This window comes from Acinetobacter sp. ANC 5414 (assembly GCF_013004295.1).
GTDB lineage: Bacteria > Pseudomonadota > Gammaproteobacteria > Pseudomonadales > Moraxellaceae > Acinetobacter.
Genome location: NZ_JABERM010000030.1, coordinates 1 through 115343 on the forward strand (window position 1 = coordinate 1; position 115343 = coordinate 115343).

Sequence of the window (115343 nt, forward strand, 5' to 3'; positions counted from 1 at the left end):
GTGATGTCCTAAAAAGACTACCCACCCATAAAGTCACAGAAATTGAGGATTTGCTACCTCATCGTTGGAAACCTGAACCTCGTTAAAACATAGCAATGGGATTCAGCGGATGCTTACAAAAGATTTACAGTTTTATGCGGATGAGCTGGCAAAATCTCAGTGCGTAAGTTGTTCAGGTTTTAAGCCCCATAACATGATGATTATTGATAAAGTCAGGATTGAGCTTAAGCCACTAGACGAACTGCTTCATCAGGAGAGACCTGAATTTGTATCAGGATTAGATGTGTTGGCTTGAATTAAAGCTACTGTGATGTAATTGAGCGTAAAAGTGGCTTGTTAATGAAAATAATATTTCTAACACTTTCGGTAAATAATGTGAATTTAGATAGGAATATATTCAATTTAAATCAATTATTTACATTAATAAAACTTACATGAAAGAAAATTGAAACAGATAGAGTGTGGAATAATAAAATTTAAGGAGTAAATTAAAAAAGTCATTATGAGTACAACATATTCCAAACTATAGGATAAAAAAATGGCTAATCAACAACCCATGCAGCAAAGTCAGTATAATCAACAGCCGGATCAACAGAAATCATTGAATAAGCCACAGCCTGATCAACAAAATCAGCAATCCAATCCACAAAAACAACAGAAATAAAACTTTGCTTTACTCGCCTTGAATCCAAGTATTCAGGGTTTTTATTGTTTCAAAGTTTTCGTAGATAAACTGCCTGATTATTTTATTTGTCATCATTTCATCCAAAGGTAAAAATAAATTAAATGAACTTAAAATCCTTCAAAATCATAAGCGCTGTTTTAGCAATTATAGGTATTGCAGCCTTTCTATATTTCCAGTATTCAATGAAACCAGAAGAATTTGGTGGTTTTAAAGAGGGTACAGAGCAATACAATGGTTATCGTTATGCTCAGGACACGCTTAAGTCGGTAGACCAATGTGATGATGATAAAGACGATCCAGCGATGAATTTTAATGAGGAATTTTTTGAAGGATGTAAAAAGTATTTTGAAAAATAAAAGAAGTTTTCTAAGAGAAAGTTTATTGTATAAAGTAAATAATCAGTTATGAGGCGGGAAGTTAGTCATCATTTGAATAAAATCACCTCTGCATCCCTAAAAAATTCTCCGTAACTTTCTGCAATAAAAATATCAGCTTCTGTTTGACTGCTAAAAACTTTTTGACCGATCTTCTTCAGTCGTCCAGTGCCATTGGCTAAACATCACAAAATGCAAATCTATTTATTCTATTTTACTTTACGATAAGCGGTAAATAACCCACATAACATGTAAGGCGAACACAACAAAGCTCTAAATTAAAGGGCTTTGACATAAAGCAAAAAACTTATTTACTTTTAGTGGTGAGGTCTTTTTTTCTTGCCACCACCATCTTGCTTATTGACTGTAGCCCAAGCAATACGTTCCGCATCTTCTTCAGAAAGACCACGTTCTCTTTCACTCTCAAAAATATGTTTTGCCTATCGTTTCTGTTTTTCTGTATAAGCTGATTTATTACCTGTAGGCATAAGTTTAACCTCCTACAAACTAACGAGTTGTTTTTACAATTTTAAATCAAGTAAGAGAAACTTAACAGGCATAATTCATGTTCAGGATGTATTATATATTATTGAAAAATAGAGATTTTTAGGCTGTATACAAATTTTGAAATAATTGAATTTTGAAAAAATTTCTACAAAGTTGCACTGCTCCTGGGTCCTTTTGCTACAACTCAAGATCACTCTTTATTTTTTAACTTATTGAAAATAAATCTGTTTATATATCTATGCTCTCATTACCCATCCAACATAAACTTGCAGGATTCTACTTTTTCTATAACACTACTGTGGGTTTTTAATTTTATAAATATTTTTAAAAAACAATTACTTAGTATGTATTTTTGATGGTTTTTATTGTTGCAAAAAATGGCTTGTAGACTATTTATAGACTGTTGGGAAACATGCTTAAATCATAATTCGCTAAAATCGGATTGAACCATGAAACTCAACAAATCTAATGTTGATGCTATTCCATTGACTGAAAAAGGTCAAAAAATATATCGCGACTCTGAATTGATAGGTTTTGCTGTTCGTGTAACTACTAAAAGTAAAACATACATTATTGAACGACGTCATTCAGGGGAGCTGTTTCGTGTAACGATCGGCAAGACTTCAGATATCCCACATACAAATGCTCGAGCCAAAGCTCAAAAAATATTGGCGCAGATTTCAAATAATGAGTATATAAAACCTAAAAATGTTAAAAACGGTAAAGGTCCATTAGATCTAACTGTAAATGAGGCATTAGATATTTATATTGGTCGTAATGACTTTAAGCCTAAAACCATTCGTCAGTATCATAAGTATTTTGATTTGTATTTAGGGTGGTCTAATAAAAAACTATTCGAAATATCAAAAGAAGAGGTGCTGGATAAATTTATTGATGTTACTAAATTCAGCCTCTCATCGGCGAATGGATCTATTTCTTTATTGGGTACCATATGGAAGTACATGCATGTACTGTATTCAACAGATGATCAACCAATTTTAAAATCCAATCCTGTAGATATTATTAGTGTCACGAAAGGCTGGAATACGATTAAGCGTCGTGAGCGATATCTACTAAAGTGAATAGCCACCAAAACTCTAGACACACATAACCATCTTTTGATGGGCCTTTTCATAATCTAATGGAGAACGCTGACCATTGGAACCATGTCTGCGTTTTGAATTGTAGAACATCTCAATATATTCAAAGATATCCGACCTAGCTTCAGTTCTTGATGAATATATTTTCCTCTTGATTCTCTCTCGTTTTAACAACTGAAAGAAACTCTCGGCAACAGCATTATCATGGCAGTTTCCACGCCGACTCATACTGCTTTCAAGATTATGATGCTTGAGAAATGTCTGCCATTCATGGCTGGTGTATTGGCTACCTTGATCAGAATGGATCAGAACCTTCTTCTTTGGATTCCTTCGCCACAAAGCCATTAGTAATGCATCTAAAACCAGGTCTGTCGTGATTCTGGATTTCATCGACCAGCCCACAACAAGACGAGAAAACAGGTCAATTACAATTGCAAGATACAGCCATCCCTCATGAGTACGAATATAAGTAATATCAGTGACCCACAGTTGGTTGGGATGAGTTAGGTTAAACTGTCGATCTAAAGTATTTGCGGCAATAACAGATGGAGTACCTACATGAGCTCTGGGTTTACGATAGCCACGCTGTGATTTCAGTCCATCTGCTTTCATCAGCCGGTGTACTCGATTAATCCCACAGCTTTCACCAAAATCCTTCAGATCAAAGTGGATCTTGCGATAGCCGTAGACTCCGCCAGATTCTAGCCAGAACTGTTTAATTAATCCCGAAAGCTGTTGCCGTTTCCTCGCAGTTTTACTGATGGGTTGCTTTAACCATGCATAATAACCACTATGATGAACATCCAGAGTTGAACATAAACGACGAACAGGCCATATATGCTGGTTGTCCTGAATAAAGGCGTACCTCATTTGGACTGGCTTGCGAAGTACACCGCAGCTTTTTTAATATGTCCCTTTCTTCGGTGACCCTTTGCAGCTCTTTTTTTAGCTTCGCCAGTTCTGCAAGCGGATCACCATACTCTGTTGTCTTGGGTTGCTGTGGATCATAACGTTTAATCCAGGCATACAGACTATGGGTGGTAGTTCCTAAACGTGCAGCAACTTCGGCCACACTATGGCCTTTCTCGGTAACTTGCTTTACTGCTTCAATTTTGAACTCTTCAGGGTATCGTTTACTGCTCATAAGCACCTCGTTAATTAGCTATTTTATCTAACTAAAAGGTGTCTACAAAATCGGTGGCTATTCAATGATCAAACTCATACATACGTTCATGATCCTGCCCTAAAAACTCACCTCGTTTCATCTCTTTTGAACTCTGATTTTGTTGGACCCTGAGAATAAAACAATAATATTTACTCTATATTTCTAAACATGCTTAAAAGCTGAAAGCCTTACTCTATCAGCAATAAAAAGTTTTTTTTAAGCGCAATAATGCACAAATTTTTGGCATTTACTCATCGATACTGGTTCTGCTAAGATTGGATTTATAAGAATTAAAGTGTTCAATAAAATTAATGGATATATTTATGAATAAACGGATTGCTTTAGAAATTACTAAAAATTTACGATCTATTTATACTCATCAAGTCAGAGTGGCAGAGCTATTCTTAAAAATAGGTGAAGTCTCTAATCTCACCCCTCTAATCCTCATAGGAAATAAAACCGTTTTTTCTTTTAAAGAAACAGGGAAATCCCTCACTAAAGTTAAAAAGGAAATTTCTGCTGTCAAAAGTACTTCGCAAGCAGATGCCGTGTTGGCAGAGATCATTTCCGAGCTGGTATAGATTTTAGGGGTGTATTTGAAATTTAGCTCTCTAATTCTTTGTTATAAAAAGAGTAAAGAAGTAAATAAGGATGAGAGTGCTATGCTTTTTTATCCAATTCACTACACTTTCCATCGTATAAATCATATGAAGCGTGGGTCTAAGGATCCACGCTTTTTTGACTTCGTATAACGTTTAGTATGTTAATTTTAGATAATCTATAAAATTAAATAGTTTCCAAAATTTTTATAATTGCTTCACGTAAATTAGGCTGTTTTTTACGGCTATTTAAATTAGCTTTAAATGTTTCTAAATTAATTTGACTTAAATCCAGTTTCACTATTGACTCTTCTAACTTACTTTTTATCATCTGAAATTTCTTCAAACAATCCTCAAGTTCGTCGATTGACTTACCATTATTAATTTCTATACCTAGCTTAGCTGTATGAATAGCACTCTGTAGAACTACATCTTTAAAAGATAATTCAATACAATGATCTTGAATTCGAACTAAGTTATGACCAACCAAGAAAGAAATTTTTGTATTTAATGTACTTATTGGAGACAACTTAATAAAGTTATTACTTTTTTTGTAGGTCTTATTTTTTTCAGCCTCAATTTCTGATTTCCAACCTCGTGTTGTTAAAAAATCATCCAGATCAATAAAAACTAGATTATGTACTGATTTTTCAATATTACTAGCCAATTTTTTTAGATTAGCATTGATATGAAATAGATCATTTTTTAATTGGTTTTTACGTGCTTCATTACTATCAAACTGATGTAATTTAGTCATAAATGATGGTAAACGTTCTTCTAAAGCATTCATTTAAAGTAACCTAATTAGTTAATATAAAGTTTGATTATTAACAATTGTATGTTTTTTATACTCAAACATGGAGTTGTGGCATAAACATTCAAAAGATTTATATAAAATAATTCCACTGAGATCATTAATCTTTTCGTGATTTTGTCCTTTATCGGTTAATCTAACTCATTTAATTCGACCATTATTTTCATAAAAATGAACTGATTCTTTCTCTTTTAAACGGTTAATAATTTTCATGCTAGTTAATATCCTAAACTCCCTAAACTCCCTAAACTCCCTAAACTCCCTAAACTCCCTAAACTCCCTAACTTTTCATTCGCTTCTTTGAGCATTTTTTATAATGAAAAATTAGAAACCCAGAATTTTTACATACAATGCTTTTTTATACTTATTTATTGTTTTTATGTAAAAGAATTAAAGCACTTAATGGTTGAGTACTCTATTACTAAAAATACCAATTTATTTGTTAAAATTTAAATAAAATGAAATATATTAACTCTAAAAAAAATCATAAAAGTCCACTTTAATTTATTAAATAAATATTAATTTAAAAATAAATTTTCTTTATAGTGTGTGTTATATATGGGTTATTTTTTAATTTTCGTTAAAATCTAACAGTGGTAATGTGGAGATTCATAGTTAAATAATAAATGAAAAATCATCTAAATTTATCTAAAATAATAGGCATTTTATATATACGGCCGAATATTAAAAATATCTTTAAAGATTTTCTAGATATATGTAAAATCAAATATGATTGCTGAATCGTGTGCTTGATTTGGAAATATCTATGTAGGACATTTCTAGTTAGGAATAACACAAAAAAGTGCAGATTCTGTACCCACGCTTCATATGATTTATACAATGGAAAGTGTAATGAATTGGATAAAAAAGCATAACTCTCTAATCCTTTATTTACTTCTTTGAGCGTCTTTATAACAAAAAATTAGAGAATTAAAATTCTGTTACCCTTCTCTTTCTATATTTACTTATTGTTATTCTGAAGCTGATTAAACCACTTGTTGATTGATTTTTCACCACAAAAATAATAATATAATATAATCATAAAAATGTAATCTAATGTAACTAAAATAACATATCCATTAAACTTCAAAATTATCTCCCCAATTGAACTGTGATACTGATTAATAGCATCCGTTTTTTATGGTGAAGATTTTTTTATGTCACGTATAAATCTAAACTGGCAGCCTAACTTAAATAAACTGTCTCGGACATATTGGTCCAAAAACCCTTAAAGATCTGGAACAGCATTGCCCATCAGAGTGAAACAAAAAAATGAGATTCTATCTCCAGACCCTTTGTTATTTTTAAGATCGTATATGATTTTATAAATTTAAAAGAAACTCAAACTTTAAAATATTCGAATCATGGGAATACAATATGAAAACCAAGTTAATCACGCTGACATTAGCACTATCCGTAGCATCACTGGCAAACGCACATAATCATGAACAGTTAATGAGTAATGATTACCAATTGTTTAGTCCAGAAATCACCTCTAAAATCACTGAGCACAAACCTGTTTCATTAGATTTTATTGCTAGTGCAATCAGCACCCCAACTCAGGCGGTATTAAAAGAAAAGTTAGGTGAGACTAAAAACATCGCAGTGATTAGCGATGCTGAAATCTGGTATTACGGTGTTCAAATCACCAATCAGGCAAATCAAAAATGTTCTGTTTCTTTTATTTTCGATCGTGAAAATGGCAAGTTAAGTACATCGGCAGATCTGATCAGCTTCCACCAATTAGAATGTGAATCAGTCGTTGCCCAAAAATTAGAAAAGAAAAATAGTTAACTCCAAACCAGACACTGAAAAGCCTGCTTTTGCAGGCTTTTTAATTCGTCCAAATTTTCCGTATATCACCATGCCAGAATCCGGTTTAATGACAATTAAATAGAATATTTGAGCTATTATTGAACATAATGGGCATTATTCCGAAGGATACGCTTAGAGGACATCTTGCTGGCTGCTATAAAATTAAACTGTTAAAAGCTGGACTAAGACTGGTCTATCAAGTCAAAGATGATCAAGTTGTTATCTTGCTTATTACCGTTGGAAAACGGGCTGATAGCATGGTTCATGACGAAGCAAAAAAGCGTATTAAAGACTAAAAATGTCCAATTTTCGAGGGGCGGTTCAGTTATAGCTCCCATTTTTTTAAAAAAAGTGAAATTCAGGCAATAAAAAAGCCCAACAGGACATTGAGCTTTTTTATATTTGATGCTTAGGCCTAGTGAGGCTAACCCTCGCTAAATAAGCTCTTACTTCTGTTTTTTAAGCTGTTTTTTGAACTTATTTAACTTGTTTTTGTGTTTTGAAATCTTTTCAAGACGTGCTTTGATCTTCTGTTTCAAGATTTTAACTTGCTTCGACATAATGTCACTCCTTGGTATGAATATCCGCTGACTGGTTTTTTTTCATAAAACTACGGATAAATTTTCTTAATTCTCTAGCGGCACTGGTGTCCATGGCTTCACATAATTGAATGAACTCATCACGTTCAGTGCTGTTAATGCGAATTAAGAGTTGCCCATCTTTTCTGTTGGCCTTTATTTTTTTGGGTTGATCAGTCATAAGATATTTATTCCCAAAGGCACTAATACAAATAAAATGTATATACACTATATATACATTTATGAAATTAAGCAACTATTTAATTTATTGTTTTTTATTGAAAATATTTGTGATGATGAAATTATTTCTGCAAATTTAAAAGAATGGAATCTGATGGCTATAGCAAAATTTCAATATGTAAAAATTGGCACTGTTGCAAATAAGGATATGAATCGATGATATTCCCGATTTGCAACAGTGCCCAATGATCAGCCCCTAGCCACGCCAAAGAACCCAAGTGCAAATCCTGCCAGTGCACCCATGGCTAAAAAAATAATAAGTTCCACGTAATACCAACTTTAAAAATAGATTTAAGCAGTTTCTGTTTCACCAACCTGATGATAAGCGCGGTTAAAATAGACTAAGGCCTGATCTTCTTGATTTTTTTTGATAGCAACAATCGGACAGATAAAAATCGTGTGTGTGCCAACTTCTTGGATCTGCCCAATTTCACAATCAAAGCTCACCAGTGCATCTTGAAGTACAGGAGATTCTGTTTCTAAAGCCGACCATTTACCCTGTTCAAAACGCTCTTCCGAACTGAATTTTGAGGATGCGAATACATTAGAAAGATGCTCTTGCTCTGCGCTTAATACATTCACACACAGCACTTTATTCTCTACAAAATTTGCATGTGAACGGGATGATTTATTCATACACACCAATAATGTCGGTGGTGTATCGGTCACGCTACACACCGCAGATGCGGTAAAACCATGACGACCCGACTCACCCGTCGTGGTCACTACATTGACTGCACTTGTTAATAAAGACATTGCATTTTTAAAGTCTGTCGCTTCAACCATCACCGTATTCCATCATTCAACTTTTGTATAAATTCCATGTTGCCTCCCCCCTTGGAAGGCATCATGGATTCACTGTAATTAGCGAGATAATTCCTGACGAATAATCTCAGCACCAGCACTCAGGGCATGCAGTTTGCCACGAGCCACTTGGCGACCGAGTGGCGCCATACCACAGTTGGTTGAAGGATAGAGTTTGTCTGCATCTACAAATTGAAGTGCTTTACGTAATGTATTTGCCACTTCCTCTGCTGTTTCAATCGTGTTACTTGCGACATCAATGGCACCCACCATCACTTTCTTGCCGCGAATCAGTTCAATCAAATCCATCGGTACACGTGAGTTATGACATTCAAGTGAGATAATATCGAGTTTAGACTGCTGCAGTTTTGGAAACGCCTCTTCGTATTGACGCCATTCTGAGCCTAATGTTTTTTTCCAATCGATATTGGCTTTAATACCATAACCATAGCAAATATGCACTGCGGTTTCACATTTCAGACCTTCAAGCGCACGTTCTAGAGTCGCGACACCCCAGTCATTCACTTCATCAAAGAACACGTTAAATGCAGGCTCATCAAACTGAATGATATCCACACCTGCCGCTTCAAGCTCACGTGCTTCCTGATTCAAGATCTTGGCAAATTCCCAAGCCAGTTTTTCACGGCTTTTGTAGTGACCATCATATAAAGTATCGATCATCGTCATAGGGCCAGGCAGTGCCCATTTAATTGGTTGATCTGTCAATGAACGTAAGAATTTAGCATCTTCAACAAACACAGGCTTTTGACGAGAAACTTCACCGACAACAGATGGTACCCTTGCTTCATAACGATCCCGGATTTTTACCGTTTCACGTTGATTAAAATCCACGCCTTCAAGATGCTCAATAAACGTCGTCACAAAATGCTGACGGGTTTGTTCACCATCGCTGACAATATCGATACCCGCTTGTTGCTGCTCATGTAGCGACAAACGTAATGCATCTTGTTTTGCATCTAGCAATTCTTGGCCTTCTAATTTCCAAGGTGACCAAAGTTTTTCAGGTTCTGCCAACCAAGAGGGTTTTGGTAAGCTGCCAGCAGTAGATGTTGGGAGTAAAATAGCCATATCTAATCTTCTATCTGTATTTACGGTGAATTAAGCAGCGTGTTGTTGGTTGGCAGTATTTTTGGCCGTGAACTCAGCAGCCCATTGGTCAAGAATGTCTTTATACGGCTTGATAAAGTTTGCTTCCGTCCACTTCCCTTGCTTCACGGCTAACTGACTACGTTCAACACGGTCATATACAATTTGTGTCAGTGAAAAATCCTGATAGTTCAAGCTGGGTTGATACACCACGCCTGCTGGTGAATTGGTGTTATAGATTTCAGGACGGTAAATCTTTTGGAAGCTTTCCATGGTGCTAATCGCACTGATTAACTCAAAGTCTGTGTAATCACGTAATAGATCACCTGCAAAGTAAAATGCTAAAGGTGCATTGCCATTTTCAGGCTTGAAATAACGAACGCTTAAACCCATTTTCGCGAAGTATTCATCAGTACGTGAATATTCATCATTTTTATATTCTACACCCAGTACAGGATGCACATTTGCAGTACGGAAATACGTCTTAGATGTTGAAACACTTAAGCAAATCACCGGTTGTTTTTTAAATTCAGCTTTGAACACTTCAGAACTTACAAGATGTTGATACAGCTTGCCGTGTAAGTCACCGAAGTCTTCAGGCTTTTCATTGGTTTTACAGCCTAATTGCGGTAATACAACGCTAAAGTCATAGTCACGTACATAAGATGAGAAACTGTTACCGATCATGCCCTCAATACGTTCATTGGTGTAATGATCGGTAATGGTACTTTTCAGCGTTTCAATAAATGGGAAAGTGTTGCCATTGCCTTCAATATCGATTTCAGCCGAGATAATATCAATCTCAAGTGAGTAACGATCGCCTTTTGGATTATCCACGGTTGCCAAGCTGTTAAAGCGGTTATTGATCATCGCTAAGGTTCTGCGCAGATTTTCTTGGCGGCTTTCACCACGTGCTAGATTAGCGAAGTTTGTGGTTAAACGTGTGTTATTCGCTGGTGCATAGTTTTCGTCAAAACGAATGCGTTGAATTGAACATGCAAATTTGTTACTCATGATGATGCGCTACCTAATTTCTGATATAAAACATGAATTTCTGTATGGAGTGATTTATACCTAAATCACCACATGAATAAAAATGATTTTACTTAACCAAAAGATGAATTAAATTCATGTTTAGTGGTCTGCAGATATTAAAAAGTGCTCTAAGATAGAAAAATTGGCTACCTAATCTTTGATATTTCAATTCAATTAAGCCACTATAAAATGGTTAAGAATAAAGTTTTAGGATTTGTCTGATAAATTATATAAAAATTATAAAATACAATAACTAATAAAAATATGTATTGAAGAAAACTTAAAGATTCACTTAGAAAATTGACTTTAGTCTGCGCAAATTGAATCCTATAGAGGAGATGAAAATTTTTTATAAAGCATTTATATTTTATCCTTTTAGGAAGTAATAACTATTATTTGGTATAGGCTACAAAATAATCTTTAATGAATTAAACTCATTATAAGATTAGAAAATATCAACATATTCAGCCTACCTGCTGATGTCCAGATAGTCAGAATAAATATTAGACCCACACCCTATAATTATAATGCCGTCAAGTAATTGCAGGTCGGCAAGCACATGCAGTCATTCCACCAAAAAGAATACATTGCATCAAATCTTACGAAGCAGGGCTTCTCAGGAAACAAACTCAGCGCAAGGATCTTTCAAAGCAAGATCAATGAAATCCATGCACGTGTGGCAGTACCTTAAAAATTTACCGAATTAGGCAGACCTCACGCTCAAGTTGCCACTTAAATTTGAGTAGCTTAGGGTAGCTTTAACTTTTAAATGTTTGTGCAACACAGAGCCAATCTGTGATCAAAGCAGAACTCAGCGACTTCCGAGAAAAATATGACCTATTAACAGCTTTAATTCATTCACGAAAACCACACAAAATGATCTAGAAATAATGCACTGATTCAAGCCTTAGTTATTTAAAGTTTTAATCAGTAGCAATGATGATCAATCCGTTTTTCAGCTCTCAATAAAACCAATTTTAAAAGGATAGTGCGATGAACAAGCCAATGAAAGCACTGGAAAAATCAATTATAGAACTAATTCCAGAACTCACCGATATTTATAAAGATTTCCATCAGAATCCTGAACTTTCCATGCAGGAATTCAGAACTGCTGAAAAAGTGGCAGAGTATCTACAACCTTTAGGCTATGAAATTCATGAAAAAATTGGTGTCACTGGTGTTGTAGCTCTCATGTCCAATGGCACTGGTCATACGGTCATGCTAAGGGCAGATATGGATGCACTGCCGATGCCAGAAAAAACTGGCCTGCCTTATGCGAGTCAAGCCACAGGCCAAACTGCTGAAGGAGTTAAAACCGAGATCTCTCACATGTGTGGACATGATTTACATGTTGCATGGCTCATGGGCGTTGCAAAAATTCTGTCCCAGCATAAAGAAGCCTGGAGCGGAACCTTGATGCTAGTATTTCAACCAGGTGAAGAGGTTGCCCAAGGTGCATTGGCCATGATTGAAGACATGCAAGATAAATTTCCTAAGCCCGATATTATTTTGGGACAGCATGTGATGGTAGGAAAGGCCGGCACGGTGGGCTATAAGGCGGGCGCCATTTTAACTGCGGGTGATAGTTTACACATTACTTTTCATGGTCGGGGAGCACATGGTTCGATGCCGCAGAATTCGATTGATCCTGTCATGATGGCAGCCTATAGCGCAGTGCGCTTACAATCCATTGTTTCCCGCGAAATATCCCCCCAAGAGAGTGCGGTGTTAACCATTGGCAGCATTCAAGCAGGAACCAAAGAAAATATTATTCCTGATACTGCAGTAATGAAATTGAATATGCGCAGTTATAAAGATTCTGTCCGCGATAAGATGCTGAATTCGGTCCAACGCATCTGTACTTGCGAAAGTCACGCTTCAGGTGCAAATGATCCTGAGATCAAGTTTATAAACAGTTATCCTGTCACTGAAAATGATCTACAGGCAACCGCCAAGCTGGAACAAAGTTTTATCGATTTTTTTGCCGAACAGGCTTATGTCACAGCACCTGTCACCGCCAGTGAAGATTTCAGTTACTTTGGCCGTAAATGGGGCGTTCCTTATGTGTTCTGGTTTGTAGGTTCTACAGAGGCGAGCCAATGGGAACAGGCAGTACAAAACAATACCGTGGCTCAAATTCCTGCCAACCACTCATCTTTATTTAAAATAGAACTAGATCCGACCGTAAAAACTGGTTTGGAAGCCATGCTGGCTGCAGCATTAACCTGGTTATAACATGGGTCTCGTGGGGCAGATGGAGGGTACATTAAAGAGCGCCTCATAGTACTTACAATCCCATAAAGAATAGGGGCAATCAGCATCTATGTGCCCCCTTTAATCCTCTCAAACTTGTGCATTCCAAGAATCTAAATCTTAAGTTTTCTTACCTTTTGGTACTGTGAGCATGATTGATATAATAGCAACAACGATCATGAGTACGTTAAACCCTAGTGCCATGATTGCAGCCTCACGTACGGCCAGGTTGTCCTGCCGACCGGAAAATGTAATCACCCCTTCCAGCCACATAATGCTTTCATTGTTGGCGCTGAATGCAGTGAAAATCGCTGCTGAGATCGCTACGCCAAAGGCGGCACCGAGCGATGAGGCCATTTTGTAGATGCCTGAACCCGCACCAGCCTGTGCATCAGGCAAGTTGGCTAGGGCCGCATCGGTAGATGGGGTGGCATAGAAAGCCAAACCTACACCAAATAACGAATAGCCGATGATGGCGAGGATCTTATAGTCTGTCAGAAGCAGATTAGCCGGTGACAGCAGTACAATCGACAAGCCGGTGATGAGGCAACCCCAGATCATCGGCTTACGCGCACCATAAAGTTTCAATAATTTCTCGCCGACACGAATGAAAGCGATAATTGCAATTGCATAACCTAAGGTCAGCATACCTGCGGCCTGAGCCGTCATATTTCCGCCAAATTGCACCAATTGCAATGATACGATCAGCGTGCCAGCTACTGCATTGAGGAGGAAGTTAGAGATTGTTGCACCGGTGTAAGTGGCGTTCTTAAACAGGCTGAAGTCGAAGAAAGCATTGGGCGACTTCGATTCAATTTTTAGAAAAAGGGCACCAACCACCACTGTTATAGCGATCAATCCGAGCGATAACGGACTGGCCCAGCCAAAATTATTGCCCTGAGTGACGACTACCTGCAACGCCACCATAGCGACCATGAAGGTCAGTACACCGGGTAGATCAAATTTATAATCACCCTTGGTTTCAGCCTTGCTCTCCGGTGTACCACGCATCATCCACAGGCCCAATATGCAAACTGCAATTGACACGAAGAAGATGGAGCGCCAGCCAAAGTTTTGCGACATCAGGCCGCCAAACAATGCGCACAAGCCAGAACCGCCCCACGAGCCAATCGACCACATACTGATGGCGCGTTGACGTTCTGCACCGTCCCAATAGGCTTTCACAACTGCCAAGCTGGCTGGCATGATACACGCTGCCGAAAGCCCCTGCAGCGCGCGTCCGACCAACAGGACCGGTAGAGTAAGGTCACCTGTTGGTGTCAGACCAACGAGCAGAGAGCCAATGATGTTGAGATAGAAACCAATCCGCACGATCTTCATGCGGCCAATTCGGTCGGCTAGCCCACCCATAACGACGATGAAGATCCCAGAAAACAGGGCTGTGATTGCCACAGCGATGTTCATACTATTGGCTGTCATACCAAGGTCACGACTCATGTCGGGTGCGATATTTAAAGTCGTTTGGGCAAACAGCCAAAAGGCTATGACCCCCATGATGATGCCAAACAATAGGCGATCGTTACCTTTAAATGCTATGTTGCTTGTCGTGGAATTCATAAAAAAACCCCTTTTTTATTTTAAACACAGCTCTAATTGAGGCCCAGAAATAGCCTCGTTATTACTACCTGGCAGGATAGTTAGACACTATATGATGTGCACACCTATTATTCCTGTAAATCTCTACTCAAACGCTTTAGGATTGAAACTGCCATTTAAAAAATATAACTCATCTTGCTTTCAGCCTAAGTGAATCTTTGTTGTGTTTTGTATTAGCCTTGAATAAACACCTTTTAGTTAAATATGGGACTATTAAAACTTTCCGATGAATATTGTGAATTGGTTACAGGGTGATGCTCAAAGAGCATCCTAAAACCTGTTGATCTGATTAATTCACATGGACTTATCAAGTCCTAGGTAAAAGTTGTGAAATAATTTTCGTGGAAGATAAAAATCCATAAAAAAGCCCAACTAATCATAGATGGACTTTTATAAAAGACATAACTAATTGTTTTTAATTATTTAAATAAAGATATGTTATTCCCAGGTAGAAATTTCCACTTTCAGAATACTTAATTCAGCACTCATATGGTGCAGGCTTAGATAGAAAAGCTATTAGATTCTTAAAAGGCATGGTTTTTTATGTATGAGCAATTTCATGATAACTCTAATGATAAAATTGTAAGCTTGTCAGTTTTTTGATTTGCACAATATGCAAAATAAAGTGAGTAAGCCGGCAGTACCCGCATTGACGCTAGCTGCATTAGGCGTGGTATTCGGTGATATAGGGACGAGTCCTTTATATGCCTTAAAAGAAAGTTTTCACGCAACCCGTGGATTACCGATTAACGAAATTAATATTCTTGGGATTCTGTCCTTAATCTTCTGGACCATTACATTAATTGTTTCCATTAAATATGTATTGGTCATTATGAGAGCAGATAACAATGGTGAAGGGGGAATTATGGCTTTATTGGCCCTCAATCTTCGCCAAGAGGGTCTCTCTCCCCGAAAAAAACTGATCATCATTATCTTGGGTTTTTTGGGGGCATCTTTATTTTTTGGAGATGGAATTATTACCCCGGCCATTTCGGTGCTTTCAGCAGTAGAGGGTCTTTCAATTGCCGCGCCAGCTTTTGATCACTTCGTCATTCCAATCAGTATTGGAATTTTAATTGCACTCTTTGCTGTGCAAAGACATGGTTCTGCAGTAATGGGGAAGTTTTTTGGTCCCATAACATTGATATGGTTCCTTTCGATTGGTGCCATAGGTATCAGCAGTATTATTCAAAGTCCGTTTGTTCTCGCATTACTTAGCCCGCATTGGGCTTTTTTGTTTGTAATCAATAATCCTGTTATTTCATTTTTCGTGATGGGAGCTGTAGTTCTAACAGTTACAGGTGGAGAAGCCTTATATGCAGATATGGGACATTTTGGAATTTTACCGATTCGGTTGGGTTGGTTTTTAATTGTTCTACCATGTTTAATACTGAATTATGCAGGACAAGGAGCATTGCTGTTACGGGATCCGACGACAATCACAAATCCCTTTTACTTGCTTCTCCCCTCCGCACTTCTATATCCGATGATTATTCTTGCAACAGCCGCCGCAGTAATCGCTTCTCAAGCATTAATCAGCGGTATATTTTCCATGGCGAAGCAAGCAATTCAACTGGGATTTTTACCTCGCTTAACCATTTTACATACCTCTGACTCAGAAATTGGGCAAATCTATATTCCATTACTCAATTGGCTGTTATTTATTTCTATTACTATTCTGGTATTAATATTTGAAACGAGTAGTAGTCTGGCAGGAGCATATGGCTTGGCAGTGACAGTGACCATGTTCTGTGACACGTTATTGGTGGCTTTTCTCGCTTACAGTTATTGGAAATGGAAGACATGGAAAGTATTACTTTTTATTATTCCCTTTGTCTTTATCGACTTGATCTTACTGAGTTCTAATCTTCTCAAGATTCTTATTGGGGGTTGGGTGCCGGTATTTATTGCCATGAACGTTTTCATCTTAATGATGACTTGGAAAAAAGGTAGAGAAATTCTTCAAGCAAAATTGCAAAAAGATACGCTCCCGCTTAATACTTTTCTTGAACACATAGGAGGTACAACTCAAAATGTGAGCGGCAATGCAGTATTTTTAACGGGCACACCCCAAGTCGTACCGCATGCTCTTTTACATAACCTAAAACATAACAAGGTTCTTCATGAACGTAACTTGCTGGTAACGATCAGAGTTTCTGAAATTCCTTATGTGGATGAAGAAAATAGGATGGAGACAGAAATACTGGACAAGGGCTTCTATAGAATAGGTCTGAATTATGGTTTTAAAGAAGAACCGGATGTACCTAAGGCATTAGAGAAAGCTTTCGATAGCTTAGGACTAGAATATAATTTAATGGATATCAGTTTCTTTATTTCTAGAGAAAAACTGATTCCCAGTATGTCGAACAAGATGTCTATTTGGCGTGAAAAGCTGTTTGTCGCAATGCAAAAAAACACCAGTCCTGTAAGCGATTTTTATAAAATCCCTTCTAACCGGGTTGTAGAACTGGGCAGTCAGGTTGAAATTTAAGAAATTCTAATCTTGATTTGGCACCTTTTAAAAGGTGCCTTTTATTCACTTTAAAAAATCTTTTTCGAAGTCTAAGACAGCGAAAATTCCATTCATGATAATTGTAATAGCCCCCACTAAAAATAATTAGGAACTAAAAGTAGAATTTATTCTTAAGTTCTAGGCAAGAGAATGTGCATGAAAACCTCTAAATTTACTGACCGTCAGATCGTGTCCATTGTGAAGCAGGCTGAAGCTAACACACCTACTGCCACTCTTTGCCGTGAACATGCTATGAGCAGGCAGCGGTAATCGATATTTGTTGACATCCTTCCCCCTCCTCTCCCTCTACACAAAATCATTGAGTCTGTTTAAGTACCTGTGAAAAAGCTCTTACTTTTTCTAAAGTAGCATTAACCCCTTTGTTAAAAAAAGTATCAACAAGTGCCGAACCTACAACGATGAGATCTGCTTTATTCGCTAAAGCTTTAACATGACTTTCATTTTTGATGCCAAAACCAATGGCTACAGGAATCTGAAATATTGGTTTTATTTGAGCTATCTTTCGCTCAAGATTTGCTAGGTTTAAAGTTACTCCAGTTAAACCATTTTCCGCAACATGATATAAAAAACCGGTAGCACTCCCTGAGATTTGTTCTAATCTATTAACTGGCGTGGTTGGAGCTGTCATGGAAATTAAATGCATATTCTTTGCATTTAATGCCACTTTAAAATGATCTTGATATTCATAGGGCGCATCTAGAATAAGGATGCCTTCAATAAGGTTTTCGGTTTCACATACAAGTTTTTCAAAACCGTATTGCAGAATAGGATTTAAATAGGTCATGAATACAATTGGTGTCTTGTTATCCTTCAACCTTATTTCTTTGACCAATTCGATAGTTTTACTCACTGTTTGACCAGCACTTAAAGCTCTGATATGGGCAGCTTGAATGATTTCTCCATCTGCAACAGGATCAGAAAATGGAATGCCAATTTCAATAATATCTGCTCCAGCTTGGCCTAATTGACTAAACAAATGAGAGCTTTCTGCGAAACCAGGGTCTCCTGCAGTAAAATAACACACCAGACCGCTTCGCTTTTCCTGTTTTAGTTGCTTTAATTTTTGCTCTAAACGGTTCATTCTGTTACTCCTGCGAGATATTTTTTGACTGTATTTAAATCTTTGTCACCTCTCCCACTTAAATTGACAATAATGCTCTGTTCAGGCTGCATTTCTTTGGCCAGCTTAATTGCATATGCGATAGCATGAGCACTCTCTAACGCTGGTATAATTCCCTCCTGCTGACTTAAAATCTGAAATGCATTTACTGCATCCTCATCATTTACAGCGACATAATTTACACGCCCTGTTTCAAACAGGATGCCGTGCTCAGGACCAACTCCAGGATAATCTAATCCTGCTGAAATCGAATGTCCGTCTAGAATCTGTCCATCTGAATCTTGTAATAAATAAGTCAAATTACCATGCAGCACACCAACTCTACCTTTTGAAATAGATGCAGCGTGCTCACCGCTGTTTGTTCCTTTTCCACCAGCTTCAACCCCAAACATTTTGATACTCGTATCTTGTAGAAATGAGTGCATTAGACCCAAGGCGTTGGATCCGCCACCCACACAGGCAACCAATGCATCAGGGAATTTATTTTCTTTCAGCAATATTTGATTTTTAGCTTCTATGCCAATAATTTTCTGGAACTCTCTCACTATGGTCGGATAGGGATGAGGACCTGCACCCGTTCCTAATAGATAATAGGTCGTGTCTACATTACTGATCCAGTCCCCTAATGCCTCATTCATAGCATCTTTTAAGGTTCCACGACCTTTCTTAACGCTTTTAACTTCAGCCCCGAGTAATTTCATTCGATCAACATTCATTTGCTGACGATGAACATCCGTTTCCCCCATGTAAATGGTGCATTTAAGCTTAAAGAGAGCACATACTGTTGCTGTTGCAACACCATGTTGTCCAGCACCTGTTTCCGCAATAATTCTGGTTTTACCCATTAATTTAGCCAACAAGATTTGTCCAACACAATTATTAATCTTATGGGCACCGGTATGGTTCAAATCTTCTCTTTTAAGATATATTTTGGCTCCCCCCGCATACATTGTGAGATTTTTTGCATAAAAAAGAGGGCTAGGTCGACCCACAAAATCTGTTAAAATTTGTCGGTATTCAGTCCAAAACTCGGCTTTATTCCGAATAATATTAAATTCTCGCTCTAGGTCTTGAAGCGCAGGCATAAGACTTTCTGGCATGTAGCATCCGCCAAATTTCCCAAAAAACCCTGATTTATCAGGACCATTACCTGTATACAGTGTAGTCATTTTATATCACTTGAAGAATCAACATTTTCTTCATCTTAAAAGATTTCCATTTTTTATATAATTGATATATTTTTAGATCATGATGTTAGAAAAACTCACACTATGAAAAGTAGAAAGTTACCACCATTAAATGCTTTGAAAGCATTTGAAGCGGTGGCTAGAAATAGAAGTTTCAGCTTAGCTGCAGAAGAACTATGCGTAACTCATAGTGCTGTTAGCCATCAAATAAAACAGTTGGAAGAATGGCTTGATAAAAAATTGTTTATTCGACATTCATCAACTATCTCTTTAACCAAAGATGCAGAAGACTTATTCCGCCTTTGTACTCACTTTTTTAACGATCTAGAAAAATGTGTCTTTGAGTTAACAAATAAAGCTTCTGACGTTGAAATTGTTATTGGAGCATCTCATAGTTTTATGGCGAATTGGCTCATTCCACGATTAGAAAAACTCGAAATCATTTATCCGAATATCCATGTTAAATTAATGACATGCAATGATTTAAAGTTATTAGAAAAAGAAAAAATTGATATTTTTATCAATAGTTTGAATCTAGCTCAAACCCTTCCGGAGTCTCTAGAGAAATACATTTTATTTCCTGATAACATGGGACCTATTTGTAATCGTAAAACATATAGTCTAAACACGATAAATGATATTTTGAATTATCCACTACTTCATACCCATTCCAATAAAAATGCATGGAATATATGGTTGGATAGATCAAGGCTTCATTCTCCCCATAAATCAAGTGAACGTTATTTTGATAGTCTAAATTTAATGATAGAGGCAGCTGTTTCCGGGTTAGGTATTGCAATAGCACCTCAAATTTTAGTAGAAAAAGAAATATTGAATGGAAGAGTCATAGCTCCTTTTGGCTTTATATATTGCGACTATAACTTTTATGCGATAACAAGAAAAAAGAGTTCTAACAGTGATGTTATGAATATTGTTAATTGGTTAAAGGCCGAAGCCAAAGATTAGACAAAATTCATCTAGGAGAGCGGTAAAAGTCCATATCCAACTAAAAGGTGTATACCAAAACTAGAGATTAGTTAAAGTCCAGACACGTTAAATGCTTTATAACAATTTTTTTCTATTGAGATATTAAACTCAGGAAGGATGGTGAGCTTTTCATGCGCTAAGGTAATCCACCCTAAAAATAATAGGATTTAAAAGTAGAATTTTCTCTTAAGATATAAGCAGGAGATTCTGCATGAAAACATCTAAATTTACTGACAGCCAAATCATGTCCATCTTGAAGCAGGCTGAATCTGGTACACCTGTTGCCGCCCTTTGCCGTGAACACGGCATGAGTAATGCGACCTTTTATAAATGGCGTGCCAAATATGGTGGTATGGATACATCATTGATGGCACGGCTGAAAGAGCTGGAAGCAGAAAATACCAGACTTAAAAAGATGTATGCAGAAGAACGATTAAAGGCAGAAATCATTCAGGAAGCGATGGCAAAAAAGTGGTGAAGCCATCTTGCCGACGTAAGATGGCACAACAGGCAGTTGCCCATCATGCCATTAGCATTCGTCTAGCTTGCCGTGCATTTAGTATCAGTGAAACCTGCTACCGTTATCAGGCTCAACTCAGTGATGACAATGCTCTCATTGCAGAACAGTTGATTGAACTCACTGAAGAAAATACAGATTGGGGCTTTGGTCTGTGTTTCTCTTATCTACGTCATGTTGAAAATTATGCTTGGAATCACAAGCGTGTTTACCGCATTTACTGTGAACTAGCGCTAAACCTGCGTATTAAGCCAAGAAGAAGACTGAAACGGCATGCACCAGAACCTCTGAAAGAACCGATCCGGGAAAATCAGGTCTGGTCACTGGATTTTATGCATGATCAGCTGATCGATGGTCGAAAGTTCCGATTATTAAATGTGATTGATGATTACCGTCGAGAAGGTTTAGCGATTGAAGCAGGATTCTCATTACCTACAATCCGAGTTATTCGAACCCTCAATCAGTTACTAGAATATCGAGAAAAACCGTTAGTGATCCGATGTGACAATGGACCTGAATTTATCAGTCATGAATTTGTACGCTGGGCAACTGAACACAGTATACGTATTGAATATATTCAACCAGGTAAGCCACAGCAGAATGCATATATTGAACGTTATAATAGAACCGTACGTTATAGCTGGCTGAGCAAACATTTATTTGATACTTTGGATGAAGTACAAGATTATGCAACAAGTTGGCTGTGGCATTACAATCATGAAAGACCACATCAGGCTAACAAAGGAAAGCCACCTTTAATGGCTGCTTAACCTCTACTTTTAACTTCGGTTATTTATGGGAGGATTACCCTAAGGTCGGTTCGAAACCATGGAATTGATCAGCAACTATATTAAGGCACTTGAGTATAAGCTCTTAAGGAAGCCTGGAATTGCTGGTTTGACCACATTTAGCATCTGCTATGTAGCTACTTGAGCATTATATATTTGCAGCAAGCATCTGATCTGAGGTTCTGAGATATGAAGTATCAGCAGTTTGGGACCGGAGTTAAACATTGATCACCGACTTCTTGCAAGACTGGTAATCGTTTAAGTTTTTTATCCGATATAGACCTCAACCTATTAAACCGCCCGCTAAGAAAATCTCTAATTTCTACTTTGGAGAAACCTGACATTTATATTGGGGATTTACAATTTTGATTGGGTATCAGTTGTACTATGTTAATTTTAGATAAATTTAGAATTTATATGTGAGTCCGATAAAGAAGTTAGTTATTGAATGACTATCAATTAAGGGACTCTCTACTATTTTATCGGGTAAAAATTTATGTGTTATGGCAGAAGTTACTCTCAATTTTTGATTGAATGAATAACTTCCCCCTAAGGAAACATACGGAATAATGAGGTTATTAGGTCTATATTCTTCTACGCCTTTAGCGACTTCGCTATCTAGTGTGCCGTAATAATAATTGGCTCGGCTATCCGACAACCATTCCAATCCCACATTTGGCATAAGAGTGAATTTATTATTTAATCTCCAAAAATATTGATAGTTTGCTTTTACTTCTGCAGCATCACTAGCATTGCCAACATCATTGAGTGCTTGCACGGAAATAATTCCATAAGGTGCTTTCACTATCGCTTCTAATCCAACATCAGCACTGAGATCACGATCTTCTAATTGCGTTCTACTTAATTTTTTTTGAGCCAACTCCGATTCATTTAAATCATCCACATCAAGCTTATTCATATTGACGTTTACGATGCCATTCAATGTGAATAACTCATTTTTATAGAATTTCATACCTCCATAAAGGCCACGTAAAAAGAAGCGATCCCCTTCATAAGATAATAGAGGAACTGGCATCAGGTCTATATCTTCACCAATATATAGACTTGTGCTTCCTACAAGACCTAAGCCTACACTGAAGCCTGTGGATTTTTTGATGGTAGGCTGAATTTCATCTGCAATTGCACTTAATGGAATAAGAAAAATTGATAGTAGGATGATTTTATTTAGCATTTTTAGTCCAATATATTAATTTAGGAAATTAATGAAATTTACATCTACTAAAAGTCACATTTTTCATACATATGTGACATGCGTTCTTGTTTAGTTTGTAAATAACCTTGATTAAAGATATTTAAACCTACTGTTATAGCAACACGATCAACTACATTTACACCTAAATCTTTTAAGGCATTAATTTTAAGAGGATTATTAGTAATGAGTTTTACTTCTTTAACTTTTAAATAATCAAGCATAATAGTACACATATCATAGTGACGTGCATCTGCCGGTAAGTTTAAAAGCAAGTTTGCATCAACGGTATCATGTCCTTGATCTTGGAGTGCATAGGCACGAATTTTGTTCGTCAAACCTATCCCCCGACCTTCTTGACGTAAATATAAAATAACTCCCTGACCTTCATCACTAATCATTTTCATTGTGGAATGTAATTGTGGACCACAATCACATTTTAATGAACCGAAAGCATCGCCAGTTAAGCATTCAGAATGTATTCGGACCAATATTGGTTTCATTGAAGTAGCATCTAACCCTTGAGAAAGAGCAACATGTTCTTCACCTGTGTCTGGATCTTGAAATACTATAATTTCAAAATCACCAAAAGCAGTCGGTAATTTAGATTTAGCCACGAATTCTATAGCCACAGATTCATCCATTTATATTTTAAAAGCCAATAAAATTATAATATTCTCTATTCACAAAAAATAAATAGAAAATAATTAACCATCAAACCACCAAAAAATTAAAGATACAAAACCAAATACATGTTTTATAAAACCAAAAATAAAATAATTAATCTGGTATCAGATTTAAATTAAAATATATTAATATAAATCATTAAAACAGGTATTAAATAAAAATACTTAATATATCTAATGCTGTAAGTATCTCCACAATTAGTCCGGATAATGGTGACTGAAAATATCTTTAGATATTAACTTTCAATTATAATAATAGTTCTTTCATAGTGAATTTTTTGTGAAGCGAAATAACTAAAATAAGAATACTTAAAGAAATTTAGAATAGTAGAAAAAATGATATTTTTCTTAAAAGATATCCAGCAAACCAATGCAGAAAAAATAATTCAACATTGAAGTTTAGATATCATGTGCTTGAAATTAGAAACGTCTCTATAGCAAATTTCTATTTTCTTATTAGATGCTCCACACTTTATTGAATTTACATAAGAGCTTTTATGTTAAAGGGGCAGCAATTTAGATGATTATTCATGCTTCTAATTTAGAAAAACTTGCAGATTCCTTCATCTCCTGTAATGCTTTGGCTAAGGGTTTCATACATTTGCTTAGGCAGGTATTTGTTGTAGTCGGGCCGCTACAACATAGGAAAAGAGTACCTGTATGTTTAATCTCAAGATTTTTAAAGCAATCTCTACAGAAGTCTTATCTATAAAAAATGACTTAGAGTTAAATACTGAAATTCAACTCATCAATAAATATAAAACAGCAAAGTCAGAAGCCTATAAAGAAGCTATTATTTATATTTTTAAAGATCGGGGCTATACCCGCCTTGAAATAGGTCAGTTACTTGAATAAAAAATATTTATTTTAACTAAAAAGTTCGAAGTTCCTCACCTATAAATATGTTTTACGTGAGGATGAATATGAGAAACATTGTTACGCAAGATCATTCTGGTCTTTCCTGTTTCTCGATGTACTGTCTAATCATATCAATTGTTGCTCCTCCTGTGGTCAGCAAACAGTAGGCTCTAATCCAAAGAACAGGTTTCCAGTAGTGTTTTTTGAGTTCACTCTTAAACTCTTTTCTGATCAGGCGACTTGATACCGTTTTTAGATTATTGATGAACTTGCTCGGCATGATATTTGGGTGCATATTGAGCAACAAATGAACATAATCAGCTTCTCCATTGAACTCCAACAGTTCAATTTCCCAATCCTCATAGTTCTTTTTTACGATTTCCTCTACCTGTTATGTAAATAGGCAACTGTAGCTCAATATATCAAACTTCATCACATTGCTGCTTACACTGTTTAAAAGTGAGTATTTGGGTATTATTCTAATCGTAATAAATTTCGGTTTTTTAAAGGAACCTTTTTATAGCTTCATTATTTTGTGTTTTTTAAATTCTTAAACTATTCTAAATAGTCAGTACGTAACAGTATCACCTGTTTAGCTTGGTATTGGCGATGAATGGTTAAATCCATTTTAGCAATTATTTGAGAGGTTAAATCTGACGGCTCACGTACTAATAAGCCTTGTAATTTTGTTAGCAAACTATTCATTTTTCAATCCCCTATTCGATTTAAATTAATCACATGAATAGTGCTATTTTGTAACACCAATATTTCAATACGATGAATCAAGATCATATTAAATGGCATCTATGGTTATCGTCGCATCATGCTGGATCTTAAAGAGTTGGGTGAAAGCTGTGGACAAAATCATGTATTCAAGATCATGAAAAATAATGGTATTACAGCTATTAGAGGAGATAAGGAACATAAAAACTATGGTCGTGGTCTCGTCCTCAGATTGTGTCACCAAATTACTTAATCGAGAGTTTGCTGTGAACTCCCCCGGATACTTCCTGGGTCACTGATATTACCTATATTCGGACCTGTCAAGGGTAGTTATATCTGGCTAGAGTTCTTGATTTATATTCGAGAAAAGTGATCGGTTGGTCGATGAAACCTACTCTTGCTAAGGATATCATTTTGGATGCACTACTCATGGCAGTGTGGCGATGCAGGCCAAATTAGCCTGGATTATACATTCAGACCAAGGCTCACAATACAGCAGCGTAGACTGGAAAAAATTGCCAAAAGCATAATTTAATCCCAAGCATGAGTTGTCGAGGGCTTGGGCTTGCGCAGTATACTGCTAAGGAAAGAATTAAAAAGAGGATCTATAAAACCCAAGAAATGGCCTGTGCAGATGTGTTTGATTATATCGAGATGTTTTACAATCCGATCAGGCGTCATTCGCATCTTGATGTGATGAGTCCAAAAGCATTTGAGACATCTTCAAAATAAGGCTACCTCATGTTAATGGTGTGGAGTATTTGCATACTTGTAAAAAAATCTTAGGTTAAATAAAATAAGCTGAAATAAATCTGTTGCGTAAACAGAATGAAATGCAAGGTAAAATTCGTTTAGGAATACCGATCGTTCTAACCAACGCTACTTATTACCAATGTTAGTGCCACAAAGCCTTATAGAACTATATAATCGCATTCATTGTCCTTGTCCAACCTACTAGTTAAGCTAGACTAACCTTATTTTATTACAAGAAAAATAAATATACATATAAGAAAACTTGATTATTCATATTTTTAGTGTATAGTTAACTTAACTAGAAAAAAGTCTTGTTTCGGTAAATCTTCTTTAAGTATCGCAGTTTTAGTCATAATCCTTCGTTTTTTCAGATTTTAAGTCGCTTCTTTATTATTTTCAAGGTTACACCCAGTCAATAAATGACTAAAAATTATTAAAATTAGTAGGATATATTATGTCAAACTCAAATATTGTTAAAGGTACTGTAAAGTGGTTCAATGAAACTAAAGGTTTTGGTTTCATTCAACAAGAATCAGGTCCAGATGTTTTTGCTCATTTCAGCGAAATCGCGAGTTCAGGTTTCAAAACCTTACTTGAAGGTCAAATGGTTGAATTCAGTGTAGCTCAAGGTCAAAAAGGACCGAACGCTGTAAATATTGTTGCTATCTAAGTAATAATAAGCAGTAATAAAAAAGCACTAATTAGTGCTTTTTTATAATTCAAAATTTAATTTTAGAGTTGTTTTCCAAAATCATAATTTTATTCAAGGTATATTAATGCTTAAACAACTTATCAGTGTAAAAGATCAATTTGGGGTTAAACACTCAATTCAAGCCACTGTAGATCATCATTTTGAGAATACGAAATCTTATTCTCATGTAAAACATATTACAGTGGATGGCGAAGATATTCGGCCCAGCTTTGAAATGTTTTTTCAAAGTACCTTAAGTGGAAAAATTTTCAAGATTGTATAGATAACTCGAATCCTGCTCAGGAGAATATATCTTCATATGGATAATATGATGTGCAGATACACTTGCGTATTTTACATAAATTTTATCTATCCAATTGCTCCGATCCGAAAGCTATTGGGCCTGTTTAGCATGGTAGCTGCTAAGCCTTTATTTCACGATAGATGACGGAAACGAGCTAGCTCCTGCGCAAGTATTGACTATAAAAATTACTTTTCTTGGTGGCATAAATTTCATATCTTTCTTCTTCGAAAAGGAAGATGAATGCGAATACCTCTATTTCAAAGCCATTCTTTGGTATCATCTGCCACAGGCGTTCCATTCATTACATGCATGATCATGGCATGAGCGATGCTGCCCTGAAATGGAATCTCTGGCAACTGATTAAACTTGAAAAACTGAGCATCAGTCAGTTCATTTTCCTGTATTTGAATGTTGCCAGCATGATATTCTGCCTTAAATGCCATCATTAGGTTGCTCGGAAAAGGCCACGGCTGACTTGCTAGATATTGAATATTTTTGACCTGAAGCCCCACTTCTTCCAGCGTTTCACGACGCACAGCTTCCTCAAGTGTTTCACCCACTTCCACAAACCCGGCAATTAAACTGTACATCTGGGTTTTATTGCGGGCATTTTTCGCCAGTAAAATTTCATCTGGCCCGCGGGTAATGATAGTAATGACACAGGGATTGACTCTTGGATACTGATTATAGCCACAGGCAGGACAGACCATCGCATACTGGCTAACATGTTGCTGCGTCTGATGGCCACAATGACTGCAGAACTGATGATTACGACGCCATTCCAGTAACTGAACCGCGCGGCTTGCCTGTTCGAACTGCTGTCTACTCCACACCTGCACCAACTGCCGGATCGGAACGAGCTGATAGCCTTCAGGTACAGACTCATCCTCTTGCAGGTCCCGAGCAATGATTTCACCATCTTCAGACAAGTTCAGGTCATGCTGAAATCTTTCCACCTGAGGTAACTGAAAATTGTCGTCAACCAGCAGTTGCTGCTGTCTAAAAATATAAGCTTTTGAGTGCATGCTGATTCAGATCCCTGGATTAAAAAAAATCCCATACAGGGGGCGTATGGGACAAAACTAAGGAAGCTTACATGGAGTAACTTCATGGAAAATATTAGGCGTAACCGATCTGAATTACAATCATAATAATTTGTATCTTTTTGATTAAAATCACATAATTTTCACAGCTGTTATGAAACAGATGAACTGGAAAAATTCAGGACAGTAAGTAGGCTTACTGAGGATTCTTGTGCATCAATAGTCATGTATCGACACCTGGGAAATCTTTAAAACTTAGCGATGATGGTTGCTGAGCAGAGTATTTTCACAAAAAATTGAACTCTCAGCATTTACACTGCTGTTTCCTCCACATCCTGAATCATGTTTATGCGTTTTGGTTTAATCCTCGGTGATCAACTTCATCATCAGCTGGCGACACTCAAATTCCTGGATCGTGCACAGGACGTCATCTTGATGGCGGAAGTGCTTGAGGAAAGTACGTATGTCGCCCATCATCCACAAAAAATAGCCCTGATTTTCAGCGCTATGCGTCATTTTTCCAAGGAACTCAAAACCCAAGGCTGGCGTGTCCGCTATCATCCCTTCCAACGTGACAGCAGAATTCACAAACTAATTGATTTCGTTCATTTACAGCAGCAACTATTACCAGCCACTGCGGTGGTCATCACCCATTGTGGTGAATACCGGTTGCAGTATGAGATTGAGAATCACTGGAGCAGCCAACTGCAACTGCCGGTGCACTGCCTGAATGACGATCGCTTTTTTTGCAGTCCTGCCCAGTTCCGGCAGTGGGCTAGCCGGTACCATACCCTGCGCATGGAATATTTCTACCGCGAAATGCGCAAGCAAACGGGTTATTTAATGCAGCAACAGCAGCCGCTGGGACAACAGTGGAACTATGATCGTGACAACCGCAAGACTTGGTCTGGCAAGCTATCCTTGCCTGCTCCGCTAAGGTTTGAGCTTGATCAGATTGATTTGGATGTGATTGAACTGGTAAGACGCGAGTTTCCCCATCACATGGGCCATGTTGCAAATTTCCGCTGGGCCACCACGCGCAGCAATGCCCTGCTTGCGCTGCAGCATTTCATTGCCAACAATTTGCCTCATTTTGGCGATTACCAAGATGCCATGGTCTATGGCGAAGATACCCTGTTTCACAGCCTGCTGTCGCCTTATTTGAATTGCGGTCTGCTCGGAGCAAAAGAAGTCTGTGATGCAGTAGAAGCTGCTTACCACAGCGGTGATGCTCCACTCAATGCGGTCGAAGGCTTTATTCGGCAAATTCTCGGTTGGCGGGAATATGTCCGTGGCATTTACTGGCTGCGCATGCCCGAATACGCCAACAGCAATGCACTGAATTATTCTGCTCCTCTGCCACAGTTTTACTGGACGAGCCGAACCAAAATGACCTGCATGGCCGAGTGCTTTCGCAATACCTTTGAACATGCCTATGCTCATCATATCCAGCGTTTAATGATTACCGGTAACTTTGCTCTATTAAGCGGTGTCGATCCTCAGCAGATCAGTGAATGGTATTTAGCGGTCTATGCCGATGCTTATGAATGGGTGGAACTTCCCAACACTCTTGGCATGGTAATGCATGCCGATGGTGGTTTACTGGCGAGTAAACCCTATGCGGCTTCCGGAAATTACATTCAAAAAATGTCCAATTATTGTAAGCACTGTCCTTACAATGTTAAAACTAGGACTGAAGCAGATAGTTGTCCTTTTAACAGCCTGTATTGGTATTTCATGATCAAGCATGACGGGGTCTTCCGCTCCAATCCACGCATGAGCATGATCTATCGACAGCTAGATAAACTGCAAGACAAAGATCAGATTATCACGCATGCCCAACAGTTGCTCAGTCAGGTTAATGAGTTATAGCAGCATGAAAAAACAGCATTTACCGGAGAAAATCTGTGCTCACTGCCTGCGTCCTTTTGCCTGGCGCAAGAAATGGCAACGCTGCTGGAATGAGGTCAGATATTGTTCTGAAAGATGTAAACGTCAATCCAAACAGCGCCTATCATCGTGAAATTCACCTCCACCCTTCATTGGATGGAGTCCTCTGTCACATTAAGATAGAGTGAAGCTGCTAGAAACGTTTGTACTGTCGCGAACAATAGGCCCGAATCACATCCGGTGAACGCAGTTGCAAATGTTTAGTTTTACGTCCCGTCACTCGTTCACGCCATAATTTAAAACTACTTGATTTCATATTCTGACGCATTAAGCGAATCACTTCAGATTCATTCAAACCAAACTCACGCTGTATGGCTTCAAAAGGTGTTCTATCCTCCCAAGCCATTTCAATAATCCGTGACAGATCTGCTCCCACATATTCAACTACACTACGCACAATATGTCCTCTATTACGTTAATTTTTTTAAAAATATAGAAAGTTGATTGAGTTCAAATGAATATCTATCCATATTTCCTGATCAGATCAAACTGACGGATGTCATCTTATGAAAAGGAACATGAAGAATTTGTGATTTTTTGGGCTACTCTGTATTTTTCTTATTCAATGCTATTCACGTGTAGCCCACATATAACTCTTTGCAGATCTTTTTAAGTATTATTCTAGTAGCGGATCATCAATTTTGAATACTTAGGGTTATAGTCTGTAGGCACCTCATTAATTAGCCATTTTATCTAACTAACAGGTTTCTACAAAGTTAGTGGCTATTCAAAGATACTTGCAGAATGTTATCGAAACAGAGGTAAAAGATTGGGGCTGAGATTCAATTTAATTGCTGGAATTTATAATATAGAACTAAGCAAAAATTGATTTATGAAAAAAATCTATTCTGTTAAAAAAATCATTAAGTTTTTATAAAAAAAAGCTATTTATAGCTCATATTCAAAAAATATATTCTGTTTAACGCTTATTCTAAATAACCTGTGCGTAATAGATGGATCTGTTTGCCGTGGTATTCGCGACGAATTGTCAAATCCATTTTAAAAATCGCTTGTGTAGTTAAGTGTGACTGCCCATATGCCAATAAACATTATAATTTTTTAATAAACTCCTCATTTTACTATTTCCCTCAAGTTCTTAAACCAAATTTAATGACAGTATTTTGTGTTATAAATACCTGATCTTTTTTAGTCAAGATCAGGTATGTTGTCATTCACATGTACAATTCAGTTATTTTAAGAAGTTTACTTGATTAATATCAGATAATGCTGAATTGATCTGAAATATTTTTCCACGAATATTTTTTACCCCAAAACTCGTCAGACGCACAGTATGCATTTTTAAATAATTTTCTGCATTTTCTTTATTATCAAATAGATAAATACCACCTGCTTCCTGAGTGTCTCTGTTTTCTGTCCAGATTTTCCAGATCATGCCTGTTTCTTGATTAATGCTTTCAGCAAGAGCTTGATAGGCTTGGCTCATAGCTTCGCCAAATGGGCCCTGAGATGGGAAATCTACCTGAAGAATAACGGTCATTATTTTATCCTTTATAATCAAATACCAATCTTAATAATTGAACATTTTATAAATTTTTATGCAAGTAATAAAAAATCCTTTGACGTAGGCTTTACTCTTGGAAAAATGAAATATTCCAATTTATAGATTGCATAGGCTTTGTTGCATAAACATTCAAAAGCTGAGTCCCACCAACCCATTCAAATTTAAGAGACAACTTGGGTATGAGGTCTGCCTAATTCTGTAAATTTGTTCAGTATCGCCACACGTGCATGAATTTCATTAATCTGGCTTTGAAAATGTCTTGCCGTTAGTTTATCCCCTAACAATTTAATACAGTGTATTTTGGTTTCAACTAAACTTCGCCGATGATAACCCGACCATTTTTTCCAGATGGTTTTACCTAAATGCTTGATCGTTTTCAGTAATTCATTTCACTCAGCTGAGCTGGCTCTTGAATCCATCCATGGTGGCATTCTTTCTAGGTGGAATCACCGCATGGGCCTGCCGATCGGCAATCACTTATCTACATCGTTTTTTATCATAAGCCCCATCCGTATAGACCGAATCAATTCGCTCATCTTCAGGGATCTGATCAAGTAAATCACCCAGCACTTGTGAATCACTGACATTATTCGTCGTCAGCTGAACCGCGCGTATTTGCAGGGTTTCAGCATCGATACCAATATGTAATTTACGCCATTGGCGACGATATTCAGGCTGATGTTTCTTACGCTTCCATTCGCCTTCACCTAAAGATTTCAAACCAGTAGAGTCGACGAGTAGATGAAGTCCATCACTGCTTTTTTGATAACGAATTGAAATATCGATATGCTTTTGTCTACGACAGAGGGTTGAATAATCTGGTGCCGTCCAATTCAAACTACAAAGTTTAATCAGGCTTTGAACAAAGCCTTTGACCATACGTAAAGAGAGTCTAAATAAGGACTTAATCATCAAACAACATTGAATGGCGGTATCAGAATAAGTTTGATCTCGTCCTTGTTTGCCTTGTGGTTGAGCATACCACTGAGTATTGGAATCAAACCAGATCGAGATATTCCCTCGATTTATCAAAGCTTGGTTGTATGCTTTCCAGTTAAAAGTACGATAGATTTTAGGTGTGGGCTTATTCATCTAGGAATTATATTGCTGAATAAGCCGTTACGGACTAGTTTGTCCAACAAAGCCAAGTCAAAGTATCCCTAGCAACTCAAATTTAAGAGACAACTTGGGTATGAGGTCTGCCTAATTCGGTGAATTTATTCAGCACGGCTATACGTGCATGAATTTCATTGACCTGACTTTGAAAACTTCTTAAACGAAGCTTATCGCCTAATAATTTGATACAGTGCATTTTGGTTTCAACACCAATATGTAGTTTCCGCCATGGCTGATGCTTCTTACGCTTCCCTTCTCTTTCACCTACGAATTTCAATCTTTACGAAGCAATGCTTCTCATATCGACGAGTAGATGAAGGCCATCATTATTTTTTTGATAGCTAATCGCAATATCAATATGCTTTTGTCTTCTACAGATGATGGAATAATCTGGAGCTGTCCAATCAAGTCCACATAATTTAATCAAGCTTTGTACAAAGCCAGTGACCATACGTAGAGATAAATGAAAGAGAGATTTAATCATTAAACAGCATTGAATGGCTGTATCAGAATATGTTTGATTTCGTCCTTGCTTAGTATCAAGCTTGGCATACCACTGAGTTTTAACATCCAACCAAATCGTAATATTCCCATGATTGATTAAAACTCGATTGTAAGAAGACCAATTGCTTGTGCGATAGGTTTTAGGTGCAGTCTTATTCATCTGAAAATTATATTGCTGAATAAGCACTTATAGAAATCTTTGTGCAACAAAGCCATTATATTATAACAAATAAATAATCAAGTTTTCTTATATGTCTATATTCCTGATATTTTATAGGGCTATTAAGATTTTTTTAATTTTACTGTATATTACAGATGAACTTTTTTAACTTGATCAATGTACTTCATCAGCTTATGTCTAAGATTTTATTTTGAATATGGATTATATAATATTTTAAATTAAATCATATAAATAAATTACTTTCGAATCATTATCATAGGTTGATTAGATGAATACTATAAACTTTAAAAACTTTGAAGAAGCAGGTCAAGCTATTTTACAATTTCTCCATAAACGCTTTGGATTTGATTTATGGATGATCACCCGGGTAGAAGGTAAAGATTGGATTGTACTGCAAAGTGAAGATCATGGTTATGATGTTAAACCCGGACACGTATTTAAATGGGCAGATTCTTTCTGCTCTCATATGGTTAAAGGAAAAGCACCTAAAATTGCACCTCGTTGTGAAGATATTCCCTTATATGCTACGGCACCAATTAGTCAACAAGTAAGTATTAAATCCTACATAGGTCAGCCCATCCTCAATGAAGATGGCAGTTTATTTGGTACACTGTGTGCAATTGATCCTCATCCAAAACCTGAAATAATAGTTCAAGATATTGAACTAATAGAATTACTTGGCAACTTACTGAGTAAAATTCTTCAAGCCGAGCTTCGTCAAAACCAACAAGTTCGTGAAGTTAAGCGTTTAAAGACGAAAGCTTTCAGGGATGGATTAACTGGATTATATAATCGTCGAGCTTGGGACGAATTAATTAGTAAAGAAGAGGAACGCTGTAAGCGTTATGGTCATCCCGCTGCGGTGTTTTTTATTGATATTAATAATCTAAAAGAAGTAAATGATAACTTAGGGCATGTTGCAGGAGACCAACTCATTCAACAGGCTGCCAATGTGTTAAGTGATACTGTCCGTAGTAATGATATTGTAGCTCGTCTGGGCGGTGATGAATTCGTCATTCTAAGTGTGGAAAATAATGAGGCCGGTGCAGAAAGACTCTCAAAGAGAATTATAGATGCTTTTGCACAAGCAAAAATCAGTATAGCAATTGGTTTTTCTACACGTCATCCTGGCCGTGGGCTGTTTTTTACAGCTGAACAGGCAGATAAAAAGATGTTTGAGCATAAGCGTCAATTCAAATTGAATCTTAAATCAGACATAAGAGGAGTTACCTCAGATAGCTGATATCCTATAGTCAATTTCAGTGAACTCCTAGTTCCTAAACGTTCTGCGACATCAGTGACAGAATTTCACGTTCAGTAATCAATTTAACAGCTTCATCTTTAAATTCGGGGGGGTATATCATTATCTACTCATAATGTTCTCTCCTATTCAAAAAGAATGACAAAATTTTTCTAGGAGAATGGTAGCAGCCCATTAATTGATATTATGGTATTGGTTACTTTTTTAGATCTCTGATTGTGACAAACTAATTTTGCTTAACTTGAAATAGATTCATTTTTAGCATTCTCATTTCAATGCCAAAATCTTTCGTGCACCATTGAGTACGAATAAAGAAACCAGTATGCCAATGATTAAGTCTGGATAAGCTGAACCTGTCCAGGCCACAAGTACACCAGCAAATATAACGCCCATATTTACGACAACGTCATTCGCCGAGAAAATCCAACTGGCTTTCATATGTACGCCATCTTCTCGGTGGCTAGAAATAAGATATAAACATGTCACGTTCGCTATAAGAGCGAGCAAACCTATCACCACCATGAGGGTGGATTCTGGCTCACTTCCAAACATGAAGCGTCTGATTACATCGACAATAACGATGACAGCGAGTAATAATTGAATCCAACCTGCAAAATGGGCTGCTTTCACTTGATACTTCGCAGCTTTTCCGACGGCATATAATGCAATACCATAAACGGCTGCATCGGCAAACATATCTAAAGAATCAGCAATTAATCCTGTAGATGCAGCAATAATACCGCTGATAAATTCAATAAAGAAAAGTAAAGCATTAATGGCTAATAGCAGTTGAAGAACTTTAGCCTGTTTAATCGGATCAGGCTCATTTGGCATATCTCCTGAAGAAAGCTGTGTTTCATCAAGTTTCGCACCCAAACCGAGTCCTTCAAGTTTAGTCGTAATTTTCTCAATACCTTCATTATGGAAGACTTTTAGTTTTCGATTGGGAAGATCAAAAATAAGACCTTTGACTGCTTCAAGATCTGAAAGGGCCATACGAACGATTTGCTCTTCTGCAGAGCAATCCATTTTCGGAATGATGTACTCACTGATGTATTGACAGTCTTTTGAAACTTCTTCGACGCCTAGATTTTCTTTGGGGTCAGAACTACAACAAGATGGAGCGGTATCTTGACAACTATTTGAAAGGTTACAGCAAGCAGATGAAGGTTTTCCCCCATCCCCATCACAACTAGGCATGCTATCACAATTTTTTGAAGTACTTTCTTTTGAAATTGATGGATGATTTTCTGGTTGAAAATTCCTATCTTCACCTAGTGTTTCTTTACTACATCCACAGCCACTCATCATGATACCTATTGAAAAAATAATAACTACAAAATATCGTTAACTCAAAGCTATAAAATCTAAATCTTCAACGATGCTATCAAGCTGATTTTTTTCAGTTTTAAATGATGGATTACGAGCTCTATATAGTGCCAATGCTTTTAGTTCATTTAACAGAAATAATTCTGATTCTTCTTTCCAAGTCGATTTTCTAGTATCAAGATGCCTATTATTAGATATCCAATCAGAAACTACAGCGTACATACAAGAATTATCGGCAAAAACTAATTTAGCTTGATTGTCGGTTAAATTTTTGAAAACTTTATGGCTGGGTAATATTGATCCAGACACATGAAAAAATGTATATACATATTTATAATTACTGTTCATGTGGACTGCTCTTACCTCAATATTTCACTATGATAGCAAACCTATATCGAAATCACACTGACCGTGTCCACACTAAAAGGCATTTAAAACTCCGTATCAGTTTTAATTATTGTCTTCGTAAAGTCACAATCTGCGTAGTTTAAGAATATCGATTCAATGATCATCATTTTTTATCTGGTAATTTTTCAGACTATCTATCCTGTTTGAAACTATTGATTCATACAAAATAAACTTGATGCTTAACGCCCACTCTCACCTTCTGGGGGTAAAAATTTAAGCCATTGCAAGAGTTCAAGCTTGATCAGCTTGTTTTAGGAATTTAAAGCAATAAAGAAGGTTGCCCTTCACTATTGCTTTTAAAAAACAATTGAATAATTTCATTCAAAAAAATTTATACTTTTTTATTTGCTGTCGCATATTCATAAATAATATCCAGATCTTTCTGAATAGAATTGGCCACGATATTCGGCAGGACCTGATTGACCTTGACGAAGATTTTTTCAGAATAGCCCACCTGATAGGACTGACAATCCTTCTGCAGGAATTGATAAAATTCCTGGGCAACAAATTCTGGCGTGTCAATATTGGTACCTAGCCGGATATTCATTTCAACCACATTAGGATGATTCATTTCAGTATTGGTGGCCCGCGGTGAGAAATAGCGGAATTTGATTGGGGTCTTACTATATTCACGTGCCAAGGCTTCAGTCGCACCGCGCAGGGCGAATTTACTGGCGCAATAGCTCACATAACCTGGATAGCCAATATTACCTAAAGTAGAGCCGATATTAATCATCTGGCTCGGCTGACTTTTGGACATCAGCGGGATTATGCCTTGCACCAGCTGCAACGGATACACGACATTAATCAGCATCATCTGTTCCATCATTTCATGTGACTGATCTGAAAATAGGGAAAAATCATTGATTCCGGCATTGTTGATACAATAATTAATGGGGGTGTTCAGTTTAGAAATTTCACTGATCAGATCATCACGGCTTTGCTGCTGGGACAGATCACAGCGAATATCATTCAGTTTAATCTGCGGATAGCGCTGTGCCAGTTTGTCACGTAACTTTTGCAAAGCCTGCTGATTGCGACCAACCAGAACCAGATTCAGGCCATTTTTCCCGAGGATATCGGCAATCGCCTGACCGATGCCACCGGTTGCGCCTAGAAGGACTGCGGTTAAATTAGACATGGATTATTTCTCTTTCTATTGAATTTTTAATGTGATGTAGCATCCCGCTTAAAAGGCAGGATTTAAGCCCAGCCCCATACAAATATACAGCTTCCGGTTTTCAAGGGGCACCTGTATTTCACGTCGGCCATGCATAAAGCGCTTATTGTCAATAATGGCGATATCTCCGTCCTGCCAGTTGATTTCCGAGGTATAGCTTTCACAGCGTTCTGCCAGTTCTGCAATTAAATCAGGACTGATTTCAGAACCATCGGCAAAATAAAACCGTGGTTTTTCATAATTATAGGAAGGTCCCAGCAAGGTATTGGCAAAAGCGGGCACGCCTTTTAAATTATCGCTACGCACCATATTCATTTTCAAGTGGTACTGCACGCCTTCATCTTCGGCCTGGCTGATGCTCTGCCCGGGAATCATCTGAACAAACTGCTGCAGATCATGCTGCGTGACCTGTTCAGCATCGCTCATATTTAATGCTGTAGCGACATACTTTTGCCAAATCTGTTTAGGCAAATAGCGGCTGATGGTCATCGGCTCAGCAAATTTTTGCTTGAGCGTTTCAGGCAGACTTTGCCACACCTGATGTCCATCACATAAGGTCGTTTGAGAACCGCGCGAAGCACTTTTTTCACTGAAAAATGCAATGATGTCAGGTGGTAAAGGTGTCGTGCCGTTTTCAATATGTAGCCCCATTGCCTGGGTACCTGCATCAACTTTCTGAGACTGGCGAGTAACATTTTCACGTGCAGGATCATAGGTCAGCTTCTGACATAAGCGACTCATCAGCTCACTAAAGGAAGCCACGTCATACTGTTCATGTCTTAATAACACCCAGCCCTGCTCCACCAAGGTATTTTTAATGTGCTGATGAGATGATCTTAATTGTGTTTGTGCAATGTTCATTTGTTTCACTCACTGTTTCTGCCTATTTCAGGATTGATACCCGGGCAGAAGGAACTGTTTAAATTTGCCATTCATCTGCAGCAATTAGCTTTGCAGCAAAGCTGCATCGAAGTGCTGTTTTATCTGGTTACGTCGTAATTTTCCGTTATCGGTCAGCATCTTATTTTTTAGGGAAAATGGATCTGCTGCACGGCACCAGTGCTTAATTTGGGCATAATCCGGCATTCGTGCATTGGCTTTTTGAATGGCTGCTGCAACCCCATCGTCCGAGGTCGATGCTTTGGCATAAACCACGGCGGACAAATACGGCTGCGCTTCGCCGAAAATGGCAATCTGCTGGATTTCCGGTTCGTTTAAACTGTTCGATTCCACCCATTCTGGCGAGATGTTTCGGCCAAAGCTGCTCACAATAATCTGCTTAATCCGGCCGGTAATATATAAATAGCCTTCTTCATCAAAATATCCGGCATCGCCGGTATGGATATAGGGGCTGACTGCCATGTCATTGACATAGCCAAGCATGGCATTGCCCTTGACCACTACTTCACCATTTTGTTTTATTTTGACTTCTACATGCGGCAAAATGCGTCCCACACTGCCAATTTTACGTGCATTGGGCAAATTCAGGCTCACCACCGAAGCACATTCCGATAGACCATATCCCTCATACACCGGGAGATTCAGCCTCTGGCACTGGCTGAGTAAATCTGGTGAAACTTTTCCTCCACCTACAGCAATAAATTTCAGCGTGGCAAAATCTGCAGATCCATGTTCGGCAATATATTCCACAATCGCCTTGAGCATTTGTGGAAGAAAAATCACGCTTTCGATCTGATATTTCCGCACCGCATCCACGAAGTACTGCACATTAAACTCATGATTGGAGATCAGGCCAAACTGACTCACCTCTTCCACAACCACGGATCTCCCCATGCTGAGAGCAACGTAGATCCCTGCAATATTTTCCAGTAATGTGGCAAAGGGAATGAGACATAAATGACGGCCCAAGTGACTGGATTCCAGTGCATGGCTTAAGGACGCTGTAATTGAGTCAATGGTTTCCTCCACCAGACAGACACCCTTTGGCGTACCGGTACTGCCAGAGGTATAGGTAATTTTTGAAGGCTGTTGAGCAGGGTTCAATTTTATATCACCCTGTTCAGGGTTCTTTTGATGATCCAATAAATGGATAAACTGCCCGCTGAAGGCATCTGAAGTTGAAACGTCTCTGCGACCTGCATGTTCTGTTAAATTCATCAGCCACTCGGGTATAGCACAGTTTTTCTTGCCGCATTTTTCTTCAATATCGCCACCTGTATCCGTCACACAAATGCTATCGACCTGACTGTCCTGAAGCAGATGCTTGACCTGATCCCGCGTGAAAAAAAGTGGAATCGGAATCACAGTTATGCCAGCTTTCCTGGCTGCAAGATCAACCAGAATCCAGTTCACACTATTGACACCCCAGATCGCGAGTCTTTGTATTTTCATCTGAATCAGTTCAGCACTGAGCTGATTCACCTGAATGTTTAATTCAGCATAACTGACCGTCCGGTTGGCGCTGACAATGGCTTCCCGTATCGGGTCTTGTTTTGCATAAGTTGAAATTGCATCGAACACACTATTCATCATTTTTAAAAATTCCGCGCTTCAGTACTGGAGAACAACTTGCATACAGATTTAGCCCTTGAAACTATAAAGTTCCTTGGTGACTGCAAGTGCCTCGGCCACATGAATGGCCAGAACATAGGGTTTCTGCTGATAGTAACTGCCCCATTGTCTTTTCGCTTCGCCGAGTAGCTCTGGGTTGGCTTTATCAATCACATGAAAATGCAATCCCATCTGTTGCAGCACATATCGGACAGCAGCGGTTCCGGTGCAAACCGCCCATTCAATGTTGTTCTGGGTTAAATGAAACACCAAGAAAGCCACCATCAGTTTTGCATGATCCATATTCAGTGCCGCCAGATTTCCAATTTCAACAATCCGCTCTCTTGCGATCAAAGTATTGCCCAGTTTCGCCAGGGTCATTTCAATGGGTTCATCCAGATACTGTTCCAGAAAAGCAGCGTTATTCTTTAAATGTTCCAGTCCAATAGCAACCTGCATTTCCTGTTCGACATAGCCTGCAAATAGGGTTGGAAAAAACTCAGAGATTGAGGCCTCATGTACTGCACGATATTTATCACGAATAAAGTTTTCTACTGCGATACGTTCCGATGATCTGCTTCGGTCCAAGGTTTTTACCCTGACACCGAGAGATGAATGCTTGGACAAGACTGTTGGAAATAATGAATCATTTTTTTGTTCTAAAAGTTTTTGAATGTGTAGTTGTTTTTTATATTTTGGCTGATTCGGATTGTAATTCAGATAATGCATTTGATTGGATGAATTACAATCAAAGTTGAATTTTATCACTCTCATTTCACCGAATAAAAATAGGTCAGTGATCAAGATAAGAGTCCAAACTTAAAAGATGCTTAATTAAACACAATTGAAAACAATACAATCAAAAATAAATATATTTAATATTATTAATAACTTAAAAATGAAAAGTAAAATATAACTGATTTATTTTTCAATCAGGTAACTTATGCCCACAATGGGGACAGAAAAAATATTTGTTCTTTTCCTGCTCGAGTTCCTCTTCCTTACGCTCATGAATAAGCTGCAATAAAATATCTTGTGTTTGCTCTGAGCTAAGCCCCACTTCTTTACGTAAATGTTCAATTTTTTCTTTATCTTCAATTAAATCAATTTCAGCAACGTCTAAAAGTTCACGAAATCTTAATTCTAACTTGTGCTTACGTTGCCTAAGTTCACTTGCCAAACCATTCGCCAAAATACCCGCTGGAAGTGCGGCTAAACCCACGCCTAAAATAGTAATCAAAGCGCCAAGGAATCGACCTATAGGCGTGACTGGCGTAACATCGCCATAACCGACCGTTGTCAGCGTAACCACAGCCCACCACATTGCAGCAGGGATTGAGCTAAATACTTCTGGCTGTGCCTGATTTTCAACCACATACATTCCAGCGGCTGTGATTATAATCATAATAAGCAAAATAAAAATAACTGCTTGAAATGAACCCTTTTCACGCTCAATCACACGCAATAAAATTTGTAACGATACAAAATAACGCGTTAATTTGAGTAATCTGAATAATCTTAGGATTCGAAGGAAACGTAAATCAATATGCACAAAGAAGTTAATATATGCAGGTAGAATTGCCAGCAAGTCAATGATCGCACTACCGCTTCGTACCCATAACCATCTATTTTTCCATGCACTTTCAAACGGATTTTTTTCAGCAATTGCCCAAAATCGTAATAAATACTCTAGGGTAAACACAGCGATTGAAAATAATTCAAAGGCATCAAATAACAATTGATAGGACTGATAGATCTCATTCATAGATTCAAGTAAAACTGCACTTGTATTACCAATAATCAATAAGATAAGAAAGATATTTACGCAGCGACTCAAGGTGCTCTCGTATTCTTCATTATGCAAATTATCGTAAACAAATCTACGAAGTTGGTACCACGCGTTGAATTCCATATCAGTGCGTTACTGTGTAATAATATTTTTTTAGTTTAGCTCAACCCAGCGCTTAAATAGGAGATTTTTTAAAAAATTAATAGTTTTGTTTTCAGTAAGTATCTGCTCCCAGTTGATTTAAGTGGCGAGCAAAATGAGCTTGATAGGACAGATCAATAAGATACACTCACCCACTTACTTTCTGCCCAGTCATGCCAAATTAAGCTGGCATACTGCATACTGATTGTTTTCTTAACAAAAAAAGACAGTCACAAAAATACAATGCCCCGCTGCAAGGAAAAACCTAGGTCATGGTATGAATCGTATCTTTAAAGCGTTTCCAGGCCACATAGAAAAATACCAGGGCAATTCCAATGAGCCATAGAAATGCAGGCCAAACCACATTCAGACCTGCCCCTCTGTATAAAATAGCTTGTGCCAACTCAACAAAATGCGTGGTCGGTGCAATGAGCATGAGATATTGCAGAAACTCCGGCATACTTTCACGTGGTGTCATTCCTCCTGAAAGCATTTCCATTGGAATTAAGATCAACATCATCAGCAGACCGAACTGTGGCATCGACTTCGACATAGTGGCCATATAAATGCCCATGGAGGTGGTGGCAAACAGGGTCAACAAGGCGCCGAAGAAGAATAACCATAAATTGCCTTCAATCGGCACCTTCAAGGCCATTTGTACGACCAGTTTTAAACCCATAAAAGCAGCCAGCAATACCACCAGACTCATGGACCAGACTTTTGCCATCATGATTTCAAATACAGTGACCGGCATTACCATTAAATGTTCCACCGTACCGTGCTCACGCTCACGGATCAAAGCTGCACCGGTTAGAATGATCGACAGCATCGCCACGTTATTGATGATTTCCATCACACTACCGAACCATTTCTGGTCCAGCAGCGGATTAAAACGGGCACGCATTTCCAGTTCAACCGGCAAGCTGCTCACTTCACGATGGCGCAATACATATTCATTCACTTCGGACTGCACAATCTGCTGGATATAGCCTGCACCTGTCATCGCCTGAGACATGCGTGTGGCATCTACATTGACCTGAATGGAAGCATCTTTCCCAGACAGCACATCTTCCTGAAAATTGACGGGGATACTGAGAGCAAAAGTAAATTCACCGGCATCCATTCCGGCATCCATGTTATTCAGTTCAGTGGTTTGAGGAATAAAATAGGGGGGATAAAAGGCCGAGGTAATTCGCTCCGATAAGGCCGATCGATCTTCATCGACCATCGCAATCGGTGCCATATTCAGGCTATCGGTCATTGCCGTCGCTGCAGTGTAAATTGCGACCGTAAAGGTGTAGATGATGAGGATCAGCATGACTGGGTCGCGCCATAGACTCCAGAGTTCTTTACAACCGAGCTGATAGATATTCTGTAGTTTTTGCCTGAACATGCTATGGCTCCTGTTTTTTTAGCGCAAGGATTGCCGCACACATAATGATCGGGACAGACAGCAACATCACCCAAAGAGACTGATGCAAGTCTTCAAAACCTAAAGCTTTGTTAAATACGCCACGGCTGATATTCACCATATGCGTGGCAGGATAAATCTCGCCAAACCAGCGACCAAATCCTTCAAGTGACGAGACAGGATTAATAATGCCGGCAAATTGCATCACTGGAATCAGCGTACCAAGCATCACCAGAAACATGGAGGCAATCTGACTCTTGGTCAGCGCGGAGGCCAATAAGCCCGTACCGGTGGAAAAAATAATAAACAGCAATGAAGCCAGGGTCAGGGTCAGGAAACTACCCTTGATAGGCACATCAAATACCACCACAATAATCAGACACATCAGGAAATAGTTCAGCATGGCCAGCACCACGTAGGGAATCTGTTTGCCGATTAAAAATTCACTGCGGGTGACCGGCGTGACATAGAGATTGACAATCGAACCCAGTTCTTTTTCCCGCACCACGGACAAAGCCGTCAGCATCGCCGGGATCAGTAAAATTAATAGCGGAAATAAGGCGGGTGCCATTGCAGGCAGACTCTTAATGTCAGGATTATAACGGAAGCGGGTTTCCACATTGACCAGACTCGACATTTTATAGCCGCTTTGCTCCAGTGCCTGCTGCATCAACCAGTGGCTGTGAATGCCTTGCACATAACCCTGAACAGTTTCTGCACGCTGTGGCATGGCACCGTCAATCCACGCCCCGATTTTAACATCCTCGCCCCGGGCAATATCTCGGGCAAAATTTGGCGGAATCTCAATAGCCAAAGAAATATCACCGCTACGCATACGCTGATCGATTTCTTCATAACTCTGTAATGCTGGTTTTTCCACAAAATAACGCGAACCGGCAATGCTCATCGTGTAGTTCTCACTTAGACCAGTCTGGTCACGATCTAGCACGGCAAACGTCAGGTCATCCACATCCATGGTAATCCCATAGCCCATCACGAACAGCAGGATAATCGATCCGACCAAGGCCATCGTGGCACGAATCGGATCACGTGCCAGCTCTAATGACTCACGCCACGCGTAACTATAGAGGCGTTGCACACTGAATCTTTTGGATTTTTCTACACTGGGTTCAGATTCATCATTAACCACGATATTCTTTGATACATCTTCAGGCTCACTTTGAATGCCTGCGCCAGCATCCTTCAAATAGCCAATAAAAGCTTCTTCTAGCGTGTCTGCCTGCCGATTTTTCATCAGTTGTGCCGGTGCAGCACTGTCCAGGACTCGACCAGCATGCATCATCGACATACGATCACAGCGCACAGCTTCATTCATAAAATGGGTTGAAATAAAGATGGTGACACCATCATTACGGGATAAACTGATCAGATATCGCCAGAAATTATCTCGCGCAATCGGATCCACCCCTGAGGTCGGCTCATCAAGAATCAGAATTTCCGGATTATGTACCAGTGCGACCGCCAGCGACAGACGCTGACGAATTCCTAAGGGCAAATCATCGGGCAATTTATCTTTCACAGCACTCAAATCAAAACGCTGCAGCATCTGTTGCACACGTTCATCAATTTTGTCCGCTGGTACATGAAATAATTTGGCGTGGAGTACCAGGTTCTGGAGAATGGTCAGTTCACTATAGAGTGAAAAGGTCTGGGACATATAGCCCACACGCCGCCGGGTGCGAATATCACTGCCTTGCACCGGCTGTCCAAACAGCCATGCCTGCCCTTCCGAAGCCTCTAGCAATCCGGTCAAGACCTTCATGGTGGTCGATTTACCACAACCATTGGAGCCCAGGAAACCAAATATTTCCCCCCGTCTGATCTGAAAATTGACATGATCTACTGCAGTAAAATCGCCAAACTTTACCGTCAGGTCTTTGGCTTCCAGGGCATAGGCATCTGAGCCATAATCCGGCAAAGCAGGAATTACTACCGGTTCATAGCCTTTTTTCTTTTCTTCCGGTAAAAGTTTGATAAATGCCTCTTCCAGGCTTTTACTTCCTGTCAGTGCAAGCAGGTCTTGAGGCGCTCCCGTTTTCAGGATTTTACCTTCATCCATCATGGCCAGCCAGTCAAAGCCCTGCGCCTCGTCCATATAGGCGGTCGCCACAATGACACTCATGTGAGGACGAACCGTGCGAATGTGGTTGATCAGTTCCCAAAACTGTGCTCGAGCCAAGGGATCAACCCCTGTAGTGGGTTCATCCAGAATCAGAAAGTCCGGGTCGTGAATCAGGGAACAACATAAGCCCAGTTTCTGCTTCATTCCCCCGGATAATTTTCCTGCAGGGCGATCCAGGAAGTCATACAGTCCTGTGCTTTTGGTCAATTCATCAATACGTTTACGGCGCTCTTGCGCACCATGACCAAACAGACGTGCCACGAACTGCAAATTTTCTTCAACGGAAAGTGTTTTGGAAAGATTTTTACCTAGTCCCTGAGGCATGTAGGCAATATGCGGACAGACTTTCCTGCGATGTTTTCTGTCCGCAATATTTCCGCCTAGCACGAGCAAGGTACCTTCTTGTACCATCTTTGCACCAGCCAACAGTGCGAGCAGACTGGATTTTCCCACCCCATCTGGACCGATCAAACCCATCATGCAAGCTGCGGGAAGGGACAGAGAAATATCCTTTAAGGCTTCAGTTTTCCCATACTTCAGGCTGACATGCTGAATTTCTGCAACAATCGGTCCCGGTACAGATGGTTGTGTCATGATTTAACCTGATTCTCTAAGAAAGCTGGCCAAGCAGCGTTGTCATCAATTTTGATATACGCTACGCCTGGAAGACCTGTTTTTACTTGCTGAATATGCTTTTGTAACAGGGCTGGATCAATTTTCGCTTTGACACGGAACATTAATTTTTGACGTTCACTTTCTGTTTCCACGGTCTTCGGTGTGAACTGGGCAGTATCTGCAACAAAAGACACCCGGGCAGGAATCACCACGTTTTTGGCAGCATCCAGCACAATGCGGACTTCGGTGCCCATCGCGATACGGCCGGCCACAGTTTCCGGCAGAAAGAACGTCATATAGACATCGGACAGATCAATGAGGTTCAGCACCCGTCCACCTGCCGCGATCATTTCACCCGGCTGCGCGACCAGAAACTGCACACGTGCTTTCAAAGGCGCCTTGAGCTGTGCATCATCAAGATCAAAATTAATTCGTTCAATCGCTGCTTTAATCGCATCGACTTGAGAATGTGCACCTGATACTTGGCTACGTGCTGCTACAATTGCACTTTGTGCACTATCCACTTGCGCTTTTGCTGCACTCAATACTGCAGCTACACGTTTAACATCTGCACGTTCATCATCCAGTTGTTGTTTAGAGGAAGCACCTTCTTTAGCCAAAATTTCCGTACGCGCCAAACGGTTTTTTGCAGCGACCAATTCAGTTTCACGCTGCTGTACCATCGCCTCTGCAGCAGCTTTTTCACTGATACGCATTGCGACTTGCGCTTCTGTAGTGGCAATTCCATCTTGCGCCTGACGCTGCTGTGCTTGGACTTCACGCAACTGTGCTTCCAAAGCAGAGACTTTAATGCGCGCTAAAACTTGTCCAGGCTCGACAAAATCTCCTTCCTGTACCAGAATTTCTTCCAGTTGGCCAGATAACTTACTGGAGATATTGATTTCAGTCGCCTCGATCCGTCCATTGCCACTCACTAAAGCATCTGTATCGGACTTGGACATGTTTTGCCAGATCAAATAAGCGACTAAAACGGTGATGACAATTGCCCCGACAATGGATAACTTCTTAATATTCATGGATCTGATTACTCAATATATTTAATAAAATCAGGATAAAAATTTATTCACTTTTTCTTAAAATCAAAAGGTTAGGCCATTAATTTTATTAAGTTTCTTCTAAAGAGGCAAAGGGTATTGTTCAGGCTGTTTCGCTACGCTGCTGTCACCTCCTAGCGTAAAATACAAGGAAACATAGGACTGCATTAAAGCACTCTGGGTTTCAATCCACTGCTGTTCTGCAGACAGTAAATTCCGCTGCGCATCAAGCACATCTAGATAGCCCACTGCCCCATTATCATAGCGCAACTGGGCCAACCGTGCTGTTTCTCTAAATGCAGTCAGACCCTGATTCTGAATCTGCAATTGCCTGCTTAAATGTCGCTGCTGTACTAAAGCATCTGCCACTTCACGGAAAGCATTCTGTACGGTTTTTTCATAGTCAGCAACGGCAATGTCACGGCGTACTTCCGCCAAAATCAGGTTGTTTTTTAAACGCCCCGCGGTAAAGATTGGAATACTGATGCTCGGTGCAAAAGACCATAACTTATTGCCCGATTTAAATAAGCCATCAAGTTCAGTGCTCGCTATGCCAAAACTGCCGGTTAGTGCAATTCGAGGGAAAAATGCCGCACGTGCAGCATGAATATCTGCGTACCTTGAATGCAGCAGAGCTTCTGCGGCACGAATATCAGGCCGATTCAGCAATAGATCTGAAGGCAATCCCGTCTGCAACACAGCCGTTTTAAAGACCACTTGATCCAAATCCCGCTTTGGAATCTCCACAGACTGGCCAATCAGCTGCAGCAAATAGTTTGATGTCATGTCCTGGCTATTTTGCAGCTGGGTCAATAAAGCCTGACCATTGCTGAGCAGGGTTTGCGCCTGCATATATTCCACTTTGGAGCTCGCACCGACTTCATAACGTCGTTTAAAGATACGTACAGATCTTTCATAGCTTTGCACTGAACGTTTTGCAAAATAAATACGCTTTTCCAATTCAGACAAAGTCAAATAGCTTTGGATTGATTGCTGAAGAATGCTGTTGCGTACCGCCAACTGATTGGATTCAGCTGCGAAAAATTGCTGCAATGCTGCTGCATTCAAACTGCGTATACGCCCTCAGAGATCCAGTTCCCATTGGTTCATTCCCACACCCACAGAATATTGATCTGAGGTTACTGCACGACCAATAAAGGATAAATCTGCAGGCACTCGGCTGCGCTCATAAGCTGCACTGCCGGAGATACTTGGCCATGATTCTGAACGCTGAATGCCATAAGCAGCTTGTGCTTCTTGTACCCGCAGCGCTGCTATTTTCAAGTCATGATTATGCGCCAAGGCAAGATAAGCGACTTTGATTAATGCCGGGTCATTGACATAATCTGACCAAGCTAGAACATGATATTTACCACCCTGCTGGAGGGGATATTGTGCAGGCAAGGCAACCTGGGGGGCTGTAAACGGTGCTGTATTTTGACAGCCACCTAAAAAAACCAGCATTGACAGTGCGACGACACTGCTGTGTATACGATGGCTGAAAAAAATCTGCTGCATCAATTATTGCCCCCAAAAGTTGGTTGGGTCATAAATATGGGAATTCCTAAACATCTGCCTGAGGTGAATATCGGCACATTCACGGATACGTTTCACGATGTCGAAATCAGGCTCAAACATCCAACTGTAGAACATGTCACGTAGCATGCAGCTGTTAATATCCTCCCCCTTAAAAGAGAATGATTCCTACTGCTAGACGCTTTATGCTCCAGCGCGAGTATGTTCTTCGCACAGATAAAACCACAACCTGAAATAGGCAAGAAATTGATTAGGATATTTTTCAATTTTAATCGCTAAAAGATGCACCGTATTTCCGATAGCCTCTTGAGCATACAGGTTCAGTTCTTCAAAAACCACGCGCTGGATTCTGCCATTCATATAATCCAGAACACGCATCAGTAGTCCTTCTTTGGAACCATAGCAACGTGTCACTGAACTTCGGAGAACCCGAATCTCAATGTTACAGCCTTAATCCCTCCAGCTGATAGCAAAAGAATGGTTTCCTGTACCATTTTAAAATCTGATTCGATGGCACGTTGCTGAATTTTTCGGATGTATTTTAACGGATGCCTACCTGAGTTAAGTGGAGTTCAGTGGCTACTTAGATTTAAAGTGTAATTGGTACTCATCAGTGGTGACTTTTATTTTTAATTTCTTATATTTTCTCTGAGTTGGACTCAGTGCCGAGTTTATCACTTCTTCAGAAAATTCTGAGTCCTTCATCAGGTGTGAAAATAGCTTGTAACCTATTAATATTTTGTTAATCTCTTTATCTTCTTTTAAAGCCTCATTAATTAATTGGTCTAGCTCTTGCACTGAAATAATACTCATAAAGCAACTCTCTAATGATTGTTTTAAAATCAACAAAATACAATGTTGACATCCTCTCCTAGCTAAAGCAAGGGGATTCCTACTGCTAGACGCTTATGCCCAAGCGCGAGTATGTTCTATAAATCTTCGTTCCCGATTAGTTTCATGGCTTATCAATTGAGTGTTTCTGTTTCAGGTTTCTATGATTGGTTGCGTAACGGATTGAGCTGTCGAGCTATACGATTTAATCAAAATCAATCCTTGTTAAATTAGCGCATCTAGAAACTCAAGAAAGTTATAGGCAGTTTACTTAGTACTATTTTACTGATTTTCTCCGCAGCCGTCTTGTCTTTACAGACACAAAAAACCCGACAGGTGTCGGGCTTTTTCATCATCAAATTTAGGAAGCGAGCAAATTGCGCAAGACATAGTGCAAGATACCACCGGCCTTAAAGTATTCCACCTCATTCAAGGTATCAATTCGACACAACACTTGAAAATGGTTACACGTACCATCAGTATGTTGTACATCTACTTCCAGCATTTGATGTGGATAAATATCATCCGACAAGCCTAGAATTGATAGAGTCTCATGTCCGGTCAGGTTCAAGATCTGCCGGTTCTGACCCTCCACAAACTGTAAAGGTAACACCCCCATGCCGACCAGATTGGAACGGTGAATCCGCTCAAAACTTTCAGCAATCACCGCTTTTACCCCCAATAGGTTGGTGCCTTTGGCCGCCCAGTCACGTGAAGAACCAGTGCCATATTCTTTCCCGGCAATAATCACTAGCGGGGTTTGTTCTGCCTGATAGCGCATCGCCGCATCATAAATCGAGAGTTTTTCTGCACTTGGAATATGCAGAGTATTACCACCTTCCTCCCCACACAGCATTTCGTTTTTGATGCGGATATTGGCAAAGGTGCCTCGCATCATAACCTCATGGTTGCCACGGCGGGATCCATAAGAGTTAAAGTCTTTTGCATCAACCCCCTGTTGCTGCAAATATCGTCCGGCAGGACTATCTTTTTTGATATTGCCTGCAGGGGAAATATGGTCCGTCGTGACTGAATCGCCCAATACAGCCAAAATCCGTGCCTGTTTGATCTGCTGAATTGGTCGCACCGGCTGATCAATTTCTGCAAAAAAGGGTGGATGTCGGATATAGGTCGATTGTTCATCCCAAGCATAGGTTTGACTTTGTGGAATCTGGATCGCTTTCCACTTGGCATCGCCTTCAAACACTTCCGCATATTCTTTATGAAACATCTCGGTATTCACGTTCTGCAGTGCGGCATCGATTTCAACCTGTGTCGGCCAGATATCTTTTAAATAAACCGCTTGGCCATCAAAGCCTTCACCTATCGGCTCAGCAGTGAGATCAGTTCGAATATTCCCGACCAAACCATAGGCAACCACCAAGGGTGGAGATGCTAACCAATTGGTTTTCACCAAAGGATGCACCCGTCCTTCAAAGTTACGGTTTCCAGAAAGCACTGAGGCTACATTCAAATCGAAACATTGCACAGCTTCTTCAATCGCTTCAGGCAAAGGTCCCGAATTACCAATACAGGTGGTACAACCATAACCCACCAGGTTATAACCCAGTTGATTCAAATAAGGCGTCAACCCTGCAGCATTAAGATAATCGCTGACCACTTTGGAACCTGGAGCCAGTGAACTTTTCACCCAAGGTTTCCGCTGCAAACCTTTTTCGAGTGCTTTTTTGGCCAATAGCCCTGCTGCCAACATGACACTGGGATTCGAGGTGTTGGTACAGGAGGTAATGGCTGAAATCACCACATCACCATGCTGCAACGGATATTTTTTACCCTCAATCATACAAAAAGCATTTTCATGTGGCAGGTTGGCCTGTTTCGCTTCAACAGCTGTGCCTCCTCCCCCTTCATTTTCCAGACGCTCTTTTTCTTCTTTGACCGGTTTCAAGGTCAGATCCATGAAGGCATCAAAGGTTTTTGGCACTTGCGACAATAGCACACGATCCTGCGGACGTTTCGGACCCGCCAGACTGGCTTCTACCATCGACATATCTAAAGCCAGAGTATCGGTAAAGACGGGTTCATCCCCCGAATTGCGCCACAATCCTTGCAACTTGCTATAGGCCTCTACCAAGGCAATTCTTTCAGGCTGACGTCCTGTTAAACGTAAATAGGAAAGCGTCACCTCATCAACCGGAAAAAAGCCACAGGTAGCGCCATATTCGGGTGCCATATTGGCAATAGTGGCACGGTCAGCCAAGGGTAAATCGGCCAGGCCATCGCCATAAAATTCGACAAATTTTCCAACTACGCCTTTTTGGCGCAGCATCTGGGTAATGGTCAGCACCAGATCAGTTGCTGTAATACCTTCTTTGAGTTTCCCGGTAAGCTTAAAGCCGATCACTTCCGGAATCAGCATGGAGATCGGTTGGCCCAGCATGGCTGCTTCCGCTTCGATGCCACCTACTCCCCAACCTAACACGCCTAAGCCATTGATCATGGTGGTATGTGAATCGGTACCGACTAATGTATCAGGAAAGGCAAAGCGCTGCCCATCGACCTCATTGCTCCAGACCACTTGTGCCAGATATTCCAGATTGACTTGGTGGCAAATCCCGGTTCCTGGCGGCACCACGCGAAACTGATTGAGCGCCGCCTGCCCCCAACGCAGAAACTGGTAGCGCTCGCCATTGCGTTGCATCTCAATTGCGACATTCTGCTCAAAAGCTTGCGGGCTGGCAAAGTAATCGACCATCACCGAGTGATCGATGACTAAATCCACCGGTGACAACGGATTAATTTTTTCCGGATCACCACCGGCTTTAGCCACTGCTGCACGCATCGCGGCAAGATCAACCACGGCGGGAACACCGGTAAAATCCTGCATCAGTACCCGTGCCGGACGATACTGGATTTCCTGTTCTGAGGTTCGGTTGTTTAGCCACTCTGCCAATGCATGAATATGCTCGGTTTTCACCGTGAGCTGATCTTCAAAACGTAGTAAATTTTCCAGCAAGACTTTTAAAGATTTTGGTAGCCGGGACAGGTCACCTAACTGCACTTGCAATTTGGACAGGTTGAAAATCTGATAATGTTCTGAACCGACGGTTAATGTTTCTAAGGTATTAAAACTATTGATATCACTATACTTAGCCATCTAGTTTACCTCCGGCTTGAGATGTTATTTTTATGATCACAGTCAACCACTTCTTTACTTACTGTATGCTAACTGCGCGGCGGGTTTGTTATTATTTATTATCGGATTGCGCTAGGCAGTTAAATGCAGGGCTGCCAGGGAATTTTGCCAGAGAGTTGCTGACAATTCAGATTATGGCATTGACAATGTTTCTGCCAATCCCGTAAGGAGATAAGGTAAACTGACCAGCGTATTACTTTGTTTAGTGTCTAAGGCCATAAACATGATGTCCATTTAATATGACATCCCCCAAAATTTAGACGATTGATTAAGCAGCTTTTAATGACTGAATTCTGTATTGTATAAGGCTCAGTCCTGAATATTAAAAAATTTATGCTTCATCCATAATCCATTCTTTAAAAAGAGCATCCTCGATTTCATGAGTACCATTTTCTGGTTTAAAAATAATTTATTTTTTTGATAAAGAACGTAAGGCCAATTGAATACTATAAAGTTCAACTTGTGATTCAGCTATGGCTTTTAAGATTAGCTGTTCTAAGAACTTAAACTCTCCCCATAATTCCTAAAAGTCACGATGCCCCATTGTATTGGCTATAAACTGTTGCTTTACAAAATCTATAGCTAGCCTTGGGTTTGTTCGAAGTTTCCATAATGTTTTACTATTACGTGAACGGTAGCAACCATAAAATTGCATGGTATTTTGGATTTGTGCCCAAATTTCATCAGTTATGATTCTGCGTGACATGTTAGAAAACTTAATTTTAGAAGGGAGATCTAAGATATTTTAATTGAATAGATGAGAAGAGTGAAATATGTACATTAAATGAGGACATGCCCTAGTAGGGTGGATGAGATCTACACCTTTTTTAGTTTATATATCCAAAATCAATTATACGTGCCCCTAAAAAGTCATTCGGTACTAAAATGGGCACAAGAGAAAATATTTCCCTGAAGGGGAAATCAAATATTCATATGCCCGTAAAACAAAAAATGCAACAGAACCCTTTAACTGTACTTTTTTATTAAATTGAGGTTAATGAGCTAAGTTTTTGAAAATAAGTTTAAGACTTTCTAACATTTTTTCAATTTGTAGTGGTGTTAAACCTTCAAAAGATTGATCTAAAACGATATGGCTGAGATCGTTAATTTTTTGCGCCATTTGTTGTCCTTTATCGGTTAATACAACCCGGGTAATTCGCGCATCATCTTCACAACAATAAGTATTCACCAACCCTTCATCCTTTAAACGGTAGATAATTTTCGTGGTGGTCGACATCTTGGAAATTATCATTTCGGATAACTCAGATACACTCGCCTGAGGTTTGACTTTTAAAGCCAGTAAAATACGACGACGAGAATTATCTAAACCATATTTTTTTAACGCGTGATCGATATTCTGTACATATTGAGCATGTACTTGAGTGACCCAGTAATATGGGGAATGATCCAGATTAAAATCTTCTGATGTAGAAAAAAACTTATTGTACTTTTTTGTCATGGCTAAAAACCTATAATCTATTGTTGTAATTGAAATTATTTTTTAGAATTTAATTTTATTTGAAAGTAACTGGTTTTAGCAACACATATTAAATTATTTTTATTGCTTATTCAGATATTAAGTATCTTATAAATTTATCAGGATAATCTACAAATACTTTGAATATTGTCTAACAAAATTTTAATAAATAAAAAAACCCTGACATCCTGTCAGGGTTTTTCGTATTAGTTAGCTCGGTATAACTCCTGTCATACCTTACACTCCTGTGCTCATCTATTTTTCTTATTGTGTGGAACTTCCTGTTCCTGTTGATTCCATCATAGAAAATAACGCTCAGATCACCTAGAGGCAAAGTACCTTAATCTTTGTACGTTAAAGCCTATAAGACAGATTAAAAAGTATACGCAAACTTATCCGCAGAAATTGGGGATTATTTTAAGCATTGATGTATTGATAAAGCACAATAAATTTTTATTTTGATTAAAATATGATCAATTTTATTGGCAAAAGATATCAGAACTGAGAGGAGATTAACCAACTTGTTTTCAAACCAGTTTTTTAAGGGTTTTTAGAGACGTTTTAGTTCTATAAATATATAAGCTGTTCACGTCCCCTTCACATCTCTTTTTTTAAATTAAGTAAAAAGGAAGGAGTATTGTGATGAAGGTTATAAAAACACTGTTGGTCTCGACCTTGGCGCTCGTCAGTCTAACCGCCTGCAAAACGGTTCCAAGTTATAGCAGTGACTATACTCAGGCAAATCATAACATTCAGGGGATCAATTTAACCGATCAACAAGCTTTAGATATCGGCACTCGTTTTGTTGCTGCATTTAATACCTTGGGCACTCCTGCCTTCGTGGAACAAGCCAGTAATTTATATGCTGATCAATTATTTATTAATGATACCCTCTCTCAATTTTCTCAAAAAAAAGATTTAGTCCAACATTTTCAAGGCATGAATAATCGGGTAAGCAATGTCAGCGTCAAACTGATCAGTGCTACACATCATCAGGATTCTGCTTATATTCACTGGCAAATGGCCTATGATTTCAAGATGTTTGGCCGCACGAAAACCATGGATTCTTATGGTATTAGTGAAATTAAAATCAATCAGGCGAATCAGATTATTTTCCAACAAGATTTTTGGGACCCTGCAAATGGTCTTTATCGTTCACTGCCTGTGTTCGGAGGAGTATACGGATGGCTTTTACCCTTCAAAAAATCGCTTTAACGCTGATGGCTACGGCTATCCTAGCTGTTAGTGCACCAGCGGGTGCTGCAACATTAAAAAAATGTAATACAGCGCCTTTGATCGTTACTACAAAAAATGTGGGACAGGTGAGCTATTTTGCTGAAAACTGTGAAAAAGCCTGGGACACTCAAAGTATTCAACTCGATTTTGCCTATAGTTATGATATTCCGGAATGGGCATTTAAACGGGCAGCTACTCATTTTCTGAAAAAGAACGTTGCAGGCTATAGCCCCAGCATGGCACTGAACCAGATTACCCAATGGTACAAGCCGGTCAAAAAAGGCGATTTATATCGTCTACATTACCAACATCCCTCACAAAAAATGACCTTATTACTGAACCAGAAAGTACTGGGGCAAGTGAATGATCCCCAAATAAATCAATATTTTAATATTTGGTTTGGGGCGACACCTTTTAATGCTAAATTAAAGCAGCAATTGTTAAATTAAAGGTTTAATCATCGACTTATGAGCAATCACTTTATCCTCATGGTTGAGGATCACTTTGAACTGGCCGCAACGGTATGTGAATTTCTGGAAGAACATGGCTACGTCATTGACCATGCCCGTACTTTGGATGCGGCACGGCATTTTCTAAAAAACCAGCACTATCATCTGTTATTGCTAGACATTAATTTGCCTGATGGTTCAGGTTATGACCTATGTGACTGGTTGCGTAATGAGCAGGATCTGGATTTACCGGTACTGATGCTTACAGCGCGCGATACCCTGGATGACAAGTTGAAAGGCTTTGCCTCCGGAACCGATGATTATCTGGTGAAACCGTTTGACTTTAATGAACTGGTGATGCGGATTCGTGCCCTAATTAAACGCTCATTAGGTGAGGTCTCTAACAGTAAACTACAGATTCACGATTTGATCCTAGACAGTTCAACTCAAACAGTCAGTCGTGCAGGTCAGACTCTTGAACTACCACCAATTCAGTTTAAATTACTCAAAATTCTCATGCGTCACTCACCCAAGGTCATCAGCAAGCAGGAAATTATGATGGAACTCTGGGGCGATGAAGAACCGGAAAGTGATGCTTTACGCAGCCATATTTATAACCTGCGTAAAATTGTTGACAAACCCTTTGATCAAAAACTGATTCATACTGTTTCTGGGGTCGGTTTAAAAGTTGCCCTTGAAAGTTGAGATGACAGCACCGGTTAATGTAAATACACCACCACGATCAGTCCGGTGGTATCTGTCAGTTTGAGCTCACTATGGGTACTTAGATAATACTGCCGGTCAAATAACTCCACTCGCCATCCCAGTTGTTTGCATAGTTTCTGAACCAGCTGTAAGCCAATACCATGCCCCTTGGCGGTGAGAGAGAGTTGTGAATCATTCAAAGCTTGTACCTTGGCATTATTGGGTAAGCTAATGCCAATGCCATTGTCTGCAATCACGATCTTATTTTTTTGCTGAATAATATGAATTTCTGATCCTTGAGAATAGTTCAGTGCATTACGTAAAATATTGCTCAGCACCATCTTGGTCATTGAAGGATACAGCAAACGCGGTTGTTCTCCGACCTCATCTTGCACTTCAATCAGCATACCTTTACTGTCACTGACTGGATTCAAATCTGTGACTAAATCTTCAATAATTTCAGATAACATACATTGTTCAGGGGTCAAATCATTGGTTTTATTGCGGGCAATCGCCAGTAGTGTGTCCACCAATAACTGCATGTCTTCAATGGTATTGTTTAAGCGACTCAATGCTTTGTCATGCCCATAACGCGCCTGACAAAGCTGCACATTACCCTTTAAAATCGTGAGTGGGGTACGCAGCTCATGACTCACATCCCCAGTAAACTCACGTTCACGTTGTATAAACTCATTCAGAACCTGATGATATTTTTCCAGTGCCTGTTTGAGGTATTCTGCTTCCATGTTGCCATTGGTATGAATACCCAGAAAAGGAGAAACCTGTTTGCTCTGATGCGCCCAGTCAATATGCTCCAGTGCATTGGCTAGACGTGTAATCGGAGAAAAATAACGTTTTGCACGGCGGTTGGACCAGAGCAAAAAGCTATACAGTACAAATAAGCTAAACATCAGCGGAGCCAGACCAAACAGCCAGATCAGCTTGTTGACATTGCTTTCCCCAAACACCAGTAACACATGCTGACCATTGCGCTCGCCATAGACCGTCATGCGCTCCTTGCCATCAATAAAAATACGATGCACACCATCCTCAAGCTGCATGGACTGAAAGCGGACTGGCGGAGTTTCCGTGGTCCATCTATAACCATACAGGTTTTTGGTATCGGGCAAGTCGGCTTTGGGATTACGTTCTACCCGGGTCCAGTAATGGGCCATTTCCTGTTCAAGTGCCGTTTTCAGCAGTGAACCTTTAATGACCCATGCACTACAGGCCAGACCAATCACCACAGATAGTGCGATCAGTGCAATCTGCAACCAGTAATAACGGTTGAATACCTTACTTAATTGGGTACTAGGACTCTTTGAACCGGGTTTCAACATAAATTGACCGCAATGATAAAGCTGAGAAAATTATACGCTTTTCTTTTTGAACAGGAAGTGACCAACCACCCATTCCTGCCCCTGCTCCAAACCGAACAGTTCAGCACAAGCCATAAAGAAAATGCGCCAGCGTTGCCACCAGGCAGCTGCATCTTTGCCATAGACCTGCTGAAATAAAGGCTTCAGTTCAGCCTGCTGGCGATCCATATTGTCCAGCCATGCATTTGCTGTTTTCTCATAATGTGTGCCTGACCACTGCCAATGTTGGCTGAGCTCCAAATGCTGCTGAAAATGCAGGAAGGTGGAGGCCGAAGGCATAAGACCGCCGGTAAAGAAATACTTCGACATCCAGTCATATTCGGACTGGATTTCAAAGGGATAATGTAAAAAACGGTGGCAGAAGATATGACACCATAGTAAACCATCAGCTTTTAACCAGCCCTGAATTTTTTCAAACAGGCGCTGATAATTGCGCACATGCTCGAACATTTCCACCGAAACCACCCGGTCGAAAGAGGCAGACTCCAGTTCCAGTACATTCACATCACAGGTGATGACCTTTAGATTGCTAAAACCACGCGCCTGTGCCTGAGCCTGAATATGCTGGCGCTGCGTCGCAGAATTGGACACGGCCGTAATTTTGGCATTTGGATAATGCTCTGCCATCCACAGCGTTAAAGATCCCCAACCACAACCTAACTCAAGTATGTGCTGACCATCTTTTAATTGTGCGCGCTCTGCATAAAGCTGTAGGGCATTTTCTTCGGCTTCATCCAGCGTTGTTTTTTCATTGGGAAAATAGCAGGCACTGTATTTCAATCGCTTGCCCAGCACCGCCTGAAAAAACTCGGTCGGTAATTCATAATGCTGTTCGTTGGCTTTGTCTGTGGCGACGGCAATTTCACTGCTTTTCAGCATATTCAGCACGTCCATATAACGCTGAGCCGCCTGTTCAGGATCATAACGCCCTTCCTGAATCAGTCTTTTTTTACTCAGTGCCCGGATAGCAGCACGAATCGCCTGATCTGGAATCAGCCCACTTTCAACTAATTTTAATGATTTATGAATGATAAAATCCATGTGCCTACCTACTTTTTGGGTTTCCACAAAATAAACATTGATGTTCGTTGTTGATAATCGCGATAATTCTGTCCCCGGTTTTTCAGGGCTTGTTGCTCGTTAAACGGAATGCCGGTGATGTAATATAAAAACAGCCACATCAGCACGGGATAAATCCATAACACATATAGACCCACAGCCAAACCTAAGATGGGATAAGCAAACCAATGCAACCATTCAAAGAAATAATTGGGATGGCGTGAATATCTCCACAAACCTTGGTCCATGGTTTTGCCATGATTCTCAGGATTAAGTTTAAATCTATACAATTGCTGATCAGCCAGTGTTTCACCCGTCAATGCGATGACCATAATCAATGCAGAGACAAGCAGCCAAATCATGCTCCCACTTGCCCACTGTTCTGCAGGTGTATTTAACAGCATCCACATCGGCAGGAAAAAAAGAATCGCTAAACCCGCCTGAAAGATGAAAAAAGCCAAAAACCCGAGGTGTTGAAATTTCCCCATGGCGCGTCGCATATTGGCATAACGGCGGTCTTCTTGCTGTTCTGACTGATAACGCCGCAGCAAATGCCAAAAAAGACGCAGGAACCAGCAGCCACTCAATACACCAATAAAGACACGAAGCCAGTCAGGTGCAGTTTCAATCAATACTGCACTTAACAACAGATTCAATGTGATACAAAAAGCCCAAGCCACATCGACAATACCAGCACGGCGATTGAACAGCGTTAGTAGCCAGCAGCACAGCATGATGAATACATTCAGCAGGAAAAGATTTCCTAACATCATCTTGTCTCCTTCATCTGTGGGGTTAATCGGACTTAATATGGACTGGCTTCAAACAGCATATGCACGTCACTAATGACGCCTTCTTTAAAGCCACCTTCGCAATAACACAAATAGAAATCCCACATCCGAATAAAGTGGTCATCAAAACCCAGTGCCTTCACCTGATCCTGAGCCGCTAAAAACCGCTCACGCCAGTGATGCAAGGTCTGAGCATAGCTTTGACCAATATCATCCAGCTGTTTCAAACGTAATTTCTGTTCAGAAGCACTTTGCGTTAAAACACTGATGCAGGGAATAAAACTGCCCGGAAAAATATAGCGTTTAATATAATCCACGGTATGCAGTGCTTTTTTATAGCGTGCATCTTCAATGGTAATGGCCTGAATCAGTGCCAGACCATGCGGCTTAAGCAAGGCTCTGCATTTTTCAAAATAGGTCGGCAGATATTGCTCCCCGACAGCTTCAATCATTTCAATCGAGACCAGTTTATCGAACTTGCCTTGCAGCAGACGATAATCCTTGAGCTGTACATCAATACGGTGACTTAAACCGGCAGCCTCAATACGTTTAACCGCTTCATCATACTGGGCTTGGGAAATGGTAATGGTGGTGACCTGACAGCCGTAATGTTGTGCCGCATAAATGGCAAAACCACCCCAGCCACTGCCAATCTCGACCAGATGATCGAGCGGTTTTAACTGTAATTTCTGACAAATCAGCTCTTTTTTATCATCAGAGGCCTGTTCCAGACTGATGTGCGTATCTTTAAACACCGCACTGGAGTACATCATGGAAGAATCGAGGAACAGTTTAAAAAAGTCATTGCTGAGGTCGTAGTGCTCTGCAATATTTTTACGGCTGCCTTTCAGCGTGTTTTGGCGGGTCTTGTACCAGCTTTTTAGCGCGAGCTGACTGGCCTGTACAATAAAATTCTGATTGATTTTATCCAGTACATCACGGTTACGGGCCAACAGTTGAATCAACTGAACTAAGTCATCACTACTCCAATAGCCCCGAATATAAGCTTCAGCTGCACCTAAAACACCATTTTTGACAATGAGTTCGATTAATTCGGCATTATGCACATAAAGGTCGACATTTAAATCAGAAGGCTCACCTACTGTACCATTCCATATTCCTTGAAAATGGATCTGGCCATGACGCAATTTAAGTACGCGTCTTAACACCCAGGGCAATGTATCCTGTTCACCGTAAATAAAAGTTTTCAGCATGACTTATTGGTCCTTTTCTTTCTTAGGGTGCCGATGAAATGGAACTTTTTTCCACCATAACTTCAAAGCTTGAACATAGATGGAAACCACCATTTTGAAAGGTTCAATACTATGCATGAGAGCATAACGATGCAGTTGTGAAGGAAATGTGATGCTATTTAAACGAAAGCGCATGGTGGCATCGAAGATCAGTTGATGCTGTTGCAACAACTGCATATGAATCACATTAAGTCGATCAGAAAAATTAAATCGCCAACGGTAATCAATATCCATCGGCATAAAGGGCGATACATGAAAGGATTTTCCAAAATCAAATTCATAGCCCTGAAAATCACCATGTACCTGAACCTGATCGCGACAGTCATGCACATACACCTGACGTTCATTCCACGGCGTGTTGGTAATCTCGCTTAGAATAAACAGCGGTTGATGCTCTTGATCCAAAATGAAATAAAACACCACCGAATTGAAGCGAAACCCCAGACAACGGGGTAAGGCTAAAATACGGATCTGCCAGCTGGGCAACAATAAGGTATTCGCATATTGCAGCAGCGCTTTTTGTGCTTTTTGACGCAGAGTCCCCTGATAAGCTGTAAGAAAATCACGCGGATATAAGGTCAAAATATTCCAATGCCGAGATGACCAAAGCCATGATTTTTCAGTAATTGCCTCGAGTTGGTCGGGGTCAAACCATAAGTAGCTTAAATTCGACTCAAAAGCGTGTGCTTTTGGCGCATAGCGTCTGTGACGAATTTTTGCGTCTGCAATGGCAAGCGAGGTATTTAACATCTGTGAGCTCCATGGCGAATCATGCTAAATGAGCCAATTGTTCAACCACACGGGCTGCACTGCGGGCTCCATCCTCATGGAATCCCCAGCCCCAGTAGGCTCCACAAAATGAACTGCGATTCTGTCCCTGAATCTCCTGCCAGCGCGATTGTGCTTTAATGGATTTTTCATCAAAAACCGGATGACGGTAATGCCGTTCTATCAGGATTTGACTTGGGTTTATCGGCATATTAGGGTTTAAGGTCGAGAAAATCTGAGTCTTGCAGGGCAAATTTTGCAGCTTATTCATCCAGTAGCTAAAGCCATAATGGATGCCTGATTCAGACGGTGTTAATGTGCTCTGATCAGTTGTGACATGGACATGCCAACTAGCCCACTGTGAACGTCGTTTGGGCATGATGGATTCATCATGGTGCACTACCATGTGATTGTCCTGATAACTGAAATTTTTCAGTACATCTAACTCTAAGGCAGTCGGATCTTTAAGCAGTTTTAGGCTGTCATCGGCATGACTGGCAAAAATAACCCAGTCAAAGGTTTGCAGTCCTTCCGCAGTATTAATCAACACCTGATTCGCATGCCGGGTAACCCCATCTACCGCTAGATTTTTCCACTGAATCGATGGGCATTGCTGTTGAATCGCACGGATATAGGTTGCTGAGCCACCTTTGACCGTTTGCCATTGTGGACGTTCTTTTAGCTGCAACATTCGGTGATGCTGAAAAAAACTGATTACAAACTTATACGGAATTTTACCGATCTGATCGACCGGACTAGACCATAAGGCACCACACATCGGATAGAGGTGTTCTTGACGAAATTCTTCCGAGTAGTCATTTTGATTCAGATAAGCTTCAATACTGAGTTCAGGATCATAATCCGCCACAGATAGATCTTTATTATCACTATAAAAACGTAGCAAATCAGAAAGCATAAGGCGAAATTTTTTATTGAAAAAGTTTTGTGGACGCGTCAATAAAGACCATTTCTGCGACGGATTATATTGTAGCCCAGTGACTAGATTGTTGACTGAAAACCCCATGTCACTGCTTTGCGCTTCCACTCTCAGTTGAGCCAGCATTTCACTGAATAAGGGATAATTAAAATCATTAAATACAATAAACCCACTATCTACTGCAACTTGCTGCCCCTCGATCTGAAACTGATGAGTGTCAGTATGACCACCAAAATATATATTTTTTTCAAATACAGTAACTTGATGCTGTCCCGAAAGCTTCCATGCAGCATACAAACCTGAAATACCGGACCCAACAATGGCAATTTTCATGAACCTTCCCCATGTTCAACTTTATTTGAACTGATTTTGATTTTTGGTGCTGTCCTGATGCTTGCGGTATACACTCGCTCAGGAATTGGTTTTAGTCCCCAAACTAACCCAAACCATGACATGATTTTCAGCAGGTAATAAGTCACATCAATTTGCCACCAATAAAAACCCTGACGAGTACTGCCTGCATAATAATGATGGTTGTTGTGCCAACCCTCACCCAAGGTAATAATCGAAAGGAATAGATTGTTACGACTATTATCTTGGGTTTCAAAATCCCGTGAACCGTATAGGTGTGCCAAGGAATTGATACACAAGGTGGCATGAATCAATAATACGGTTGAAATTACAAAGCCCCAGACCAAAAGCTGTGGCCCAGTAGTCGCCAATACTGGATATGCGACAGCGAGCCATTCCCCTAAAACATAGATTCCAACTGCTGTTGCTAAGACCACCGGAAGACTGAAACGATCTAACCAGATCAATTCAGGATACTTAAGCCAATCTTTAATCACTGCTCTACGGGTACTAAAATTTTGCTCATTCAGAAACCATCCAACGTGGCTATACCAAAAACCATGGGTAGATGAATGCGGATCCTGCTCGGTATCAGTAAAACGATGATGATAACGATGATGGGCCGCCCACCACAAAGGACCGCGCTGAGCACTCATCGTGCCAATCAAGATAAAAATAAACTGAACAAGCCGAGAGGTCTGAAAGGTTTTATGTGATAAATAACGGTGAAAAAATGCGGTAATTGCAAACATCCGGAGCAGATAAAAAAACAGCATAAACAGCACTGCAAACCACGACACACCGACCCAAAATACTGCCAGACATGCAAGATGCAATAAAATAAAGGGCAATATTCGCACCCATTGAATTTGGATGTCTTTAGCATGCCTGATGGGTTGCACTGTTGGAGTATTCGCATCACCCGACCAGCTATCGATCCAGCGTAGAAAAAATTTAAACATTGTTTCTTCCGGATATTGAATATTTATTTATACTTTTCATTCTAGGAAATGCGATATGAAATTTATGTGAAGCTTATGTCCTATTTCATACTGAGGCAACCAAGATTACCTCAGTATGAAGCGACCTCTTACTGTTGTGGTGTTTTGATTAAATTTGACAGATCGTAGCCATACTGACGTGCTGTTTCTAAATAAGATTGATAAGTCGCTTCATCTAAATGAGGATTTTTAGATAAAATCCACAAGTATTTATGCGTCGGTCCACCGACAAGGGCAACCTGATACTCAGGATCCACTCTTAACACCCAATAATCACCTTTAGTGAACGGCAACCATCTCAAACCGGCTGGAAGAAAACTCACCTTGAGTTTACTCATTCCCTTATTTTGAGGATAAGCTACCCCTTGTGAAGCGATAATTTTGCCTGTTTCAGTATGACAGCTATTTAAGACACCAATGCTATGATCTGAATTCACAGTGTAATCGGCAGTGGTATGACTGACACAGTTGCGCTGGAAATACATAGGTAAGTGCGCAATTTCATACCATTTTCCCGCATATTGCTGAACATCAATACTTTCTACTGCTTCGGGTTTTATCGATTCTGCTTGAACAGTTAAAGAAAAACCTAGACCAGCGAATGCCATTAAGCCAGTAGCTAAAAGAGGTTTGAGCAAGCTTTTCATTTTATGACCTGTTAGGTATTCAATAATTCAAAAATACACTAAAGGCATGTGAACAAACTGTGAAAAATTAAATAAAATCGAGATCTTAAAAAACCAATTTGTTTTTAGGCAATCTCTACATACATTTTTCCCTTGAGTTTCACAAAAAATTCACCTGAACATCACTATTCTTCTCATTGAACTAGTACGTTAGTCGCTTATTTAATAAAGCGCTAATTCCTTTAAATTCGCTAGGATTAAAGGGAGAATTCAATGCTTTCATTTTTAAAAGAGTTGTTCTGTTTACATGCTTATGAGTATGAACAGGATGATAAAGGTAATGTGATTAAAGTGTGCCGAAAATGTGGCCAAACCAAATTAGGATATTCCTCTAACCCTCTCTAGCCGAACTTATTACGGCAAACGCTTACCGCATGTGAATGTTGGTAGGCTTTTTTATTGCGGGTATATTTTTAACGAAAAAATTTGCTTTTATATAAAAAGATACGCTGTCACTTTGAATTACCCCACAATAAGCTATAGCAGCTAAAATATTAAAATCGAGCTCTCGGAAGCCGTAGAGTTTCAAATTAAGTCTGATTAAAGTAAGTCTTAGATTTATACGTACCATAAAAAAGTGTCAAGCTAAAAATAATGAACTGTTAATGACTATGGCAGTCCAAGTCCGCTTGATGATTTGTAAGTTTAAATAATATGTGATTTTAGTCACATTAACTTACAAGTTAGTGATCATATTTTGAGTTTTTGTGATGAAACCTTAGTCAATAAGTGATTTAATCAGTCTCAGAATAACAATAAACAAATATAAATAGAGAAGGGCAGCAGAAATTTAACTCTCTAATTCTTTGTTAGAAAAACAAGAGCAAAGAAGTAAATAAAGAATTAGAGGGTTACGCTTTTCTTGCTCAATTCACTACACTTTCCATCGTATAAATCATATGAAACGTGGATACAAGATCCGCAGTTTTTTTTGTTATTCCCAAGTAGAAAAATGTCCTAGATCGACATTTTCAAGGTCAATATAGGACTTAAGTTTCCTTATTGGATTACTTTTTTTGTGCAATTCTACTTAGCTGATTCCATTTTTTTGCTGTTCTAATTCTGCATGCTGCTATTGAATATATTGCTAATACAGAACTTAAAACAACCTGAATCGCGGATAAGAAATTAGCTTGAAAAAAAGGACTGGAAACTCTTAGGGGGTTACCACACCACCTATTCCTTCAGCCACTATGTTCGATTTTATATATTTCTTCTGCATGCTTGATGACTTTTTTTAAAAATTCGAAGCAAGCTAGTGGGAATTTTTTAAAACATAGCAACAAGCATTTGAGAATGCGGTCTTCTTAATTGAAAATTTCAGAAATTGTGTTCATCGCTATTTGGTAAAAATGCTCACATTTCAACAATTTCAAAGCATTATTCTTTTCATCAAAACAGAATCACAGTCAACTGTTTAGATATTTACTGTGTTACCAGCAGATGATTTATCTTATCAGAATATATCAATTGGCATTGCATACCTTACGCATTGCTTTGATGAAAGATTGCCCAAGCAATCATTTTTTATGGACAGATTCAACTACGCTACCTGTATGTAAAAATCAGCGGATTCAACGGTATCAATCTCTAGCAGCGATTGCAACCCGCGGCAAAAGCTCAATAGAATAGTTTTTTGGCTGCAAGCTGCATTTAATCATGAACCAATCGGGAGACATGGGCAGTACAGCTTTATCGAATGGGCATACAGCAGATACTAAAATGGTTGAACAGTGGGTAGAAGGATTAAAAGCACAAAGTACTGATTTAATCACATATCACCGAAAGAATATGGAATCTCTTCAACTCTCTAGATCAAATGAATATCACTTAAAGTAACGTAATAAAATAGCAACTGTATTCAGCTTATTAAAAGGGAAATATAATTTGGTCACCAGTAAAACGAGAAGCATTGAAGGATATTTAGCTGGAATTTATGCATCTTTTTTATGTGCTTACCCATTAGGCCATCGAAAAAACCAAGCATTTAAGTAATAAAATCATTGGTTTAAACAGGATTCGGATTATAGAACCCTCATTGACCCTAGTGCTATGAATATATTATTAATGGAGAGTATTCATTTTAATCGGGGCTATTATATGATTTATGCAAGTTGTCTAATTTTAAGTCTGATATCTCTAAAACTGGCAAATAATTATATGTGAGGATTATCACATTTTTGTTATATTATTTAAGTGAGATTAGTAATCAATACTAAGATCTAATTTAAAGAATTTTAGTTGAGAATCTATCAAAAATGCGCAATACAACTCAAGAATGGGATGTGATATGAGTCAAACAGCGAGTTATTTAGATACTCAATCTATCTTTAATTTAATTGGGCAGCATGCCGACTTAGCACTTATCTTTCAGACTGTCAGTGAATGGTTAGAAGCTCGGATACCAGATTCAATGGTATCCATTATGTTGTACTCAGAAACTGAACAAACTTTAAATATGATCAGTGGTACAAAGCATTTTTCTAATCGATATAAAGAAGCGATCACCGATCTAAAGATAGGCGCAAATGTGGGTTCATGTGGGGCAGCAGCTTTTCATCGAAAACTCATTATCTGTGAAAATTTAGCGCTTGATAAGAACTGGGAATATTTCAAGGCCCTGATTCAAGAAGAAAATCTAAATGCATGTTGGTCTACTCCTATTATTAATGCGCAAGGAAAACTCTATGGTACCTTTGGCACATATTATCGTTCTCCTAAATGTCCAACCTCTACTCATATTAAATTAATTCGTCATGCAGCATCTTTAGTGGCCTTAAGCATGGATCTTCATGCAGAGCGACAAAAAGGCCTGAATCTTAATGATAAATATCGATCTTTCTTTAATTACCATCCGGATGCAATTTTTGAACATGATCTTGAAGGCAGTATTATTGATGTTAATCTTGCCTCTAAAGACATCACTAAATCTAGTCATGAACAGATGCTGGGCTTACATTTCTCGAAATTTATTTGTACTGGATCTCAGGCTATAGCTGAAACTGCTTTTGAACAAGCGGTGAACGGCAATGGTCAGCACCTGGAAATCCAAGCGATGAATGCCTTAGGAGAATGTTACTGGTTAGACCTCACTTATTTACCGATTAAACAAGCTCAACAGGTAGTTGGTGTATTCGGTATCGCTCGTGATATTACCTATCGGCGTGAAACCGAAGAAATGCTGCGTCTGCTTAAACGTAGTGTCGATGCTAATCCTCATGGCATCGTGTTGACCAAAGCGACCCAGAACCAAGCTATTGAATATGTTAATCCTGCTTTTGAAAACCTGACTGGTTATACGAAAGAAGAAGCGATCGGTCATAATTGTAATTTTCTGCAAGGTCCTGATACAGATGCTGAGACGGTGAATCAAATACGCAGTGCGATTAAAGAACAACAGGAAATTCAGGTCACCTTAAAGAACTATCGCAAAGATGGTAGCTGGTTCTGGAACCAACTGATATTAGGACCGGTTTTTGATGACAAGAATGTTTGTACACATTTTATTGGAATTCAGCAAGATGTCACTCAACAACGGGCAAATAGTGAATATATCGCCCGTCAGCAAACCCATGACAGTTTAACGGGATTAATTAACCATCATACCTTTGAAGAAACATTGGATGTAGCATTCTGCATACAACATGCCAGTCATCAATCCTTGGTTGTCATGTATATAAATTTAGATGACTTCCAACCTTTAAATCAAAGCTTGGGGCACGTCATTGGTGATCAACTCCTTAGTGCAGTAGCAAATCGCCTGCGTCAGGTCATTCAAGAAGAGGATGTGGTGTCTCATTTTTCAGGAGATGAATTTGCCATACTTCTGAATAAATGTCATGACTTAAAAGAAGTCGCTGTTATTGCAGAACAAATATTAAAAAGTTTATCCGTTCCATTTGATATTGATCATCATAAAATCCATATTAGTGCCAGTATCGGCATTGCAGATAATGACCCTCAGATAGAGAAGTCTAAACAATTGCTCCATCATGCAATACATGCCATGAGTGAAGCAAAAAAAGAAGGTGGAAATACCTGGCATTGGTATGCTTTTAATGCAACCCGTACCCCCAAAATTGATTACGTGCTTATGCGCCACGAATTAATGCTCGCCCTCGAAGAAAAACAGTTTAAGCTAGTTTATCAACCGGTTATTGATGCTCACTCAGGCCAGTTAAAAAGTGTAGAAGCCTTAATCCGTTGGCAGCATCCACAAAGAGGTTTGATCTCTCCCGCAGACTTTATCCCGTTTGCTGAAAGAACTGGTCAAATTGTAGTGATTGGCCAGTGGGTTTTACAACAAGCTTGTCAGGATATTGTAGAATGGAATAAGAAACATGCTGCTGCCCTCAGTGTCGCAGTCAATCTTTCTCCCTTGCAATTTAGACGTACAGGCTTTCTGCATGACTTGCAAAAAACACTTGCAGATACACAATTGCCACCCGAGTTGTTAAAAATTGAAGTCACTGAAACCATGTTAATTGCAGGTGCTGATCGTTCTTCAGAAATTTTAAAAGCTGTGCGTGAGTTAGGTGTCAAGGTGTCTGTAGATGACTTTGGAACAGGCTACTCCAGTCTGAGCTATCTACGGACTTTACCGATTGATGAGATAAAACTTGATCGCAGTTTTATTGAACATTTGCCTGAAAATGAAAAAGATGGCGCTATTGTTGCAGCCATTATTGTCATGGCCCATCAACTGGGATTAAATGTGGTTGCTGAAGGCATAGAAAATCCAGCTCAGGCTCAGTTCCTCAGAAAATATGAATGTGACTATTTTCAAGGCTACTATTTTGCTAAACCGGCTTGCCTTGCAGAACTCAAGCTTAATTATAAACAGGTAGAATTATTATGAAAAATAGAGTTCCACTATTTAATAACGAATACAGTTACGTCCGCTATTTTTAGCTTGATAAAGTTTATTATCTGCCATTTTAAAAACTTCAGTCACATCGTCTGAGTTTTTAGGCCAAAATGCCATTCCAACAGATATCGTAACTGGTCCGATAGCGTTGATGTTGCTTGATTCGATCGTCTTTCTTAAACGTTCGGCAGCATTGTAGGCAACCTTGGAATCGGAAGTCATCATTAATACAATAAACTCTTCCCCTCCTATCCGACAACAAATGTCTTCGTCCCTGAAATTATTTTTCATGAAATGGGCAAGGGTTTTTAAAACGGTATCCCCTTGATCATGACCATAGCTATCATTCACATTCTTAAAAAAATCGATATCAATCGCCAGAACAGCGAAACTTCTGCCTAAACTCACCAGTTCTTTTAAGAAGATTTGCATACCCCGTCGATTATATAACCCCGTCAGTGGATCGGTATTCACATGTTCACGCAATTCAGTAATCTTCTCACTGAACGCTTGTGAACTGAGGAGCAAAGACGTTCTAAACTTTAATACTTCAAAATACCAAGGATCAACTTGTTTGATTTTATCTTGAATGTCTGGCTGATTGAGCATGCTGGCCATTTTGGCCAAGCTATTTAAAGGTGAAGAAATAAAGCGCGACATTCTCCAGACGATAAAAAATATAAAAAAATAAAAGATAAAAATGATAATGGAGACTTTGAAAAGAATAGCATTGGCCTGCTTTAACAACTCTTCTGTCGGTTGCTGGGATACAACGATCCAGTTCACACTCGGAATGTATGCAAAACCTGCCAAATTTTCGACACCACGACTATTGATTAACGGGACACTTCCCATCCGTGTACGCACCATATAGTCCAGACCATTATTATTGATAATTTTTTCGCCAATTCTGGAATGATCAGGATGAAAAATAATGCGATTATCCTGATCAATGACATACATATAACTTTTTTTAAAGTCATACTCCGTTGAAAGCATTTTCTGAATTAGATTATTCTTTTGCAAATAAATCGTGCCCCCGATCATGCCGCGATAATTTTTATTCTGGTCATAAATAGGTTGAGACAGGAGTACAACAAGATTATGTTTAACCGACCAATAAGGCGAAGAAATATAAGTCGTTTTATGCTTTAAGGATTCAGTAATTCCCACTGTTTTATATAAAATCTGGGTATTCAGATTTAAACTTTGTGGTTCAAAAGAGACGATTCTTGTTTGCTGATCAACAATTAATACACTATTAAATTTATTTGATTGGTTTTTAATCCGTCTTACTTCTTCTTGTGTTAATTGATGATTAGAAAAATCCTGTCCTAACAGGTCAGCACTATACTTTAGCTCATTCAGCATATCACCGAAATGCTGATCTGCACTGGTGGCAACCTTTGACGCATATTTGGCATTGACTGAAAGCGAGTTCTGAATGAGCTGCTCTTTAATCACATAATTAAGAATAAATATAGAAACAATAAATAAGCACGAAACACTAACAATGGTTGAAATCAGGATCAGTTTACGAAGATTTAATTTAAGTGCCAAGAGAATCTGTTTCAAAAACGCAATCTCGCAATACCGTGTCCAATTTTACACTTTATAACATGTTTGCCAAATAACTTAACAATTTGATTTGTAATAAACCCGATTATGTGCATTTTTTAATCGCATTAAAATAATAGTATGGATTGAAATACTTAAAGATAGCGTGATTTATCTGCTTTAAACTTCTGCATTTTAATCCCTCATTTTAATCCCTCATTTTCCTGCAATTTATATATCGTGCTATTTAGAAAACCACACCCATTTCCAGTTCAATCAGCAGCTAAACGAATGACTCTTTATGTAAAAAACCGAGCTACTTACATAACTCGGTTAACTCTCCGATATTCACTCAGCGACTAAAACGACTTTCATGAAAATTAGAAGGTGACACGCTTATAATCACGGTAGTTCGGCTTCCAGAAATTAGCTTCGATGGCTTGAGTCAACAACTCATCAGAGATGAGCGGTGCAACCCCCGCTTCCATTGCTGCTTTGGCCACTTTAAATGCAATAATCTTAGATACCTGCTGAATTTCATTCAAATCAGGGAGTAGATCGGCTTCTGGATTCTGTAACATGGGTGAGCAGGCTGCCAAGGTATTACTCGATGCGATCAGCATACTGTCGGTTACCCGAGTTGCACCCGAAGCAATCACCCCCAAACCAATGCCAGGAAAAATATAAGAGTTATTACATTGCGAGATGTTATAAATCTTACCTTGATAATTCACAGGCGCAAATGGGCTGCCAGTCGCGATGAGTGCCCTGCCTTCAGTCCATTGCAAAATATCTGCTGGCACGGCTTCAACTTGTGAAGTCGGATTCGATAAGGGCAAAACAATGGGACGTTCGCAATTGGCTGCCAGCGTCTTGATGATCTCTTCAGTAAATAAACCTGCTTGACCCGACACACCGATTAACACCGTTGGTTTGGCATTTTGGACTACATCGAGCAAGGAAATAATTTCTTGCGCATTGCCCCAGTGCTCGACATTGTCTGGTTTTTGCGCGAGCTTACGTTGAAAATCAAGCAAATTTGGCTGATTTTCAGTGATCAGTCCAAAACGGTCAACCATATAAATACGAGCACGTGCCTGCGCATCGGTTAAGCCTTCAGTCACCATTTGCGCCACGATTTGTTCAGCAATACCACAGCCCGCTGAGCCTGCACCCAAGAAGGCAATTGTCTGATTTTTGAGTTGTTTACCTGCAGCATGCGAAGCAGCAATCAGACTCCCCACGGACACCGCAGCCGTACCCTGAATATCATCATTAAAACAACAAATTTGATCACGATATTTATTTAATAAAGGCATGGCATTTTTTTGGGCAAAATCTTCAAATTGAATCAAAGCTTTTGGCCAACGACGCTGAATGGCTGCAATCACATGGTCGACAAATTCATAATATTCATCTCCACTAATACGTGGCTGATTCCAGCCCATATAAATAGGATCATTCAGCAATTGCGGATTATTGGTACCGACATCTAAAGTAATCGGTAAGGTATAGGCAGGACTTATGCCACCACATGCAGTGTATAAAGACAATTTTCCAATCGGAATGCCCATTCCACCAATCCCTTGATCACCCAAACCTAAAATACGTTCACCGTCAGTAATCACAATGACTTTGACATTTTTTTTATTCACATTTTGTAAAATATCATCAATATGGGCTCGATCTGGGTAAGAGATAAAAATTCCGCGATGGCGGCGATAAATATCGGAAAAACGCTGACAGGCTTCACCCACTGTTGGGGTATAAATGATTGGCATCATTTCAGTTAAATGATGCTCAATTAAGTGATAGAACAAAGTTTCATTGGTGTCTTGAATATTGCGCAGGTAAATGTGCTTATTGATCGCATCATTAAAAGCACAATATTGTTGATAGGAACGCTGGCTCTGCTCCTCAATGCTTTCAATTACATGGGGAATGAGGCCATGCAAATTAAAGTGACTACGCTCTTGTTCAGTAAATGCAGAACCTTTGTTTAACAAGGGCAGTTCTAAAAGGGTATTACCCGCATAAGGAATATATAAAGGGTGCTTTTGAGCCAAATTATCAGTTGTCATTTCCAATCTCATTTTGACGTATTGTCGATGGGATTCAGAAGAATGAATTCCATCTGACCAGCGTCTAGCTTAGCCCTATTTGGTGACAATTTGATATTTATAAGCTTGATAGCAATCCACAAGTGATTTTATCCGTGAATAAAAATAGCGAGTCAGCCACATTTAATCGGCAAAACAAAATCACTGTTCTTAAATCAGGAATGATCAGTCCGCCAATTTTTATATAAATTGGCGGACTAACGCTAGATTGCTACTCTTCTAAAAGACTTCTTAACATCCAGGCTGTTTTTTCATGGACTTCAAGTCTTTGTGTGATCAGATCAGCTGTAGGCTGGTCATTCACTTCATCCACGAGGGAAAAGAGACTTCGAGCAGTTCGCGCAACAGTTTCATGTGCATTAACCAGCAGGCTGACCATTTCATCGGCTTTAGGAACACCTTCTACTTCTTTAATTGCGGTTAATTTTACAAATTGTTTATAGGTTCCAGGAGCAGGAAAACCTAAAGCACGAATTCGCTCAGCAATGATATCCAAGGCATTCCATTGCTCCGTATATTGGGTCATAAACATGTTATGTAAGCTATTGAATTGTGGCCCAGTCACGTTCCAATGAAAGTTATGGGTCATCAAATACAAGGTATAGCTGTCCGCTAGCAGTTTGGATAAACCTTCAACAATTTTGGCACGATCACTCTGAGAAATGCCAATATCAATTTTCATTGTTTTAGATTCTTTTTTAGAACTCGCCATTTTTTAGACTCCTTATATTTTAAGTATATATTTTATATAAACATTAATATTTTATGATCATTACTGGTAATTCCGTTGAGCAAAGTACACCGGTGGCCACACTTCCAAGTCTCCATTTTTTAAAACCTTTACGCCCATGCGATCCCATTACAATGAGATCAGTTTCAAGCTGTTTGGCAATTTCAACAATACCTTCTTCAAGCAGTACGCTTTTTAGGACTTTTGTTTCTACTTGAACACCCGCCGCATAGGCAATTTCACTTGCTTGTTTTAATATCTCTTCTGCATTCGCATAGGCCTGGATAAAGTGTTCTTTCATTGGAGCAGATACATAATAGTAATAGAAATCTGCATCTGTAAATGGATCTTCTGAAACCAGACTGATTAAGGTCAACCTGCTATTGAAGACCTGAGCAATTTCGACCGCATGTTTTACCGCTGAGAAAGAAATTTTTGAGCCATCGACGGGTACTAAAATATTCTGGTATGACATCGGTGAAACTCCAAATATTTACCTTTTATTGAATTATAAATAACATAAGCTTGCTAGCGCTTCAATTTAAAGCATTAAAAAATATCAAATTCTATCCTGACTGTTACTCAACTTGAAAAAAAGTGAATAGCTTTTTGGCTGCTATTCACCTGATCATCAAGCCTGTTTAACTTGGCAGGACATATCCCTTTTCCTTAATTAAACGGACTGCTGCATCACAAACTTCCGCATCATAAATCGTTCCACGTCCGCGTAAAATTTCTGAAAGTGCAACATCTATACCCAAAGCAGCACGATATGGGCGATGCGAAGCCATTGACTCAATCACATCGGCCACCGTCAGAATACGCGCCTCAGGATGAATCTCATCCCCTTTTAATCCTTTAGGATAACCCGTACCATCCATCCGTTCGTGATGCTGGCCAATGATTTCAGCAATTGGAATATTGAAAGGAATATCTTTGAGAATGTCATAACCAGCCTGTGCATGGCCTTTCATCATTTCCATTTCCAGATAGGTCAGACGTGAAGGTTTGGTCAGAATCTCGGAAGGAATCGCAATTTTGCCAATATCATGTACCAGTCCAATTTCTTCCATCTGTAGACAGCGTTTTTCATCCCAACCCATTTCTTTGGCAATCGCACTGGCAATCAGTCCGACACGGCGTTCATGCCCCGCAGTATAAGGATCACGTAATTCCACCATGGTAGATACTGCCTGCAAGGTGCCGTACATGATGGTTTCCATGTGTTCCAACTGATGGGCAATCTGGTCCTGTGCCTGCTTTTGCTCAGTAATGTCTTGCGCCATCACAATCGAGGCAGGCAAACCATCATCCCAGATGATGCGACGGGTATGCAGGGAAAATTCACGGATCTGGCCATTTTGATGTCGGAATGGAACTGTATACGGCGTGTCCGAGTGTTCTGCAGTCTGTAACAGGTTCTCCTCCTGGTGAATCCCAGCAAGAGTGTCTATTGTCGCATCAGTAAACTCCAGGATATTATGTCCCGTAAGCTCTGTAGTAGACCTACCCAGCATATCGACATAACTTGGGTTGACGTATAAATACTGATTGTCGCGCAGTACATACATTCCGACCACGGTTTGTTCCACCATGCCACGGAAACGCTGCTCGCTGTCTCGTAATGCCTGTTCGGTTTTCCGGATGGCTGTAAGATCGGCCCAAGCCAAAATCACATCATTGCCGACAATCGCCAGCGTGCGCTGTGCAATACGCTGACTACCGTCTTTTGCCACCAGGGTAATTTCAGGAAATTGCACCTGTTTGCCATTTTTCGCCAGCTTCAATGCCTCTTCCCAGTTCTGTTGCATAAACTGTCTTTGTTCTGCATTAGGCGCCACTTTTTTTAGCCAGGCTTCCCGATTTTGAAAATCTTCCAGGCTATATCCCAGCCATTTTTCGTAAGCTAAATTCACTGCAAGAATACGTCCATCCTGAATGGAAATAATATTCATCGGTACGGGAGACTGCAAAAACACCTGCTGGAAACGTTGTTCCATCTGCTGTGAATAGGTTTCGGCAGTTTTGAGGTGTTGCTCCGCTGAAAAACGCTCCAGCGCAGAAGAAATATCCCTTGAGAGATTTTGCAGCAGCTGAATTTGCTCCTCATCAAATTCCACTTGCCCCGCGGTATACAGCCCCACCAATCCCCAGAAACGCCCCTCAAACAACAATGGGGTCAATGCAGCCTGACGCACCTTTTCCTGTTTTAAGTACTCTCTCCACGCCCGGTATTCTGGAGAAACATTCTCATCAGCATCATTGACCAGGCCATAGGCACAGACATCCACCTCTGGACTGGTATTTTTCACCTGATTCAACGGAAGATTCTGATCCTGCTGCAAGACAGTCTGCAAGGTCGTCAAAATATTTGCGCTAATATTATGATGGAACTGAATTACAAGCGGACTGTCAGCCCCATCATCCGCTTTGAGTGCAATCAAAATTTTGGCAAAACTACCCAGCTTCAGTAGCACCTGCTGCAACTCCGTCAGCAAATCCTGCTGATTCTGGCTATGTGCAATGACCCGGTTGGTTTCACTGAGCAGCTGATAGAGATAGGTCAACCGTGCTACCCGCGCCTGTGACTGTAGCCGGGTATAAACATCGGTGATCTGACTGGTAATATGGTCAATTAAATTCTGTTCTTCATCTAGAAAAACTGGTACCTCTGGCGCTTGATCATACCAGACGGTTAAGGTCCCCAATTGCTGGGTATCATTGGCAAAGATTGACTGCAAACAAGGCGTCTGAGCAGGAGGCTCTTCACCTAAAACACCCCAGTCACTGCGAATCTGCAGATGAATCCGTTCCGGAGATGAAAAGCCGGAAGGAATCATTTCCATGGCTTTATGCAACAGCTCGGTCATGCCCGTATGCGTGTGGTTGCAAAGCAGATTGATCTGATTCAGACAACGTACTTCTTTTACACGTTCCTGCAGATCCTGCAGCAAAAGCTGGCGATCGGTAATATCGTGCACCACCATGACCCAAACCTGTTTTTTAGCCACACGTTCCAAAAATGGTGCGACATGACACTCGACTGTTCTGTGATCCGGCAGAGTCAGCTGGATTAAAAACTCCTGTGGTGCCTGCTGCAGTCTAGAACATACCGGACAATCTTCGGCTTTTAGCCGAGGATCATGCACCAGTTCATGTACGGAACGTCCGCTCAATTGTGTCGCTGGAATGCCGTGCAATTGCGCTGCTGCCAAATTGACCTGCTGAATGGTTTGGCTGGAACTCACAATATAGGTCGGATCCGGAATGGCGTCATAGGTGCTGGCGGCCTTGGACAGCATGCTAAAAGGATCTTTAATGGTCGACTCGACAAGTGCCAGATAGATAAACCAGTACGAATAGACTTTCAGAATATGCCCCAGCAGATTGGCATCGGCATATACGGATATATATTGAGTAAAAGCAAATTCAGAGGCCATCATGGTCAGCACGGAAAGGCTAACTCCAAACCTCAGTTTCACCGATAAATATTCGCGGCGTTTCCAGACCAGTACCAGCGCTAACGCCAGAACCGCAATAATCAGATATTCACTGTAAATTTTAAAAGGGGTCAGGCCCTGCCCATCAATAAAGGCAGTCGGGAAAAAACCCAACATGACTGCCGTCACAATCCCGACACTAAGCAGACCAAAAAACAGGTTCAATGGGATAGGCTTGATCGCGCGTGTCAACATAAACGGTGCGGCAAGCATCGCAAAGGCCTGCAATAATCGAGCGCCAATCCATAATTGGGTTGCCTGATTGGCGCTGTCCACCGGAAGAATCTGCATGCCTTTGTATAGCAGAGTATGAAATAGGTCAATAAACCCACACCAGCCAATGGCAATGGCAATGAAAACCACAAAATAATTTTTAGTAAAATGCCGTGAGACCACGGTCACAATCAGCGCAGTGAGCGCAATAATGATTGAGATCAGTTCTGCCACGGTATGGGTAAACAGGAAACCAAACCTGTGATCGGTCCACCAGATCAGCAAGGCAAAAATCGTCGGAGGAATCACCATCATATAAGGAGAAATAAACGACTTGAGGTCGAATACATCCGGTGAAAATAAGTCACGAGATGATTTAGGCATAAAATTCCTTGATGAGATTCGCAAATGGTCTTATGGAATAAAGTCGTTCAAAGTTTTGTGTTAGCTAAAAATTTACATGATAATTATATCATTAGGCCTATGAGAATAATCCATGTCTAAATAGACCAAACTTGTTTACAGCCAATAAGATAGATTAGGCTCAACGGTGAATTTTAATTAGTGGATGTCTGGAATCTAGCGCGTACAGTTACGTCCCTCATGTTTGGCCTGATAAAGTTTTTGATCCGCCATTCTCAACACTTCCTCGACATCATCAGAACTATGAGGCCAGTAAGCGATCCCAATTGAAATAGTCACCGTTCCCATATCCTCCATCTCTGTAAGTTCAACCGCTTTTCTTAGCCGTTCCGCGGCCTGAAAAGTAATTTCCGGATCCGAAGTAGCCATTAAAATAATAAATTCCTCACCCCCTGAACGGCAGCAGATATCATTGTCTCGGAAATGATATTGCATCACGTTTGCCAGCCTTTGTAAGACAATATCGCCTTTGTCATGACCATAGGTATCGTTCACCTTTTTAAAGAAGTCGATATCCACCGCTAACACAGCAAACTCGGTACGCATACGCACAAATTCTTCAATAAACAGGTTCATCCCACGACGATTGTACAAACCGGTCAGCGGATCGCTATTCACGGACTGATTCAGCTCATCAATTTTTTCATTAAAATTCTGACAGCTCAGCATCAGGGAATTTTTGAATTGATCGACTTCAAAATACAAAGGATCAATTTTGTTAATTTTTTCCTGAATATCCGTCCTGTTCAACATACTGGCCATTTTCGCCAAATGATTTAAAGGCAGTGCAATAAAGCCAGATAACCGCCAGACCATAAAGAAAATGAATAAATAAAATAGTGTAATCCCGATGGACACTTTGAAAATAATGCTGTTGGCCTGAGCAAATAGTTCATCGATCGGCTGCTGTGACACCACAATCCAGTTCACACTGGGAATATACGAGAAACCGACCAGACTGTCTATTCCTTTACTGTTGATCAGGCGGAAAGCTCCATCCTGTTGATGCAGCATCGCTGTTAATCCGTCACTGGTCTGGACTTTCTGGCCAATTTGCTGAGTATCAGCATGAAAAATGATCCGTTTTTGGTCATCCATGACATAGGTATAATTTTTCTTATAGCCATATTTGGATGCCAGCATTTCACTGACCAAATTCTTACTCTGCAGATAAATCGTGCCCGCAATAAAACCCAAATATTGTCCTTTGTCATCAAAGATCGGTTCAGAAACAATGACGATCAATTTTTTGGTCGAAGACCAGTACGGAGAAGAAATATAAGTTTGCTTGCGCCTGAGTGACTCGGTAATGCCATGGGTTTTCTGAATCTGTTTTGAATCAATCTTTAAGGTCGTTGGGAAAAATGAAATGATATGACCTTCCCTGTCAGCTAGAAACACACTGTTGAAATTTCCTGACTGGGTTTTTAGTCGCGCCGCTTCACTGCTTCTCAAGCTTTCATTGGAAAAGTTTTTGCCTAGTACACGGGTGCTGAATCTTAAATTTTTTAATATTTCCTCAAACTGATAGTTGGTATGTGTAGCAATTCTGGACGAATATTCTGCATTTAATGCCAAGGAATTATCTATCAGGCGTTCTTTAACTGTGTAATTTACAAAGAATAAAGCAAAGACAAACAGACAGGTCACACTCAGAATGGTTAAAAGTAAGATTAACCTGCGCAAATTTAAGTTGAGCGCCAATAAAACCTGTCTCACTAGATCAATCCTAAGTGATGATTTATTATATTTATATCATAAAACTTATTTCATAAATCATTTTTCTCAGCTCTAAGTTACAGATTTCAGTCATTAAATTAAATTTTAAGCCGAGTATTTTACTTCTGCTTCGATAACATTCGACAAGGATTTTAAAGGTGTTCAGGCTGCATCAATAAAAGAGTGCAATGGTGAAGAAGATCGTGTTCATATGTTTATTCAATAGCCCCCAACCATTCAAATTTCCAAGTGGGTGAATAATTTAAAATCGGTAACAAGCAGAAGAATGCGAAATCAATTTTTAGACTTGCGGGGAAGTGATGTAAAACCTGTGTTTTGGTCACGTTCTTATTTTGCTGGCTCATGCGCTGGTGCGCCACTCGAAATAATTAAACAGTATATTCAAAATCAACAAGGTTAATTGTTGCGAAATTCACCTCCGTCTGAGAAGTACGTCTTCGCAAGATCGGGTGGAGTCCTCTTGTACTTTTAGATATTTTTTTATGATAATTAGATACTTATAATCCCAAAAATGACGGAATAAAAAATGCATAGCAAAATACGGGGATAAAATTCAGCAGGTTAGATTAGAATAAAAAATCTACTAATTTTTCTTGCTGATTTCTAAGAGACTTCGTTCAGCTTCCATTACCAATTGCTGAATTTCGTTTCGTCTTTTTTTCTGACTTTGATCATAAATGTAAAGACCTAAACCTATTGCACATATTAGTAATATTGATGATGTTACGATAACTTTTTTATCATCCATGATAATCTCAAATTATTAAAATTTATTCATATTGCATTTTTAATAACTTTACTTAAGTGTTCAATATTAAAAAACGCCATCTTTTCCATTCCTTTTCTCATTTTCTATTTTTACATCCTTCTAGAACGTCTCCAATAAAGGATAAAAAACACCTGAGTAATGTGTAGAAACTACAGCCAGTGCTGTAAGTTCTTCACTTTTTGGCAGATACCCTTGCTAAAGAATGAAGATCTAATGCCAAAATTCTGTTCCCCATTATTTTTAAGGAAGGAACTCAAATAAGGTGGATAGGATTGATTGCCGAGATATCTGGGCCAGATGCTTACCTTTAATGTTTGGTTAAAAAAAACAAATACATAGATCTCAAAACAAGGCGTATACTTTATAACAACAACTAGAATCACATAGGAGCAGAAAATGCCTCTCAAATTTGTAATTCGCTTCACCAGTGTTTTGTTTTCAGTATTAATTCTGGCGGCTATCGCCATTCACTTTTTCTTTTCAAGTAAGCTAACCACGGACTTGTGGATCATTTTAGTTCCCATTATTCTGGGTGTTCCAATCTTGACAGCAGTTATCTTTACAAAAGATGATGAATTGAGTATCCCATCCGCTGATTAGCATATCTCTATGAATTGCTAAAAGTGATCTGATCATTGAAAAGCTCATTGTAAGGTGGGCTTTTTTTGTTGTCTAAAAATAAGAAGAGCCAAACTCAACAATTCGACTGGTTTTAATCGCTTTATGCTTTATCGCACCGGCTTCTTTGATCGAAGAAACCAGCTCATCAAATAAATTGTTATCCAAAAAAATTGCTCCTCCACGAATTGATGCAGGATCACTGTCTATGTGCCAATCAGGTTATTTTTAACTAAAATCACCAAGAAGAATATTTAATCACCCCCTATAACTGAATAATAAGTCACTTGAAGACCGCCAGTTTTTCTTTTATAGCTCCAAGCACATCGTATTTTAGCTATTCCACCGCGACTCTTAATGACATCACCTTGATCAGGCTGTATTCTGATTGTAAAAAATGCATTGAGAGAACTGTGCTCGAAATTATTGCTCAGCTGTGTGGCGGTATTGGTTTATTTTTAATTGGCATGATTTTAATGACCGACGGTCTTAAAGAAATGGCTGGGGAAACTTTACGAGTATGGCTGACCAAATTTACCGGCACACCATTTAAATCAGTGTGTTCTGGTATTGGTCTGACCTTGATTGTCCAATCCTCTACAGCCACCACGCTTGCGACTATTGGTTTTGTCGGGGCTGGAGTATTGAGTTTTACTCAAGCGATTGGGGTGATTATTGGCGCCAATATCGGGACAACCAGTACAGGTTGGATCGTCGCTTTTCTTGGGGTTAAGTTTTCTATTGCCACTTTTGCCTTACCGCTGATTGCTTTTGGCGCACTGTTAAAATTATTAAGCTATGGCCGTTTAGCATTATTGGGTTTTGTGCTTGCAGGTTTTGGGCTGATTTTCCTTGGAATTGATCAACTGCAGATTGCGATGTCAGGATTTGCTGAACAAGTCGATTTGTCAATTTTTAACTATCACTCATTTGGGCAAAAGCTGTTTCTCGTTTGGATTGGCTTAATCATGACGGTCTTGCTGCAATCTTCCAGTGCCGCAATTACTGCGACTTTAGCTGCTTTAGCCAGTACAGCGATTGACCTGCAGCAAGCCTTGTTATTGGTCATTGGACAAAATATCGGGACAGTGGCAACCGCAGTACTGGCTGTTATTGGTGGCTCGGTTAATGCCAAGCGGACTGCAGCTGTGCATGTGGTTTTTAATGTGGTCAGTGCGGTATTTGCTTTCTTTGTATTGCTGCCCTTATTTAACTGGGCCTATCATCATATTCAATCTGTTGCTGCATGGGATGAGGTGGTCATAGTAGCGGCATTCCATACTGCATTTAGCGTAATGGGCGCATGTATTTTTATGCCTTTGATCCATCAATTTAATGACCTCATTTGTAAGTTTTTGCCTCAGAAAAAGTCCGGTGTGCTAGAAATTCTGGATGAATCCAATCTGGAGATTCCAAGTGTGGCAATTATCGCTGCAGAAAAAGTAGCTTATCAAAGCCTGATTCAGATGTTTGAGATCTTGCGTCGTGCTTTTCAGGATGGTACGACTGTTAGCCCCAAAGAATTACAGCAATTAGATGTAGTGATTGAACAGCTAGAAGCCTATTTAGATAAAATTGTGGTTCCTGAATATCAACAAGATAAACAGCGCTTGACCTTTTTATTACGCATGATGGTTTATATGCATGTTCTGCGAAGTGATTTGGAAGGTGTTCCCTATGCATTGGTTATTCGAACCCAACCGCAGATTTATCAAGTGGCTTTAGATTTTTTAAATATTCTGGATCATTATGCAACCAGTTTGGAATTCTTAGAAAATGCTGAAGTCATTGAAAATTTCAAACAGGAACTGGCCAATCTTAAACATTGGACCGATGAGAACCGCGCATCCTTGCGTGAAGAGGTAATGCAATATGCCACCTTAAACCGGCTCAGTGCAGCAAGAAGTTTAAAGCTTCTTGCTGCAAAACGCTGGCTGGACCGATTGATCGCCCATACCAAAAGATTATCAAAAGTGCTGGCTGAACGTTAAAATCTTATATCAATCCTTCAACAGTCCTGACATCTTTCAAGACAGTTCTTAAACCTTGTTTCAGAGTGGGATCAAAAGGTTTCTTCAAAATATTATCCACGCTCAAATCAAATATTAGATAAATAAGCTGCAATATCATCCACTGTGGCTCTCGCTGTTCTAGAAACGCCAATTAATGTTGCAGAGGCTAGTCCAGTCCAGTCTCCATATCCCACTAACCACAAGTTCGCGATCTTGACCGACCTTCCGCCTTTAACCTCTACCGAGTTATCTTGCTCTATCACCCCCAGACTCCTCAAGTGATCCAAAGAAGCTTTAAAACCCGTGCACCAGATGACCGCATCAACCTGTTCTTCAGAGCCATCAGGCCAAATGACAGAATTTGTGGTAAATGATTTAAAAGGCGGACGACTATGCAAAACCCCTCTTTCCCTCGCCTCTTTGACACTATCAATCATCACAATATCACCAAGCCCCCCAACAGGCTGATCAATGACTTTACCCTCTTGCTGTGCTTTTAAGCGTTCCGTCGCTCTTAAAAACAGTACACGGCCATCCACATCATCAGATAAAAATTGGGGTGGGGTTTTCGTTACCCAAATGGTTTTAGCAACTTGTGAAACCTCAGCGAGTATTTGCGCTCCCGAATTCCCCCCACCCACAACAATCACTTTCTTATCTTTAAATGGATCTGAATTCATATAATGAGCTGAATGTAACTGCGTAGATTGAAAGTTTTCCTGTCCCGGATAATCAGGAATAAACGGCTGGCTCCATGTCCCTGTTGCACTGACCACGGCCTTGGCTCGCCAAAACCTTTCGCCAGCATATACGTCTAAATACTTTCCATTCGATTCCACACGATCGACATGTACTGGACGAACAATCGGAAATTGATATCTCTGTTCATAAGCCGATAAATACTGGATCACCTCATTTCGTGTTGGATAGGTCTGTTCCGTGATGGGCATCATCCAACCGGATAGAGAACTCCAGCTATTAGGAGAAAAAAGACGCAATGACTCCCAGGTATGCAGCCAAGCACCCCCTGCTTGATTTTGCTCATCCAATATAATGAATGGGATTTTCTTGCGCTTAAAAAAATAAGCGGTAGATAAAGCTGCCTGCCCACCACCGATAATGACCACATCAGTTTCAGTCTGTTTATGATTCAAAGCCTTTCCCCTTTTACTTATTTATCTCTGACTTCTTTATTGTAAAAACCCAATCTCCGTGACTGGGTTTTTACAATATTCACTATGCCGTTAAGACAATTTTACCAACAGCGAATAAATTGAGTACTGACCTAGCTGTGACATGACCAGTCTTGAATATCACCTAGCATTTATAAACTGCGCTGATTTACACGCTTAGATAACTCTTCAGCCGACTCCTTGCGTTCCGAATAACGATCTGTCAGGTATTTGCTTTGACCACGCGTCAGTAGGGTGAACTTAAATAACTCTTCCATCACATCCACAATCCGGTCATAGAAAGCCGAAGGCTTCATTCGTCCATCTTCTTCGAATTCCAAGAAAGCTTTCGGAATTGAAGATTGATTTGGAATGGTGATCATCCGCATCCAACGACCCAAAATGCGCATCTGGTTCAGGCTGTTAAATGACTGTGATCCGCCACTGACTTGCATCAAGGCAAGGGTTTTACCTTGGGTGGCACGGATTGCGCCTCCTGCCAGTGGAATCCAGTCTATTTGTGATTTAAAAATGGAACTCATAGAACCATGGCGTTCAGGTGAACACCAGACCATGCCTTCTGACCATGCTAAAAGTTCTTGCAACTCTTTTACTTTTAGATGCTCAGTATCCGCATCTTCAGGTAAAGGAAGCCCTTTAGGATGAAAGATTTTTACTTCCGCGCCAAAATACTCCAGGATGCGACCCGCTTCAAGAACGGCAAGGCGACTGTAAGAGCGTTCTCGATTCGAGCCGTACAGCAGCAAGATACGAGGTGGATGCGCAAGCTCTTTTGCTTGAACTTTTTCAAAGGTCGGTTGCTCAACAAGCTCTAGATCTAGGTTTGGGAGATTCATAACGTTAGGTCTCTTTAAAAACTTTTTTTCTCAGCCAGAGCGAAACACTCACTAAGGCAATCAACACAGGCACTTCGACCAATGGGCCAATAATCGTGGTGAAAGCAACCGGTGAAGCTATACCAAAAGTAGCAATGGCGACTGCAAGTGATAATTCGAAATTATTTCCTGCTGCAGTAAATGCGATTGCTGTGGTCTTAGGATAATCATTGCCCATCCATTTACTCATGAAAAAGCTAATGAAGAACATTAAAACAAAGTAAATGGTTAAAGGAATCGCGATACGTAAAACTTCAAGCGGAAGACTCACGACATCGCCACCTTTTAAGCTAAACATGGCCAAAATGGTGAACAGCAAAGCCATCAAACTAAGCGGACTAATTTTCGGAATAAACTTGGTTTGATACCACTCTACCCCTTTCTGTTTCACCAAAATGAAGCGAGTTAAGAAACCTAACAAGAACGGAATACCAAGATAAACCAGAACAGCATGGGTGATGGTCCAGAAATCGACATGAATTACCTGTGAAGCCACACCAAAATAAGGAGGTAGAAAGGTCAGGAATAACCAGGCATAGGTACTAAAGAATAAAATCTGGAAAATGCTGTTAAAGGCAACTAAAGCAGCAACATATTGATTATCACCACAGGCCAAGCCATTCCACACCAGAACCATGGCAATACATCGTGCTAAACCGATCAAGATGACGCCGGTCATATATTCGGGATAACTATGTAAAAATATAATCGCCAGAGCAAACATGAGTACTGGCGCGATCAGCCAGTTTTGGACCAAGGATAAAGTAAGGGTTTTCTTATCCTTAAACACTTGTGGCAAAGTCGCATAGTTCACTTTTGCCAGGGGTGGATACATCATCAGAATAAGACCAAGCGCAATTGGAATATTCACCGAATTAATACTCAATTGATCGAGTGCGACAGACGCTTGAGGAAAAAAGTTTCCGATGGCAATGCCTAAGGCCATGGCAATAAAAATCCATAGCGTTAGGTTACGATCTAAAAATGAAAGTCTTGAACTAGACATGCGCTTACTCGATATTAGAAATTTTATTGATTTCAGCAATTAATTCAGGACGAGAAAGTTTATTTACATCCAGGGCAAATAAAGCGTCTAAGCGTTTATTGATATGCTCAACCGTCACCAAGAAAGCTTTTAGCTTTTCTGGTTCTGAAAGTTCTAAATGTGAGGGATCAGCCAAGCCCCAATGCGCTTTGATTGCTCCGCCCAAATAAAGTGGACAGGCTTCTTGAGCAGCAGCATCACATACAGTGATCACAACATCCGGTTGATATTGTTCGCAGTCATCAATTGTTTTACTGGATAAGCCTTGTGTAGACAGGCCTAAGTTTTCCAAAGTTTTAATCGTTAACGGATGGACTTTACCTGTAGGTTTGCTTCCTGCACTGTAGGCTTTCCACCCTTCTGGCGCACGGCTATTAAAAAGTACTTCTGACAAAATGCTGCGGCAACTATTTCCTGTACAAAGAAATAAAAACTTCATTTTTGTTTACTCACAATGCATCTGAATAATTGAATCAGATATAGGTAAATTATTTAAACTTTCATTCAGTTGGAGTGAGGCAAGTATTGCAAAACACCACTCAGGCAATTTTTGGTTAATGCTGTAATACACCCACTGTCCTTGACGACGATCGGTCAGCAGCCCAGCTGAACGTAAAAGTGCTAAATGGCGGGAAATTTTAGGTTGGCTAAGTTGCAATTTTTCAGTGAGGTCACACACACAAAGCTCTTGATGCTTCGCCACCAAGACAACAATGTTCAGACGCGTCTCATCCGCTAAACATTTAAAGAAATTGACTTGTTCCATCGCTGCACCTATCTATTTATCTGAATATGTAAATATCCACATATATTAACCAAATTTTTTATTGCAATCTTTGTCCATTTTCATCTATGACTTTTTCACCATCCTCTTTGCTAAAAGCCCCTTTTTGTGGAGAAGGTAAAATATCCAGTACAAGTTCTGAAGGTCGACACAAACGTGTACCCAAATTCGTCACAACAAACGGTCGATTAATCAGAATTGGGGATTGCAGCATGAATGCTAATAGTTGCTCATCTGACCACTTATCTTGATCCAATCCTAACTCTGAATAGGGTGCTACATTGGTTCGTATAGCTTGTCTAACCGTGAGATTTGCATCTTGAATCATGCGACGTAGCTCATCTTGCGATGGCGGCGTTTGTAAATAGTAAATAATTGCAGGTTCAATTCCTGCATTTTGAATTAAAGCTAAGGTATTTCTAGATGTACCACACTCAGGATTGTGATAAATTTTTACGGTCGAGGTCATTTTGGCCAAATCTGCTATTAAAAATTTAAGTACATTTATATATGTTTTACCATATATATGCAAACACATATATTGGGATTTTTTTCTTTGGTGAACTTAAACTATCAAGAATTCTTGACATCCTCCCCCTTAAAAAAGGGTAATTCCTACTGCTAGACGCTTATGCCCAAGCGCAAGTATGTTCTTCACACTGTTCAAGTCACGATCATTGAAACTTGAATAGTTTTTCACATTCTCATACTCTTATTCCAAGACTTAAGAAGCACTGCTTTGTAAGATCTTTCAGACTACTACTGAGTGATCTACCTTGCGAAACGATGTTTCTCAGTTTGTGAAATTCTCATTCACTTCTTCAAACATGAGCAGCACTGCTACATCCTCACATTTATACTTGAGCATCGTTTTTAGTGCTGAAAATCCTGTATCCAAAACAGACTTTGCCATCTTGGTTTTTAAAAGTTTCTTGGCACTTAAATCACTTACAACAATCAATGCATTTTCTTTAACAAGCATGCTGCTTGCTTTGTGCAAATAATCTTTGCAAATGTTTGCAATCTTGGTGTGTAATGCACGTACACACTTTTTGTTTCCTGCTCTCTGAGCCATACCTAATTTTTACTACTCGATTGTTTTTGAAGAGCAATAGAAAAGACCCTGGCTTAAGATTTTGGATATCACACTTAGGTAAATTCTTCGGTAAATTAAACAGACTGGACGAAATCAGACAATCTTCGACATGACGGACAATTCTTAATGCTGTAGGCTCTAAAATACCATAACTCATACCTATATGAATCTGGTCATGCAAATACCGCCCTGTCACGTCCCTGCTGTTTTCCAACATACATCGCCTGGTCTGCTCTTTCGATGACTTTTTCCAGTGTTTCATGGTGACCGACTATGACTATGCCTATAGTTGCCGTTATATATACTGCTTCGCCATTTTTTAATATAGTTGGATGGGTATGCAATGACTGAGAAATTCTTTCGGTAATTTCATAAATTGAATCGACATTTTCAACTTCAAGAAAGATTAAAAATTCTTCTCCACCAAAGCGAAAAATACTGTCCGTTTCTCGAATAGAATTACACATTAACTTGGCTGTATGGACAAGAACTTCATCGCCAGCCTGATGCCCATATTGATCATTTATAACTTTAAAATGATCCAAATCAAGTAAGCCAATTGCTAAAATTTTCTGATTTTTAGTGGCATGATGACTGAGATAGTTAAATTTATCAGCCAGACCGAATCTTAAAGGTAAACCCGTTAAAGGATCATACTGCAATGCCTCACTGATAAAATGGGTTCTAAAATAACTGAGGAGATCAATCAATTCACTCTGATTTTTTTGATATTCATCCACTAAATCTGGTTCTATTTGCTGATTTTCACTCAGCTTGGAAAACAATTTATGTAGATTACGATGCACGAGATAATGAACTTTTTCCAATTTTTGGGTTTTTTCGCTACTGATTTTTTCAAATCTGAAGCGGTTTAACTGAAACCATTTACCGAAATTACACAGTAAATGGCTATCTTGAGAGGCGAATTGTGGATCAGATGGTTGTTTTAAAACAATATATCGAAATATTTTTTGAGCCCAAGCGAGATGCAATTGAATACCTTCATCTATTTCTATCAGTTCTGAATGTTTAGTTTGATGTAATCTATCCATAAAAAAAGAGCATCTCAAATAAGATTTTTGAATATGTTTTAAAGGTAGTTTAATCCACTCCGTACTAAATTTTAGATCAGCCAAAAGCCTCATAAAGTATTGATCTGCGATCTATCTACTTTATCTAATTTATTTTATTGATCTAAATTACGGATAAGAAAAAACTTGAAAAGGTGATTACTAGAGCACAATCAATTAAGTTAGCATACCAAACTGAGGACCTTAATAACCATTTTGATTTTACTCAATTATTCTGTGTTATTGCTGATTTTTTATAAATTTTAAAAATAGAATTCTTGTATAAATCATTTTTTGATCAACTCTAAATTAGAGATTCCAGCAATTAAATTAAATCTCAAACCAAGTCTTTTGCCTCGGTTTCGATAACGTCCGGCAAGGATTTTGAAGGTTTTCAGGCTGCCAAATACATGCTCAATCCCTATTCTTCTTTTATTGATTTCTTGATTATGGATTTTTAGTTCAGGATCCAATTTACAGCATCTTTTAGCTTTTAACGGCAATAGACTATTGGGATACAAAGCATAAATCTCCAAATAGCCTTTGTGCAACAAAGCCAATACAATATAAAACTATATCTTTTTTTGCATCCGCGCATTCTAATTGGGTCGGTTAAAAAATCGGTAATTTTATATTTTTAGAAAAGGATGAATAAAATGACCAAGCAACAACACCCAAAAGATGAAGTAGAATCTAAAAAAACTGAAGATCAAACAAGTCAAGATGATAATCAGCCACAAAAGAATCCTAAAGATAAATCTGATGAGCATGAAATGCATAAATCAAGCCACTATCAACAGCACCATGATACAACGAGCAACTATAAGCAACCCCATTAAACAGGCTTCTATCCGTATCAATACCCTATCAAGTGCTGGGAAAATCTGGCGCTTTTTATTTATGCAAATCAATGCATTGTAAAGGGCTTTGTTGCAATCAGAAATAATGTTTAAGGCCGCTCAACCGCTAATGCAACGCCCATTCCACCCCCAATACATAAGGTCGCCAGTCCTTTTTTCTTTTCACCGCGTTGCATTTCATGTAACAGCGTGACCAGAATTCGACAGCCTGAGGCTCCAATCGGATGGCCTAAGGCAATGGCTCCACCGTTGACATTGACCTTGTCCATATTCAGACTTAGTTCTTTTGCCACCCCTAAAGCTTGTGCGGCAAAGGCTTCATTGGCTTCTACCAGATCAACCTCCTCCAAAGACCAGCTTGCTTTTTCTAGCGTCTTTTTCACAGCATTTACAGGACCGAGACCCATCACTTCCGGCTCAATACCCGACATGCTATAGGCTTTAATTTTTGCTAGTGGCTGTAAACCAAGCTCTGCTGCTTTATCGGCACTCATCACCAATACGGCAGCTGCGCCATCATTAATCCCCGAGGCATTACCTGCAGTCACCGTGCCATCCTTTTTAAAGGCTGGGCGCAGCTTGGCTAGACTCTGTTCATTCGTCTCGGCTTTGATATATTCATCACGGTCAAAAACGAACGGATCACCTTTACGTTGTGGCACTTGAACCGGCACAATTTCCGCATCAAATTTACCTTCCGCCTGTGCTTTGACTGCACGCTGCTGAGACGATAGTGCCAAAGCATCCTGATCTTCACGGCTAATTGACAGTTTTTTTACAATATTCTCAGCGGTCATTCCCATGTGATACTGGTTATACACATCGGTCAGACCATCATAGATCATGCTATCCACCAATTGCGCATTGCCCATCTTCTGCCCGTTACGCATCTGGATAATATGGGCACTTTGTGACATCGACTCCTGCCCACCTGCCACGACAATATCAGCTTCACCTGTGACAATGGCCTGTGCTGCCAAATGAACAGCGCGCAGTCCCGAACCACACACCACATTCAAGGTTGAAGCGGGTACTGAAACCGGAATACCCGCAGCAATTGCCGCCTGTCGTGCCGGATTCTGTCCCACACCCGCAGTCAACACATTCCCCATAATGACCTGATCTACCTGTTCTGGCTTTACTCCGGCAGCATCTAATACCGCACCAATCACCACTTTCCCTAACTGCGGTGCACTGACGCTGGCCAGTCCACCCAAAAAACTTCCAATCGCGGTACGTTTTGCGGCAACAATCACGACTTCTTTCATTTTATTTCCTATTTTTTAACTCATGTCTTGCTTGATACTCCTGCCCCCATACGATTGGCCGGCAGTGAGAATGCCTAAATGCTAAAATAGACTGACCTGTACATAACTGCCCGGTGCAGCTTCCTTAACCGGATAAGTTGCACTACCTAATGTACGCGCTGGAACCTGATCGCCGGTATAAGGTGCAATCCATTCCTGCCAGCGTAACCACCAGGATTCTGGATGGAACTGAGCATCTGCCAGCCACTGTTTCGGGTTTTCATAAGGGATATTATTGGTATAACAGCCATATTTGTTGCGGTTTGGCGGATTGACGATTCCTGCTACATGTCCAGATTCGCCAAGTACCAGTGTGGTTTCCCCGCCCAGATAGGCAGAACCTTTAAAGCACGTATCCCACAGTGCAATATGATCTTCCTGTGTCGAGATAAAAAAGTTCGGTGTTTTCACTTTCGACAGGTTTAAACCCACGCCATTGACCTTGATCTTATTCGGCTGAATCAGTTCGTTATTCAGGTACAGATTGCGCACCAGGAAATTGTGCACATGTGCGGCAATGTTGGTGCCATCACTATTCCAATACAAAATATCAAAGTCGGACGGATGCTTGCCCTTCAGGTAATTTTCAATGTAATAGTTCCAGTATAGGGTATTTTCACGTAACAGACTAAAGGTCACCGCCAACATACGGCCATCAAAATAGCCTACCTGTTGATTCAAAGTTTCAATCCCTTGAATGACCGGCTCATTAATAAAAGCACCCAAACTGCCTGGATTGTCAAAGTCCAACATTGTCGCCAGATAGGTGGCACTCTTGACGCGATTCTTCAGGCGTTTCGCCACATAGTACGCCTGCGTCGCAGCAAGCACCGCTCCACCGATACAATAGCCAATGGCATTGACCTCTTTTTCTCCGGTCATTTCCTCAATGACACGCATCGCCTCAACCGTACCTGAGGTAATCAGGTCATCAAAGCGCATGTCCTTTTGTTCAGCCCCCGGATTACGCCAGGACATTAAAAATACCGTGTGCCCTTGCTGACGCAACCAGTTCACAAAAGAATTCTGCTCACGCAAATCCAGAATATAGTATTTATTAATAAAAGGTGGAACGAGCAAAATAGGCGTCTGATATACAGTTTCAGTGTTCGCTTCATACTGTAACAATTGAAAAACCGGATTTTCAAAGACCACCGCACCTGGCGTATAGGCCAGATCTTTTCCCAAACAAAACGAGTCATTATTGACCATGCGTACGGACAGATATTTACTACTGTTCATGATATCGTCATGGAAAATTTCCATGCCACGCACCAGATTTTGCCCGTGTTCCTGTACCGTCTGATGGATCACTTCCGGATTGGTCCACAAAAAATTGCCGGGAGAAAAGGCATTCACCATTTGGCGGGTAAAAAAGTGGATACGGTGACGGACTTTATCCGGGATGCCTTCGACCTCATCCAGCATTTCTTGCACCAATTGACTGAAATGCAGATAGGACTGGGTCAAGAGATCATAATTGGGTTCTTGCCAAAGTGAATCTTTGAACCGGCGATCGCCCTGCTCAGGTTTCACTAACGGCTGGATATCCTTGTTTACACTGCGCAGCATGATATTTTGGTAAATTTGCATCTGACCGATCCACCATTTGCTCTGCATCTCGATCAAGCGTGCCGGATTTTTGGTTAATGCCTGAAAGAACAGGGTCATATCTTCATTGTTGACTTTGCTCAATGCATCATTGAGCGGATTATCGCCATAGTGAAATTCTTGTACTTTCTTCCAGATTTCTTCATGTACATCGAAAAAACGCTGGACGTTCTGATTAAACTGAAAAAGATTCTGCTGCATTGCACCACTCCGCATACTGGGTCATTCCTCACTTTCGATCAGGAATGGGATAGAAAACGGGGAAGTGATCTCCACTTCCCCGCTCACTAGTCTTCAATCTTCATTAGGGCTGCTAACCGTTATTTATTGTTCGGCATCGATTCGCTAACCAACTTGTCAAACTCGGCCTTAAATTCAGTTGCCAAGCTTGCCAGTTTTTGACCATCGTCAATCATTTGCTGGCTAAGTTTGGTCATGGTTTCTACTTGTTTCATGCCACAATTAATCATCGTTTGCATGTCTTTGACTTCACTGTTGGCAAATACTTGCGACAAGGTAATATCGGCATAATGACGTGCAGCATTGAGTTGTAAATTGGTCAGATCCGCAAAGTTTTTCGCCACCAGACTGTTAAATTTTGCATAAGGTTCAAAAATGTTTTTGTATTGAGCATTCATGTTTGAAAAGATATCACCGTATAGCATGTTGTATTACTCCATTGATTTATAGTGCTTAAAATTTAGTTATTGTTTAAAAAATAAATGTAAAGACTGACTCGGTGAGCACAGGGCTTATTGCATGTATAAACCGCCATTGATCGATAAGGTTTCACCAGTAATATAGGTGCCATACTCACCGATCAGATACATGACTGCCGCTGCAATTTCTTCAGGCTGGGCCAAACGCTGCAAAGGAATCTGGTCTTCAATACTTTTGACAACCTCTTCCCGCATGCCAGTAACCATCGGTGTCGCAGTATAGCCCGGTGCCACGACATTCACGCACACATTGGAACGTGCACCTTCTTGGGCCAAGGCCTTGGTAAAACCGATCATGCCCGCTTTTGCCGCTGAATAATTGGCTTGACCAAACTGTCCTTTCAGACCATTGACCGAACTAATATTGACAATGCGTCCCTGCTTTTGCTCCAACATTTTATTAAAGACTGGATGGGTCACGGTAAATAGCGTCTTTAAATTGGTATCAAGCACCTGCGACCACTGTTCGAATGACATTTTCTTAAATGTTGCATCGCGCGTGATGCCGGCATTATTCACCAATACATCTACGCGACCTTCAGCCTTTATCGCATCCTGGATCGCGGTCGTCGCATCAGCATGATGGGTCAGATCCGTTAGGACAAAACGAACATCTTCCTGTTGGAAACCCTCATTTTTTAGCCACTGCATTTCCCGGTCTTCCTCACGTGGGACAACCGTTGCAATCACTTTATAATTCGCCTTCACCAGCTGACGACAAATCTCACTACCAATACCACCTAGTGCCCCTGTCACAAATGCGACTTTTCTTTCGGACATATCTTTACCTTTAGCAAATCGAAAAAATGGTTGCGTGGATCCACAAAGATTCCTGAGAATCTGGACTTAAATTAACTTTTTCTATGTTAAAGCTCGATTGCAAGGAATTTATTTTTTTGTAAGCAAATATAAATAACGATAGGTTTGAGTAACTGCAAAAAGAAAATGAAATAAATTTTGTCGGATTAAAGAATAGGGGGAAATAAAGGGTTTTTAATATTTACATCTGAATCAAATACTTAAAAAATGGTGAACCGTACCTGGATTGTCGGAAACTAACTTTCTTGACAGAATTTCCAGATGACAAAATCAAAATATATCTCAGAAATCAAAGAACGAGCGGTTTGCTTACTTCTTGAATCCGAAAAAGATGATCCTTCCACTTAGGCTGCAATTACCGCACTTACCGCTAAATTTGGTTGCGCTCCTTTCAGGGAGGCGAGGAGGTCAATAAAATTACTGCCAGCCATAGCGGCGGGAATAATAGTGTTTCATGAGTTGCGTTAGCATCATATATCCCAGCAACATAGTCACTAAAATCGGTAAATAGCTCAGTGGCAAAGCCTGCAACTTGAAGTAATTCGCAAAAGGTCCCATCACAATAAAAATACCAGTTGCCATAATCAAACCGGTCATGACCAACAAGGGTGTACCCGGTCTGCTTTGAATAAATGGAATCTTGCGGGTACGAATCATGTGCACAACCAGTATCTGTGTCATCAGTCCTTCAACAAACCAGCCAGACTGAAATAGCGTCTGATACGCAGGTGTATTGGCACTAAAGACAAACCACATGACACCAAAGGTCAAGATATCGAATATCGAACTGATCGGCCCAAAAAACAGCATAAAACGACCGATATCTTCCGGATTCCAGTGCTGAGGTTGTTTGACTGCTTCTTCATCAATATTGTCAAATGGAATGGAGGTTTGCGAAAAATCATACAGCAGGTTCTGCAGCAGTAAGTGCATCGGGAGCATAGGCAGAAAAGGAAGAAAAGCACTTGCAACCAGTACAGACAACACATTACCAAAATTGGAACTGACTGTCATTTTGATGTATTTCAGCATATTGGCAAACGTTTTCCGCCCTTCAATCACACCATCTTTCAATACCATCAGGCTTTTTTCCAGCAGAATAATATCTGCCGCCTCTTTCGCAATATCGACCGCAGTATCCACGGAAATACCAATATCGGCTGTACGCAATGCGGCAGCATCATTAATGCCATCCCCCATAAAACCAACGACATGGCCATTTTGTTTGAGCAGTCTGACAATCCGTTCCTTATGTGCAGGCGTTAACCGTGCAAAAATATGGTGTTGTTCAACCTGTTGAGCCAGTTCCTCATCATTCATGCGTTCAATGTCATTTCCGATCAAGATCTTGTCAAAAGACAAACCAACTTGACGGCATATTGTCGCTGTGACCAGATCATTGTCGCCAGTTAAAACTTTGACATTCACGCCATATTGGGCTAAAGCCTCTAACGCAAGTGCAGTACTCTCCTTCGGTGGATCAAGGAAAGCAACATAGCCGATCAAGGTCAGTTCAGATTCATCGGCGATGCTATAAGTATCTTTATGCGGTGGCAGCTTTTTTACTGCAACAGCAACCACACGCAAGCCCTCTTTATTCAGTGCAGCAGTCACCGCTCGAATATTTGCAAGCAACTCCTGAGTGAGCAATACCTCAGACTCACCACGACGAACTTTGCTACAAGCCGTGAGAATTTCTTCTACAGCGCCCTTGCTAATCAGGATGTGCTGATCATCCTGATTAGCAACAATTACCGACATGCGACGACGTTGAAAATCAAATGGAATCTCATCAACTTTGCTGTAGTTAGCGACCGGATTAAGTTCCCGATGCACCTCTCCATGCTGCAGCACGGCAACATCGAGCAGGTTTTTGAGTCCGGTTTGGTAGTAACTATTCAGATAGGCATAAGACAGAACCGAGTTGGATTCTTCCCCCCAAACATTTACATGTCGGGCCAGAACAATTTTATCCTGGGTCAAGGTTCCTGTTTTATCGGCACACAATATATCCATGGCACCAAAATTCTGAATGGCATCCAGGTGTTTAACAACAACCTTACCCCGGGAAAGCATGACCGCTCCTTTAGCCAGTGTTGAAGTCACAATCATTGGTAACAGTTCTGGCGTCAGGCCAACCGCAATGGACATGGCAAACAAACTGGCTTGCACCCAGTCATGCTTGGTAAAACCATTTATCAGTAAAACCAGTGGCGTCATGACTAGGATAAAACGGATTAATAACCATGCCACCTTGTTCACACCTGCCTGGAACTGTGTCGTTACAGGAGCTGTCGTGGTGACTCGCTGTGCAATTGCACCAAAATAGGTATGCTGGCCTGTTTTGACCACTACTGCTGTTGCCGAACCGGAGACCACATTGCTTCCCATGAATAACAGGTTGTCCAGCTCAAGCGGGTTGCTGGTCTCTTTAGGGTTAGGCTGGGAAAACTTTTCAACAGGTAATGATTCACCAGTCATGGCCGATTGGCTCACAAATAAGTCTGTGGCGGTCAGTATCCGACAATCTACAGGTATCATGTCACCTGCGGAAAGAATAATAATATCCCCAGGTACAATGAGCTTGATAGGAACTTCAACTTTTTGGGATTCTTTTGATGCAGATGAACCTGAAAGTAGGTTAACGCTTCTTCCATGACATCTTCGGCAGGATCACAGCGCAGAACGGTCACGGTATTAGTCACCATGGCTTTGAGCTGGTCTGCAGCAAGATTGGATTTTCGTTCCTGCAAAAAGCGGATGAACGTTGATAAAACAATCATGAAAGAAATGACAATGGTGGCTTTCATGTCTTCCGTGAAATAGGAAATCATCGCAAGCACAGTCAACAGAATGTTGAAGGGGGTTTTATAACAAAGCCATAAATGATGCCACCAGGTTAACGGTTTTTCTTGGGCAATTTCATTCAAGCCAATGCGTTCACGGATTTTTTCGGCTTGGGATTTCGACAAACCTTTTTGATTTGAATTTAAGTCTGCCAGTAAAGCATCCACTGTGCTCTCTGAAGCAACAACAAGTTCTTTCGATAACTCGATTGGTATTTCACGATTAATCGTACTACCCAATCCCCCCTCAAACAAAGCTATACGACGAAAATGTCGGGCAAAACCATGCAGCCACCAAATATGTGCAAAGAATTTTTTGAGGATGTTTGTTGTCATTGTACTTTTCTCATTCATAAAAAAATAAATGGAGTACCATGTCACTAATTATTATTAAAAAATACGAAGTAATATCTTATTAGCCAAAACTATTAAATATTGAGTTTGCAAGATCATGAATAATTACAAAAACCCCACATTCTCACTGTAAAATAAAAAACCATAGTTCTTATTATTTTTAAACAAAAGGTATTGTTCCTGCAGATTAAATATGATTATTTCTTAGGCTATTTAAATTACGATCAAATCTGAACCAATACCACTTAAATGATGAATCTGTAACACACTCTTGACCTTAAAAAAGGAAGTGTAGCAACTTGCTACACTTCCTTTTTTATTTGATCAGCATTTTTTTCAGCAGCTGTTCTAGCTCTTGTAAATTTTGATCATCAAATTCGCTCATTTTTAAGGACACTTTTAAGGTATTGTGATCGAACTTGATATTGCCTGCGACTTTTCCATCGTATTCAATTTTATGCACGATTGAAGTTTTAATCGGCTGTTTGGTCTCTTTCGACTTGAGGATTTTTTCTGCTAATAATGCCAGTTTGGTTTGTTCAACTTCTTTTTTCAGTAACTTTGCCCAAGCTTCTAACAGTGCTTTTTTAGCATGATTGTAATTCGCTTCATGATCGGAGAGAAACTTTTTTACTGCCGTGGCTGCAGTACGGGCCAACAATGTCGGTTGTTGCTCTAAATCATCAATCAGTTCTTGAGGTAATTTTTCGAAAGATAAATACTTATACATATCCTCACGGTTCATGCCTAAGGACTTTGCCAGTTTTTGCTTGTTCTTTTTTAATTTCTCATTCAAAGAACTCAAGCCGACATAGATTTCATAATCGGTTAAATCTTCCCGTTTTAAGTTTTCAGCTAAAGTTAATAGGGCTACATCTTCATCTGATGCATCTATAACAATCACTTCAATGGTATTTTTATTAAGAAACTGATGCGCTTTTAGACGTCGTTCACCAGCAATCAGCTCATATTTGTCCTGTACTCGTCGTACTGCAATCGGTTGTAGTAAGCCAATTTCTTCAATCGAGGTTGCTAAGTCTTCAATATCTTGTTGATTAAAGATTTTTCTTGGTTGATTGGGACTCGGCTGAATATCAGTAATTTGTACATTCCGACGCAGTTCTTTCACATCATTAACATGCTCTTTTTGAGCTTGTTGATGTTTTTGAGTATTTTGCTGTAAACGTTGTGCCAACAGTTCTTTAGTACTTACCATAATATTCTCAAAATACTTTTATTCAACACGATTAATAATTTCTTTGGCTAAATCTTGAAAAGCCTTACGAACTTTAGCGTTTTTATCTACACCCAATAATGGTTGTTGCAAAATTGCGGCTTGATTGACTTTAGTACTCATCGGAATGGTGGTTTTTAACAATTCGCCGACCTGACTTAGAGCTTCATCTCGAATCAGTTTACACACGTTTTGGCGTTCATCATGTTTAATCAATAAAGCGCCTAAAAGTTTTAATTCAGGATTAACACGTCTTATTTTACTTAAATGATTAATTAAGTCGGTTACACCATATAAGCCATATTGTGACCCGGATTCAATTGGTACCATGACATGTGTGGATGCAGCCAATGCATTACTGGTGAGCAGTTTTAGGCTTGGAGGACAGTCAATCAGGATGAAATCATATAATCCTTTTAACAGTTCCAGTTTGTTCGCCAGCTCTTCAGAGGGTCTGGGTGCATCATCTTTAAGTTGATCTTCAGTTTTACCTAAAGTGAGTGAACCATAAATTAAAGAAACATTTTTGAAATTGGTTTCTTCTTCTAAAGCTTCAGATAATAGACTTAAATCACCTACCAGTAATTCAGCAGAAGTGGTTTCCACTTCACTCGGATGTCTGGATCCGATATGTAGACTTGCGTTTGCCTGGGGATCTAAATCAATCACCAAGACTTTGTTGCCCAAGTCTGCCAGTTCTGATGCTAGATGAACTACTGTGGTCGTCTTTCCGCAACCACCTTTATGATTTGCCACAGCAATGATTTTAGTCGACTTACTTGTCATAATAGACCTCATTTGAGTTATTGTAATATAAAGAACTTTGTAGCAACTTGCTACAGATTATTTAAGCTACGTTGAAGTTATAATCTGAACTTGAATAAAAAACAAACAGATTCTTTTTTTTATTGAATATAGCTAGCTAATTATAATTAGTATTAATTTATATAATTAGTTAATTATAATTAGAGCATATTTATATCTTTTAAAATCAATATCTTATGATTTTAAAAGTGGAAGGTTTGTCACTGAAAAGTGGAAGACTTGTCACTGAAAAGTGGAAGACTAGTCACTGAAAGGTGGAAGACCTGTCACTGAAAGGTGGAAGACCTGTCACTGAAAGGTGGAAGACTTGTCACTATGGTGGAAGGCTTGTCACCGAGTTTAAATAAAGCTTGAATTTAAACTATAAAATTATTTAAAAACAAGTTCTTAATCTGTTGATAAGTTGGATTATTTGGCTTTAAAGGTGGAAGGCTTGTCATTTTGATATTTTTATCCTGTGGATAACCTGTTTGTTCGTAATTTCATCAAAGATATTGTCTATTTTCATTCAAGAGCAGGATAAAAGTGGAAGGTTTGTCACTGTTAAGGTGCGTTTTTAATTATTCTTTCCACTTTATTGGGGTGTTTAGCGCATTTTTTTACTTTCCAAGCACTTTCAAAATGATTCAGAAATATTAAAAGTGGAAGCTTTGTCACTAAAAAGTGCAATATTTGTTTTATTTTCCACTTTAAGTTTAAAAAGTGTTTTAAATAGCAAAACAAAGTGACAGGGCTTCCACTCTTAGCCTTTGCTTTGATTGCTTGTTGTTCATTTCAGTATAGCGCCTAGCTAAAAGGGTGAATAATTTGCATAGGATTCCACTTTTGTGTATAACATGTAGAAAAGTACTTTTATTTTCCACTTATGAACAAGCTGAACGAAAAAGAAAAAATAGAATATCTACCTTATTGTATTGGGAATATTCGACATAATGGCGTGGTCAGTACCAGCAACCGCCTGATTCGACCGATTGAGCTGTCATCCAATGAGTACAAAGCGCTACTTTATGCGATGGCTGTGGCGAATTACGGTGAGAAAAATAATCAAGATCGAGAAATTACCGAGCAAACCTATATTTATTTGCATAAAGATGATTTAGGTGAATTGCTGGGTTTAGATAAAAAGAATTCCATTAATGTCGCGATTGATCGGATCTATAAAGAGCTGTCTTCTCGGGTTGCCCATTTTGTCATTGAAGAGCCCTTAGATGACAGTAAACGAAAAGTAAAAAAAGTCCATTCTGTAGTGCCTATTATTCGAGAGCTGCGTTGGGAAGATGACGCCAAAAATGCCTTGCAGATTCGCTTTACCAGTGAAGTGCTGCCTTATTTTACCCGTCTGGCCAGCGGGAATTTTACCACTTACCAATTAAAGGATTTATTTGCTCTAGACTCCGTGACCAGTATGAGTCTGTACTCCTACTTTATTAAAAACGAGTTCAAGTATGCCAATCAGGATACATACGAAGTTGAACTGTCACTGGAAAATATCAAAGCATTAACCGATATTGGCGAGAAGAAATATGATCGTTGGGTTGATTTCAGACGTTATGTGTTAGATAAAATTGTTGAAGAAATTAATGATAGAACCAGTCTGAAGCTGGAATACGACACCATTAAGAAAGGACGGCCTATTGTCGGTGTCCGGTTTAAAATCACCAGTGGACATATTGAGACTGTCATTCCTCAAAGCAATGAAAATACCCAAATCTATCTGGATGTGGATTTTGATGATAACGCCATCGTGAAAGAGCTGGGTGCAAAATTCGATATGACGGTTCGCTCTTGGTATATTCACGCCAATGATCCGAATTATAAACAGTTCAGCAAGTGGTTTAAGGCTGAAGGCTGTTTAACTGACTCTCAAGCCAACTTGATTGTAAACGATATTATGTTTCAAATGGATTTTGCTGTGGCCGGCGTATCCATGACTGATTTCAAAAAAGAAATGAAATATAAGCTCAAAAATGATCCTGCTTTTGTTCAAGGAAATCGCGAGCGTTTGAACGAGATTTTCGGAAAAGAGATTATTTAAAAGTGTAGTAACTTGCTACATGTTTATAGTGATTGTTTAAATGATATTTTTTGAAATATAATTATTTAGAATGTTGTAGCAAATTGCTACACGATTTTATCGTGATGGATGAAACTTAATTGAGCTTCTCTGTTTAATCAGCGAAATTGAAACGACAAATTATGTCACATGGGGGAAGAGGCTATGAATCAGCAAGCTGAACTCCCCCAGTATTAAAAAATAAGTGTATGCAATTCGAATGACCCAGCTATAACTGCAACAGCTACAAAAAAACTTTGGAATATTGCCAATACTTTACGCGGAACCATGGGGCAGATGAATTTCGGGATTACATTCTGGGGTTTATTTTCTTTAAATATTTATCGGAAAAGTCGGTTAATTTTGCCAATGAATTGTTGGATGGAGAAGAGATCCGTTTTCTTGAACTGGATAAACAGAATCCTGAGCATATCCCTTATATCGAAGAAATCAAAAAGAACGCCATTGCCGAAGTCGGTTATGCACTCACTCCAAAACAGCTATTTCATACATTGGCACAACGTGGCCGTCAGGGTGAGTTCATTCTGGATGATTTAACTGCGACCTTAAAATCGATTGAACAAAGTACCTTGGGCACCGATTCTGCCGATGACTTTGCCAACCTGTTTGAAGATCTGGACTTAAACTCCACCAAGCTGGGCAACAAAGATGTGGATATGATTTACGGTCAGGAGATGAACCGTACCACCTACAACTTGGCGCGGATGAACATGATTCTGCATGATGTTCATTTTGCCAAGTTCGACATCAAGCAGGAAAACACCTTAACCCGTCCGCAGCATTTAGATAAAAAATTTGCTGCGGTGGTGGCCAATCCGCCCTTTTCAGCCAACTGGTCAGCCGATCCGTTATTTTTGCAGGATGAACGCTTTGCCGCTTATGGCAAACTGGCGCCCAGTTCTAAAGCTGATATGGCTTTTGTCCAGCATATGCTTTATCAACTGGATGACAACGGCACTATGGCGGTGGTGTTACCGCATGGTGTGTTATTCCGTGGTTCCAGTGAGGGCGTGATTCGTCATTACCTGATTGAACAGTTGAACGTGATTGATGCGGTGATTGGTCTGCCTGCCAATATTTTCTATGGCACCTCGATTCCGACCTGTATTTTGGTGTTGAAGAAAAACCGTGAGCATACTGGCAATATTCTGTTTATTGATGCCAGTAACGGTTTTGAAAAGCAGAAGAATCAAAACAAGTTATTGCCTGAGCATTTGGACCATATTATTGCGGCTTTTGAAAAGCGCCAAGACATTGAAAAATACGCGCATGTAGCAACTTTACAAGAAGTGAAAGATAACGATTACAACCTGAATATTCCACGTTATGTGGATACCTTTGAAGCGGAAGCCGAAATTGATCTGGATGCGATTGTCCAGCAGCTACAGGCTTTAGAAGTAGAAAGCCAAAAGACCGATGCCGTGATTGCGAATTTCTGCAAAGAGCTTGGGATTGCTTCGCCTTTTGCGGAGGTGAAGTAATGACTGCACCAAAGTTAAGATTTAAAGAGTTTGATGGGGATTGGTCTACAAATAAAATAGAAGATATTTCTAATGTGACATCAGGTGGAACACCTAGTAGAAATATTGGTGAATATTGGAATGGTGACATTCCATGGGTTACCACAAGCCTTGTAGATTTTAATATTATTACCGAAGCTGAGGAATTTATTACTCAATCAGGTTTAGATAATTCCTCCGCTAAGCTTTTTCCTAAAGATACAATTCTGATGGCCATGTATGGTCAAGGCATTACACGTGGAAAGGTTGCAATTCTGGGAATAAATGCAACGACCAATCAAGCCTGTGCAGCTATCAAATTAAAAAATGATTTTGACACGAAATTTATCTTTCAAAATCTAATGAATCGTTATGACGAAATTCGTGATTTGAGTAATGAGGGTGGTCAAAAAAATTTAAGTGCCGGCATTATTAAAGAAATTTGCATTCATTACCCTCAAAAAGAAGAACAAACCAAAATCGCCACTTTTCTTTCTACAGTGGATGAAAAGATTAGCCAACTTACGCAAAAACATCAGCTGCTTAGCCAATATAAACAAGGCATGATGCAAAAGCTGTTTAGCCAGAAGATTCGTTTTAAAGCGGATGATGGTAGTGAGTTTGGGGAGTGGGAGAACCTAAAATTCAAAGATGTTATTACTATCAAATATGGAAAGGATCATAAAAAATTAGAAGATGGTGATATTCCTGTTTTAGGCACTGGTGGCATTATGAGATATGTTGATTCATATTTGTATGATGGTGAAAGTATTTTAATTGGGCGTAAAGGTACGATTGACAAGCCTCAATTTATATCTGGCAAGTTCTGGACAGTAGACACATTGTTCTATACAGAAATAGGTGAAAAAATTCTGCCTAAATTTGCTTTTCAACAATTACTTTTAGTGAATTGGTTAAATCTAAATGAAGCTACAGGTGTCCCAAGTCTAAATACAACTTCGATTGGAAACATTGAATTAAAAGTACCTTGCCTAGAAGAACAAACCAAAATAGCCAATTTCTTATCTGCCATCGACCAAAAAATTGAAGTGGTCACACAGCAAATTGAACAAGCCAAGCAATGGAAAAAAGGCTTGTTGCAGCAGATGTTTGTGTAGGGGGGAACCGAATGCAGCTTTATCAAACCCAAGCACAGTCATTAGTAGAACTCACAGAAGATCCTTTTCGTTTGGAAAGAGAAATTCAAAGCCTGTTTGAAACCAATATTTACAGTTTTACAGGTCTGGAATTTATCAAGTCTGAATTCACCATTAAAAACAACCGTATTGATACACTGGCTTTCGATCCCGAAAGTCAGGCTTTTGTGATTATCGAATACAAGCGAGAGCGTAACTATAGCGTGATCGACCAAGGGGTTTCTTATCTGAACCTTATGCTGGACTATAAAGCTGATTTTATCGTTGAGTACAACGAGAGCCAGAGTAAACAGCTTAAACGTCAGGATGTCGACTGGTCACAAAGTCGGATTATCTTTGTTTCGCCCAGCTTTACCGACTTTCAAAAGCAGTCCACCAACTTTAAAGATTTAGGCATTGAGCTGTGGGAAATCAAACGCTATCAAGGTGGAATTATTTCAGTAAATCCATTACAGAAAGCCAAATCAGCTCCTTCAATCAAGCAAGTGCAAAAGGTTGAGTCTGAAGATATTCAAAAGATTGCCAAAGAAATCCAGCAATATGATGAAGCCTATCACTTGGCGGATAAGTCTGATGACATCAAGGAGTTATATGAGCAATTCCGGGATTCAATTCTAGCACTGACCACCGATTTGGATGTTCATCCCAAAAAAATGTATATCGCCTTCCGTAAGGGTAAACGGAACTATGTCTATATGAGTATTGGGACAAAACAAATTCGTATTTGGTTAAATATGCAATTTAGTCAACTGGATGATCCGAAACAGCTCGCGAAGGATGTGACTAATATTGGACATTGGGGCAATGGCGATTGTGAAGTAATCGTGTCAGATACAGAAAATTTAGAATATATCTTGAGTTTAATTAAACAGACATTGAAGTGAATAATTTAAGATTTTAGAGGATGAGATGACAGAACAGAAGCTATTTTTGTACATGGGTTGATCTAACCGAATGTGAAGAGTGACTAAGACAGATCAAAGTCTTAACAGCGAAGTTTTGGAATTTAAAATGGTAGCTCCACCTTAGTAACACTTATGAAAACCTTTGATCTAAGATGCAACCTGGTACAACTGAAGCATTAATTGAATGCACCCCCTCATACAGTTTTGTAGGAGTTGCAGCCTTATCCATTCATCTTATATAGTCCAAAGCATTTTTTCACCGCAACATGGTTTCAGTCCACTCTGGCTAACAAAATATACAATTTATACAGAGGATTTTCATGCAATAGGGCTAACTTATGGTTGTTTTTGTGATATAAATCACATCGCTTTTTCTCATTAAAAGTTTGAATTCACTACAATGGTTTTAGATCTCCATGCAGACATATATTCCTTATCATCTTAGGGTACAGTTAAAACAAATAGACCCTATTCTTGATAAAAATTGGCAGCAACAACTGGATTCTATTCTATCTACGACACCGCAAGCACTACAGCAAAAAATAGAAGACCAGTATCTAAAACCAAAAAATATATCGTGGAATTACCTGAACCAAACTTTTGAGTTTAAAGACCATATCAGCCTCAAAGAACTTCAGCTCAACACGCAAAATTCTGAGTTACTACAACTTGCGCACAAAATTAATACAACCTTGAGCTATCTACAAAGCTATCAAACTGACTTCCAGATTGCCGATTACTTAGAAACTATTGTTCGTGAGATCAATCAAATTGATTTGGACAATCCAAAAGACATTCAAGCACAACAACTGATCAAAAAAGCATTTCTGTATGATGCAGCCCTCATCATTCGAGAATTAAATTTTTCTGTTTCTGAAAATCACCGTCATTTAGATATTGAGCAGGTCCGTACATTTATCTTTGAAGTTTTCATGAAAAGCGAAATTTTGGGAAGCTGGTTTTCCCATATTTTACTCAGTGAATATGCCGATCAGGAACTGACCATTTTTCAGGATTATTTTATTCATGAACAACAGGTGCGTGATTTTGAAATCATCAAAACCTTTCAATATTATTTTGTCCTGAGTAGCTCTTATGAGAGTTCAATTTCCGCTTATTCAATTCGCCGCTTTTTAACCGAAGAAAGCTTTGGTAAAGAAGACCGGTTCTATATCAGTGGTTTGGTTCTGGATCCGCAACAGCTTAATCAACCAAATTATTTTGAAAATTTCAAACAGCTCATGACCCGAATTATTGGCATTCAGAGCAAAATGAATCCACATGTTGTAGAGCTAGTTGAATCGCTACACGATTATAATCATCAACGACTCATCCCCAGTTTGAAAGAAATCTTAAATATTCAAAGTTTTTCCGTTGAGCATTTGGTCAAAGAACATCTAGAAATTTTAGAGAAAGATTTATCCTTAAATATTCTCGAACCTTTCCTAAAAGGATTAAAAAACAGCGTTCAATATACTGATGAATTAGAATTTTGTTATTTAAATATTTTAAGATTAATCAATGAATTTCTACATCAACTTGAAATTTTATCGCAGGAGCCGATGCTGCGGTTTAATCCCCATGCACGCCTGTTTAAATATCGTTTAATTGCCTATTTAAAATTATTGGAACAGCGTCGAGCACAAATTTTTGTGCTCTTTCATGATGAGTTTCACTATCAGCAAAATGTGCGAGCAGTTTCAGCACCCACTCAGGAAATGAGAGAATTGCTCAATGATGCGATTGAGCAAACTCGTCAGATCCAGCAACAGATACGCCAGTTAGAACGCGAAATGCAAAATCAACAAAATGACAGTTTCATTAAACGGCTCTTTAAAAAGCCTGAAAACCATGAATTTAAGATCAATGAATTAAAACAGAATATTATTGATGTTCGAGATCGTTGCTATCTCAGAATTATTGCCCTTCAAAAACAGACCACTCAGGTAAGTGTGTATTTAGAAGCAAAAAATTTAATTCCGGTGGACTCCAAAATGCGCCATTATGCCTTTGCCAATGGTGAAAATGGGGTGACACGTTTACCACTGCTGTTACAGCTGCCTGAAGAGCGTAATAGCTTCAATATGCAGAGCGTACTCTTGGCTTTAAACTATGAATTTATGTTGTCTGTGAAAAGCTGGGTACTTAAATAAGGCTGATTGGATCAGTGATAATGAGGTACCTTACCGGATGCTTATTTATTAGAGAAATTTTTCTTATTTTGAAAAGCTTACTTTTAGGTTCTATTATTTTTAGGGAAGATTAATAGTGGAATTATTAAGTTTAATTTTCATCAGTAGAGTCATATGTTTGTGTTGAAATGTATAATGAAACTTACAATAAAATCTATTTTTTAAAAAGTATTTAAGTAAAAGTTTTGTGAGAGAGATAATGACAGTACAAAGCGAATACCAACTTGAAAATGAACTGATCGGCCAGCTACAGCAATTGGGTTATGCCTCAGTCACGCTCAAGGACGAAAGCCAGCTACAGTCAAACCTGAAAACCCAGATCGAACGTGCTAATGGGCTAGATTCACTTTCTGAAGCTGAATGGAAACAGGTCATCAGTTTTTTGAATACCGGCACGGTCTTTGAACGGGCCAAAAATCTACGCGATCTGTCCCGGTCAAATTTGATGACGGCAGCAGTAAGCACATCTTTTTCCTGTCCGATGATCCGATCAAAAACATCTATCAGGTCACCAATCAGATCACGGTCGACCACCGTGATTATAATGGCCGAACCAGCCGTTTTGATGTGACCTTACTGGTGAATGGTTTGCCACTGATCCAGATCGAGCTGAAAAAGCGTGGTATGGAGATTGCTGAAGCCTTTAACCAGACCCAGCGCTATACCCGTGAAGCCTATTGGGCTAGACAAGGCCTGTTTGGCTTTGTCCAGCTATTTGTCATCAGCAATGGTGCCAATACCCGCTATTACTCTAACGGCACCAGCGGCATTGAATTTGCCTTTCCTTGGGCTGATGTCAGCAACAAACACATCAATGAAATCGTCGACTTTGCCGAGGCTTTTCTGAATCAGCAACATCTGACCCAAATCCTGACCCAGTATATGGTGCTACTGGAAACCACCAAAAGCCTGATGGTGCTGCGTCCGTATCAGATTTATGCGGTACAGAAAATCGTTCAGCATGTACAAACGTCCAAGCAGAATGGCTATATCTGGCACACCACCGGCTCAGGCAAAACCCTGACTTCGTTTAAAGCTAGCCAGATCATCATGCAGATGCCGGACGTGGAAAAAGTCCTGTTTGTGGTGGACCGCAATGATCTTGACACGCAAACCTCCCGGGAATTTAATGTCTTTAAAGCCGAGAGTGTCGACAGTACCGATAGCACCCATACCTTGGTCAAGCAGCTGGATCAGCGCCATGACAAGCTGATTGTCACCACCATTCAAAAGCTGAACCGGGCGATCAGCAATGACCGCTATCAGGAATATATCGACTACCTGAAAGACCAGAAAGTGGTATTTATTTTTGATGAATGTCACCGTAGTCAGTTTGGTGACACCCATCAGAACATCAAGAAGTTCTTTCGCAATGCCCAGATGTTTGGATTTACCGGAACGCCGATCTTTGAGGAAAACAGTCAGTCCAAGGCCGGTTTAAAGCTCACCACCGATTACCTGTTTAATCAATGCCTGCATCAGTACGTGATTGTCGATGCCATCCGCGACCGTAACGTGTTGCAGTTCCAGATTGATTACCGGGGAAAATACACTGCTAAAGGTATGCAGAACACGCTTGACTATAATGATGAAGTCGAAGGCATTGATACCCAAGAGCTGTACGATAATCCGCAACGTCTGGAAATGATTGCGCGTTATATTGTCGAGACCCATGACACCAAAACCCGCAATCGTGAATTCACCGCCATGTTCTGTGTCAGCTCCGTGAATACTTTAACCCAGTACTACGAACTGTTTGAAAAAGTCCAGGCTGAAAAACAGCAGCAGGATGAAGAGCAGGGCAGACTATTCAAACCGCTGAGCATTGCCACCATTTTCTCCTATGCCGCCAATGAAGCTGTACCGCTAGATGAGCAAAACGGGCTGATTCATGAAGAAGCGGCAGACATCCCCAGCCAGATCAATCCGTCCAGTCGGGATAAGCTGGATCGTTATATTGCCAACTACAACCAGCAGTTTAAGACCAACTACAATTCTGGCGATCAGTTCTATGCCTATTACCGCGACATTGCCGATCGGGTCAAGAAAAAGCAGGTAGATATTTTAATGGTGGTCAATATGTTCCTGACCGGATTTGACTCCAAGCCACTGAATACGCTGTATGTCGATAAAAACCTGAAATATCATGGTCTGATTCAAGCCTTTTCACGGACCAATCGTGTATATAACGACAAGAAACCTTTCGGCAACATCATCTGCTTCCGTAATTTGAAACGGGCCACCGATGAAGCACTGGCGCTGTTCTCGAACAAGGAAACCAGACAGATCGTATTGGTTCCAAGTTTTGAAGAGATCAAGAAATACTATGAAAATGCAGTCGAAAAGCTCTTGGCGATTAGTCCTGAATATCAGGCCGTCGATGCACTATTGACCGAAGAGGATCAACTGGCATTTATCAAGGCTTTCCGTGAAGTAATGCGCTATAACGCACAGCTGCAGACTTTTATCGAATACGATCAGGATCAAACCAGCCTCGATAAACAGCACTTTGCTAACTTTGCTTCTAAATATGCAGACTTGTGCCGTGATCTACGCAAGACCACCAGCAGAGAAAAAGTATCGGTATTGGATGATGTCGATTTTCAGCTGGATCTGCTGCACAGTGACCGGATCAATGTTGGTTATATTATCAACCTGTTGCAACTGGCTATTGAAGCGGGGGATGATGAGAAACGTAAGAAATATGAAGTACAAGTTTATGACATGCTGGGTAATGAAGTCAGCCTGTATGACAAGCAGGAACTGATCCAGAAGTTCATTGCAGAGAACCTGCCCAAAATGATCAATGGTCAAAGTGTCCAAACTGCTTTTTCGGCATTCTGGGATGTAGAGAAAGAACAGGCCTATCATCATCTCTGCACAGAGGAAAACCTGAAACCTGAGGCGATGCAGCAGGTGCTGGAACATTATGAGTTCACCAAGCGCTTACCTCGCAAGGAAGAGCTGAAAGACCTGCCGAACTATAAGGTGAAGCTATTTGAGCGGGATAATGTATTTTCGAATCTGCTGATCAAGACCCGGCAGTTGATTGAGAAATTTTATGTCGGAATATAGGTGATCAAAGACTTTCAGAAATCACCATTCTGGTATAAATAGCGTCTCAATTTTTCACTCTCATGGCTATCACATTTAAAATGTGATAGCCATGAGGTATGGATTATTTTAACAACTTAAGTAGGGCGTGGGCTGTTGCCTCAGAAGAAGACGGATTTTGTCCAGTGACGAGCAATCCATCAACTTCGACATGCACTTGCCAATCATCAGCTTTGGAATAGTTCCCCCCATTTTCCTTAAGAACATCTTCTACCAGAAAAGGAACTATTTCAGTCAGACCCACTGCAGCTTCCTCGGTGTTGCTAAAACCTGTGACTGACTTACCTGCAACTAACGGTTTACCCTGTTCTGTTTTAACGTGGCGAAGTACCCCAGGCGCATGGCAGACAGCGGCAACAGGTTTACCGGTCTGAATGGCTCGTTCGATCAAGGCAATTGAATCGGAATCTTCTGCTAAATCCCATAATGGACCATGACCGCCAGGATAAAATACCGCATCGAAGTCCATGATAGAAATTTGGTTCAGTTTTTGTGTATGAGCAAGTGCTTGCATAGCCGATGAATCTGCTTCAAAACGATGCGTCGTTTCAGTCTGAGAATCGGGTTCATTACTTTTAGGATCGAGCGGCGGCTGTCCCCCTTTGGGAGAGGCTAAGGTCACTTCTGCACCGGAATCGATAAAGGCATAATAAGGGGCTGCAAGCTCTTCAAGCCAAAAGCCCGTCTTCTTGCCTGTATTGCCAAGTTGGTCATGTGATGTAAGAACGACAAGAATTTTCATATTGTTTACCTAATGGTTGTACTTTTAAGTTCTGCTGAGGTGCGGTTATTTCGTAAAGTAATACCCTTTATTAGACTACTTGGATCAATCAAAAAAAAATGATCTTTTTGGTAATGATCTGTACTGTAAGTTTTAAGATATTCATGCATAACTTATGCATGAAACATATCGAATATAAATAGCCTAAGCGTAAAAATATTTAAAATGAAAAAATTTATTCAAATATAAGAAAAATAATAATTTTGATTATGGATAGTACCACCTTTCACCAAGGGCAAAGACTTCAGGAGTGGGTATGCTGTGCAGGCCATTACCTTGTATGGCTTGCTAAATATAGCCTGGACTTAAATCTGTTTTATTGGATTTATAAAGATGAATAACGGTGCATATACCGAATAAAGAATTTTTACACTTAATATTAAAGCTTAAGTTTATGTTTTTTAATTTATAAATAAAAATTAAACGGTATGTTACTTGGCTTCGATAGCTTATTTTTTATAAAACTTTTATACCTGTACCTGTGAATAAAAATCACTTTCAGGTCATGTTGATAATAATTTTAAGATGCTATTACAGGTAAAAAGGATCAGAAAATGCAATTAACAGAAGAACAATTGTTAGTAGCCTACCGGCGCATGCGAGAGATCCGTGAGTTCGATGATCGACTGCATACGGAAAATACGATGGGTGATATTCCTGGTTTTATCCATCTCTATAGTGGTGAAGAAGCCGTTGCAGTTGGTGTATGTGAGAATCTAACAGAAAAAGACTATATTACCTCTACCCATCGAGGACATGGCCACTGTATTGCAAAAGGCTGCGACATCCACAGCATGATGCTGGAAATTTTTGGCAAGGATGAAGGCTTGTGTCACGGTAAAGGTGGTTCAATGCATATTGCCGACCTGAATAAAGGCATGCTGGGTGCGAATGGCATTGTCGGTGGTGGTCCACCTCTTGCGATCGGTGCAGCCTTAACCGCCAAAACATTGAAAACAGGAGGGATTGGCCTGTCATTCACGGGTGATGGTGGTTCCAATCAGGGAATGACCTTTGAAGCCCTCAACATGGCTGTAGTTTTAAAACTTCCGGTGGTCTTTGTTTTTGAAAATAATGGTTTCGGTGAAGGAACCGGGCATGATTATGCTGTAGGGAGCAAGGATATTGCGGGTCGTGCTGCCGGATTTGGTTTGCCTGCTCAAAAAGTCGATGGTACGGATTTCTTTGCAGTCTATGAAGCAGCACATCAGGCGATTGAACGTGCACGGCGTGGTGAAGGACCCAGTGTGATCGAAACATTGACCAACCGTTTCTATGGACATTTTGAAGGTGACCCGGGCCTTGTCCGTTCAAAAGAAGAAATAGATGACATTAAAGCGCATAAAGATCCGCTCAAAATTTTCCGTGAAAAAGTAAAAGATCAAATCTACGCAGCCAAGCTTGACGCGATTGATGCTGAGTCCCAGGCCAAAGTCGATGATGCGGTGGCAAAAGCCCGTTCAGCACGTTATCCAGATGTTTCGCAACTTCTGACCGACGTATATGTCTCTTACTAAAGGAATAGTCAATCATGCCAAATAAAAGTTATCGAAACGCGGTAAAAGAAGCCATTACTTTAGAGATGCGTCGCGATCCTCGAGTCATCGTGTTGGGAGAAGATGTCCGTGGTGGCCATGGTGGTAAAAATACCGATGTGAATAAATTGGAAGGCTTTGGGGGAGTGCTCGGTGTCACCAAAGGTCTATGGACTGAATTTGGGTCAGAGCGTGTCATTGATACACCTATTACTGAATCAGCAACGATTGGGATGGCTGCGGGTGCAGCGGCAACAGGCTTACGCCCGGTGGCTGATCTGATGTTTATGGACTTTTATGGAGTGTGTCATGACATGCTCTATAACCAGGCAGCAAAATTCCGCTATATGTTTGGCGGTAAAGCCAAAGCACCTATGGTGGTCCGTGGCATGATTGGTGCCGGTTTTTGTGCCGCAGCCCAGCATTCACAATCTCCCTATCATGTTTTTACTTCGGTTCCGGGTTTAAAGGTCGTGGTGCCCTCCAGTCCTTATGATGTCAAAGGCCTACTGATTCAATCCATCCGCGATGATGATCCGGTCATATTTTGTGAACACAAAATGCTGTATGACATTGAAGGAGACGTCCCTGATGAAGCTTATACTATTCCATTTGGCGTAGCGAATTACACTCGTGAAGGAACAGATGTCACCATTATTGCCCTGAGTCTTATGGTTCATCGTGCCAATGAAGTTGCAGACAAGCTGGCGAAAGAAGGGATTTCTGTCGAAGTGGTGGATCCGCGCACCATTTCCCCGTTAGATGAAGAAGGAATTCTAGAATCTGTTGCCTCGACTGGGCGTGTAGTCATTGTTGACGAATCTGCAGCACGTTGCGGTTTTGCACATGACGTTGCCGCGTTGATTGCACAAAAAGGTTTTCACCACTTAAAAGCACCGATTGAGTTGGTCACACCACCGCATACACCTGTGCCATTCTCACCCGTGCTGGAAAAAGCCTGGTTACCGAGTGTGGAACGTATTGAACAAGCTGTCCGTAAAACACTGGAGGCTTAGCATGAGTGAAATTAAAACACTGGAAATCCCCAAATGGGGTTTATCCATGGAAGAAGGCACCATTGTGAAATGGCTGATTGAGGCAGGAGACAGCTTCAGCAAAGGGCAGGATATTTGCGAGATTGAGACAACTAAAATCGTCAATGTATTAGAAGCCCCATTTTCAGGGACTTTACGCAAAATTTTAGCCAAAGAAGGTGAGAGTTTAGCTGTGGGGAGTTTGATCGCTGTCTGCGCAGACAGTCAGGTTTCCGATCAGGAAATTGAAGCTTATGTACAATCTCTTGATCAGCTTGCGCACCAAGATAACACGAGCACTGAAGAGAATACTGTGGCAACGCACTCATCCGAACAGACACTGACTGATCCGTCCATTGCTCATTCAGAGCAGCAGGAAACAGCACCAGAAACCAACAGATCATCTGCAGCCGTTTTGTCACAGCATGATGGCTATTCTATTCCGGAAGATGTGCAGGGGTATCAGGCAGAAACTGAAACTTTGACCACCCCACATGCCAGAAAATTAGCCGAGAAACTCAATATTAATCTTGCGCGGATTATCGGTAGCGGACGTGGTGGACGGATCAGCATTCAGGATCTTCAGGCCACGATCGAGAAAGCCGGCGGACAATGGCCACAGCTAGTTCATCAAGCAAAGCCGGAAAAAATAAAATCGACTCAAGATGACATTGCTGTCTCTGCAACACCGATTGCCCGGCGATTGGCAAAACAGTGGGGCATTAATCTGCATGACTGTCGCGTATCGGGTTCTCGTGGCCGGGTATGTAAAGAAGATGTTGAAGCAGTGTATGACCGTGACCATCAAAAGTCTTGCACAGCTTTACCGAGCGGTACTTCGATACAATCTGGAAAGGCGCAAGTCACTGTGGTGCCGATGAGTGCGATGCGGCGCGCCATTGCTACACGTCTTCAAGCAGCGAAACACAATGCACCGCATTTCCGACTCACTGTCGATTTAAACGTGGAGGCATTACAAGCCTTACGCCAACAGGTCAATAGTACAATGCTCCAAGTCAAACTTTCGCTGAATGACCTCA

The 115343-nt window shown here is 40.0% G+C and carries 87 protein-coding genes and 19 pseudogenes (1 of these 106 running past the window's edge); 39 read left to right on the forward strand and 67 right to left on the reverse strand.

Annotated elements, in window-relative coordinates; translation table 11 throughout:
• Positions 1–109: 109 nt before the first annotated feature.
• From HLH18_RS12640 to HLH18_RS12645, 3 genes are all read left to right on the forward strand, one after another.
• Positions 110–295 (forward strand): hypothetical protein, encoded by a 186-nt coding sequence (locus tag HLH18_RS12640; RefSeq protein ID WP_171547116.1) that lies wholly within the window; start codon positions 110–112, stop codon positions 293–295.
• Positions 296–538: 243 nt separating this feature from the next.
• Positions 539–664 carry a hypothetical protein gene (locus HLH18_RS16225; RefSeq protein ID WP_284729611.1) on the forward strand — a complete coding sequence of 42 codons (126 nt, stop codon included), beginning with the start codon at positions 539–541 and terminating at the stop codon, positions 662–664.
• A 122-nt stretch (positions 665–786) separates the two neighbouring features.
• Complete coding sequence (locus tag HLH18_RS12645; RefSeq protein ID WP_171547117.1) at positions 787–1041, forward strand: hypothetical protein; 255 nt, start codon at positions 787–789, stop codon at positions 1039–1041.
• Between the two features lie 335 nt (positions 1042–1376).
• Here HLH18_RS12645 and HLH18_RS12650 read toward each other — a convergent pair.
• Positions 1377–1547: pseudogene (locus HLH18_RS12650) on the reverse strand (hypothetical protein).
• A gap of 468 nt (positions 1548–2015) precedes the next feature.
• Between HLH18_RS12650 and HLH18_RS12655 the strand changes: the two are divergent.
• Positions 2016–2645 (forward strand): annotated as a pseudogene (locus HLH18_RS12655) (site-specific integrase family protein); the annotation flags it as partial.
• 18 nt (positions 2646–2663) lie between these two features.
• Here HLH18_RS12655 and HLH18_RS12660 read toward each other — a convergent pair.
• Positions 2664–3810 (reverse strand): IS3 family transposase gene (locus HLH18_RS12660; protein ID WP_502708135.1). Its coding sequence is split into 2 segments (ribosomal slippage): positions 2664–3558 and positions 3557–3810, totalling 1149 coding nucleotides; the frame shifts between segments, so codons are not numbered across the junction.
• Positions 3811–4154: 344 nt separating this feature from the next.
• On the opposite strand from HLH18_RS12660, the gene HLH18_RS12665 reads away from it, so the two are divergent.
• Entirely contained in the window at positions 4155–4412 is a 258-nt protein-coding gene (locus HLH18_RS12665) for a hypothetical protein (protein WP_171547119.1), read from the forward strand.
• 205 nt (positions 4413–4617) lie between these two features.
• On the opposite strand, the gene HLH18_RS12670 is transcribed toward HLH18_RS12665, so the two are convergent.
• Entirely contained in the window at positions 4618–5220 is a 603-nt protein-coding gene (locus HLH18_RS12670; protein ID WP_171547120.1) for a hypothetical protein, read from the reverse strand.
• Between the two features lie 1401 nt (positions 5221–6621).
• On the opposite strand from HLH18_RS12670, the gene HLH18_RS12675 reads away from it, so the two are divergent.
• Together HLH18_RS12675 and HLH18_RS12680 are read left to right on the forward strand one after the other, a co-directional pair.
• Complete coding sequence (locus HLH18_RS12675) at positions 6622–7038, forward strand: hypothetical protein (protein WP_171547121.1); 417 nt, start codon at positions 6622–6624, stop codon at positions 7036–7038.
• Positions 7039–7175: 137 nt separating this feature from the next.
• Positions 7176–7355: pseudogene (locus HLH18_RS12680) on the forward strand (type II toxin-antitoxin system RelE family toxin); the annotation flags it as partial.
• Between the two features lie 268 nt (positions 7356–7623).
• On the opposite strand, the gene HLH18_RS12685 reads toward HLH18_RS12680, so the two are convergent.
• From HLH18_RS12685 to HLH18_RS12700, 4 genes are all read right to left on the reverse strand, one after another.
• Entirely contained in the window at positions 7624–7818 is a 195-nt protein-coding gene (locus HLH18_RS12685) for a hypothetical protein (protein ID WP_131289710.1), read from the reverse strand.
• Between the two features lie 350 nt (positions 7819–8168).
• A complete protein-coding gene (locus HLH18_RS12690; RefSeq protein ID WP_171547123.1) occupies positions 8169–8663 on the reverse strand; it encodes a flavin reductase in 495 nt (164 codons plus the stop codon).
• 78 nt (positions 8664–8741) lie between these two features.
• Positions 8742–9770: a methionine synthase gene (locus tag HLH18_RS12695; protein ID WP_171547124.1), complete on the reverse strand. Its 1029-nt coding sequence runs from the start codon at positions 9768–9770 to the stop codon at positions 8742–8744.
• Positions 9771–9800: 30 nt separating this feature from the next.
• A complete protein-coding gene (locus HLH18_RS12700) occupies positions 9801–10802 on the reverse strand; it encodes a putative oxygenase MesX (RefSeq protein ID WP_171547125.1) in 1002 nt (333 codons plus the stop codon).
• A gap of 1014 nt (positions 10803–11816) precedes the next feature.
• Between HLH18_RS12700 and HLH18_RS12705 the strand changes: the two genes are divergently transcribed.
• Positions 11817–13058, forward strand: coding sequence for an amidohydrolase (locus tag HLH18_RS12705; RefSeq protein ID WP_250852423.1), 1242 nt, complete (start codon positions 11817–11819; stop codon positions 13056–13058).
• 138 nt (positions 13059–13196) lie between these two features.
• On the opposite strand, the gene HLH18_RS12710 is transcribed toward HLH18_RS12705, so the two are convergent.
• On the reverse strand, positions 13197–14654 hold the full coding sequence (locus HLH18_RS12710; protein WP_171547126.1) for an MFS transporter: 1458 nt from the start codon (positions 14652–14654) through the stop codon (positions 13197–13199).
• 652 nt (positions 14655–15306) lie between these two features.
• Here HLH18_RS12710 and HLH18_RS12715 point away from each other — a divergent pair.
• Positions 15307–17184 (forward strand): potassium transporter Kup, encoded by a 1878-nt coding sequence (locus HLH18_RS12715; protein ID WP_171547127.1) that lies wholly within the window; start codon positions 15307–15309, stop codon positions 17182–17184.
• 177 nt (positions 17185–17361) lie between these two features.
• Positions 17362–17463: pseudogene (locus HLH18_RS16260) on the forward strand (transposase); the annotation flags it as partial.
• A 58-nt stretch (positions 17464–17521) separates the two neighbouring features.
• Here HLH18_RS16260 and trpA read toward each other — a convergent pair.
• Positions 17522–18307 (reverse strand): tryptophan synthase subunit alpha, encoded by a 786-nt coding sequence (gene trpA / locus HLH18_RS12720; protein WP_171547128.1) that lies wholly within the window; start codon positions 18305–18307, stop codon positions 17522–17524.
• A complete protein-coding gene (gene trpB, locus HLH18_RS12725; protein ID WP_171547129.1) occupies positions 18304–19515 on the reverse strand; it encodes a tryptophan synthase subunit beta in 1212 nt (403 codons plus the stop codon). The genes trpA and trpB overlap by 4 nt, the downstream gene beginning before the upstream one ends.
• Before the next feature lie 102 nt (positions 19516–19617).
• On the opposite strand from trpB, the gene HLH18_RS12730 reads away from it, so the two are divergent.
• Positions 19618–20499, forward strand: coding sequence for a LysR substrate-binding domain-containing protein (locus HLH18_RS12730; RefSeq protein WP_171547130.1), 882 nt, complete (start codon positions 19618–19620; stop codon positions 20497–20499).
• Between the two features lie 232 nt (positions 20500–20731).
• Positions 20732–21807, forward strand: a protein-coding gene (locus HLH18_RS12735; protein ID WP_171529913.1) for an IS3 family transposase whose coding sequence is annotated in 2 segments (ribosomal slippage) — positions 20732–20984 and positions 20984–21807 — 1077 coding nt in all. Because the reading frame shifts where the segments join, the coding sequence is not laid out codon by codon here.
• 40 nt (positions 21808–21847) lie between these two features.
• Here the strand turns inward: HLH18_RS12735 and HLH18_RS16070 are convergent.
• From HLH18_RS16070 to ribA, 3 genes and pseudogenes are all read right to left on the reverse strand, one after another.
• Positions 21848–22103 (reverse strand): annotated as a pseudogene (locus HLH18_RS16070) (ISNCY family transposase); the annotation flags it as partial.
• Positions 22104–22231: 128 nt separating this feature from the next.
• A complete protein-coding gene (locus HLH18_RS12740; protein WP_171547131.1) occupies positions 22232–23017 on the reverse strand; it encodes a MipA/OmpV family protein in 786 nt (261 codons plus the stop codon).
• Positions 23018–23064: 47 nt separating this feature from the next.
• Entirely contained in the window at positions 23065–23667 is a 603-nt protein-coding gene (gene ribA / locus HLH18_RS12745) for a GTP cyclohydrolase II (protein WP_171547132.1), read from the reverse strand.
• Between the two features lie 714 nt (positions 23668–24381).
• Between ribA and HLH18_RS12750 the strand changes: the two genes are divergently transcribed.
• Positions 24382–24576, forward strand: coding sequence for a hypothetical protein (locus tag HLH18_RS12750; RefSeq protein ID WP_171547133.1), 195 nt, complete (start codon positions 24382–24384; stop codon positions 24574–24576).
• A gap of 91 nt (positions 24577–24667) precedes the next feature.
• Here the strand turns inward: HLH18_RS12750 and tnpA (HLH18_RS16265) are convergent, their stop codons facing one another.
• The gene (tnpA, locus tag HLH18_RS16265; protein WP_171547277.1) at positions 24668–24958 is read right to left on the reverse strand and encodes an IS200/IS605 family transposase; all 291 of its coding nucleotides are present in this window, start codon (positions 24956–24958) and stop codon (positions 24668–24670) included.
• 176 nt (positions 24959–25134) lie between these two features.
• Positions 25135–25284, reverse strand: coding sequence for a hypothetical protein (locus HLH18_RS16075; RefSeq protein ID WP_250852424.1), 150 nt, complete (start codon positions 25282–25284; stop codon positions 25135–25137).
• 94 nt (positions 25285–25378) lie between these two features.
• Between HLH18_RS16075 and HLH18_RS16345 the strand changes: the two are divergent.
• The 3 genes and pseudogenes from HLH18_RS16345 to HLH18_RS12775 form a co-directional block, all read left to right on the forward strand.
• Positions 25379–26034 (forward strand): annotated as a pseudogene (locus tag HLH18_RS16345) (IS3 family transposase); the annotation flags it as partial.
• A 475-nt stretch (positions 26035–26509) separates the two neighbouring features.
• A complete protein-coding gene (locus tag HLH18_RS12770) occupies positions 26510–26725 on the forward strand; it encodes a cold-shock protein (RefSeq protein ID WP_171547135.1) in 216 nt (71 codons plus the stop codon).
• Between the two features lie 106 nt (positions 26726–26831).
• Complete coding sequence (locus tag HLH18_RS12775; protein ID WP_171547136.1) at positions 26832–27029, forward strand: hypothetical protein; 198 nt, start codon at positions 26832–26834, stop codon at positions 27027–27029.
• Between the two features lie 278 nt (positions 27030–27307).
• Here the strand turns inward: HLH18_RS12775 and nudC are convergent, their stop codons facing one another.
• Entirely contained in the window at positions 27308–28075 is a 768-nt protein-coding gene (nudC, locus tag HLH18_RS12780) for an NAD(+) diphosphatase (protein WP_171547137.1), read from the reverse strand.
• Positions 28076–28441: 366 nt separating this feature from the next.
• On the opposite strand from nudC, the gene HLH18_RS12785 reads away from it, so the two are divergent.
• A complete protein-coding gene (locus HLH18_RS12785; RefSeq protein ID WP_171547138.1) occupies positions 28442–29965 on the forward strand; it encodes a cryptochrome/photolyase family protein in 1524 nt (507 codons plus the stop codon).
• A gap of 4 nt (positions 29966–29969) precedes the next feature.
• Entirely contained in the window at positions 29970–30116 is a 147-nt protein-coding gene (locus HLH18_RS12790; protein ID WP_171547139.1) for a DUF2256 domain-containing protein, read from the forward strand.
• A 60-nt stretch (positions 30117–30176) separates the two neighbouring features.
• On the opposite strand, the gene HLH18_RS12795 is transcribed toward HLH18_RS12790, so the two are convergent.
• The gene (locus HLH18_RS12795; protein ID WP_350643453.1) at positions 30177–30419 is read right to left on the reverse strand and encodes a TIGR03643 family protein; all 243 of its coding nucleotides are present in this window, start codon (positions 30417–30419) and stop codon (positions 30177–30179) included.
• Positions 30420–30773: 354 nt separating this feature from the next.
• Between HLH18_RS12795 and HLH18_RS12800 the strand changes: the two are divergent.
• Positions 30774–30872, forward strand: a pseudogene (locus HLH18_RS12800) (IS5/IS1182 family transposase); the annotation flags it as partial.
• Between the two features lie 360 nt (positions 30873–31232).
• On the opposite strand, the gene HLH18_RS12805 reads toward HLH18_RS12800, so the two are convergent.
• The 3 genes and pseudogenes from HLH18_RS12805 to HLH18_RS12815 all read right to left on the reverse strand — a co-directional run bounded on the left by HLH18_RS12805 (position 31233) and on the right by HLH18_RS12815 (position 33345).
• On the reverse strand, positions 31233–31541 hold the full coding sequence (locus HLH18_RS12805; protein WP_171547141.1) for a monooxygenase: 309 nt from the start codon (positions 31539–31541) through the stop codon (positions 31233–31235).
• 185 nt (positions 31542–31726) lie between these two features.
• Positions 31727–32657 (reverse strand): annotated as a pseudogene (locus tag HLH18_RS12810) (IS5 family transposase).
• Positions 32658–32739: 82 nt separating this feature from the next.
• A pseudogene (locus HLH18_RS12815) lies at positions 32740–33345 on the reverse strand (IS5 family transposase).
• Between the two features lie 289 nt (positions 33346–33634).
• Between HLH18_RS12815 and HLH18_RS12820 the strand changes: the two are divergent.
• A complete protein-coding gene (locus HLH18_RS12820) occupies positions 33635–34609 on the forward strand; it encodes a sensor domain-containing diguanylate cyclase (protein ID WP_171547142.1) in 975 nt (324 codons plus the stop codon).
• Between the two features lie 285 nt (positions 34610–34894).
• On the opposite strand, the gene HLH18_RS12825 is transcribed toward HLH18_RS12820, so the two are convergent.
• From HLH18_RS12825 to HLH18_RS12895, 15 genes and pseudogenes are all read right to left on the reverse strand, one after another.
• Positions 34895–35935: a cation efflux transmembrane domain-containing protein gene (locus HLH18_RS12825; RefSeq protein WP_171547143.1), complete on the reverse strand. Its 1041-nt coding sequence runs from the start codon at positions 35933–35935 to the stop codon at positions 34895–34897.
• A gap of 39 nt (positions 35936–35974) precedes the next feature.
• A complete protein-coding gene (locus tag HLH18_RS12830; RefSeq protein ID WP_171547144.1) occupies positions 35975–36304 on the reverse strand; it encodes a hypothetical protein in 330 nt (109 codons plus the stop codon).
• Positions 36305–36695: 391 nt separating this feature from the next.
• The gene (locus HLH18_RS12835) at positions 36696–37505 is read right to left on the reverse strand and encodes an SDR family oxidoreductase (protein ID WP_171547145.1); all 810 of its coding nucleotides are present in this window, start codon (positions 37503–37505) and stop codon (positions 36696–36698) included.
• Between the two features lie 48 nt (positions 37506–37553).
• Positions 37554–38405 (reverse strand): TauD/TfdA family dioxygenase, encoded by an 852-nt coding sequence (locus HLH18_RS12840; protein ID WP_171547146.1) that lies wholly within the window; start codon positions 38403–38405, stop codon positions 37554–37556.
• A gap of 84 nt (positions 38406–38489) precedes the next feature.
• Complete coding sequence (locus HLH18_RS12845; protein WP_171547147.1) at positions 38490–40037, reverse strand: AMP-binding protein; 1548 nt, start codon at positions 40035–40037, stop codon at positions 38490–38492.
• Between the two features lie 48 nt (positions 40038–40085).
• Positions 40086–40643: a thermostable hemolysin gene (locus HLH18_RS12850; RefSeq protein WP_250852425.1), complete on the reverse strand. Its 558-nt coding sequence runs from the start codon at positions 40641–40643 to the stop codon at positions 40086–40088.
• A gap of 340 nt (positions 40644–40983) precedes the next feature.
• Complete coding sequence (locus HLH18_RS12855) at positions 40984–41967, reverse strand: ion transporter (RefSeq protein ID WP_171547149.1); 984 nt, start codon at positions 41965–41967, stop codon at positions 40984–40986.
• 283 nt (positions 41968–42250) lie between these two features.
• Positions 42251–43378: an ABC transporter permease gene (locus tag HLH18_RS12860; protein ID WP_171547150.1), complete on the reverse strand. Its 1128-nt coding sequence runs from the start codon at positions 43376–43378 to the stop codon at positions 42251–42253.
• A 1-nt stretch (position 43379) separates the two neighbouring features.
• Entirely contained in the window at positions 43380–46136 is a 2757-nt protein-coding gene (rbbA, locus tag HLH18_RS12865) for a ribosome-associated ATPase/putative transporter RbbA (protein WP_502708141.1), read from the reverse strand.
• Positions 46130–47191: an HlyD family secretion protein gene (locus HLH18_RS12870; RefSeq protein WP_171547152.1), complete on the reverse strand. Its 1062-nt coding sequence runs from the start codon at positions 47189–47191 to the stop codon at positions 46130–46132. The genes rbbA and HLH18_RS12870 overlap by 7 nt, the downstream gene beginning before the upstream one ends.
• 99 nt (positions 47192–47290) lie before the next feature.
• A pseudogene (locus HLH18_RS12875) lies at positions 47291–48727 on the reverse strand (efflux transporter outer membrane subunit).
• A gap of 201 nt (positions 48728–48928) precedes the next feature.
• Positions 48929–49123 (reverse strand): hypothetical protein, encoded by a 195-nt coding sequence (locus HLH18_RS12880; protein ID WP_171547153.1) that lies wholly within the window; start codon positions 49121–49123, stop codon positions 48929–48931.
• Between the two features lie 201 nt (positions 49124–49324).
• Entirely contained in the window at positions 49325–49558 is a 234-nt protein-coding gene (locus tag HLH18_RS12885) for a hypothetical protein (RefSeq protein WP_171547154.1), read from the reverse strand.
• Between the two features lie 379 nt (positions 49559–49937).
• Positions 49938–52694: an aconitate hydratase AcnA gene (gene acnA, locus HLH18_RS12890; protein ID WP_171547155.1), complete on the reverse strand. Its 2757-nt coding sequence runs from the start codon at positions 52692–52694 to the stop codon at positions 49938–49940.
• A 1033-nt stretch (positions 52695–53727) separates the two neighbouring features.
• Positions 53728–54192, reverse strand: a complete 465-nt coding sequence (locus tag HLH18_RS12895) for a MarR family winged helix-turn-helix transcriptional regulator (RefSeq protein WP_131289775.1) — start codon at positions 54190–54192, stop codon at positions 53728–53730.
• A gap of 660 nt (positions 54193–54852) precedes the next feature.
• Between HLH18_RS12895 and HLH18_RS12900 the strand changes: the two genes are divergently transcribed.
• Genes HLH18_RS12900 through HLH18_RS12910 form a run of 3 tightly spaced genes read left to right on the forward strand, consistent with a single transcriptional unit; the run spans position 54853 to position 56600 of the window.
• Positions 54853–55425, forward strand: coding sequence for a nuclear transport factor 2 family protein (locus tag HLH18_RS12900; protein ID WP_171547156.1), 573 nt, complete (start codon positions 54853–54855; stop codon positions 55423–55425).
• A complete protein-coding gene (locus HLH18_RS12905; protein WP_171547157.1) occupies positions 55395–55895 on the forward strand; it encodes a chalcone isomerase family protein in 501 nt (166 codons plus the stop codon). Before HLH18_RS12900 ends, HLH18_RS12905 begins: the two co-directional genes overlap by 31 nt.
• Before the next feature lie 18 nt (positions 55896–55913).
• A complete protein-coding gene (locus tag HLH18_RS12910; protein ID WP_171547158.1) occupies positions 55914–56600 on the forward strand; it encodes a response regulator transcription factor in 687 nt (228 codons plus the stop codon).
• Between the two features lie 14 nt (positions 56601–56614).
• Here HLH18_RS12910 and HLH18_RS12915 read toward each other — a convergent pair whose 3' ends face one another.
• The 8 genes from HLH18_RS12915 to HLH18_RS12950 form a co-directional block, all read right to left on the reverse strand.
• Entirely contained in the window at positions 56615–57940 is a 1326-nt protein-coding gene (locus tag HLH18_RS12915) for a sensor histidine kinase (RefSeq protein WP_171547159.1), read from the reverse strand.
• 30 nt (positions 57941–57970) lie between these two features.
• Entirely contained in the window at positions 57971–59020 is a 1050-nt protein-coding gene (locus HLH18_RS12920; protein ID WP_171547160.1) for an SAM-dependent methyltransferase, read from the reverse strand.
• A gap of 8 nt (positions 59021–59028) precedes the next feature.
• On the reverse strand, positions 59029–59808 hold the full coding sequence (locus tag HLH18_RS12925) for a DUF1295 domain-containing protein (RefSeq protein ID WP_171547161.1): 780 nt from the start codon (positions 59806–59808) through the stop codon (positions 59029–59031).
• A 35-nt stretch (positions 59809–59843) separates the two neighbouring features.
• Positions 59844–61043: an SAM-dependent methyltransferase gene (locus HLH18_RS12930; protein WP_171547162.1), complete on the reverse strand. Its 1200-nt coding sequence runs from the start codon at positions 61041–61043 to the stop codon at positions 59844–59846.
• A gap of 3 nt (positions 61044–61046) precedes the next feature.
• Positions 61047–61832, reverse strand: coding sequence for a DUF1365 domain-containing protein (locus HLH18_RS12935; RefSeq protein WP_171547163.1), 786 nt, complete (start codon positions 61830–61832; stop codon positions 61047–61049).
• Positions 61833–61851: 19 nt separating this feature from the next.
• Positions 61852–63120 (reverse strand): NAD(P)/FAD-dependent oxidoreductase, encoded by a 1269-nt coding sequence (locus HLH18_RS12940; RefSeq protein WP_171547164.1) that lies wholly within the window; start codon positions 63118–63120, stop codon positions 61852–61854.
• Entirely contained in the window at positions 63117–64100 is a 984-nt protein-coding gene (locus HLH18_RS12945) for an acyl-CoA desaturase (RefSeq protein WP_171547165.1), read from the reverse strand. The genes HLH18_RS12940 and HLH18_RS12945 overlap by 4 nt, the downstream gene beginning before the upstream one ends.
• A gap of 128 nt (positions 64101–64228) precedes the next feature.
• Complete coding sequence (locus tag HLH18_RS12950; RefSeq protein ID WP_502708142.1) at positions 64229–64747, reverse strand: lipocalin family protein; 519 nt, start codon at positions 64745–64747, stop codon at positions 64229–64231.
• Positions 64748–66018: 1271 nt separating this feature from the next.
• Here HLH18_RS12950 and HLH18_RS12955 point away from each other — a divergent pair.
• Both HLH18_RS12955 and HLH18_RS12960 read left to right on the forward strand, forming a co-directional pair.
• Positions 66019–66820 (forward strand): annotated as a pseudogene (locus HLH18_RS12955) (transposase).
• Positions 66821–67115: 295 nt separating this feature from the next.
• The gene (locus HLH18_RS12960; RefSeq protein WP_171547167.1) at positions 67116–69683 is read left to right on the forward strand and encodes an EAL domain-containing protein; all 2568 of its coding nucleotides are present in this window, start codon (positions 67116–67118) and stop codon (positions 69681–69683) included.
• Positions 69684–69701: 18 nt separating this feature from the next.
• On the opposite strand, the gene HLH18_RS12965 is transcribed toward HLH18_RS12960, so the two are convergent.
• The 6 genes from HLH18_RS12965 to HLH18_RS12990 all read right to left on the reverse strand — a co-directional run bounded on the left by HLH18_RS12965 (position 69702) and on the right by HLH18_RS12990 (position 79954).
• On the reverse strand, positions 69702–71267 hold the full coding sequence (locus HLH18_RS12965) for a sensor domain-containing diguanylate cyclase (RefSeq protein ID WP_171547168.1): 1566 nt from the start codon (positions 71265–71267) through the stop codon (positions 69702–69704).
• Between the two features lie 362 nt (positions 71268–71629).
• On the reverse strand, positions 71630–73330 hold the full coding sequence (locus tag HLH18_RS12970; RefSeq protein WP_171547169.1) for an NAD-dependent malic enzyme: 1701 nt from the start codon (positions 73328–73330) through the stop codon (positions 71630–71632).
• 250 nt (positions 73331–73580) lie between these two features.
• Positions 73581–74081 carry a Dps family protein gene (locus tag HLH18_RS12975; protein ID WP_171547170.1) on the reverse strand — a complete coding sequence of 167 codons (501 nt, stop codon included), beginning with the start codon at positions 74079–74081 and terminating at the stop codon, positions 73581–73583.
• Positions 74082–74124: 43 nt separating this feature from the next.
• Positions 74125–74574: a universal stress protein gene (locus HLH18_RS12980; RefSeq protein WP_171547171.1), complete on the reverse strand. Its 450-nt coding sequence runs from the start codon at positions 74572–74574 to the stop codon at positions 74125–74127.
• Positions 74575–74740: 166 nt separating this feature from the next.
• Complete coding sequence (locus tag HLH18_RS12985; RefSeq protein WP_171547172.1) at positions 74741–78196, reverse strand: MASE3 domain-containing protein; 3456 nt, start codon at positions 78194–78196, stop codon at positions 74741–74743.
• A gap of 195 nt (positions 78197–78391) precedes the next feature.
• Positions 78392–79954, reverse strand: coding sequence for a sensor domain-containing diguanylate cyclase (locus HLH18_RS12990; RefSeq protein WP_171547173.1), 1563 nt, complete (start codon positions 79952–79954; stop codon positions 78392–78394).
• Between the two features lie 169 nt (positions 79955–80123).
• On the opposite strand from HLH18_RS12990, the pseudogene tnpA (HLH18_RS12995) reads away from it, so the two are divergent.
• Positions 80124–80375: pseudogene (gene tnpA / locus HLH18_RS12995) on the forward strand (IS200/IS605 family transposase); the annotation flags it as partial.
• A gap of 765 nt (positions 80376–81140) precedes the next feature.
• Complete coding sequence (locus HLH18_RS13000) at positions 81141–81344, forward strand: hypothetical protein (protein WP_171547174.1); 204 nt, start codon at positions 81141–81143, stop codon at positions 81342–81344.
• A gap of 93 nt (positions 81345–81437) precedes the next feature.
• Here the strand turns inward: HLH18_RS13000 and HLH18_RS13005 are convergent.
• Positions 81438–81530 (reverse strand): annotated as a pseudogene (locus tag HLH18_RS13005) (transcriptional regulator); the annotation flags it as partial.
• 245 nt (positions 81531–81775) lie between these two features.
• Between HLH18_RS13005 and HLH18_RS13010 the strand changes: the two are divergent.
• The gene (locus HLH18_RS13010; RefSeq protein ID WP_171547175.1) at positions 81776–83353 is read left to right on the forward strand and encodes a Na/Pi cotransporter family protein; all 1578 of its coding nucleotides are present in this window, start codon (positions 81776–81778) and stop codon (positions 83351–83353) included.
• Between the two features lie 107 nt (positions 83354–83460).
• Here HLH18_RS13010 and HLH18_RS13015 read toward each other — a convergent pair whose 3' ends face one another.
• The 9 genes and pseudogenes from HLH18_RS13015 to HLH18_RS13055 all read right to left on the reverse strand — a co-directional run bounded on the left by HLH18_RS13015 (position 83461) and on the right by HLH18_RS13055 (position 89997).
• The gene (locus HLH18_RS13015) at positions 83461–84528 is read right to left on the reverse strand and encodes an ArsO family NAD(P)H-dependent flavin-containing monooxygenase (protein ID WP_171547176.1); all 1068 of its coding nucleotides are present in this window, start codon (positions 84526–84528) and stop codon (positions 83461–83463) included.
• Positions 84529–84698: 170 nt separating this feature from the next.
• Positions 84699–85403, reverse strand: a complete 705-nt coding sequence (gene arsH / locus HLH18_RS13020) for an arsenical resistance protein ArsH (protein WP_171547177.1) — start codon at positions 85401–85403, stop codon at positions 84699–84701.
• A 4-nt stretch (positions 85404–85407) separates the two neighbouring features.
• The gene (gene arsB / locus HLH18_RS13025; RefSeq protein ID WP_171547178.1) at positions 85408–86448 is read right to left on the reverse strand and encodes an ACR3 family arsenite efflux transporter; all 1041 of its coding nucleotides are present in this window, start codon (positions 86446–86448) and stop codon (positions 85408–85410) included.
• A 4-nt stretch (positions 86449–86452) separates the two neighbouring features.
• On the reverse strand, positions 86453–86926 hold the full coding sequence (locus HLH18_RS13030; protein WP_131292101.1) for an arsenate reductase ArsC: 474 nt from the start codon (positions 86924–86926) through the stop codon (positions 86453–86455).
• A gap of 6 nt (positions 86927–86932) precedes the next feature.
• Positions 86933–87253: an ArsR/SmtB family transcription factor gene (locus HLH18_RS13035; protein WP_171547179.1), complete on the reverse strand. Its 321-nt coding sequence runs from the start codon at positions 87251–87253 to the stop codon at positions 86933–86935.
• A 58-nt stretch (positions 87254–87311) separates the two neighbouring features.
• Complete coding sequence (gene arsC / locus HLH18_RS13040) at positions 87312–87740, reverse strand: arsenate reductase (glutaredoxin) (RefSeq protein WP_171547180.1); 429 nt, start codon at positions 87738–87740, stop codon at positions 87312–87314.
• 129 nt (positions 87741–87869) lie between these two features.
• A pseudogene (locus tag HLH18_RS13045) lies at positions 87870–88355 on the reverse strand (IS200/IS605 family accessory protein TnpB-related protein); the annotation flags it as partial.
• 185 nt (positions 88356–88540) lie between these two features.
• Positions 88541–89503, reverse strand: coding sequence for a diguanylate cyclase domain-containing protein (locus HLH18_RS13050; protein WP_171547181.1), 963 nt, complete (start codon positions 89501–89503; stop codon positions 88541–88543).
• A gap of 221 nt (positions 89504–89724) precedes the next feature.
• Positions 89725–89997 (reverse strand): transposase family protein, encoded by a 273-nt coding sequence (locus HLH18_RS13055; RefSeq protein WP_350643360.1) that lies wholly within the window; start codon positions 89995–89997, stop codon positions 89725–89727.
• Positions 89998–90093: 96 nt separating this feature from the next.
• Between HLH18_RS13055 and HLH18_RS13060 the strand changes: the two genes are divergently transcribed.
• Positions 90094–90276, forward strand: a complete 183-nt coding sequence (locus tag HLH18_RS13060) for a hypothetical protein (protein ID WP_171547182.1) — start codon at positions 90094–90096, stop codon at positions 90274–90276.
• A 110-nt stretch (positions 90277–90386) separates the two neighbouring features.
• Here HLH18_RS13060 and HLH18_RS13065 read toward each other — a convergent pair whose 3' ends face one another.
• The 7 genes and pseudogenes from HLH18_RS13065 to HLH18_RS13095 form a co-directional block, all read right to left on the reverse strand.
• Positions 90387–91565, reverse strand: a complete 1179-nt coding sequence (locus tag HLH18_RS13065; protein ID WP_171547183.1) for an acetyl-CoA C-acetyltransferase — start codon at positions 91563–91565, stop codon at positions 90387–90389.
• 81 nt (positions 91566–91646) lie between these two features.
• A complete protein-coding gene (phaC, locus tag HLH18_RS13070) occupies positions 91647–93416 on the reverse strand; it encodes a class I poly(R)-hydroxyalkanoic acid synthase (RefSeq protein ID WP_171547184.1) in 1770 nt (589 codons plus the stop codon).
• A gap of 119 nt (positions 93417–93535) precedes the next feature.
• Positions 93536–93880 carry a phasin family protein gene (locus HLH18_RS13075; protein ID WP_171527755.1) on the reverse strand — a complete coding sequence of 115 codons (345 nt, stop codon included), beginning with the start codon at positions 93878–93880 and terminating at the stop codon, positions 93536–93538.
• 87 nt (positions 93881–93967) lie between these two features.
• Positions 93968–94714 (reverse strand): beta-ketoacyl-ACP reductase, encoded by a 747-nt coding sequence (locus HLH18_RS13080; protein ID WP_171547185.1) that lies wholly within the window; start codon positions 94712–94714, stop codon positions 93968–93970.
• A gap of 456 nt (positions 94715–95170) precedes the next feature.
• Positions 95171–97935: pseudogene (gene mgtA, locus HLH18_RS13085) on the reverse strand (magnesium-translocating P-type ATPase).
• A 334-nt stretch (positions 97936–98269) separates the two neighbouring features.
• Complete coding sequence (locus HLH18_RS13090) at positions 98270–99169, reverse strand: ParB/RepB/Spo0J family partition protein (protein ID WP_171547186.1); 900 nt, start codon at positions 99167–99169, stop codon at positions 98270–98272.
• 18 nt (positions 99170–99187) lie between these two features.
• Positions 99188–99973: a ParA family protein gene (locus tag HLH18_RS13095; RefSeq protein WP_074947363.1), complete on the reverse strand. Its 786-nt coding sequence runs from the start codon at positions 99971–99973 to the stop codon at positions 99188–99190.
• A 904-nt stretch (positions 99974–100877) separates the two neighbouring features.
• Here HLH18_RS13095 and HLH18_RS13100 point away from each other — a divergent pair.
• From HLH18_RS13100 to HLH18_RS13125, 6 genes and pseudogenes are all read left to right on the forward strand, one after another.
• Positions 100878–102047: a replication initiation protein gene (locus HLH18_RS13100; RefSeq protein WP_171547187.1), complete on the forward strand. Its 1170-nt coding sequence runs from the start codon at positions 100878–100880 to the stop codon at positions 102045–102047.
• 249 nt (positions 102048–102296) lie between these two features.
• Positions 102297–103567, forward strand: a pseudogene (locus HLH18_RS13105) (type I restriction-modification system subunit M).
• Positions 103567–104703, forward strand: coding sequence for a restriction endonuclease subunit S (locus HLH18_RS13110; protein ID WP_131291738.1), 1137 nt, complete (start codon positions 103567–103569; stop codon positions 104701–104703). The pseudogene HLH18_RS13105 and the gene HLH18_RS13110 overlap by 1 nt, the downstream one beginning before the upstream one ends.
• 11 nt (positions 104704–104714) lie before the next feature.
• Positions 104715–105626, forward strand: a complete 912-nt coding sequence (locus HLH18_RS13115) for a DUF5655 domain-containing protein (RefSeq protein WP_171547188.1) — start codon at positions 104715–104717, stop codon at positions 105624–105626.
• Positions 105627–106063: 437 nt separating this feature from the next.
• Positions 106064–107800 carry a hypothetical protein gene (locus HLH18_RS13120; protein WP_171547189.1) on the forward strand — a complete coding sequence of 579 codons (1737 nt, stop codon included), beginning with the start codon at positions 106064–106066 and terminating at the stop codon, positions 107798–107800.
• A gap of 238 nt (positions 107801–108038) precedes the next feature.
• Positions 108039–110914 (forward strand): annotated as a pseudogene (locus HLH18_RS13125) (type I restriction endonuclease subunit R).
• Between the two features lie 103 nt (positions 110915–111017).
• On the opposite strand, the gene HLH18_RS13130 reads toward HLH18_RS13125, so the two are convergent.
• Positions 111018–111695, reverse strand: a complete 678-nt coding sequence (locus HLH18_RS13130; protein ID WP_171547190.1) for a type 1 glutamine amidotransferase domain-containing protein — start codon at positions 111693–111695, stop codon at positions 111018–111020.
• 593 nt (positions 111696–112288) lie between these two features.
• Between HLH18_RS13130 and HLH18_RS13135 the strand changes: the two genes are divergently transcribed.
• From HLH18_RS13135 to HLH18_RS16355, 4 genes and pseudogenes are all read left to right on the forward strand, one after another.
• Positions 112289–113251: a thiamine pyrophosphate-dependent dehydrogenase E1 component subunit alpha gene (locus HLH18_RS13135; RefSeq protein WP_171547191.1), complete on the forward strand. Its 963-nt coding sequence runs from the start codon at positions 112289–112291 to the stop codon at positions 113249–113251.
• 14 nt (positions 113252–113265) lie between these two features.
• The gene (locus HLH18_RS13140) at positions 113266–114285 is read left to right on the forward strand and encodes an alpha-ketoacid dehydrogenase subunit beta (RefSeq protein WP_171547192.1); all 1020 of its coding nucleotides are present in this window, start codon (positions 113266–113268) and stop codon (positions 114283–114285) included.
• A 1-nt stretch (position 114286) separates the two neighbouring features.
• A pseudogene (locus tag HLH18_RS16350) lies at positions 114287–115103 on the forward strand (E3 binding domain-containing protein); the annotation flags it as partial.
• Between the two features lie 71 nt (positions 115104–115174).
• Positions 115175–115343: pseudogene (locus tag HLH18_RS16355) on the forward strand (dihydrolipoamide acetyltransferase family protein); its annotated part runs 506 nt beyond the window's last position; the annotation flags it as partial.

Coding starts and splice junctions, on each gene's coding strand:
- HLH18_RS12640 (WP_171547116.1), top strand. CDS start 110: ATGCTTACAAAAGATTTACAGTTTTATGCGGATGAGCTGGCAAAATCT.
- HLH18_RS16225 (WP_284729611.1), top strand. CDS start 539: ATGGCTAATCAACAACCCATGCAGCAAAGTCAGTATAATCAACAGCCG.
- HLH18_RS12645 (WP_171547117.1), top strand. CDS start 787: ATGAACTTAAAATCCTTCAAAATCATAAGCGCTGTTTTAGCAATTATA.
- HLH18_RS12665 (WP_171547119.1), top strand. CDS start 4,155: ATGAATAAACGGATTGCTTTAGAAATTACTAAAAATTTACGATCTATT.
- HLH18_RS12670 (WP_171547120.1), bottom strand. CDS start 5,220: ATGAATGCTTTAGAAGAACGTTTACCATCATTTATGACTAAATTACAT.
- HLH18_RS12675 (WP_171547121.1), top strand. CDS start 6,622: ATGAAAACCAAGTTAATCACGCTGACATTAGCACTATCCGTAGCATCA.
- HLH18_RS12685 (WP_131289710.1), bottom strand. CDS start 7,818: ATGACTGATCAACCCAAAAAAATAAAGGCCAACAGAAAAGATGGGCAA.
- HLH18_RS12690 (WP_171547123.1), bottom strand. CDS start 8,663: ATGGTTGAAGCGACAGACTTTAAAAATGCAATGTCTTTATTAACAAGT.
- HLH18_RS12695 (WP_171547124.1), bottom strand. CDS start 9,770: ATGGCTATTTTACTCCCAACATCTACTGCTGGCAGCTTACCAAAACCC.
- HLH18_RS12700 (WP_171547125.1), bottom strand. CDS start 10,802: ATGAGTAACAAATTTGCATGTTCAATTCAACGCATTCGTTTTGACGAA.
- HLH18_RS12705 (WP_250852423.1), top strand. CDS start 11,817: ATGAACAAGCCAATGAAAGCACTGGAAAAATCAATTATAGAACTAATT.
- HLH18_RS12710 (WP_171547126.1), bottom strand. CDS start 14,654: ATGAATTCCACGACAAGCAACATAGCATTTAAAGGTAACGATCGCCTA.
- HLH18_RS12715 (WP_171547127.1), top strand. CDS start 15,307: ATGCAAAATAAAGTGAGTAAGCCGGCAGTACCCGCATTGACGCTAGCT.
- trpA (WP_171547128.1), bottom strand. CDS start 18,307: ATGAACCGTTTAGAGCAAAAATTAAAGCAACTAAAACAGGAAAAGCGA.
- trpB (WP_171547129.1), bottom strand. CDS start 19,515: ATGACTACACTGTATACAGGTAATGGTCCTGATAAATCAGGGTTTTTT.
- HLH18_RS12730 (WP_171547130.1), top strand. CDS start 19,618: ATGAAAAGTAGAAAGTTACCACCATTAAATGCTTTGAAAGCATTTGAA.
- HLH18_RS12740 (WP_171547131.1), bottom strand. CDS start 23,017: ATGCTAAATAAAATCATCCTACTATCAATTTTTCTTATTCCATTAAGT.
- HLH18_RS12750 (WP_171547133.1), top strand. CDS start 24,382: ATGTTTAATCTCAAGATTTTTAAAGCAATCTCTACAGAAGTCTTATCT.
- HLH18_RS16075 (WP_250852424.1), bottom strand. CDS start 25,284: ATGAATAGTTTGCTAACAAAATTACAAGGCTTATTAGTACGTGAGCCG.
- HLH18_RS12770 (WP_171547135.1), top strand. CDS start 26,510: ATGTCAAACTCAAATATTGTTAAAGGTACTGTAAAGTGGTTCAATGAA.
- HLH18_RS12775 (WP_171547136.1), top strand. CDS start 26,832: ATGCTTAAACAACTTATCAGTGTAAAAGATCAATTTGGGGTTAAACAC.
- nudC (WP_171547137.1), bottom strand. CDS start 28,075: ATGCACTCAAAAGCTTATATTTTTAGACAGCAGCAACTGCTGGTTGAC.
- HLH18_RS12785 (WP_171547138.1), top strand. CDS start 28,442: ATGCGTTTTGGTTTAATCCTCGGTGATCAACTTCATCATCAGCTGGCG.
- HLH18_RS12790 (WP_171547139.1), top strand. CDS start 29,970: ATGAAAAAACAGCATTTACCGGAGAAAATCTGTGCTCACTGCCTGCGT.
- HLH18_RS12805 (WP_171547141.1), bottom strand. CDS start 31,541: ATGACCGTTATTCTTCAGGTAGATTTCCCATCTCAGGGCCCATTTGGC.
- HLH18_RS12820 (WP_171547142.1), top strand. CDS start 33,635: ATGAATACTATAAACTTTAAAAACTTTGAAGAAGCAGGTCAAGCTATT.
- HLH18_RS12825 (WP_171547143.1), bottom strand. CDS start 35,935: ATGAGTGGCTGTGGATGTAGTAAAGAAACACTAGGTGAAGATAGGAAT.
- HLH18_RS12830 (WP_171547144.1), bottom strand. CDS start 36,304: ATGAACAGTAATTATAAATATGTATATACATTTTTTCATGTGTCTGGA.
- HLH18_RS12835 (WP_171547145.1), bottom strand. CDS start 37,505: ATGTCTAATTTAACCGCAGTCCTTCTAGGCGCAACCGGTGGCATCGGT.
- HLH18_RS12840 (WP_171547146.1), bottom strand. CDS start 38,405: ATGAACATTGCACAAACACAATTAAGATCATCTCATCAGCACATTAAA.
- HLH18_RS12845 (WP_171547147.1), bottom strand. CDS start 40,037: ATGATGAATAGTGTGTTCGATGCAATTTCAACTTATGCAAAACAAGAC.
- HLH18_RS12855 (WP_171547149.1), bottom strand. CDS start 41,967: ATGGAATTCAACGCGTGGTACCAACTTCGTAGATTTGTTTACGATAAT.
- HLH18_RS12860 (WP_171547150.1), bottom strand. CDS start 43,378: ATGTTCAGGCAAAAACTACAGAATATCTATCAGCTCGGTTGTAAAGAA.
- HLH18_RS12870 (WP_171547152.1), bottom strand. CDS start 47,191: ATGAATATTAAGAAGTTATCCATTGTCGGGGCAATTGTCATCACCGTT.
- HLH18_RS12880 (WP_171547153.1), bottom strand. CDS start 49,123: ATGCGTGTTCTGGATTATATGAATGGCAGAATCCAGCGCGTGGTTTTT.
- HLH18_RS12885 (WP_171547154.1), bottom strand. CDS start 49,558: ATGAGTATTATTTCAGTGCAAGAGCTAGACCAATTAATTAATGAGGCT.
- acnA (WP_171547155.1), bottom strand. CDS start 52,694: ATGGCTAAGTATAGTGATATCAATAGTTTTAATACCTTAGAAACATTA.
- HLH18_RS12895 (WP_131289775.1), bottom strand. CDS start 54,192: ATGACAAAAAAGTACAATAAGTTTTTTTCTACATCAGAAGATTTTAAT.
- HLH18_RS12900 (WP_171547156.1), top strand. CDS start 54,853: ATGAAGGTTATAAAAACACTGTTGGTCTCGACCTTGGCGCTCGTCAGT.
- HLH18_RS12905 (WP_171547157.1), top strand. CDS start 55,395: ATGGCTTTTACCCTTCAAAAAATCGCTTTAACGCTGATGGCTACGGCT.
- HLH18_RS12910 (WP_171547158.1), top strand. CDS start 55,914: ATGAGCAATCACTTTATCCTCATGGTTGAGGATCACTTTGAACTGGCC.
- HLH18_RS12915 (WP_171547159.1), bottom strand. CDS start 57,940: ATGTTGAAACCCGGTTCAAAGAGTCCTAGTACCCAATTAAGTAAGGTA.
- HLH18_RS12920 (WP_171547160.1), bottom strand. CDS start 59,020: ATGGATTTTATCATTCATAAATCATTAAAATTAGTTGAAAGTGGGCTG.
- HLH18_RS12925 (WP_171547161.1), bottom strand. CDS start 59,808: ATGTTAGGAAATCTTTTCCTGCTGAATGTATTCATCATGCTGTGCTGC.
- HLH18_RS12930 (WP_171547162.1), bottom strand. CDS start 61,043: ATGCTGAAAACTTTTATTTACGGTGAACAGGATACATTGCCCTGGGTG.
- HLH18_RS12935 (WP_171547163.1), bottom strand. CDS start 61,832: ATGTTAAATACCTCGCTTGCCATTGCAGACGCAAAAATTCGTCACAGA.
- HLH18_RS12940 (WP_171547164.1), bottom strand. CDS start 63,120: ATGAAAATTGCCATTGTTGGGTCCGGTATTTCAGGTTTGTATGCTGCA.
- HLH18_RS12945 (WP_171547165.1), bottom strand. CDS start 64,100: ATGTTTAAATTTTTTCTACGCTGGATCGATAGCTGGTCGGGTGATGCG.
- HLH18_RS12950 (WP_502708142.1), bottom strand. CDS start 64,747: ATGGCATTCGCTGGTCTAGGTTTTTCTTTAACTGTTCAAGCAGAATCG.
- HLH18_RS12960 (WP_171547167.1), top strand. CDS start 67,116: ATGAGTCAAACAGCGAGTTATTTAGATACTCAATCTATCTTTAATTTA.
- HLH18_RS12970 (WP_171547169.1), bottom strand. CDS start 73,330: ATGACAACTGATAATTTGGCTCAAAAGCACCCTTTATATATTCCTTAT.
- HLH18_RS12975 (WP_171547170.1), bottom strand. CDS start 74,081: ATGGCGAGTTCTAAAAAAGAATCTAAAACAATGAAAATTGATATTGGC.
- HLH18_RS12980 (WP_171547171.1), bottom strand. CDS start 74,574: ATGTCATACCAGAATATTTTAGTACCCGTCGATGGCTCAAAAATTTCT.
- HLH18_RS12985 (WP_171547172.1), bottom strand. CDS start 78,196: ATGCCTAAATCATCTCGTGACTTATTTTCACCGGATGTATTCGACCTC.
- HLH18_RS13000 (WP_171547174.1), top strand. CDS start 81,141: ATGCCTCTCAAATTTGTAATTCGCTTCACCAGTGTTTTGTTTTCAGTA.
- arsH (WP_171547177.1), bottom strand. CDS start 85,403: ATGAATCTCCCAAACCTAGATCTAGAGCTTGTTGAGCAACCGACCTTT.
- arsB (WP_171547178.1), bottom strand. CDS start 86,448: ATGTCTAGTTCAAGACTTTCATTTTTAGATCGTAACCTAACGCTATGG.
- HLH18_RS13030 (WP_131292101.1), bottom strand. CDS start 86,926: ATGAAGTTTTTATTTCTTTGTACAGGAAATAGTTGCCGCAGCATTTTG.
- HLH18_RS13035 (WP_171547179.1), bottom strand. CDS start 87,253: ATGGAACAAGTCAATTTCTTTAAATGTTTAGCGGATGAGACGCGTCTG.
- arsC (WP_171547180.1), bottom strand. CDS start 87,740: ATGACCTCGACCGTAAAAATTTATCACAATCCTGAGTGTGGTACATCT.
- HLH18_RS13060 (WP_171547182.1), top strand. CDS start 90,094: ATGACCAAGCAACAACACCCAAAAGATGAAGTAGAATCTAAAAAAACT.
- HLH18_RS13065 (WP_171547183.1), bottom strand. CDS start 91,565: ATGAAAGAAGTCGTGATTGTTGCCGCAAAACGTACCGCGATTGGAAGT.
- phaC (WP_171547184.1), bottom strand. CDS start 93,416: ATGCAGCAGAATCTTTTTCAGTTTAATCAGAACGTCCAGCGTTTTTTC.
- HLH18_RS13075 (WP_171527755.1), bottom strand. CDS start 93,880: ATGCTATACGGTGATATCTTTTCAAACATGAATGCTCAATACAAAAAC.
- HLH18_RS13080 (WP_171547185.1), bottom strand. CDS start 94,714: ATGTCCGAAAGAAAAGTCGCATTTGTGACAGGGGCACTAGGTGGTATT.
- HLH18_RS13090 (WP_171547186.1), bottom strand. CDS start 99,169: ATGGTAAGTACTAAAGAACTGTTGGCACAACGTTTACAGCAAAATACT.
- HLH18_RS13095 (WP_074947363.1), bottom strand. CDS start 99,973: ATGACAAGTAAGTCGACTAAAATCATTGCTGTGGCAAATCATAAAGGT.
- HLH18_RS13100 (WP_171547187.1), top strand. CDS start 100,878: ATGAACAAGCTGAACGAAAAAGAAAAAATAGAATATCTACCTTATTGT.
- HLH18_RS13110 (WP_131291738.1), top strand. CDS start 103,567: ATGACTGCACCAAAGTTAAGATTTAAAGAGTTTGATGGGGATTGGTCT.
- HLH18_RS13115 (WP_171547188.1), top strand. CDS start 104,715: ATGCAGCTTTATCAAACCCAAGCACAGTCATTAGTAGAACTCACAGAA.
- HLH18_RS13120 (WP_171547189.1), top strand. CDS start 106,064: ATGCAGACATATATTCCTTATCATCTTAGGGTACAGTTAAAACAAATA.
- HLH18_RS13130 (WP_171547190.1), bottom strand. CDS start 111,695: ATGAAAATTCTTGTCGTTCTTACATCACATGACCAACTTGGCAATACA.
- HLH18_RS13135 (WP_171547191.1), top strand. CDS start 112,289: ATGCAATTAACAGAAGAACAATTGTTAGTAGCCTACCGGCGCATGCGA.
- HLH18_RS13140 (WP_171547192.1), top strand. CDS start 113,266: ATGCCAAATAAAAGTTATCGAAACGCGGTAAAAGAAGCCATTACTTTA.